We start from the raw sequence: 115,343 nt of genomic DNA, 5'->3' as shown, positions 1-115,343 counted from the left end.
AAACCGGACATTGAACAAGTGTCATGTATTCTTCAGCGCAGCTGATTGATGCAGGTCTTAACCGCACCGGCGAACCGCGCTCCAAAACCATCCCATGTGGTTCAGACCTGTCCTGGAAGCCATAGAACAATCGCAGGGAAGGCAACGAGCATCGCGATGGTCGCAGCATCCGCTAGAAAGAAAGGCGTTACACCCTTAAAGACGTCCTGCACGCTTAGGTCATCCCGCACACCAGCCACCACAAAGCAATTCAGCCCGATAGGTGGGGTGATCAGGCAAAACTCGGCCATTTTGACAACCAGAATTCCAAACCAGATGGCACACATGGGCCCGGACATGCCGAAGGTGCTCTCGGCTGCACTTACGGTCTCACCACCGTTCAGAGCCATGACAGCAGGGTACACGACCGGCAGTGTCAGCAGCAGCATACCTATCGCATCCATGAACATACCCAGCACTGCGTAAGCCAGAAGAATACAGATCAGGATTAGCATCGGCGACATTTCAAGCGAGGTAATCCAGTCTGAGAATACACTTGGCAGTTCGGCGAAACCAAGAAAACGAACGTAGACCAAAACGCCCCAAATAATCGTGAAAATCATAACGCTCAGTTTGGCGGTTTCCAAAAGCGCGTCTTTGAGTTCGGCCCAGCGCATGCCCCGAAACAGCGCCATCAGGAACACCACAAATGCTCCAATTGCGCCGCCTTCGGTTGGCGTACCCCAGGCATCGCCGCCGAACGGGTTGTAGACAAAAAAGATGATGGTGACGACAACAATCACGATGGGCAATGCGGGCGGCAGTGAGAGGAAACGTTCTTTCCATGTAAAGCCTGTGACCGCGGGACCAAATCCTTTGATCACGACGGCCATGCCAATGATCAGCAAGCCATAAATTACCGCCGAGAACATGCCCGGGATGAATCCAGCCAAAAGCAGTTTGCCCACGTCCTGCTCGACGATAATCGCGTAGATGACCAAAATGGCCGAAGGCGGGATGAGCGAGGCGAGTGTACCGCCTGCAGCGACGACACCGGCGGCAAAACGCTTGTCGTAGCCGATCTTCAGCATCTCGGGGATGGCGATTCGGGCGAACACAGCGGAAGTGGCGACCGAGGCCCCGGATACCGCCGCAAACCCAGCGGTTGCGAAAACAGTCGAAACCGCCAGCCCGCCCGGGACCCATGCAAGCCAACGCTTTGCGGCTTCGAACAACGCCTTGGTCAGGCCCGCGTAGTAGGCGAGGTAACCAATCAGGATGAAGGTTGGGATAAGGCTCAACGCTTGGCTTGAAATCTTGGAGTGCGGCACCTGACCCGCTGTTTTGACGGCCACAGTCACAGCCTTACCGAACCGCGCCGGGTCATACCCAAACTTGGCCCAGAAGATCCAGATCAGACCAACCATGCCAGCTGTCGCGGCGGCAAAGGCCACGCGCATCCCCAGCACCACAAGAACAAGCATACCGCCCGAGACGATCAGACCAATATCAATGGGTTCCATCAGATTTAACCTCAGTTGTCGTGGCCCGAGACGTGCTCGGCTTCCATTGCAGCTTGAGTGGCTGCATCGGCTATCAGCGGGACGGCAATTGGTGCCTGATCAGGGTGACGGATCGCGCGACCGTAGGCCCAAAGCTGTAGAGCAAGTCTCAAGCAAAGCACGCTGAAAGCGACAGGGGCCAACAGCTTTGCGGGCCACAACGGGATACCTATGTCGATCGAGCTGTCGCGGCTCCACAGTGGAGCACCAAAGTCAAAGCTGCGTGCGAAATGCGCCCAGCTCCCCCAGATCAGCAAGACGATCAGCGCCAGAATGACAGCGGTCGTGATGAACTCAACGATATAGAGCGTCCGGCCTCTAAGCGCTCCGACAACCATGTCCATTCGGATATGGCCGCCATCACGCTGCGCATAAGAAATGCCCATGAAGGCGATCAACGGCATAGCCTGCTCGATCCAGTCCACGTAGCCGGGAAGTGGCGCATTGGCGAAATTCCGGCCACCAACTGAGACCACGGCCATGACCATCAGCGAGAACACTGCAAGACCGCTGATCAGAGCCAGAAAGCTCTCCAGTTTGTAGAGACGTTGATCGAGAATGCTGAGACGGCTGTCGTCGGACAGCACCTGGGATGACCCGGCCATCGTTTTACTCCGCTGTCAGGGAAAAAGGCACCCGACGCCAGCTTCGCCGACGCCGGGGTAGTGAGTGGATTAGCTGCCGTTTGCGATCTTCCCAGTCACAAGGTCATAAAGCTCTTGTGCTGGCAGGCCACGCTCGGTGTTTTCTGCAATCCAGGCCTCGGCCGCGGGGGCGGCAGCGGCTTCTTTGAACGCTGCGATTTCTTCATCGCTGAAAGTGACCCGTTCGATGCCGCGTTGATCCAACTCAGGACCCCACGCTTCCATCGTTTTGGTCTGGTAGTGGCTCACATAGTGATCCAGTGCCTCTTCTACCGATCCCAACAGAGCTTCGCGGTGTTCGTCAGATAAATCTTCCAGCGCCAGCGTGTTCACCACGACAGGGCAGTTGACGGTGCCGGGGTTGAGGTTCGTCGTCCACCAAGTGCCGTTTTCAATGGTGCCAAATGACATATGCGCATGTGGCGCAAAGCTGACCGCTTTAACGATGCCACTATCCATTGCCTGGCGCACTTCGGATGCAGACATTGATGTCGGAACCGCCCCAACCGTCTCCATCGCTTTGCCGATGCCACCTGTCGCCCTTACGCTCAGACCTTCAAAATCGGTTAGAGATTTCGGCGCCTCACCGACACCAACAAGGTTGTACTGCGGCAGCGGCGACGGCATTAGCAGAGTCGCGTCCCAGCGGGCCAGATCCTCAACAACGGCCGGATGTTGATAAACGGCCATCGACAGATCGACTTCTTGTTCAAGGGATGTCACGCCTAGAAACGGCAGCTCCAGGACGGTGATCGAGGGGTTCTTGTCGCGGTGATAACCAGCACAGAACTGGGCCATTTCAAACGCACCAATCGAAATCCCATCGAGGTTTTCTTTGTTCTTCGACAGGCCGCCATAGCTGATGTTGAGTGTGAACTCTCCGCCCGTCTTTTCGCTCACCAATTCGGCAAGTTTCTCGACGTGTTCGGTAAAGGCACGGCGCTTGCCCCACAGGGAAACGTTCCATTCGACAGCCAGTGCTTCGGATGCAACGGTCAGTGACAGGGCCGCAATAGCCGCCCGGTTAAGATGTTTGCGCATAATGGCTCCTCCCAGATCACGCAATTCGCTTGGGTGGAGTATTCAGAATGCGCAGCAGTCTGCCTATGAAGGAAAACGCGCGAGAAATCACTGTTCCCCTGCGGATATCCGCAGAGTGGTTTCGCTTACAACAGCGCCTCTTTATCGAGACCTAGTTTGACGATCTTTTCATTAAGCGTCCGGCGGCCAATCCCTAGCGCTTCGGCGGCGGCATCCATGCGGCCTTTATGTGCCTTGATGGCTTTGCCAATGAGCTCGCGCTCAAAAGCAGCAACCGCTTCGCGCAGCGTATCCGGTACTTCGTCAAAGTGTTGATCGCTGTGTATAGCCTGCGCCATCGACCCTCCTCCGCGTCGGGCCGCCAAAATACGCCGTTCGCAGACATGGCGCAATTCACGCACATTACCGGGCCAGTCATGCGCAAGCAGAGCGGCCAAATCGTCCTGATCAAGCTCTGGCGCGTCAATCTCATAAACCTGCGCGTATTCGCTCAAGAAATGCGTCGCCAGCAGAACCAGATCATCCCGTCTTTGCCGTAGCGGAGGTAAAGTCAGGACGACAGTGTTTAGTCGAAACAATAGATCCTGACGCAGGCGGCCTTCCTCGGCGGCCAGTACAACGTCTTCGTTGGTTGCTGACACGACCCTGAAACGTACCGGCACCGGCGACACAGCCCCCACCGGCAGGACCTGCTGATCTTCGATGACCCTTAGTAGCTTGGCTTGCGCCGCTGGTGGGCACGAGCAGATTTCGTCCAGAAACAAGGTCCCACCCGATGCCGCCACAAGCCTTCCATCGGATTCACCCGCGACGCCGAACATTTCCGCTTCAAATGTTTCGGAGGACAATGCGGCGCAATTCAGCGCCAGAAACGGTGCCTCCGGCGAGCGGCCCAAATCATGTAAAGCATGGGCAACCAGCTCTTTCCCGGTGCCGGTATCCCCCTGCAACAAAACCGCAACCGAAGTATCGGCAAGATCAAGTACCTCTTGTCGCAAGTCTGCTATGGCGTCTGTTTGACCCAGCAGGACGCGGTCAAGGCCTGACAATTTGAAAAGTCTGTCTTTGAGGCGGGCATTGCTTTTCCGCATGCGGTTTTGTTCAGCCGCGTGCCTCAACACCGTCAACAATCGCCTAGGTTCATATGGCTTTTCGATAAACCCGTACGCGCCTTCCTGTATGGCCTGAACCGCCATTGGGATGTCACCATGTGCCGAAATCAACACCACCGGAGGCGCCACATGCCTGTCCAGACTGGCCAGCAATTCAAGCCCCGTCATGCCGGGCATACGCACGTCGGACAGAATGACATCGGGCGACGCGCTGACCAGATACTCCGTCACCTGGGTCGCGCGCGAAAGGGCGCTAACAGTCCAGCCAGCGGCTTCGAGCAACTCGACAAGAGAATGTCGCATCGATTTGTCATCATCAACGATCAGAACTTTAAAAGGTTGCTGCTGGGTCATTCGTCCGTTTCTTCAGTAGCTGAGGCAATCGGGAAGGTGACGCGGAAAATTGTTCCTCCACCATCGCGGTTACGGGCCGTCATTGTGCCATCGTGATCTTTGACAATGCTGGTGGAAATCGCCAGTCCTAAGCCCATGCCTCGCCCGCTCTCTTTTGTGGTTACAAATGGCTCTTGCAACTCAGCCAGCGTTGCCTCGCCCAATCCGTGACCGTTGTCCTGAATTTCCAACACTGCCTCATCATCAGAAGCCGTGATAGAGATTTGGATTTCAGGCGCATCCGCTTCTTCCGTAGCATCTATGGCATTTCGCAAAAGATTGGTGATGACCTGTTCGACCCGCAGGGCACTGCCCCGGATAAAGACCGGAACAGTCGGCGCATCAACTGAGATTTTCACCCTGCCCTGCTCGATGTTTGGCGCAACCAGAGCCAAAGCGGCATTGACCGAAGTAAATAAGTCTACGTCATCAAACGCCTCATTCTCTGACCGTGCAAAGAACCGCAATTGGCGCGTGATCCCTTCCATCCTGTCGACAAGGCTTCCGATTTTTTGCGGCAACTTGGTCTCACCGGTAGATGAGATCTCTGCTGCCACCAGGTGATTGCGCATCGCAGCTATGGGCTGGCCCAATTCATGTGTGACCGACGCGGAGAGTTGCCCCAGAGCCGCCAGTCGGCTTGCGCGCTCCAACTCGCTCTGGGTGCGTTTGAGGCTACGTTCGGCTGTCTTGCGGTCGTCGATTTCGATGGCAAGCCGTTCATTCGCCTCGCGCAGCTTTGCTTCTTCTTCTTCGGACCGCGCCAAGGCCGCGCTTACGCGTCTCGCGCGTTGTATCTGGAAGAAGATAAATGTGAGCCCCGCCAAAAGGACAAAAATTGCAGTTACAAGCCAACTGCGCGCTACGGCCTGATCGTCACTCGCAAAGTAGTGAAGCGACCAGCCATGAGGTAGATCCTTAGCTGCAAGATGCAGGCGCTTCGTCCCCGCAATTCTGGCCTGGTCTCCCGGCAACTCAACCCAATCCAACGCATCTAAGTCTCGCCCCGGAAACTGCCTGGCATCTCGAATTCGCTCTCGCTGTGGTTCCGACAATGGCGTCAACGCGCGATATTGCCAATCCGCGTTCGAAGACAGCAGAACGACGCCGTCTTCATTGGCCAAAAGGACCTGTTCGCCCGAGTTTTTCCAACTATCCTGAAGATCAGAGAAGTCGATCTTGATTGCTACGACACCTGTTGGAGCTCCTCGGTCGTTCAGCACTGCGTTCGCAATGAAGTAACCCGGCAAACCCGTTGTGGCCCCGATGGCGTAGAAGCGGCCCTGTTCACCAGAAATGGCACTTTGGAAATACGGGCGGAAAGCATAGTTCTGGCCAACAAAGCTCCCTATTTCGCGGTAGTTCGATGCGGAAATCGTGATCCCGTCTTCGTCCATCAAGTAGATCGCATCCAGACCTGCCTGTTCGGCAAAATCCTCAAGGCGTCGGTTCAATGTTCCGGTGCCATCGCCTTCGGCTGTTCCAATTACAAAGGAGTCTTGTGATAGCACATATGTAAGGTGGGAAAATCGTTCGAGTTCGCTGTTCACCGAGCTTTGGTAAAGAGAGAGCCGGCCCTGAGCGTTCGAAAGCTCCTCCGAAACGAAGTATTGGTAGGAAACCAAATAGAGGCCAAAGCTGGCGGCAATGGCTACTACAATACCTAAAATATGAGAAGCTGATCGCATTGACTGCCCATGAACTGCGACAGCATAGGATCACAGTAGGTTTTAGCCGTCCATCCCAAGAGTTATGGGGTCAGGACCCATGATTTCCTTCGGACGGTATGATTCACGTTTTGAAAACTGAGATTTGAACATATCAGATCAATTTTGGCTGACAGAAGCGCAGATGGCTTGTCCTGGGCCTTTCTTCCCGAAGTCCCATGGCAAGCCATGAGTTGAAGACCGGCGCGTATTGAGCGGGTTTCTCGTCATCAAAATCGAAGGCATGCGATAGCGTAATGCCCCGGCGGTATTTGGGCCTCATAAGACGCTGTACATCCGTTGGAAGCTTTGGAGCGATAAGGGCATTTTCGCCCGGATGATGGCTGCTCTGGCCACCGCGCATGGCGAAGAGAAGACCGTGATGATCAACGCGACTTACCTGAACGCGCACCGCACAGCGACCAGATTTAGCGTCAAAAAGAGGCGCGTGAACGCCTAGTGGGTCGGAGCCAGCCGACACTTACACGAAGCTACTTGCCATCTGAGATAGTCTGGATAGACCGATCAACCTCCTTGTCACTACCGGTCTGGTCAGTAACTAAATTGGTGCACCGGAGTTGTTAAGCAGCCTTCCGGACGTCGATTGGCTACTCAGTGACCGGGATTGTGATGCCGGCTGGTTCAGAGAAGCGTTTAAAAACAATTTGATAAGCGCCTGCACCCTAGACCGCAAACAACGCGAGACCCAGGTCAAATACGACAAGCGCAGGTACAAACGCCGCATTCGAATCGAGATCATTTTTGGAAGGCTTAAGGTATGGCGGCGCGTGGCAACCCGATACGCCCGCCGCCCGAAAGTCTTCCTCCCTGCCATCGCCCTCGCGGCAATCGTCGTCCCTTGGCTATGATTCCTGACCCTAAGGTGGCAAAACTCCCTCATCGGAAGCGTCAGAACGGCTGCTGCGTAGTCTAACCAACGCGTGCTGTGGGGCATTTTGAATTTACCGTTCGCACTCGCGGTGTCGCAGTCTTGTGCTGATCTCATGGTACTCAGAAACCTTCCGGCCTCGTGCATTCACCTCTACTTGCTCAAAATTTCTATAGTGTATTCTCGACGGGCCCCGGCAGGCGGAATTGGGAAAGGTGCAGCCGCGCGCACCTGTGACACGGCGATCTGGTCCAAACGCTTTGAACCTGAACTGAGGGCAATGTTGGCCGATACCAAAGCTCCGCTGTCAGCGATGCGAAACGTCACCAGAACGGTGCCGCGGATGTTGACGCTTTTGCGTCTCGCGCGAAGGATCTTGCGTTTGACTTTCCACGCATAGTTACTTGCATCGGCATTGCCCTGGGCCGAGGCTGTGCGGGTTGTCTTTTCGGCGGCGGCTTCTCCCTTGGTGGTTTCGCCCGTTGTACTGCCTTTTTTTTGAGCGCGTTCACCATTGCCTGCCTTCACAGCGAGCTGGGCGACATTCTTTTTCTCAAGTTCTGGGCTTTGCACAGGTGTTGTCGCAGGTCTGCGTTTGGGCTCAATCTCAGGCCGTTTGGCTTGGGTCAATTCGGGCTGGCTTGTTTTAAGAGGATCCGTCGCTTTCAATGCTTCTTTCGCCGAAGGCGCGACCTGTTTTACGATAGGTTTTGCAGTCTTCACTGTCTGCACCTCGGGGTTTGCTTGTTTTATTGGTTGATCAGGCTCTACAGTCGTTTTCCGGGCCGTGGTCGGCGCGGATGCAATGGTTCCAGCAGTGAAATCCTTAAAGGACGTCCCAAGCGCCGCAGTTTCGACCAAGCCACCACCTTCGATTTGCGTCACCGTTTGTGGGCCAAAGTCATGCAAAGCAAGACCGTGGGTCGCAGCAGCCAACACGATCGCAGATGCGGCTATTGCGCGAGAACTGGGGATCATTGCAGCGCTCTTTGTGTGATCACAAAGACCTTTTTTGCGCCTAGGGCACGAAGCGCATCACTAACCGCTTTCAGCCGCACCGCTGGAAGCGCGCGGTCGGGAACCAAGCGTACTACTTCCAGCGGCAGGTCAATTGAAGCGCGTTCAACATAGGCTTCAACATCTGTCAGCTCGGCCCCGCGATACTCGAGCACACCATCGGCACGGATGACGAGCGCATCTGGCGGCTCGCGCCCTTCAAGGTTCTGCGTTTCAACCAGTTGCACCGAGTTGCCAAGCGGTGGGGCAAGCGTACCCGCAATCATGAAGAAAACCAGCATCAGGAAGACGACGTTGATCAGAGCAATTGTGGGTTCTCGGGTTCGCCTCGCCCTTGGCTTCAGTTGCATCATCCGATCACCTGTGTCCGCAACTGCGCCACACCTTTCAAAGCCGTCAGCAGGTCAATCAGTTGTTGCGAGGTTGCGCTCTGGCCGAGACTGATCAGTGCCATTTGTTCAGAAGTCCCGTCGAAAAGCTCTGTAGCGCTATCCAGGGTTGTTACGGTCCCGTCGACCAGAAGACGATCCTGTTCAAGCTTCACAAAGCGGATCGGGATGTCTTGGTTAGCCCCTCCCGCCGAAGCCGTTGAAAACTCAATCTCGCCAAATTTCGAGAAGGTTGAAGTAAGCATGAAAAACAGCAGCAGCAAAAAGATAACGTCGATCAACGAGGTCATCGACAGGCGCTTGCGCCGCTTGGTGCGGGTCTCAAGTGCCATGGGCAAGAGCTGCCTTTGGCATCTCGGTCGCTTTGCATTCTGCGGCGTGACCAGGTGCGAAAGCGGTGCGTAGGGCACGGTTGGTAAAGATGCGCTCACGCGTCATGCGTGACTCGAACCAAGTCAGCACAAGCGAGGTTGGCATGGCGACGGCTAACCCCGCAGCCGTTGTTAGCAGGGCAACCCAAATGCCGCCAGCAAGCAGTGCAGGATCTACCGAATTGCCTGCGCCTTGTAAGGTTTGGAAGGCTTCGATCATGCCAAGAACAGTGCCGAATAGCCCCAGTAGCGGTGCAAGCTGTGACACCACATCAAGCACGTTGAGGCCCCGTTCAAGCCCGGCAAAGCGTGCTTCGGCCTCGGCATCGGCACGCTCGGACAGCGTGCTACTATCACCACTGAATGACATGGCGATCACCGGGGCCAGATAGCTGCGGCTTTTGTCCAGATGCGCCATCGCAACAACCCGGTCCCGGCGGTCCCAGGCTTCAATCGCCAAAGACAGCTCGAAATGGCGACCGACGCCGGCGGCCGCGTATTGCCAAAGCTTGTAAATTACGAGCGACAGGGTTGCGACCGAGGTTGTGATCAGGATCGCAACAACCGGCCCGCCAAGCGCAAGGACGTCTGTCAATTTCTGAATGATCGTATCCATTGGCCTATCCAATTATTTCCGTTTCAAGGCGGCTTTTGAGTGTCAGGTTCGACATGCAGGCATTCTGCATGCCTCCTTGATGCGCACATTCCTGAGCGTCGTTGATCAGGATACGAGTGATTTGGTTGCAGGCCATTCCATCGAACTGAAATTGGCGGACCCTAGGACGCCCTGCGGGCATATCCTCGAAATCCAGAAGCGTGAGCAGAGCAACGCCACCTTCGGCGCCGAATAAGACCATTTCGTAGACGGCGCCTTCGATATCGGTGTCATGTTTATTCTCGACCAAAAAGCTGAGCAGGCAGCTTTGGTCGCGTTCTTCCGCAGAACTCAGCTCTATCGAAACGCCACCGGTTTCTTCGGCAGAGGCAAGGCCTGCCCCCAGAATTGGGAGCAAGGCCAGCAGGACCAACCGAGCATTTCTTTTCGACGCCATTCGCATAACTGGTCCTTTCTTTTCTTGATCAGAAGGTTTTGGCCACGGTCAGCTTGAAGTTCCGACCCGGCGCATTGCGCGTCGACAGGTTCGGCAGGTAGTTTTTGTCGAAGATGTTCTCGATACCTGCCCTAACTTCGAACCCTGCAAGCGCGCCTTCTTGCGGGAAGTAGGACGCGCGCAATGTGTTCACGCCATATCCGGCAACCGGGTCGCCTGAGGAATCAAAGCCAGATCTGGCTCCGAAAAGTTCCCAGCTGACATCAAGCGTTTCGCCAAACCGTTTGCCGAATGTGATCCGCGCCGAATCCGACGGTTCGTTGCGCCAGCGGGACTCCTGCCCATTTTCGTTGGTTTCCGTGCCGCTTACGACATTGGCGTTAAAATCGACATAGAACCCGCCAGCGTTCGCGTATGAGGCTTCGATTTCCACACCACGCGTTTCGACCTTGTCCAAAAGGACTAAGGCTCCGGTAATCGGATTCGACTGATTGTACGATGTGACATCCCGCAAGTTGGTGTCGTAGAAATTCACCTTGGCGCGCACGACGTCGCCCTCGGCAAAGATATCTCCGCGATTGAACGAAAACCCTGCTTCCCAGGTGCGCGATTTCTCGGGTTGGGTCATGAATACCGGGGTGCCAAGGTCGTCGATGATGGGCAGGCTTTCAGTGTATGCACCGCCGCCAAAGATGCCGAAACCATTTGCGAATTCGTACCGCGCCGACAGACCCCCCATCAGAGCATCGTTATCGTAGCTCTCATTGAAAGCTGCTGTATCGCCATCCCCCTCGATGTCCTGCGTTTCGTAGCGCAGCGCTGGTGTGATGGTCAGTTGATCGCCGATCTGAATGTCATCGACAGCGAACAAGGCAATCCGACGATCGGTCCCACCAGGAGCTGACGGGGCATCCAGACGCTCTCGATTGATGAACTCGATCCCGGCTCGAAGATCATGCGAAGCGATTCCAGTTTGGAAATACGAGGTATTCTTGATCGTCAGTTTGGTGGTTTCATAGTTATGTGACGCGTCCGCCAGAGCCCGAATGCTTGGGAAAAACGGAGTTCCCTCTAAGCTAGAGGAGCCAGGAACATAGCTGCTGTCGATGGACTGCTCGGAATAACTGAGGTTCACATCCAAATCGATCAGATCGTTGTCCGCTGGCCGGTATTGATACCGCAGTATGCCAATCCGGGTTTCGATATCACGATCCACATTGCCAAATGCGTCTGCGGATGTACCGAATGAGTCATATGGAACGTCGCGCTCTTCCGAGGTCGACTGGTTCCAGGACGCGGTAATCGAATGCTCCAGGTTGTCGCCGAAGCTGTATTTACCCTTCGCCAACAGGGAAGGCAGGGTAAAGGCGCTGTTGCCGATTGTATCGCCATTCCCGTCTTTCTGATCGTCCTGATCGCGATAGGTGTAGTTGAACAGGAACTCGGTCTGCTCGTTCGGCTGCCACGCCAGAATCGACGACGAGGCAAAGCCGTTGCCGTTTGAATACCCTTCCAACGTCTGTCGGAACCGGAAGCCGGGCTCACCGCCGGTGAAATCCGAGGCGTCTTTGGTTTCCAATTGAACCACACCGCCGACGACGCCCGAGCCGAATTCAAACGACCCGACAGTGCCCCGGATCACCGACACGCTTTTGTAAAGTTGTGGATCGGTGAAGAGTTGGTTGCCGATCCGATACAGCTCTTCCGAACCGGTTGTTGCCCCGTCGATCAGAATGAGAACCTTCTGGTCGGTGCCGAAGGTGCTGTTGGCACCGAAGCCGCGAATGTTGATACCTGACCCCTGCGGTGTCGAGCCATTCACCAGAGTCACACCAGGCACCGTATCGATCAGCTCTGCAACCGTGTTGGCCTGACGGTCGTTGATCTCTTCCTGATCGATATTGGTAATAGGTACTGCGGTGTCGGTCTGGATTTCCCGTTTGCTTTCGCCCAGCTCAAGTGTGCCCAGGAACCCATCATCCTGTTCCTGCGCCCAAGAGGCCGCTGCGATCAAACTGAGGCAAGAAGCGGTGCCAAGTTGGCCCGCCTTTCGAATTGAAGCACGCATTTCTGTCCCTTCGAGTGGTTTGAGGACCGGAGATGCTTGCAGTTCGCTGGCTAAGGTCAGTCTTTTTTGGTGTTTTTTGGAATCGCCTTTCAGCGATGACTTGTGCTCGTTAATAAAGCTTACTAAAACAGTCAACATATTTCCGTGACTGAGTTTGCAGTCACTGCCAGCGGGCCAATGACGCGATCATGGGCCAGGCCAGCGCTTCACAAAACCACTCGAAGATGGGAAATCCACTATGGAACAGGTGCTTACGGCCCCTCAGGATATTCGTGCCGCCTATGCAGAGAAGGCTGGCAAACGTGATCGCGATCTGGCGGAATCACTTGGTTTGTCCGAAGGGCAGCTGGTGGCGGCCTTCACTGGGCATGGCGCAACAAGGCTGAGATCAGACATGGATGCGCTTTTTGGCCAGTTGAACGGGTTGGGCGAAGTCATGGCGCTGACTCGCAACCCGTCCTGCGTGATCGAGAAAGTCGGGCAGTACGACAACTACCATCCAGGCGCTCATGCCGCGATGGTCCTAACCCAAGAGATTGACATGCGCATATTCCCCAGTCATTGGGTTCACGCCTTCGCGGTCGAGCGTGAAACAGAAACCGGAACACGCCGCTCGATTCAGGTCTTTGATGCGGCCGGAGACGCGGTTCACAAGATTTTCCTCCGAGACGGCTCGGATCTGGATCACTGGACACATCTGGTACAGATGCTGGCCGCAGACGATCAATCACAGACGATGACTGTCGAGCAGCGCAAACCAGCCGAGGCACCCAAGGCCAATCCAGACAAAACTGAAGTCCTGCGCAATGAGTGGGCTAAGATGACGGACACGCATCAGTTCATGCGCTTGACGTCGAAGCTCAAGATGAACCGGTTGGGGGCATATCGTATTGCCGGTGCGCCTCTGGTTCGGGCGCTTGACCCAGACACAATTCCGCAAATGTTCGAACAGGTGCGCGACCAAAGGCTTGAAGTCATGGTCTTTGTCGGCAATCGCGGTTGCATTGAAATCCATGGTGGCCCAGTCAAAACCCTGAAACAGATGGGGCCTTGGTTGAACGTGCTGGACCCGGATTTCAACCTGCATCTGCGCACCGATTATATTGCCGAGGTCTGGGCCGTAACCAAACCCACCCAACGAGGACCCGCTGTTTCAATTGAAGCGTTTGACGCTGAAGGCGGATTGATTTTCCAGATATTCGGTCGACGCGCCGGCGATACTGACCACCGCCCCGCCTGGGATGCGCTGGTCGCCGGGTTATCCGAAAAAGCCGAAGAAGAGGTGGTGTAGTGCGACAGCTTCTATCTCTCTGCACGGCTGCTTTTCTCTCTGCCACAACTCTGAAAGCCGACGAACAACGCGTGATCGCGATTGGCAGTTCGATCACCGAGATCGTCTATGCTCTCGGGCAGCAGGACCGGCTTGTGGGCCGTGATCGGACCTCAACTTTCCCCGCCGATGCCTTGGAATTGCCGGATGTGGGCTATCGGCGCTCTCTGTCACCCGAAGGCGTGCTGTCCGTCGCGCCCGACCTGATCCTGGCACTGGAAGGCTCCGGCCCGCCAGATACCATTTCGGTGCTTGAAGAAGCCGGTGTGGAATTCGTCACCATCGATGATGAGTTTTCTCGCGATGGGATAGTGGAAAAAATCCGCGCGGTGGGCGCCGCTTTGGGTGTTGAGACTGAGGCTGAAAAGTTGGCTGCAAGCGCCGCGCAACAACTGGATCAAGCGCAAGAGAGTGCCTCGATCGTCGCGGGTGCGGACCCATTGAGTGTTTTGTTCATCCTTTCGGCGCAGGATGGAGAAATCACCGTCGGCGGGGCCAACACACAGGCCGACAGCATTATCAGAATGGCAGGCGGTGAGAATGCTGCGGCGGGCGTTAGTGGCTTCAAGACCATGACACCGGAAGCGTTGGCTGTCACAGCGCCCGACGTGATCCTGATGATGGAGTCGCGCGGCAATCGCGCAACTTCGGACGAGGACCTTCTTGCAATGCCCGCGATCCAATTGACCCCGGCAGGGCAGAGTAAAGCCCTGATCCGTATGCCAGGTGCGTATCTTCTGGGCTTTGGCCCGCGTACAGCGGACGCGATTTCAGACCTATCGGCGGCGTTGCAAAACGCGAGCGGATCATGACGCTGGCGTTAGACCACGGCGCTCCGATGCGCGCCGACGCGCGAAGGATCAGGGCCAAGCGCGTGACGCTGTCTCTATTTGTCGTCCTGACCGTAACAAGTGTGTTCAGCGTCTCGGTCGGAGCGTCTGACGCCTCGCTAGCGATTGCAGTATTGGATTTACTTCAGGGGCGCGAGTTGTCGGACCTGAACCGGATCATTCTGTGGGACATCCGCCTGCCCCGTCTGGCGATGGGCATACTTGTTGGAGCGGCGCTGGCGGTCTCTGGCGTGGTGATGCAAGGGCTGTTCCGCAATCCACTAGCTGATCCCGGCATTGTCGGTGTAAGCGCGGGCGCTGGGTTGGGCGCAATCACAGCCATCGTCATTGGTGGCCTTCTGCCTGGCGCGGTTCTCGCGTGGGTAGGCGACGGGCTGGTTGCCGTTGCGGCCTTTCTGGGGGGATGGGCCTCGGTTCTGATCCTCTATCGCGTGTCAACGCGCCAAGGACAGACATCCGTCGCCACCATGCTGCTTGCAGGCATTGCGCTGGCGGCTCTGGCCGGAGCTGTATCCGGCGTGATGATCTACATGGCTGACGATCAGCAACTCAGAGACCTCACCTTCTGGGGCATGGGCTCGCTGGCTGGTGCGACGTGGATCAAGGTTGCAACGGCCGCTCCGATTATTCTGGCTGCAATTGTCTGTACACAGTTTCTTGCCCGTGCTTTGAACGGTATGGCGATGGGTGAGGCCATTGCCCATCACATGGGTATTCCAGTCCAGCGAAGCAAAAACATCGCGATCCTGACGGTTGCTGGGGCAACGGGTGCCGCCGTTGCCGTGTCGGGTGGCATAGGCTTTATCGGAATCGTGGTGCCGCATCTGCTGCGCCTCAGTACTGGACCAGACCACCATCGCTTGTTGATGAATTCAGCTCTGCTGGGGGCCACGCTGCTTTTGTGCGCAGACATGATCAGCCGCGTGATCGTTGCTCCGGCTGAGCTACCAATTGGGATCGTGACCGCAATCCTTGGCGCGCCGGTGTTTTTCTGGATCCTGCTTCGACGCCATGGCTCAATGGGAATGTAAGTATGAAAGCTGAAAACATAAGCGTCCGCATCGGAAGCAAAGAGATCCTGAAAGGCGTGGATTTTAAAGCAGAGCCCGGGCAAGTCACGGCCATCATCGGCCCGAATGGATCCGGCAAATCGACTTTGCTGAAAGCACTGTCGGGAGAAATCCAAAGCTCCGGCAGGATCACATTAAACGGCCACGACATCACGGCACTAAAGCCTTGGGAATTGGCTGCCATACGAGGCGTTCTTCCGCAGTCAACAACCGTGGCTTTCCCCTTCACTGTGCATGAAGTCGTCAGGCTTGGGCTGGCAAATGGCTTGGCCGCCAAAGACGACACGTTGCCGTCTCGGGCATTGATGCAAGTTGACCTCGGCGGCTTTGAGACGCGGTCCTACCAGAACCTATCTGGCGGTGAGCAGCAACGCGTTCAGCTAGCGCGTGTCCTGACACAGGTATGGGACACCAAGGATCAGGATCAGCCCCGCTGGTTGTTGCTGGATGAACCCGTTGCAAGCCTGGACATCGCACATCAGTTCATCGTTCTGCGCATCGCGCGGGACTTCGCGGTCAAAGGCGGAGGTGTCGTCGTAGTTATGCACGATCTGAACCTGACAGCTTTGTTCGCCGACAGTGTTTGCATTCTGAGCGAAGGGAAAGTCTGGTCATCAGGTACTGTGTCAGATGTTCTCAACAATGAGACGATGCAGCAAGTTTACGGTATCGACTTGCCGATAAACACGGTACCTGCAGGCGGGATGCCATTTTTTCTGCCGCAGGCGATGCTCTGAATTAGATGCTCCGTCCGTTCTTGCAAAACGTGAAAGATGCTACCATTGGGTTCGGTACACACCCCGTTTTACACAATGTATCAACGGCTCAAAACGGACATCCGCCAATACGCAGGGATGCTGCTATGCGGCCCGTCGAACCAGTCATTCGCGGAAAGCGCAAAATTGCGTCGCCGTCAGGGGTCGGCAACGCGGACTTTGCAGCCGTCCGAATTTTTTGCTCCAAAAGACCCCAGTCAGCCCAAAGCTGCCATTGGTCTGAAATGCAGATACTAAGGCCGTCGTCTCTCCTAATTGGGAATCACAAGTTTTTGCAAACTTGGTTTTCGGGTCACATTTTGTAGAGGAATCCGGTCAGGCAGGAGCCATCTTTACATGCGTGATTTATGGCGCCGGAGGTTTCGCCCAAAACAAAATCTACCCTGCTTGAAAACTGGAGCCCGTGAAAATCAGAGTAGCGATAACAGGTACAACTATTGAAACGCCAGCATGAAAAAGGGGTGTCGGGGCTGAAAAACCGCATGACTTAACTGCAAGGTTACACCATGTACCAAATTCGCAAGGTCTATGCCTTCGAACAATGAAGGTGCCAATGTGGGCCTAATATCTTGAGCTTTTTTGCGGCACATACTTTGATTACTACTATGATGATGCGCGATCAGTATTAGAACAGAGCGGCCGCCAACTTGCGCGTCCTCTTCGTTATTTTCTCGTCAACAATAGATTGTTACGGAATTTACGGTTAACTGGCAGTTGAGGGTCGGGTATTGGGCCACTTAGTCGGCCAATGGCAATGCAGGTATAAGGTTGCGGGTGCAGGCTCAGGTAGTTCTTTCTAAAGGATAGGCCGAGGCCATCTTGGGCAAAGTGTTGTTGATCTAAGTACGAAGGATGATTGGCTATTTGCGGCACAAGGCCGACCTTGTCTAAATACATTAATTTCCGCGATTGCGCCCCTTCCTTAAAGACATTCGCTGCAAGTGCGATGCCGTCTAAGCAGCAGACTGCCAACTTTCAGAAGTATGCAATTAGGCTTCGTCCAATTTGATAAACCAGATCATCCCCACGCGACTAATCCATGGGACAATCCGTATGGGAAATAAGGACACAGCGACAGGAGGTTTGCGCCTGAACGAGTTTGTCACGGTTGGCTCATGTGGAAGCACGGGACGCGACCAACATGAGTATCTCGCCTCGGTTAAAAACGCTGAATACTTGCGACACAATCTTTGATCTGACGGTTTTCGAATTGGTTACTGAATACGATGCGACCTACCTTTTTTGCGGTTGTCACCAAACTGAATCCAAACCGTCACAAAACCGCAATGACCCGCGTTCATCCCCTTCTAATACTAGTGAGAGAGGATACCACCTGATGTCGTTGCGCTTTGTCTGCCTGACATCTGCCCTTGCCCTGACCGCCGGCCAGGCTTCGGCAGAAATGAATTTCAACCGAATTGCTTCTTTCCCCGTCGTTAAGAATATGGCCGAGGGAACTGATATCGAACGTGAGACCTCACCCGAGATCATCGCTGCGACTGCAGACGGGATGACGTTGGTCTATACAGACAGCCCGTTGGGTGTAGTCGGCATGGTCGACATCACCGAACCAGCGAACCCGGCACCTCTGGGCGCGATGGAAGTAGGCGGCGAGCCGACGTCAGTTGGGATCGTTGGTGCAACGGCTTTTGTGGGCGTGAACACTTCGGAAAGCTACACCGCCCCGTCGGGCAAACTGATCTCGGTCGACATCGAAGGCAAGGCGGAAACCGGCGCCTGTGATCTGGGCGGTCAGCCCGACAGCGTCGCGATTGCGCCGGATGGAAGCTTTGTCGCGGTTGCGATCGAAAACGAACGCGACGAAGACCTGAACGATGGCGTTATCCCTCAACTGCCTGCTGGATCGCTGGCGCTGGTACCGTTGAAGGATGGCACGCTGGATTGCTCTGGCATGAAGATGGCCTCGCTGACCGGCCTGGCAGACGTCGCGCCCACCGACCCCGAGCCTGAGTTTGTGGACATCAACGCTCTGGGCGAAACCGTCATCACCCTGCAGGAAAACAACCACATCGCGGTTGTTGACAAGGACGGGAACGTAATCAGCCATTTCTCGGCTGGTGCGGTTGATCTGGAAGGCATTGACGCCACGGATGAGCGCGGCGCGCTGATCTTCACCGAAAGCCAAGAGGGTCGCCTGCGCGAGCCTGATGCGGTGAAGTGGATCGACGACAACCATTTCGCCACCGCCAACGAAGGTGACTACGAAGGCGGCTCGCGCGGCTGGACGATCTTCCACAAGGACGGCACCGTTGTTTACGAGAACGGCACCGATTTCGAGAAAGCCATCATCCAGATCGGGCACTATCCCGACAAACGCTCAGACGCAAAAGGTGTAGAACCAGAAAGCGTAACTGCAGCGACCTTTGGCGGCACGTCGATGATTTTTGTGGGCGCCGAACGCGCCTCGATCGTGGGTGTTTATGACGCCACCGATCCGGCCAACCCGGTTCTTGAACAACTGCTGCCCTCGGGCGTGGGGCCGGAAGGCTACGTTGCTATCCCTGAGCGCAACCTTCTGGTCTCGGCCAATGAAAAAGACCTGATCGAAGATGGCGGCCCGCGTGCTCATGTGTCGATTTTTGAGTATCAGGATGCCCCCGCCGCTTATCCGCATCTGACCTCCGCTGGCGCGGATGAGTTGATCGGATGGGGTGCCCTGTCCGGTCTGGTCGCAGATGAGGATGGCATCATCTACGCGGTTAATGACAGCTTCTACGGCTTCCAGCCTTCGATCTTCAAAATCGACCCCAGCCAGACCCCGGCCCGCATCGTGGACGTCATTCGCATCAGCCGTCAGGACGGCAACCCGGCGCAAAAGCTGGATCTGGAAGGTATCACGCTGGATGGCAAAGGTGGCTTCTACGTCGCCTCTGAAGGCCGAACCGACCGCGTCATCCCCCACGCGATCTACCATGTCTCGGCCGAAGGCAAGATCAAGGACCGCAAGGGTGAGATCGGCCTGCCGCCGGAACTGATGGCCGTCGAAAAACGCTTCGGGTTCGAAGGCATAACCAAGGTTGGAGACACCCTGTGGATGGCAGTTCAGCGCGAATGGAAGGACGACCCCAAAAACCACGTGAAACTTGTCGCCTATAACCTTGAAACCAAGGAATGGGGCGCAGTGCACTATCCCAAAGCTGACCCGGAAACTGGTTGGGTAGGTCTGTCGGAGATCACCGCATTCGGTGACCATGTTTATGTCATCGAACGCGACAACCAGCACGACCACCGCGCGGTTACCAAGAAAGTCTACCGCATTCCGCTGTCTGAAATGAACCCGGCCCCGCTGGGTAGTGAACTGCCCGTGGTCAGTAAGGAAGAGGTCCGCGACTTGCTGCCCGACCTGACCTCGACCGGTGGCTATGTTCTGGACAAGATCGAAGGTCTGGCCATCCTGCCTTCGGGCGAGGCATTCGTTATGACCGACAATGACGGCGTGGATGATGCCTCGGGCGAGACGATGTTCTGGTCGATCGGCTTGGTTTCGGCTGGGAACTAGATCAAACATCAGAAATCAAAAGGCCCCGCGCAGAAATTGCGCGGGGCTTTTGCATTCAAAGCCAGTTTTGATCCCTTTGGCCGTATCGTTTCTCATGAACTTTTACATGCAGCCTGATTGGAAAGTTGTTTTCGTCTGTCGCTTTCTTCGGGGATCTACTTCGAGTTACCACCACGCCTCAACAAAATTGAAGAACTCCCACCTGTCATCATCGCGGCCAACAGGGGTGATCTTGTGGTAGCGCGTCCTGCCATCCCATTCGGTGCAGAACCACTTCGCATTGTGGTGGTTAATCTCACGGGCCATCAATTGTATTTGGCTCTCATACGCTAGAAAAACCGGCGACCTAGCATGTCATCTCAGGTCTGCCGAGTCGTTCACACATGTGTATTTTGGCGAAGTTTGTGGAATTTTTGGTGTATGACGAAGTTAGCAACAGCGCATCTCGGTACCCTAACGCTCAAAGACTAATTTGATGTCGTGAAAATTCGACTCAGAAGGACCGTATCACCATTCTGTGCGCTGAATCTGAACAGACCTTTTGAACCCCAACCAGCCTGTGCCGATTTGAGAAAGGCGGCCTTTCAGATCGCTGGCACGTAGGCAAGAAATACTTCTTGTCCGACTGAGCCGAATGCGAATTCGACCAACTGGCATTGTTTAAACCGCTACTAACAGACGAAACATGTTGGTCCTGATCGACGTGATAGTATTGACCAATCCCAACGCCCATTTAACGTAAATGGCCTTATGGCGTCTCAAACAAACAACATTCTGACCATTCTTGTCCTGGTAACACCAAACTTCAACATGGCGGCGACGGTGGGTTTCATCGATCCGTTTCGCGCCGCAAACTATCTCGAAGGCAAGGCACGGTTCCAATGGCAGATCGCATCCCTGGACGGTGGTCCTTGCACTGCAAGCAACGGGATGACCATCGACACGATTGCACTGGCCGAGGCTCAGGAAGGGCGCAAGGATTTTGTGATCGTCTCTTCCAGTTGGGCGCCGGAAGCCTACAACTCAACCCCGCTTCATACGTCGCTATGGCGTTGGGCCGGTCAAGGGAGCACGCTGGGCGGGCTGGACACCGGGGCGTTCATCCTCGCCGAAGCTGGTTTGCTCAAGGGGCGTCGGGCCACGGTGCACTATGAGCATATCGACGCGATGAAAGAGCTCTATCCCAATGTCGAGGTCAGTGAGGAGTTGTTCGTATTCGACAAGGCCCGCATCACCTGTTGCGGCGGCGCGGCAGCCTTGGATTTTGCCTTGCATATCATCAAGGGCACCAAGGGCGACGCTCTAGCCAATGCGGCAGCACGATACGTTTTTCACCAGACCGTGCGCCCCCAAGGCGCTATGCAAAGTCCGGGACTGGCCGAGCCGATGGGTCAACTGGCCCCCACAGCGGTCAAACGGGCGATAGCGTTGATGGAGCAGAACCTGGAAACACCGCTAAGCATTCCCGAGATATGTGATTCCATAAACCTTTCACAACGCCAGTTGAATCGGCTGTTCGCGCGGCACGTCAAGAAAACTCCAACCATGTATTATCGTGACATCCGGCTGGACCGTGCACGCGGGCTGGTGACACAGACAGATATGTCTTTGCTTGAGGTTTCGGTGGCCTCGGGTTTTGCCAGCCAGGTTCATTTCAGCCGCGCATACCGCGAACGGTTTGGGCTGTCACCGCGCAATGATCGGGTGGAAGGCCGCGTTCCTTTTGAATTTCGAGCTTGGCCCATGCACCGCAAGACCGATAGGCGGGTGGCGAATAAAGTTAAGTAGACGGCGATCTGTGCACATTGGTCATGTGTGAGAGACGCGATCCTATACCTCTGACCGAGTCACTCGGCAGGGTTTTGTTCACAGGAGACGCCCGCAATGACTGAACAGCCAACGTCCCAGCAATTCGCGGATATTTCCAAGGGCTATCACGAAAACCCATCCAGTTCGTTTTCGCTGCGGGCCGAGGCCTATACGGATCCAGCCTGGCATGCTGTGGACTTGCGCGAGATCATCGCCAAGACGTGGCAATGGGTCTGCCATGTCGAAAAGCTGCGCAAACCAGGCAGCTTTGTCACGATCGAGATCGCTGGTCAGCCGGTAGCTGTGGTACGTGATCGGGAAGGCGTTCTGCGTGCGTTCTACAATGTCTGCAAACACCGCGCCCATCAGCTTTTGTCGGGCGAAGGTAATACGACCCGCATCATGTGCCCTTATCACGCCTGGGTTTACAAGTTGGATGGACAGCTGGTGCGTGCCCCGCATACCGAGAATCTGAATGGATTCGAGCCCAAAGAGATTTGTCTGGATGAGGTGCAGGTAGAGGAATTTTGTGGGTTTGTTTTTGTAAACCTTGATCGAGAGGCCTCACCCCTGTCGGAGCTGTCCGGCGATCTGGAAACCGAAATCCGCCACTGGGCGCCGGATATCGAAGAGCTGACATTTGCTCATCGACTGACCTATGACATCAAGTCCAACTGGAAGAACGTGGTCGACAATTTCCTGGAGTGCTACCACTGTCCGACCGCCCACAAGGATTTTTGCGAACTTGTCGATATGGATACCTACAAGGTGACCACGCACGGAATCTATTCCAGTCACATGGCCGACGCGGGCAACACGACCAACAGCGCTTATGACGTGTCGAATGCCACGGTGAAAACCCATGCCGTTTGGTGGCTATGGCCCAACACCTGCATCATGCGGTATCCGGGTCGGTCGTCGATGATCATCCTCAACATCATCCCTGCAGGCCCCGACCGGACGCTGGAAACCTATGACTTCTTCCTTGAGACCAAGGAGCCCAACGAGGCCGAGGTCGAAACGATCCGCTATCTGGACGAAGTGTTACAGGTTGAAGACATCAACATCGTTGAAAGCGTGCAGAAAGGGATGAACACTCCAGCCTTCGACGCGGGCCGCATCGTGAACGACCCTGATGGCTCGGGCATGTCGGAACATGCGGTGCACCATTTCCACGGTCTTGTTTTGGACGCATACAAAAGGGCCGCCAGGTGAGTCAGTTTTCCAAAAGAATGCAGTTCCAACCTCCTCCCCGCCCGTGACTGAACGCGCGCAGTCACCGCATATTGGCAGGCAGGGAGGAACAGCATCATGCCAGGAACACCAAATATCGTCGTCGTGATGGCCGACCAATTGGCACCGCAGTTTTGCGGGGCCTATGGCCACCCGGTCGCCAAGACACCGCATATCGATACGCTGGCCGGGCGCGGGATGCGGTTTGATGCGGCCTATTGCAACTCACCACTTTGCGCACCTTCCCGGTTCGCCTTCATGTCCGGCCAGTTGATCAGCCGTATCGCCGCCTACGACAATGCCTCCGAATTCCGCGCCAGCGTGCCAACATTCGCGCATTACCTGAAAACGTTGGGCTATCATACCTGCCTGTCGGGCAAGATGCACTTTGTCGGCCCCGACCAGAAACACGGGTTTGAGGATCGGGTGACCACCGACATCTACCCGTCCGATTTCGCCTGGACGCCCGATTGGGAGGCCCATGATGAGCGCATCGACAAGTGGTACCACAACATGCAGACGGTCAAGGAAAGCGGCGTGGCCGTCGCCACCTTCCAGACCGACTATGACGACGAGGTCGGCTTTGCCGCGCGCCGTTGGCTGATAGATCGCGGGCGCGATCGGGCGCACGGATCGCAAGCGCCTTTCTGTATGGTCGCCAGTTTCATTCACCCACATGATCCCTACGTCGCGCAGCCTGAGTGGTGGGACCTCTATGACGATGATGATATCGATCTGCCCGAGTTCACATTGTCACCCGAAGACCAAGACCCGTTCTCGCGTCGTGTCATGGATGGGATCGAAGCCAGCTATGTTCCTCTGACAGACGAAGAAGTCCGGCGCGCGCGCCATGCCTATCTGGCCAATGTCAGCTTCTTCGACAGTCAGGTTGGCAAGATCGTCAAGACGCTCGAAGACATTGGCGAGCTGGACAACACCATCGTCATTGTCACTGCAGATCACGGCGACATGCTGGGCCAGCGCGGCCTGTGGTACAAGATGAACTTCTTCGAACACTCGGCTCGCGTGCCCTTGATCATGGCCGGGCCGGGGGTGGCCAAGGGCCGCGCGCCCAACGCCTGCTCGCTACTGGATCTGTTGCCCACCTTTGTTGATATCGGAGGCGGCACCCCGGAGATGTTTGGCGAAACGGTCGACGGCCGATCACTGATGCCGCTGGCGCGCGGTGAGGCCGACCCGTTGGACGAGGCGATCGGTGAATACTGCGCCGAAATGACCCCCTGGCCGGTCTTTATGATCCGGCGCGGGCCGCTGAAATACATCCATTGCGACATCGATCCACCACAGCTTTATGACCTGTCGGTTGACCCGTTCGAGAAGGTGAATGTCGCTGCTGATCCAGCTTATGCCGAAGCCGCCGCAGGCTTTGCCGGCGAAGTCAGGGCCCGCTGGAACAGCGAACAGTTGCGCAAAGATGTGATCGCTACCCAGAAATCCCGCCGCGCGCTTCATGCCGCGATGGAAGCCGATGCCGGGGAGCATTGGGATTACAACCCACCCTCTGATGCCAGCCAGCAATATGTGCGCAATCATATGGATTGGACCGAAGCCGCAGGCCGTTATCGGTTCCCGCCACAAAAGGACGACTGATATGAAACTACAGGGAAAAACAGCCCTCGTGACTGGCGGTCGCGGAGGGATTGGCCGGGCCATCGTAGCGCGCTTTCTGCGCGAAGGGGCGATCGTCTATGCCGCCGATCTGACACCGCAGGGATCATTGGCCGAACATGACGATAATGGTAGCCGTTTTGTTGCGATGAACGTGGCAGACGAGGCTGCGGTAAAAGCTGCGATGGCGCAGATCGAGGCCGACGAAGGCAAGCTCGATATTCTGGTGAACGCAGCCGGGATCGAGATCGAGAAGACCATCGAAGACACCACGCTTGAGGAATGGAACCAAAGCTTCGCTGTAAACTGCACCGGCACCTTCCTGACCTCGAAATACGCCTTGCCCCTGATGCGCGCGGCGGCGAAGACCGGCGCTTCGGCCAGCATCATCAATTTTGGTAGCTATGACGGGTTCATCGCCGATCCCGGCCTTGCGGCTTATTGTGCCACCAAGGGCGCGGTGCATGCGCTGACCCGCGCCATGGCTTGTGACCACGGCCCTGAGGGCATCCGCGTAAACGCGATCTGCCCGGGCTATATCAACACACCAATGCTGCAAAGCTTCTTTACCGGCGACGGGTCCGGCGGCGGTGGCAAGACGATTGATGAGCTGCAACAGGCTGTTCGGGACGTGCACCCGATGCGCACCTATGGCACGCCCGAGGACATCGCGAACCTGGTCAACTGGCTCGCCTCGGACGAGGCCCGCTATGCGAGCGGTCAACTTTGGGTTCTGGACGGCGGACTGTCTGCGCAAGTCCAGCAGATGAGACTGTGATGTCAGAAGCGTTGCGTTCGCAAGAGCCGGAGGTCGACGCTGTGATGCCTCCGTTCGCGTTTGGAGAGCTGGCTTTGCGAAGGCCGACCTGGGGCAGGCCAGAGAAACCATGCCACCTGTTCGTTGTCCCTAAGACCTTCGAGGAGCCAACCACATGACCAAGCCCGTCATCATCACCTGCGCCCCCACAGGCGGCATTCACACCCCCACCATGTCGGAGCACCTGCCAATCACTCCGAGCGAGATCGCAACCGCCAGCATCGAGGCCGCCGAGGCCGGCGCCTCGATCATCCACCTGCATGCGCGCGACCCGGAAACCGGCAAGCCCGACCCGAACCCCGACCTTTTCATGGAATTCCTGCCGCGCATCAAACAGACGACAGATGCGGTCATGAATGTCTCTACGGGCGGTGGGTTGGGCATGTCTCGTGAAGAACGCCTGCGCGCCGCAACGGTCGCCAGCCCGGAAATGGCAAGCATGAATATCGGGTCGATGAACTTCGGCATTTTCCCGATGAAGGACAAGTATTCGAACTGGAAGCATGACTGGGAGCCCGAATTCCTGGACATGACCCGCGATTTCATTTTCCGCAACACCTTCGCGGATATCGAATACTGCCTAAAGGAACTCGGTCAGGGCCACGGTACGCGTTTCGAGTTCGAATGTTATGACCTTGGCCACCTCTATAACCTTGCTTGGATCATTGATCAGGGTTGGATCGAAGGGCCGATTTTCGTGCAGATGGTTTTTGGCATCTTGGGCGGGGTGGGGGCCGATCTGGACAACCTGATGCACATGCACACCATTGCCAACAAACTGTTTGGCGATGACTATGAATGGTCGGTTCTGGCCGCCGGTCGCCACCAGATGCCGTTCACCACGCAAAGCGCATTGCTTGGGGGGAACGTGCGGGTCGGTATGGAAGACAGCCTATATATCGGACCCGGAGAGAAAGCTGTGTCCAGCGCTCAACAGGTTCGCAAAATTCGGGAGATTGTCGAAAATTTGGGGCTTCAGGTTGCTACCCCCGCCGAGGCGCGCGCGCGTTTGGGTCTGAAGGGCGGCGATCAGGTCGCATTCTGAGGAGGGGAGCACATGCAAACAAAGTTGTTGATCAATGGCGAGCTTGTCGAAGGAGACGGGGCGGCGATCCCGGTCCTGAACCCGGCAACCGGAGAAGAGATTTGCGCCGTCAATGCCGCCACCTCGGAACAAGCAGACGCCGCAGCTGCCGCCGCGCATGAGGCGTTTGACACGTTTGGGCAGACCAGCCCGGCGGAGCGGTCGCAACTGTTGACAGATATCGCCGATGTCCTCCAAGCCAACATCGAGGAGTTGGCCGAGTTGGAAAGTCTGGACGCAGGCAAGCCTTGGCCCTCGGCGCTGAACGATGAAACCCCACTGACGCTGGACACCTTCCGCTTTTTCGCCGGTGCCGCGCGCACTATGACCGGGGTGACGGCGGGCGAATACGTAGCCGGTCACACTAGCATGATCCGAAAAGATCCGGTCGGACCGGTAGCGGCGATTGCGCCCTGGAACTACCCTTTGATGATGGCCGCCTGGAAGCTCGCTGCGCCTTTGGCGGCGGGCTGTCCCGTGACGCTGAAACCCTCTCAACTCACGCCACTTTCCACCTTGAAGGCCGCCGAGCTGATTGCAGACATCACCCCCAATGGCGTCGTGAACGTGCTGCACGGTTCGGGCCGTGAGATCGGCAGCCAGATGATCAACAACCCACGCACCGAGGCGATTTCGATCACCGGGTCCAATGCGACCGGGGCCGAGGCGATGAAGGCGGCCTCGCGTCAGATCCGCCACGTGCATCTGGAGTTGGGCGGCAAGGCCCCCGTGATCGTCTTTGACGACGCCGATATCGACGCGGTTGCAGAAACCGTGCGCTATGGCTCCTTCTTCAACGCCGGTCAGGATTGCGCGCAACCCTGCCGCTTGCTGGTGCAGGATGCCGTCTATGACAAGGTGGTCGTCGCTGTGCTCGATCAGGTTGGGCAGATCAAGGTTGGTGCGCAAAAGGCCGAGGGCACGGAAATGGGCCCGATCATCTCAGCCGGACAACGCAACACCGTGGCCGGATTTGTCGACCGGGCGCGCGACACTTGCGAGGTTGTCGCCGGTGGTAGGATGATCGACGGCCCCGGCTTCTTCTATGAACCCACGGTTCTCGCCAATGTACCCCATGATGCGGAAGTCTTCTGCAACGAGATCTTTGGCCCCGTCGTTACGATCTCGCGGTTCAGCGACGAGGACGAAGCGCTGCGGGTTGCCAATGCCGGAACGTTCGGGCTGGCTTCGTCGGTCTGGACCAACAATACCGGGCGGGCGATGCGGATGTCGGCGAAGCTGCGCTACGGATTTACCTGGGTGAATACCCACGGCGTCGCGACCCCGGAGATGCCCTGGGCGGCGATGAAGTCTTCGGGAACCGGCTGTGATATGAGCGTCTTTGCGCTCGATGCCTACACTGCCGTCAGACATGTGATGATCGCCCATGGATAATTGCGCGATTGTTACCGGCGGAAGCCGGGGGATTGGCCGGGCCATTGTGAACCGGCTGTTGGCAGACGGTTTTGATGTGGTCACATGCGGACGTGGCGCCCGGCCTGAGGACATGCCGGACACGGTGGTTTGGGTCACGGCGGATGTGTCGAAATCCGGCGATGCGGCGATGCTGATCAAAGCCGCAAACAACGCATTCGGTCGCGTCACCTTGTTGGTCAACAACGCCGGCGTTCAGGTCGAAAAGACCGTGGCCGACAGCGATGATGACGATTGGGATCTAGTGATGAACGTGAACTGCAAAGGCGTGTTCAACATGTGCCGCGAGGCCTTGTTAGATATGGCCGAACATGGCGGCAACATCATCAATATTGGGTCAATCTCTGGCATGGTCGCGGACCCAAGCATGGCGCTTTACAATGCGTCCAAGGCCTTTGTTCACGGGCTGACTCGATCGATTGCCGTTGATCACGGGCCAAAAGTCCGCTGCAACGCGATCCGCCCGGGCTGGATCATGACGGAGATGGCCGAGGACGGGTTTGCCCTGGCAAAAGACCCTGAGAAAGCCATGGCCGACGCAATGGCCCGCCACCCGGTGGGCCGGTTCGGGGAACCCGCCGACATTGCCAACATGGTAAGTTGGCTGGCATCGGATCAGGCGGCTTACGTGTCTGGCGAATGTTTCACAGTCGATGGCGGCTTGACTGCTGCCTCGCCCCTCAACCCGGGATTGTTCTGATGGAATTTGCACATACGGCCTGCCTTGGTGGTGGAGTCATCGGGGCCAGCTGGGCGGCGCTTTTCTTGGCTTCTGGACGTTCGGTTGCGGTGTTCGATCCGGCGTCGAAGGTGGAAAAGCAGGTGCGCGACTATGTCGAGATGGCCTGGCCAACCCTGACCGAGCTGGGACTGACCGAGAACGGCGCCCCTGACGCAATCAGCTTTCACGACAGTGCCGCCAAGGCAGTCGCCGGAGCCGCGTTCATCCAGGAAAACGTGCCTGAACGCCTGCTTATTAAACACAGCACCTTTGCCGAGATCGAGCCGGTTCTAGACCCGCAGGCCATTGTCGCCAGTTCGGCCTCGGGCCTGATACTGAGCCAGATGCAGGAAGGCTGGAAAGACCCCGCACGCTTCGTGCTGGGGCACCCGTTCAATCCGCCCCACCTGATCCCGTTGGTGGAAATCCTGGGCAATGACCTTACCGACCCGGCGGCGGTGGACGGGGCCGAACGGTTTTACGAAGCAGTGGGAAAGGTTACCATCCGGGTGAACAAGGAAAAGAACGGCCACGTCGCGAACCGCCTGCAAGCTGCGATCTGGCGCGAAGCGATTTCATTGGTAGTCGAAGGCGTGGCGAGCGTCGAGGACGTGGACAAGGCGGTCTGGGCCGGCCCGGGCTTGCGTTGGGCCGCGATGGGGCCAACCATGTTGTTCAATCTAGGAGCAGGCGCAGGCGGGCTTCAGGCGTTTTGCGATCATTTCTCCGACACGTTTAACAGCTGGTGGGATGATCTGGGACAGGTGCATCTGGATGACGTTGTTTCGCGCATCTTGATCGAAGGCGTGCGCGACGAGGCACGCGGGCAAAGCCCAGCCGAGCTGTCGGCAAAACGCGACGCGTTGATCCTGGCGATGCAGAAAGCCACTGCAGGTTTGCGTTAGTTGAAGAACCACGTTGTGGCTATTGACACCAAGCAGGCCGGGTTTTCGGACTGCGCTGACCTGCGTGATCGCGGGCATGAGGGGCCGATCACACTGGTCGGAGAGGAGCACGCGCTGCCCTATCGACGCCCTCCGCTGTCAAGGTGCTTCTTCTGGGCGGGTTGGCGCACGCGCGTTTGCTTCTGCGGTCTGAAGCGTATTGCGGTGAGAATGACATCACCCTGCGTACCGGCTGCCGTGTCGTGGAAATAGACCGGGTCAACAATCAGGTGCGCACCGAAACAGACGGCTCCGTCTTCGATGATCATCTGGTGCTGCCAACTGGTTCACGCCCACCGCGCTTGCCAGATGCCTCAAGGGGAGCCTGAAAAGCGAGTTGACCAAGCGCGATCTGGCAGATGCCGGGGCGTTCGCGTTCCAGGCGTAGTTGGGGAGCAATGCGCTGGTGGTCGGTCGGGGCTAATTGGGGCTTCAAGCCGCAGGGGTGCAGGTCAAGCTGGGCCTGCCCATGACCTTGTTGGAAGCGGCGGTTCGCATCTTGTCGCAGGCGACCTCGGTCCATTTCCGCGAGTTGCATCTGGCAAATCAACACTATTTGGCCGATGCAACGATTCTCGCGCGCTGCGCATCCCATGGCGCCAAGCCATGGTTCTGGTCGAGTCAGAATGCCACCAAGCTCCAAATCGTGGGCTTGTCGGCGGGCCACCACGAGGTCGTGCACCGAGCTGTTGACAACGGAGCGTTGTCGCTTTGATACTATCTTGGCGACACGTTTTTGGCGGTCGACGCGATCAACGACCCGCGCGGGTAAACGTCCGCGAAACGCTTGATCGATGCGGGCAAAACTCCACCGAAATCACGTGTCGCAGCCCTTGGCGTCACGGCCAGAGACCTGATGTAAGCCAGACCTGATTTGCTTCCCGATTCTTGCGTCGTCAGGAAATCCTGGCGAGGTTTCCCATTTTGACGGGGAGAACAAGAAACCTGCAGAAAATAACTGATCAGGTTCAGATCGCAGCAAGGAGCGTATCTTGAGATTGAAAATACGCGCAATTCTGAATGCCACCGGATCAAACCAGAGCGCGGAAAATCGCGTCGCACCCCTACCGATAGGAGCGACTGGGAGACCAAATGACCTTCAAGAAAAAATGCTTGCCGCAGCCACCCTTTTTACTGCTCTGGGGACCACGTCAGCCCTTGCCGACTGTGGCCAGGTGTCGATCACCGAAATGGAATGGGCATTGTCGGCGGTGGTGACGTCGGTTGACAAGTTCCTGCTCGAAACTAGCCACCGCTGCACGTTGAACACGGTGCCATCTTCGACCAACCCGGCGATGGCCTCGATTGCGAAACCGGCGACCCGGACAACCTGACGAAACTCTGGAAAAACTCCTCGCCGGTCTATGAAGAGTTGCGCAGCGAAGGAAAGCCAATCGAGCTTGGCAATGCTGTGACTGATGACGGCGTCGACGCCTCGTTGATCCCCTCCTATCTGGCCGAAACTCATCTTGAGTTGAAGACGCTGGACGGTATCTTGACCAAACCGCAACTGGTCGGAGGGCAGTTCCATGATTGCCCCGCCGGTTGGGCGTGTGATTTGGTGAACCAGAGTAACGCCAAAGCAGTGGACATGGCTGGCCACGGGATTGACCAGTTCCAGCACAGATTGGGCGAAACTTTGGCCACCACCATCGCTGCGGCATATGCCGCCAAGGAACCCTGGTTCGGATACTACCGGGCACCGACTTCAGTGCTGGGCAAATACCCGATGGTGCATGTGGAAACTGCGCCCTTTGTTCAGAGCGCGCATACCTGCAACGGGGACCCCGAATGCGCCGCGTCAATATTGTCCGCCTATCCCACCGCCAAGATCCCCAGCCTTCTGGAGCGCGAACCCAAGTTGGTCGAGTTCCTCAAGCTGATGTCATTTACCAACGACCACATGGGAGCAGTGCTGGCCTGGCAGGATGAAAACAGCGCGTCCTATGAAGGGGCCGCGGCCATTTCTTGATCAACTATCACGATACATGGTCGCATTCGCTCAGGGACGAAGCACGTGGCAAGCTGTCCGCGCTGTTGAAGTAACCCCCTGCAGACACTCACTACCACGCCGTGTAGAAGGCGAGGCCTTTCCCAAGACAGGAGGGGCGCATGGCCTTCTATGACGAGCTTTTCGACGCACTTGGTCTGCGCGACTGGTGCTACGCCAATACAGAAGGCGAGCCGATTTCGATGGCGCAGATGTTGGCCCAAATAGGACGGCGATCAAGTGGACGCAAATGGCGAAATGCTCCCCTTCCCGTCGCTCGACAACCTGCATTACAGCTATGCAGCGATTGCCCAAACTCGGGATATGACCATGGAGATCGCAGACTTTATTCTTTCGATGCGAGACGGGTTGAAATTGGTGTTGGATCCGCGGACCCAACCGCTCAGCTGGGCACTTGATGGAACGCACTACCTTTTTTTCGCTCTGCCTTGGTCGGTCTTGGTACCGCTCCGGGTCGCGCCGGTTTGGACAAGGCCGACCTTCTGACCGACCGCAAGCACGTGCTCGGACTACAGGATATCCATGTTGATATGCAGGCTGGCGAAACGACCGTGCTCATGGCCTGTCCGGGCCGGACAAATCGACACTGATCCGCCACCTGAATCGCCTGATCGAACCCACAACGGGCGAGATCCTGTTGGATGGCGAAGACGTAACATAGCTATTCGCCGCGGACCTGCGCCGTTTGCAACGAAAGAAGATGTCGATGGTGTTCCAGAAATTCGCCCTGCTGCCCCATGGCACGGTCCTGCAAAACGCCGCGATGGCATAGCAAATTCAGGATGTCGACTAACAAACCTGCGAGGATCGGGCGCGCAAATGGTTGGCGCGCGTGGGGCTTATGGGGTATGAGGCGCGCTATCCCGCACAATTGTCTAGCGGGACGCAACAACGCGTGGGCATTGCACGTGCATTGACTTCAAACTCGGACATTATGCTAATGGAAGAGGCATTCTCGGCGCTGGATCCGTTGATCCGCACGGATATGCTGCTTGAGTTGCAAGACGAGTTGCACAAAACCATAGTCTTCTTCACCTACGATTGGGATGAAGCGCATAAATTGGAAGATCACTTTGTGGTTTTGAAAGACGGCGCTATGGTGAAACAGGGCGAGCCGCCGGAAAGCGCGAAAATTTGGGAGATCAACGTTTTTCGCAGATTCAATGAGGGCTCCGTTTTTCCCTAAATCTGACAACGACAGCTTTTTTGTACTGAATGTGGCACCGCGTAAGGTAGCGTGAACTTCCACTTTCCGTCCTTAGCGACGGAAACAACAGTTTGCTTCAAAGTCTGCTTTAAGGGCCTCTGGGCTTCACCACAGACCTCTATAACAGCAGGTTAGAGACAATGCCCTGCGGTTCGTGGGGATCGCCCCAACGGCCGTTTTTGAACACTTCGATTAGTGTAGGCAATGCTCAGCAAAGCCCGAAAATTTGTTGCTTGCCTTTTGCAGGGCAATTTTCGCAAAACGTAGGTTGAAATAGTCACAGATTTGCCCGGCGATCCTGAAGCGGATCGGTTACGAAATTCTTGCGCAGACTACGTGCCAGGGTGATCGCATTGGCAAAACCGCAACGCAAAGCGATTTGATCGACTGAGAGGCTGCTGTGTCGAAGCAACTCCCGGGCGCGGGCCAGGCGAAGAAGCAAGTAGTATCGCCCAGGCGTCGTCTGCAATTCTGCCCAGAACAGACGGCGCAAGGACCGTTCAGATATGTGTGCCTGTTCCGCTAGGGCGGGGATAGACAGCGCCGTTTCGAGCGTTTCGGACATGAGCACACCGACACGTTTGAGCTTCGGGGACACCGCTTGCGACAATACCTGATCGGGATATGAGGCGCCGTGCCGTCGGGCGTTATCGTGTAGGAACATTGCACCGGCATCAAATGCGACCGAGGCGCCAAACCGCTCTCGAATGAATTTCAACATCAGATCAATCGCCGCCGCCGCGCTGCCGCATGTCCAGAAACGGTCGTCTTGCACATGGCGATCGGGAAGGACGTTGACCTCGGGAAACTCCTCGGCGAGTTCCTCAAGAAGCTGCCAGTGCAACGTGGCATTCCGAGCGTTCAGAAACCCGCCCCGCGCCAACACCCAAGCACCGGTATCGGCTGCAATCACCGTTGCGCTCTGCATAAATTGTCCAAGACTGCGGGCGGCGGTCACGCCTTTGGTGTCGCGAAAGGCGTCGCCACCTATGATAATGACCAGATCAGGTTTGGGCGCGTCTACAATCGACATGTCCGGCGAAACGCTCAGACCGCTGGAACTGCTTACGGTACGGTCGCCATCCGTCAGGATATTCCAGCGGATATCTGCACCGGTTTGATCGCGCACCACCCGCAACGGTTCAAGCAGGCATGCATGCACCATATTGGAAAAGGCATTGCACAGGAAAACAGAGACGTGGAAGGGATGCATTGGCAGATTAGATGTCATTTTTGGCAGGATGAATATGAAACACGCCCAGACAATTTCATAGATTTGTGGGGGTAAACCGTCGGAACAGGATCCAGTAACCATGCAGAACCGCCCGCTTTCCCACATTCGTGTCCTTGATTTTGGGCATTTTCTGGCCGGACCGTTGGTCGGGATGATGCTGGCCGATCTCGGGGCCGAGGTGATCCGCATTGATCCGCCAGGTGGACCCAGGTGGCAGGACCCCGCTTTCGACATGTTATCGCGTGGCAAGCGTGCGCTGACGCTTGATCTCAAGACAGCCGACGGACGCGATACTGCTCTAAATCTGGTTCGTCGCGCTGACGTGGTGATCGAGAACTTCCGTCCCGGTGTGATGGAGCGGCTGGGGCTTGGGCCGGAGGCGCTCAGGCAGGTGAACGCCGACATCGTCTCGCTTTCGCTTCCCGGCTTTGCGTCAACCGATTCCGAGCTCGCCGGGATGGCAGCCTGGGAAGCGGTGATCGCGGCGCGCACTGGGCAATTTACCGACATGGGGTTGAACCGTCGGCTGATGGGGATCAACCCTTCCTTTACCCCGCTGGGACTGGCCTCGGCCTATGGTGCCGCATTCGGCGCGATGTCGGTCCTATTTGCGTTGGCCGCGCGGCCCCGGATGGGAGGCGACCACATCGAAGTACCGCTTGCGTCTGCCCTGCTGGAGGGGCTGGTTTACAATTGCGAACAGATCGAGGGCTACCCCGAGCGCTACAAATCTCCGCGTGAGTTGGAGTTGGAGCGGCGCGCGCGCGAAGGCCTGCCCAACAACCTGAGCTTTGCCGAGCTCTCCGAATTTCTTGATCCGTTCTACCGCACCTATACCTGTGCCGATGGACGAGGGTTTTACATCGTATCCTGCTCGATCGTGAACCACCCCCAAAGGGTGCTGGAGGTTCTCGGGCTTGGCGACCTGTTGAAGGAATTGCCGGATTTTGATGTCTATGTCGATCAGGCGGATTGGCCCGCGGAATGGGCTTTGCGCAACTATCCGGTGGGGGTAGGCGATCGCAGGCGATTGGCTGATGCGATGAAAGCAGCCTTCCTGACCCGTCCCGCGCATGAATGGGAAGCGCTGTTCGGAGCGGCCAAAGCTCCGGCTACAGCGCAACGCAGCACGGCCGAATGGCTGGCTGACCCACATGCGTTGACCTCGGGGCTGGTGGTGGCGCTTGACGATCCCCGCCACGGGCGGATGCGGCAGATGGGCAACGTCGCTTGGCTGGCCGATGATCCAGACGCGATGTACAAGACCGCTGGGCCACAGCGGAACGACTTTCGCGATGCGCTGAGCGGTGTTCTTGCAGAGACGCCGCGAATGCCCGTGGGCGGCGACGGCAAAGGCCTCTGGCTTGACGGGCTGAAGGTGCTGGATCTGACCAACGTTATTGCCGGGCCGACCATCGGGTCTACACTGGTGCGGTTCGGGGCGCAGGTCACACTGGTACAGCCTGTACGGCCTTCGGTGGATCCATGGAATGCGGTGGTGTTCGGGCTGCATGCGCAGCGAGGCAAGAAAAGCGTGTTGCTCGATCTGCGCTCGGAACAGGGGCAAGAGGCGCTTTGGCGAATGGTGGCGCGGGCCGATGTGATAACCATGAACGGCACCGATCAGCAACGTGATGCACTGGGCCTGAGCGAAGCGCGACTGAAGGAACTCAATCCGCGGCTCATTATGGTGCAGCTTGATGCGTGGGGCGGGCCGCGTCGGGGGCCAAAATCGGATCATCTTGGCTATGACGATCTCGCGCAAGCCGCGACAGGTGTGATGACCCGCTTTGGTGGCGGGCCTGAGACACCCGAGGAACATGCTCATTTCGGTACGATCGACGCGCTGACCGGGCATTGTGCCTGCGTGGCCCTCGGAGCGGCGCTGGAACGGTTAAGGGTGACCGGCAAAGGTGGTGTTGCCCGCGCCTCACTGGCCGCTGCAGGTGAAATGATCCAGGCGCAATTCATGTATGATTTCGAAGGGCGTCCAGCGTTCGACGAGCCTTCAGGACGCGAGGTGCGAGGTTGGGGGCCGTTCTGTCGCTGTTATGCCGCCGCCGATGGCTGGATGTTCTTTGCTGCCCCGACAGAGCGGGAAGCGGCCCTGAGCCAGGTGCCGGATGTGGCCGACCTCGTCGACAAGGATGACACCGAATTGGAAGCCGCCCTTGCCGAGCGGTTTGCGCAAAAACCGGTGGCTGACTGGATGCGTGCCTTTGCAGGGGGCTCGGTAGGTATCACGCCTCTTGGTTCCCTTCATGACACGCGCGACGCAGGCCTGCAGTTCGAAAGCGACGGCAGGATCGACATATCCAGGGCGACTTTCCGCGCGGTGCGCCATAATCAGCATCCGATGGGGAGGTGGGTCGACCTTGTCGCGCCCAATGCGGTGCGGCCCGAGAAAGCCTCGATCACGATCCCCGGACCTGCTTCGAAATACGGGCAGGACACGCGCGAAATCCTCGCACGGCTAGGCTATACGAACGAGGAAATCGGGCACATGATCGAAAATGGCGCAGCTGCCGAAAGCTGGTCGGACAAGTATTTGCCGGAGTAGACATATGACACAGGACCACCCCGGACCGGCGACCACGCCGCGCACCCGTGCAAAGGCGCGCCATATCCTTGATAACTACTATATCGGCCCGGCGCGTGACGAGGCGGTTCTGGAAATATGGGGCTACACCCCAGAAATGAGCTATACACTCGGGGACCGCGTTGCGCTGCACGTGTCCACCACGGCAACGGAATGGGAGCTTGAGATCGGCCGCGACGGGCAACTCTATGAGCCACTACTGACCAAGAGCGGCCTGTCGGGGGCGCATCATCCAACGCCCCGGGATTGCTCGGTCAAGGGCTGCGACTGGCCCGAGACCTATGCCTTCACCATCCCCGATGATTGGGTACCCGGCGGTTATCTGGTCACTTTCCGCGCTCGGAAGGGCCATGATGTGGTTGAAGAACACCATGTCATTCTAATCAGAACCGCGCCCGATGCCGCGCCACCGCCCTTTGTTCTGGTTTGTGCAACAGGCACCTGGCTAGCCTATAATTGCTGGGGCGGGTCCAATCACTATGAGGGTATCACAGGGCCGAATGGCGATGCATTTTCACCCTTCGTCTCCACACAGAGGCCATGGACACGCGGGTTCTGCAAACTGCCCGAGGGCGCACCGCGTGCGCTGCGCGAACAGCCGACCAAGCCCGGCGAGATGGTGCGCTATCCTTACATGGAGTGGGCCTATGCCTATGGCTATTCCAAGAAATATGCCTCAGCGGGCTGGGCAAGCTATGAACGCCATTTCGCCCGTTGGGCCGAGGCTGAGGGATATGAGCTCGACGTGATCACACAGCACGATCTGCACCGCGACCCAGATCTTCTGAACCGGTATGCCTGTGCGATATTCGTTGGCCACGATGAATACTGGAGCGCGGATATGCGAGACGCTGTCGATGCCTATGTCGACTCCGGAGGCCATGTCGCGCGGTTTGCCGGGAATTTCCTGTGGCAGACCCGGATAGAGGACGAAGGCCGCACTCAGGTTTGCTACAAATACATCGCAGATCAGGACCCTTTGATGGGGACAGAACAAGAGCACCTTGTCTCGGGGGCCTTCGAGGTGAACCCAGTCAACCGTCCCGGCGCGTTGACCTTCGGTGTCAACGCCCTGCGCGGCGTCTATGCCGGTCTTGGCAACTGTGTTGGCGGCGGTGCGGGCGGCTTCACGATTTACCGCGACGAACACTGGGCCTTTCACGGAGCCGGGCTCGGCTATGGTGACTTGCTGGGCGCGCGATCGCGGATTTTCGGCTATGAGGTCGACGGGCTGGACTATCGCTTCGAGGATGGGTTGCCCTTTCCGAACTGCACGGACGGTGCCGTGCCGGAGATCGACATCCTCGCAATGGGGCTCGCCACCAATATCGAGGCAGATCACGGTATTTGGGGTGAAACGCTCTACGTCGGGTCAGCGGATGCGGCGTTCAAAGCGCAGGTGCTCTTCGGAGAGGTCACGCCCGAAACCTTGGACGCCTGCAAACGCGGCAACGGAATGATCATCTCGTGGCGGCGTGGCAAGGGCGAGATATTCACCGCCGCGACCTGCGAATGGATCGCGGGCCTGATCCGGCAGGACGACCAAGTCGAACAGATCACACGCAACGTCCTGAACAGGTTTGGCAAATCGAGGGAACGCTGGCGGTAGCTTCTGCGTCTGTCCGAGCAGCCAGTCCTTGAAGGAGGCAACGTCCTTGTCACTTTCCTGTTCACTGAACCAGAACGGATGTGTCGCAATCTTTCGAGTCTTGTCGACGAGCCTGCGTTATCTTAGGTTTGTACTGATCGAAAAATTTTCGAACAGGTTTTGGCATGAACTCGTCGAAAGGCTGTCATTACCCAAGGTTGCAGTTTTGCACGCCATAGTTCTATCTGCGGTACACGGTATCCAATCGCGACTTCGAAGATATCATGGCTGAACGCGGCGGCCGGTGGACCGCGCCACTCTTAATAGGTAGGTTCTCAAGACACGCCGATGATCGCTATTCACGCGCATTAGAAAAGCGAACAAAATCCTTAGTCGGCTTCGTTGCTCAGTCAAAATCCAAACAGTCAGGTCAAATTTCTTGAAAACTTGATCGAGCAGGATCATCGCTTCATCAAGTGCAACAGACTGCACATATGCGCGTTCAAGTCGTTCAGATCCGCCTCAGCTGCAATGGACAGTATTGAGATCGCCAACACTACTGGAAGCGGCATTTCTCTAGCTCCACGCCGGCTGGTTTTCGTCTATTTGCTGAGATCTCAGGACAGGTGTGTCCAGTGAGTCGCTGGCTCTGGCCATTCCAGAAGCTTGCGACACATCCCCAAACATCTCAAAAGTGTCACACCCGTTCATCTGGGCTAATCGTCTGCCCTGCCGCGTCGAAAAATTGCAGTTTCTCGGGTGCAAAATACAAGCCGATTTGCGCTCCGGCTTTGATCTGCGTGTCCCCGCCAAGGCGAGCCGTCACCTTCTCATCAAACCCGCAATCGACGATGATGAACATATCTGCGCCAAGATACTCGACCACCTCAACTTTGCCGTCGCTGTGACCCGAGCCAGGTTCGACCACACTGATATGTTCCGGACGGATGCCCAGCATCGTGGCTGTACCCGTCCGATCAAACGGGCCGCCTCCACCGTTTTCCAGCTGAAACTGATCGCCAGACACGGTGCAGGGAATGACGTTCATTTTCGGACTGCCGATGAACTGCGCCACGAACAGGTTGGCGGGGCGTTCGTATAAATCGCGTGGAGTACCGACCTGCGCGATCTTACCGAATTCCAGCACCACGATACGATCGGCCAGTGTCATCGCCTCGACCTGATCATGAGTCACATAGATCATCGTGCGGTTGAGGCTCTGGTGAAGCTTGGCAATCTCATACCGCATTTCGACCCTGAGAGCGGCGTCTAGGTTGGATAGCGGCTCATCGAACAGGAATGCGGTGGGATCACGCACAATTGACCGACCGATTGCAACGCGCTGACGCTGGCCGCCGGACAGGTCTTTAGGTTTGCGCTCCAAATAGGGTTCCAGCTTGAGTACCTCGGCGGCTTTGCCCACGCGTTCAGCAATCTCCCCCTTGGATACGCCCGCCACTTTCAGCGAGAACCCCATGTTTTCGGCCACCGTCAGGTGAGGATAAAGAGCGTAGGACTGGAACACCATGGTCAGCCCGCGCTTTGAAGGTGGATTGTCGGTGACGTCATCCCCATTGATCAAAAGAGACCCGCGAGAAATGTCCTCGAGCCCACCGATCATCCGCAACAGGGTCGATTTACCACAGCCCGACGGGCCGACGAAGACGACGAACTCACCCTCTTCGATCTTTAGATCGATGCCTTTGATCACCTGCACTTCGCCGAACCATTTTTCGACGGAATTGAGCTCTATGCTGCCCATCAGTTCCTCCCCGCCCAATGCAGCCAGACGGCAGCGGTCCATGTGAAAGAGTTGCCCCCAGCGGGACTGCCGGTAATCGGGTCGTAATATTCGGCAAAGCCGTGGCCCGCGATCAGACGACCGGTTTTCAGGCGAAGTGCTTCGGCCTCAACCCCGTGGCCCATATCCTTTAAACCGAACCCAGTAAGCATGTTCATGAACGCCCATGTTGGCCCACGCCAATACCGGCGTTCGTCAAATTTGGGAGATTTATGATCATAGCTAGGGATCGGGTGCGGGACCGTGATCAAAACAGTTTTCAATCGGTCCAACATTTGTTGGGATTCAATGCCTGCATACCAGCACAGATAGCTTGCATTTGAGACGCTTTCAGCCCATTTTCCCGTATGCGCATTTCGGGAATCAAAGGTGCCCAAAGCCTCGTTCCACAGTGACTCTGCGCCTGCCTCTAGCCGGTCCACGTCTTCACCGAGGCCTTCGGCCCTGATCCCCAATTCCTCGCTGATCGCCAGCAGATCACGGGCGGCGCGTAGAGTTGTGAAACTCATCGTCGGATCGGCGACGCGGAACGGGTTCTTCTCAAGCAATTGCTGCTGATCCCAGCCCGCTTCACGCCCAATCTGGACAAGTTTGATGTAGCGGTCATAGTCGTATTTGGTGGGCCGGTCGGCGCTGTTCACGTGGCTCGTGTCGCGACGCTGGTATTCGCCCACGTCTGAGGCATCAATGCTCGCCATTGCGTCGTCCCAGTCCGGTGCATTGTCACGCCCTGCCTCCCATGGGTGGGTGGTGCAAACCGCGCCGTGGTCATCGAGACGCCATGTCATGAACCACCGATGCCAGGCCAGCATAGCCGGGAACAGGGCGCGGAGCCGGGCTTCACCAGCCGCACGGTCTTTCTCCCATACCCGCCGGGCCATGGTGGCCGCCAGCGGTGGCTGGGTTACGCCAGAGGAGGCAACCGGGCCGATGCCACCCCAGACATCCGGGCCAGGGAAATAGCCCGGATCTGTTTTGTGGAACAGGATGTGGGGGACCATGCCGTCCTCCCACTGGCCCGAGAACAGCGTCTCAAGCTCAGTCCAGGCGCGGTCGATATCGAACTCGGCAAAGCCCAGCGCGGCGATCGCGCTGTCCCAGTTCCATTGGTAGGGATAGAGCCCGCTGGTCGGGATCGTATAGCCACCCCGATCATTGGCGATCAGGATATTGCGTGCTGACTCTGTCGGCGAAGTAAAGTGGTTCATTTCTGTCATCCTTTGACCGAGCCTGCTGTCAGGCCTTTGGTCATGAAACGTTCAAGCCCCAGGAACAGGGCCATGATTGGAACAGTGGCAATCACCGCGCCAGCCATGAGGTGTTGGCGAGGGATTTCCGAGGAGTTCAGCATTGTTACTCCTCGGGTTAGAGTGAATTTCGAGGGATCATCCAGCAGCATGAAAGCCAGAAGGAATTCGTTCCAGGCGATCATGAAGACATAGAGCGACACCGAAGCCAGAGCCGGCAGGCTGAGCGGCAGGGTGATCTTCCAGATCACCGCCAAGCGCGAGAGACCATCCATCAAGCCGGCTTCTTCCACCTCGGTTGGGAGACCACGGAAATACCCCTGCAGCATGTACAGCGCGACCGGGATCGTGGTGACCGGGTAGATCATGACGATGCCCAGGATCGAGTTGCGCAGGCCGGTCAGCGAAAAGGCGATATAGATCGGCAGCGCCAGAACGATCATCGGCACCATGTAGATCAGCAGGATCGAGCGCGAGAACGCCTTTTGCCCTTTGAACCGGAACCGCGCGACCGCATAGGCCCCCGGAATGCTGAAGGCCAGTGTGATGAAGACCGTCAGCACTGAGACGTAGAAGGACGTCCACAGGTACGAGCCGAAATTGAAGTCGCGGAACAGTTCCGTATAGCTGCGGAATAGCGCCCAGCCCTGATCCAGATCCAGCGAGAAATCCAGCGGGTTCTGCAACAGCGCCTGCTGCGATTTCAAGCTGGTCATCACCATCACGTAGAAGGGGATGACCACGATGGCCGTGAAGAAGATATAGCCAAAACCAGTGCAAAACCTGATCACGGCGTCTTCGAACTCGTGGCGGGTCAGTTCGCCAAAGGGCAGCTCTTTCAGGATTTCAGCCATCGACAGATGCATGACGACGGCGATCGAAACCACGGTGATCGAAAGCGCCAGCAGCGTTGTGTCCGAGCCGATCAGAACCGGGCCAAAACCGGTCAGGCAGGTCAGACCCAACACGGCCGACACGCCCAGACGCGCCGAGGCATGACGAGCGGGAAAGCGGACATATGCCAGACCAGCCAACGCGCCCCAGATCAGGCTCAGCAGAACTTGGGGACGGAAGGCAGCACCCGTGGCGAAGGACATTGTGACCGCAATGGTGGTGGCGATCACCACCAGCCACAGCGCGCCCAGGATCGGGCCAGTGATATACCCTTGGCGCATCACAGACCCTCCTCACGGCTGATGAATTTGAAGAAGACAAAGCTGAAGGCGATCAGGCACATCAGGATGACCACGGCCACGGCCGCGCCTGCCCCAATGTTCGATACCGCAAAGGCCTGTTCATAAACGTTCACAGTCAGGGTGCGGGTGCCCGCGTTGCCTCCGGTCAACAGGAAGATGTCGTCGAACTTGTTGAACGTCCAAATGAAGCGCAGCAGGAACAGGACCGACAAGATGCCCAGTAGTTGCGGGATGCTCAGCAGCCAGAACTTCTGGAACGGTGATGCGCCGTCCATATCCGCCGCTTCGTACATGCTGGAATCGATGGACTGCATCCGCGCCAGAATGAACAGGAAGGACAGCGGGAAGTAGCGCCAGATTTCAAAAACGGTGACCATGATCAGCGCTAGCGGGCGTTCCCCGAAGAAGTTGATCGGCTCGCTGCTCAGCCCCATCTGCACCAGCAATGCATTGGCCGAGCCCGAGAACGGGTCGAACAGCGTCACCCAAGTGAAGGCCACGGCAATGACGGGCGCCACGTAGGGGAACAGGTAAAGACCCCGGATAAAGCCCTGCCCTTGGAAGCTTTTGTTCAGCAGCAAGGCGGCGAACAGGCCCATGACCAACGCGCCGATGGTGCCGAAGACGGTGTAGAAAAGGGTGACCCAAAGCACGCCCCAGAACTCGTCGCCGTCAAACACACGGGCGAAGTTCTCCAGGCTGAACTCAAAGTTTGTCAGGACACTAGGGCCGCTGCCGGTGACTGTTGGTTCAGACCCTTCAACGAGATCTTCAAAGGCGTCCGGGTCGCCATCGACCGCAACGAGAACGCGAATACGCTCACGTTGGCCACCTTCCAACGTACCAAAGTCGCAGAACAGCTCTTGCCCGGTCAATGCGCAGGGGGCCACAACGTCGCCGAGTGGCGTGACGCCATCGGGTAGGACATCCCGGACGGTCACGCCATCGATCGCAATATCCTGACTGGAGTTGCGCAGGCGGTATTCGATCCGCAGATCATCACCCGATCCGCGCAGGCTTTCACGCACGACCGGTGCAGGCGGGCGCAGGTCAGACAGGGTGAACGGCTTGAAGCTGATCCAGAAGATCGCCAGCAAAGGCAGGATCACAACCAGCGACACACTGATGATGGTCGGAGCCAGCAGCGTCCAGGCCAGACGCGCCTCGCGTTTGGCTAGCGCCCCGGTTCCTGTCGGTGGGGAGGCCGAAGTCATAGGTTACCTCGAAGGGTGTTTAGGGGCAGCGGCGCGCACGCCGCTGCAGGTGCCGGGTGGTTACTGAACCTTGGCCAACTCTTCGTTCATCGCCGCAATGGCTGCGGCCGCGTCGATCTCGTCGTCAATATACTGGCGAACGACGCGGTTTATGGCCTGGCTGTTGATCATCTTCGATGCCAGCGCCAGTTGGCCTTCGGCCACGCCCCAGCGCTGCGCCACATCCAGACCGCCAACGATCTCGTCGATCATGGATTGTTCGTACAGATCACCCAGGGGCGCTTTGCGGTCGACACCAACAGGCAGCTCTGCCCAGGCTTCCGAGAACGCGGTCGGGTTGTCGGCATTGCCACGACGGACCGGGAACTTGCCTTCTGGCGCGATTGCCAGCGTCTGGGTGTAGCCGTCGTCCATGGCGAATTTCACAAACTCCATCGCTGCATCGGTATCGGCGTCGTTGGTGATGCCGAAGTACCGCACGTCACCCCAGGCCGCGCCATCGGGGTTCGACGGGCCGGACAGTTTGGTCACGATGCCAGTCTTGCTGGCCAGATCGCGCGAGGTCGGATCGTCATTGATGGTCGGCGGAGCGCTGTCACGCAGACCTGCCAGCTCGTCCAGGATGAAAGGCGACCAGATGATCATTGCAGCCTTGCCATCAAAATACAGCTCGCGGGATTGCTTCCAGAAAAGCTCACCCGGAGGTGACGCCTTGGAGATTGCTTTGTAGAAATCCAGAACCTCGGTGGTCTTGGCTTCGTCCAGCGGCTGGAACCCATCGGGACCCACAGGCGACACTCCATTGGCTAGGAACACATGCTCCAGCACCTGGCTCATGAAGTTCTCGTCGACCTTGGTTGCCGAGACAAAACCGTACATTTCCGGCGGGTTATGCAGAGTCTCAAGCGCTGCCTGAATATCGGCAAAGCTGTCGGGGGCTTCCAGACCGGCCTCTTCGAACAGGTCCTTTCGGTAGACCACCATCTGGGTCCAGCCATCGACTGGCACCGAGGCGGTTTCGTCGTTGAACGCAGCCATCGCCAAGGCACCGGGGGCAAAAGTGTCAGCACCCAGTTCTTCTATCACTTCGGTCGCAGCTTCGGTGTCCAGAATACCAGCCTCGGCCCAAGGCAGAGCGTACTGCAGCGTGTGATAGACAACATCCGGCAGGTCGCCCGCAGCAAATGCGGCCGTCGCGCGCGTGCCCAAATCGCTCTCGGTGACCGGGATCACCTCAACCGTAGTACCGGTTTCGGCCTTAAACTGGTCCGCCATCTCTTGCTGTTTGGCCAGACGTTCAGGTTGCTCCTCTGTGGTCCAAAAACGGATCGTGTCGGCCTGCACGGATAGCGCTGTCAGCGCCAGCGCTAGCGACGAGCCAAGCATCAGCTTCGCAGCTTTTGGTGTTAGTTTCATCGGTGTCCTCCCCGGTTATGTTCACGTCAGATGGTTTAGTTTCTGCGCCAATTCGTGTGACGTCAGATGTGGTGGCCCGTCCGAGTCACCTTCGATCAGGGCGGCCTCGGCCAGTTCTCGCAAGTCTGCAGCCGCTTCGCCACGGATTTGCCTTATCAGTAGGGTCGCCAGCCGTTCGCCGGCCGCACGAGAATCGACGGAAAATGTCGTCAGTGCAGGGCGCGCGTAGCGGCATTCAGGAACTCCATCATAGCCGATCACCGAGATGTCGCGCCCGATCTCGAAACCCTGATCCTGCGCATCCGCGCAGAATCCCAGCGCGGCCAGGTCGGTCGCGAAGACAATCGCCGTTGGAGGTTGATCCAAAGCCATCAGCGCCCGTCCCTGCGCTGCGCCATCTTCACGCGTGCGCGCGCCCTCCAGGATCAATTCCGGATCCAAGGGTAGACCAGCAGCATGCAAACCTTCGGCATATCCGTCACGGCGTAGATGCGCGTAGTTGAACTTGGGATCGCTCCCGACAAAGCCTATGCGTGTATGTCCCAAATTGCTCAGTCGCAAAACGGCGTTACGCATTGCGCTTTCCCCAGCAATGTCGAACCAAGAAGTCTCGTCCCAGTTATTTGGTTGTCCATAGCCGGTGCGCCCATACAGAATATGAGGCACCCCGAGACTGCGCAGAAGGCCAATACGCGCATCCTTCACCGCAGTCCGCGGGAGAATGAATCCATCGGCCTTCCGTTCTTCGTAAAGGCGGCTCAGCACCTTCAATGTGTCTTTTTCGGAGGTCGCCGTGGAAATGGTCATGGTCCAGTCGAGGCTACTTGCCGCTGCGCAGGCTCCGGCCAGAAAATCCTGCAAGAAGGGATTATGCTGATCTGGCTCCTCGCTGTTGATAACCATAGCTATCGCACGAACTTGTCCGGTACGGATCGCCTGCGCATGGCTGAGCGGCCGATATCCCAACACCCGAGCTGCTTTTTCCACCCGTGCGCGCGTCGCCGAAGAAATATCCGGATACCCGTTAAGCGCGCGTGAAACCGTGCTTTTGGACAAACCCAGATGCGCTGCCAATTCGTCCAGTTTCACCCGGCCCGTGACGGTTGCGTTACCTGACTGGTCACGCGGTGGATATAAAAGATTCGCGGTCATTGAAGCCATTTGTTCGCTCCGAAACCGGTTTCGGCAACAAAAAAGTTAAAAAAAGTGCAACCTGGCTATTTTTTGGACGTTATTTGAATTGCATCAGAACACTTGAACAACACGCGGAAGGGCTTTGTTGTAGCGTTTGGACAAGTCGCGTTGGTGCTGCTAGGAGGTGCCTGTTCGAGGGTGGCTACATCCCAGAAAGCCCAGCATTGGTGTTCAATAGAAACTGGCGGAAAATTGGGCTGCTTGCCGCTCCAATACCGCGGGCGTTTTCTCCAACAGCTGCTGCTTCAACAACCGGAGGAATCAAACCGCGTTTGTCTTGGTTGGCCAGGTAACGACGAACCCGTGAGACCAGCTCTTCCCGTATTTCAGGTGGAAATGCGCCGTCGATGAAAATCGCTTCAAAGTCGATGACCGCGCAAATAGACAGCGCAGCCTTGGCCAGTTCTTGTGCCGTAGTACCGATCCAGGGTTCGACATAGCGAGAAATGCTGCTCCAATCCTGCGGCTTTTTCCACAAAATTACCGGATCAATACCCGCTTCTATCAGCCTGTCCTCGAGCAGAAACAGAGATGCAGTGTCAATCAGTTGCTGGCTTTCACCCAAGGGACCCGTTGTCCGCATGGCGCCCAAGGCACCGGCATTGCCTTGGTTGCCCTCGAATACGGTGCCATTCAAGGCAACGCCTCCGCCAATCATTGAGCCGATGAAAAAGTAAAAATAGTCTCGATACTCGGCCCCGCGGCCATAGAGATGTTCGGCGTGACACGCGGCCGTCGCGTCATTGACCACAAAAACCGGTAGGTCGCTGAACTTGGCCACTTCGGAAAAAAAGTTCACGTTTCTCCAGGATTTGAATTTCTGAGCCGCAAGCCCAGACAGGTCGTGCCATTTCCACAGCTCGAACGGTGTACCGATCCCGATCCCGCATACACGGTCGCGAAGCTTCTGGGGTTCATTGGCCAGAAGCTCTTGCAATCCTTCCTCCAAGAACCCGAACACAGCTTCGGGCAGCGGGTAGTCATAAGTCGACGAGAGCTGTTGGCGCGGCTTACCGGTGAAGTCGATCAAAAGAAGATCGGCGCTGCGGCGACCAATCTTCATTCCCACCGACAGGATGCCTTCGGGATTGAGTTCCATAGGGATCGAAGGTTTTCCCACCTTGCCTTTTAGCGGCGTCCCACGTTTGAGAATCTCGTCCTTTGCGAGCTTACGCAGGATGATCGACACGGTCTGCGGGGACAGGCCCGTCAGCCGCGCGACATCGGCCCCGGCAGCAGGTCCATGCCGTTGTAAAACCGTCAGAATCAGGCGTTCGTTGTGATCACGAACACCGCTTTGGCTTACCCCGCCAGTTAGTATTTTCAGCGCCTCTCTTTCCATTACCCTAAACATAAACACCTTGTTTTCTTATGAAAAGATGCGCAGTCAAATTAATAAATAAACTTTATTTATTTATTGACACAGAGACTAGAATCACGGTTTCTTGAGCAGGACCTTCATTGGAGGATGGAGGCGCGCCTTGTCGCTAATTCGCGCGGGGCCACAACAATTTTCTGGGAGGAGACTAAATGAGAAATCTATTTAAGATTGCCGCATCCGCCACAGCGCTGACTTTGGCTGCAGCATCTGCGCAGGCTGCTGGGGAAACCGTTTGCCTGATCACCAAGACCGACACCAACCCCTTCTTCGTCAAGATGAAGGAAGGTGCGACCGCCAAGGCAGAAGAGCTGGGCATGACGCTCAAGGCGTTTGCTGGCAAGGTTGATGGCGACCATGAAACTCAGGTCCAGGCTATTGAGACCTGCATTCTCGATGGCGCAAAAGGCATTCTGCTAACGGCATCGGACACAAGCTCGATTGTTCCCGCGGTCAAGCAGGCCCGGGATGCAGGCGTTCTGGTCATTGCGCTGGATACGCCGCTTAGCCCGATTGACTCGGCGGACGCGACATTCGCGACGGACAACTACAAGGCCGGTCTGCTGATCGGTCAATGGGCCAAGGCCAAAATGGGTGACGCCGCAGCCGATGCCAAGATCGCGACGCTGGATCTGAACGTCAGTCAGCCGACAGTGGACGTTCTGCGCAATCAGGGTTTCCTCGACGGGTTCGGCGTGGACCTGGCGGACCCGAACGTCATCGGTGACGAAACCGATGCGCGTCTGGTCGGCAGTGACGTGACCGACGGCAACGAAGAAGGCGGTCGCCGCGCGATGGAAAACCTTCTGGCCAAGGATCCATCCATCAACGTTGTTCACACGATCAACGAACCGGCCGCTGCGGGCGCCTATGAAGCTCTGAAATCCATCGGGCGTGAAAACGACGTACTGATCGTTTCAGTCGACGGCGGATGCCCCGGTGTCCAAAACGTCGAAGCCGGTGTGATCGGTGCGACAAGCCAGCAGTACCCGCTGTTGATGGCCTCGCTTGGTGTTGAGGCCGTAAAGAAGTGGGCTGAAGAGGGCGTGAAGCCCGAAAACACACCCGGCAAAGACTTCTATGACACAGGCGTAGCGCTCATCACCGACCAGCCGGTTGATGGGGTGGAGTCGCTGTCGGTTGCAGAAGGCCTGGATCTCTGCTGGGGCTAAAGACAGCTCATTTAGGTGAGGCGCGCAGCAGCGCCTCATCAATCCTTTCACCAGCAAACCGAAACTTCCTGTACACTGATTTCGTGGACGCGATGCCAGCCACGAAAAGGGGGAGATATGTCTGAAGCAAACCAAAACGCCCAGGAATTCGAAACCGCCGCCAACGCGTCAGAAACCGTTGCGGAGTTTGAAGATCACCGGCGTGGTGTTCTGGGGAAGTTGCAGCATCTTCTCCACGTCAATCCATCCTTTGTGCCCTTGATCGTTCTGGTTGGCGCGATCGTAATTTTCGGCCTTCTGCTGGGCTCAAAGTTCTTCTCACCCTTTGCGATGACGCTGATCCTGCAGCAGGTGCAGATCGTCGGCATCGTGGCCGCGGCACAAAGCCTTGTCATTCTGACCGCCGGTATCGACCTAAGCGTCGGTGCAATCATGGTGTTTTCATCCGTCATTATGGGTCAGTTCACCTTCCGCTACGGCATCCCCGTGCCAATTGCGGTGATGTGCGGGCTGGCCATGGGGACCCTGATCGGGGCTCTCAATGGATGGCTGGTCAGTCGCGTAAAGCTGCCGCCCTTTATTGTCACGCTCGGCATGTGGCAGATCGTTCTGGCGACAAACTTCCTTTACTCCGCAAACGAAACAATTCGCAGTCAGGATATCGAGGCCAACGCACCGTTCCTGCAATTCTTTGGAACAAAATTCAGCGTCGGTGGCGCAACCTTCACGGTTGGCGTGATCTTTATGCTCGTTCTGATTTTCGTGCTGGCTTACGCGCTCAAGCACACGGCCTGGGGCCGGCATGTCTATGCGGTGGGGGACGACCCTGAGGCCGCTGAGCTATCTGGTGTGAACGTGCACAAAACGCTGATGTCCGTTTATATGTTGTCCGGTCTAATCTGTGCCTTTGCGGGCTGGGCGTTGATCGGGCGCATCGGGTCGGTTTCACCAACATCCGGTCAATTGGCCAACATCGAAAGCATCACTGCGGTTGTGATTGGTGGTATCTCATTGTTCGGCGGACGAGGCTCCATTCTGGGGTCCCTGTTCGGGGCTCTCATCGTCGGCGTCTTTACTCTGGGGCTCAGGCTTCTGGGCGCGGACGCGCAGTGGACCTTCCTGCTTATCGGACTTCTCATCATCGCAGCGGTCGCAGTCGACCAGTGGATCAGAAAGGTATCGGGCTAATGTCAGACACAACTCCAGTCGTCCAAGGCCGCGGGATCGTGAAGCGCTATGGCCACGTTACCGCCATCGACCATTCCGATTTTGAACTGCGGCAAGGAGAAATCCTTGCGGTCATCGGGGATAACGGCGCGGGCAAGTCGTCCATCGTCAAGGCCATCTGCGGAGCCACGATCCCGGACGAAGGCGAGATCCAAATAGAAGGCAAAAAGGTCAACTTCACCTCGCCGATCGACGCCCGGAACATGGGGATCGAGATCGTCTATCAGCAGCTTGCCATGTCCCCTGCCCTGTCGATTGCGGACAACATGTTCATGGGGCGCGAGATTCGCAAACAGGGATTCATGGGCAAATACATGCGTCAGCTGGATCGGCCTGCCATGGAAAAGTTCGCCCGCGAAAAACTGACTGAGCTTGGCCTCATGACCGTGCAGTCAATCAATCAGGCGGTAGAGACACTATCCGGCGGCCAGCGCCAAGGCGTTGCCGTTGCGCGCGCAGCTGCCTTTGCGACCAAGTTCATCATCATGGACGAACCGACGGCGGCTTTGGGCGTCAAGGAAAGCCGCAAGGTGCTTGAGCTGATCCAGGACGTAAGGGCGCGTGGCATTCCGATCATCCTGATTAGCCACAACATGCCGCATGTCTTCGAAGTCGCCGATCGCATCCATGTGCACCGGTTGGGTAAACGCCTTTGCACGATCGACCCCAAGGACTACACGATGTCCGATGCGGTGGCCTTCATGACCGGCGCCAAGGAACCTCCAAAAGAGGACGCAGCGTGATCGAGCAGGATGCAAAGCAAGTTTGCGACCTGATCTCCTCCCGGAGGCAGGTTGGGGTTCGGACGACTGTTGCAATCGCCGGCCCCCCTGCATCCGGAAAGTCGACCTTGGCGGACGCCGTTGTGCAATCGCTGAACGCGCAAAAGAGCTCGGCGGTTCCTTCAGCCACTCTTGTGCCAATGGATGGTTACCATTTGGACAATCGCGTATTGGAGACGCGCGGTTTGCGGGCAAAAAAAGGCGCACCAGAAACCTTCGATGCTTTTGGGTTTTGCAAGGCAATTAAGGCGCTGCAATCCGCGCGACATGAATCCTTTCATCCCATGTTCGACCGCCAAATGGACCTGGCCATCGCCAATGCGATTGCGGTTCATCCTGAAACTCCGATCGTGGTTGTGGAAGGAAACTACCTTTTGATGAAAAGCGACCCGTGGAGGATGTTGGAGGATGTTTTCGCCCTAACGGTTTTTGTCAGCCCCTCTTTGGAAGAACTTGAAAGCAGATTGCAGCAGCGCTGGATTAAGCACGGATTTGACCCGGAAACCGCGCTGAAACGCGCGAAAACCAACGATCTGCCCAACGCAGAACGTGTCATCCGCGATAGCCGAAAGGCAGATCTTACACTGAGTCAAAACTACACCGAATTCGGGATGCGCTACGCGTTCTGAACCTGTGTTCTGGTTTCAGCCAGCCCTTGAGGCAGGACCTCTGGACAGCTTCAGGTACAACCGAATCACTCAATCAGACGTCCAGAAAATGATCATGCGCGTTCGAGCGCAGTGAGAAGCAGCGCATGTAAACTCGATCGGTGCTGGAATTCCTTAAACACGTCAAAACTCTGGATTTCATGCTCTCCAAACGGCGAACTAGCCAGCCGCCACAAAACTGATTGCATGGATGCTTTAAGTGACCGGCCCACTGCGAAAGAGTATTTTCGATACAAGCAGAACTAAGTCAGCTGGAATCGAGGCGATGAACAAAATACTCAGAGGCTTTGACTGCACCATTCCGATAGAGATGTTCAGGCGGAAAGCTCTAAACAACATCATAGAATAGGACCATCGTTCCAACTATAAACGAACTCGCACGTAGCTCGGCTTCAAGCCTTTTGCATCTGCACTCTCAACTCTTGCAGGGATAGAAGTTTAGTAGATGATCCACAAAAGTCTGTTCACGCCGAGAATTTGTCCGTTTCTACAACTCGCAGAATTCGCTGCTTAACCCGCGGGGAAATCGCGATACCTGCACTCAGCAAGGAACTTCGCAACAGAACTTACGAATGTAAGAAATTACTTTGATCAACAAAATAATGATACTTTTTTATCATTTTTGCTTATTGCAACAGAGTTCCCAATTTCGACCATTTCTGAGGCTTTGTTGCAAAGTTCTGGATTTTGACGTGCTTTGGTTTGGCACGTGGTGGTCCTCGGTCCCACTTCGTTGAAAGCCACCTCATAACTTCCTTCGAAGTTGCGACGTATCCACGAGGATTGATCCTATTTTCTGTCTCTTTCTGTATCCGATACGGCGTGCCGTACCATTATCTCAAACAGATTATGTCTTAGCCTAGCGTTGTAGTGAAACACACTACGCTTAACCGGCGGGTGATAAAACATGCTAGTGAAATCGCCGACGTTGCGCGCAAACGTTCGGGACCGAGTGACCGCTCCTCGCGGGTGGATGAAGCTTAAAAGCGTGAATGGTGCGAGGATCACTCTCTACAGAGCTATGGATAAACACGGCAATACGCTGGGTTTCATGCATTCAGAGCGTCGGAACAAACCTGCCGCTCAAGAACTCGTCGCTCAATTGATTGAATGCAATGATCTTGCGCGACAGTTTGTGTCGATGTTAGCGGAGCGAACACAACAGGTATCAAAGCCAAAGAAAATATGCTTATTGGCTTAGGCGGCCCAACCCCAATCAAGAGGGTCATGGGAAACATATGAGTGAGGTCGTGGGACAGGACCACCGGATCATCAAAAGACACACTCGACAGAATTAGGGTTCGAGATAATCACTTCAGTGACAACAACACCAGAAGGAAGCGAGGTGGTACTCATGATCTGCAAAGTTAAATTCACGTCCAGATACTTTCAATTCCGCTTGCGTGCAGTACTAAAGGCATTGGCCGCGAGTTCGGTGTCAGCTTTTCTTTCAGAAAAAACATCACAACAGAGCGTCAAACCGCGAACGCTTCTGGCTCCAGGTCCTCCCAAAATTCAAATATAGCTGTGGCGTTCAAGCCCGAACGCCAGCCATGAGATCGAAAATGCTCTCGATCTAGATCATTGTCCAAACCCGCTAAGAACAACCGCTTGTCTGCATCTCGCTGTGTAGGGTTTCGCCGCGAAACCAGGTCTTCTACGATGGCAAGCTTGCGTGCCCTTGCCTGCCTTTCGGCTGTTCGGGCAGCATATGCCTTTTCTTCTGAGGCTTTTTCCGCAACCCGTTTACGCGCTGCCTCGATAGCTTCGGGAGTAGGCTCGGGTGTTGGAATGTCCTTCGGATCTTCGTAGTCATCTCGCAGAGCAGCCGACAAGTATCCGACAGTCGATTTTACACCGCCCTGCCCTTTTACGTAATCGAGCTTCTTCTGGACATAGTCTTCGCCGTGCTCCGCGATCCATTGCCGCGCTAAGCGATCTGACACACCCTGCTTCCTCAGAGTTTTATACACGGCGAGATTGCGCACCCCATCACTATCGTCGATCTCGAACATCGCTTTTTGCGGATTACCTTTGATCAGAAAACGAATGTCAGTGACGGTTCGGCCCTTCTTTTGAAACTCGGGCTCGATCAAAATATCCGAGCTTTTGTTTACCTCCGTGACTGCTGGTTTGATGATCTTTGCGTTGAGGTGTTTGAAACTGGCGTAATAATCACTGCCATCAACACCCATGAGCTTTCGGAACACGTCCAGGGGCCACCAACCAGTCGACCCTGTCCGCACAAATCGGTAGCAGTTTTCATACAAAGCAAGCCCATGCCCGGAACTGAAATTTCGCTGTATCTGTACATTGATCAGCGCATAGATCTTCGGATCATACAGTTTTTGCGCCAGCGCGGGTGAGTATGAATACTCGCAAACACCCCCCTTCAGTTTGGCAAAACTCAGCAGGGATGAGACGCCCCATTCCTGGCGCCCCTGCTCATCCAGCATGTCCCATTCCGCGACTGTTTCCGCCAATGCCCGCAGGCTGGCACGCAGAGTGTCAAAGTCGTTTGAATTGTACCCGACCATCATAGCAAGCGTCCGCGCATCAATCGTATGGGTCTGCGCGGTCGTCAGTGCATCATAGGCGTTCATCAACAAAACATTCGAAAGCTTTCTCTGCAGCAGAGAAAGTTTGCCGCTGATATGTATCGCTGCGACATTCTTCTTAACAGTCTCTCGACGCAAAGCGCCTGAAAGCTGATCCATGTTCAATTGTGTATCCGGCATGATTCTGCCCGGCTGCTCATTTTGCGAAAACCCTGACACAAAAGGTACCTTTGCTTCAATAGTTTTTGGGTACCCAAACACGGGATGAAGGCAATCCCGTATTCAGGTACCTTAAGAATCACGCACGCAAGTTATCCACAGAAATTGAATCAATCCGAGTCCGATCCCGACTTCGCCCCCGGTCCTCAGCGAGAAATCACTTCGAAATAGTGTCTGTTTTTCGTGGATTTTCAGTATCCCGAGAATCAGTCCCCTACTTCCTGATCTTGGGCGCCTGGTGTCCTGTAAACGGATACCCATGATCCCGTAAAATGGTTCTTTTGGAACCGTATTTGGATACTCAAGTATATCTATTACATTGTTTTTATTAAGTTCTTCCACAGTAAAGATTCTAAAACATCTAAAAAAATAAAACGTTTTTTGTGCTGATTTCCTTTCATTATGTTTAGTTTCGCCACGAAACCGCCTCTTGCTGTAATCGACTGTGGAAAAAAACACCGGGAGAGGATAGTCATCTCCAACAATGTTCGCTACATTTCCCGATATACGTCGCAAAGACGAACATTTTCTGAGGCATCTACAGTGAGTAAAACAAACCAACCTCCCCTGCCCCCATATCTGAACCTCGATCCGGAAATCGCAGCGACGAAGTTGCCCAATCCTATCGGTACATCTCGATTCGCAAAAGCAGCGGCTTTCTGTGCAAAAGGACGCGAGGACCTTGCCCGTAGAGGATATGCGCCGGATGGCGAAAAGCGACTGCGCCGATTTTCAATCTGGGAAATAACAAAATATCTGATTCCGGTTGCTCCGGCTCATCTGCGACGTGTTTTAAAAGCGAACCCAGATTTGCCACAAGGCGAAGGTGAGGCGGGCTCTAAGTGGTTCACCCTTGAAGATGTACTAACGCTGCGTAAGCACTTTGCGGCGGAAGGTGTAAGCACCAAAGAATACCTGCCCTACCGACCCGAAGGCCTGCCAGCCAAGGTCGTGGCCGTAGCCAATTTCAAGGGAGGTGTTGGCAAAACGTCCACTGCCGCGCATCTGGCGATGTCCGCAGCCTTGGATGGGTATAAGGTGTTGGTTATCGACCTGGATAGCCAAGGTTCGATGACGTCCATACTCGGAGGCCAGGTTGCTGATGAGTGGCAAACTGTCTTTCCTCTGGTCGCTAAAGACTATGCGCGCGCGGTGCAGGAGGAAAATCGCGTCCGATCGGCTGCAGCACAGCCCGAAATCCCTCTTGATGAAACCCTGCAGGAAGCCTTGAAAACCACGCCTCAGGACGTGATTCAAAAAACGCATTGGCCCAATATCGACCTGATCGGGGCGCAGCTGAACTTGTATTGGGCGGAGTTCCAGATCCCCGTCTGGCGTATGGGCCTGAGAAGCTGGCCATTGTGGGACGGTCTGACGAACTTCCTTCAGGATGAAGGCGTTCTGAATGACTATGACGTTGTATTCCTCGATACGCCTCCTGCTCTTGGGTACCTAACGATCAATGCGCTGGCTGCGGCGGACATTTTGTTGGTGCCGCTGGGGGCTTCGTTCCTGGAATTCGATTCCACCGGTCGTTTCTTCGATATGCTCTATACGACATTCGCCAGCATCGAAGATGGTGAGAACGCAGCGCAACGTGCGGCGGGTTTACCGGAACTGAAGTTCGAATGGGATGTAGTGCGCGCGATCATCACGCGGTTTGACGCGAGCCAACAGACCGATATGGCCAATGTCATTCAGGCGTATTTCGGGGATTTCATGAATGCCTACAGGCAAGACTATACAGCGCTGGTCGGGCAGGCGGGTGAGCAAGTGAACGGCATTTACGAAGCGGATTATCGGGATTTCAACCGCGAGACGTATGTGCGCGGACGTGAGACTTTTGACAGAACCTATGCCGAATTCAAAGAAGTTCTGATCGGTTGCTGGTGGCGCGATGCGCAGATGGGAGGACAGGCAGATGGCTAAACGCAGAAGACTGATTGCACCAGATACAGAGGAGCTTGAACAGTTGGAGGCCGGTTTCGCCGCGAAACCCTCGCTCAGCCCGTTTGAGACCAACTCCGCCCCGCCACCCATCGCCCAAGTAGCGGCCGAAGCAGCATCGCTTGGGGGAATGGCAGCTGTTACAGACCGTGTTGCGCTGGCTCAGGATCAGGGCGACGCCGCGCGTTGGCGCGATGCGCAAGAGGCGGGGTTGGTGGCCCAGATGCTGCCACTTGACCAGATCGACGCCGATTTCATTCGGCGAGACCGAATGGTCGAAGACGAAGAAGCCATGGCTGAGCTTCTGGAATCTCTTCGCCTCAATTGGCTGAGAACACCGATCGAGGTTACTCCCGAAGGGGATGGCTTCGGTCTGATTTCCGGATTTCGACGGCTCGAAGCGTTCCGACGGCTGGCGGGAACGGATCCTCGGTTTGCCGAAATCCCAGCTTTTGTTCGCAACGCGGGGACGGGGCAGGGGGCCTATGTCTCCATGGTCGAAGAAAACGAGATGCGGGCCAATCTCACGCCGTATGAGAGAGGACGCATAGCCGTACTGGCGGCAGGGCAGGGGGTTTTCCCGTCGACCGAAGCGGCTGTTGATGTGCTGTTCGCTGCTGCGTCAAAAGCAAAGCGATCAAAGGTCCGCAGCTTTGCAATGGTTCATGAAAGCCTAGGCGATCTTCTCCAGCACCCGGTTGCCTTGTCAGAGAAGGCGGGTTTAAAGCTGGCATCGGCCATTCGAAGTGGTGCGCAAGCGGTGCTTCGCGACGCTTTGGCAGGAGTCGGTCCGCTGGATGCAAAGGCCGAATGGGGTATCCTTGAGAAAGCAATGAGTGACTCGTCGGATGCGTCTCAGAGCAAAAGCCGAGGCGGTCGACCCACAGAAGTTCTACGCCTCCCAAAGAGACCATTGAAGGGTGGGGGAGAGGTTTGGGCAGAAGTCGCATCCGGTGAATTGCGGCTAAAAATCAAGGGGCGTGAACTGGCGCTGGCGGATGCGGAAGCCTTGGTGAACCAACTTTGTGAGCAATTTGAATAGGCAATAGTTGAGGTGCAGGAGGCTGGTAGAGAGGAGGGTAGAATTGCAAATTCACGGGAGTGCGCAAAATATAGAATTATTGAACATTATATTCGGCGAGGCTATTCTGCCATAGCCAGCCATGATGTAATTGATGTACGACTTCCCAAGTTCAAAAGTAGGAACATGGAAGCTTCTGAAAATCACACACTCTGGATCAGGACTAACAGTCAGTAGATGACAAGCGCTGTAAATGCGATGGAAGAGAGGAAGGCTTCCAGGCATTCGCAGTAAACGCAATATTAGGAAGTTGGTTGAACCGCGTATTGCTTAAGTCATCGACAGATCAAAGCTACTCTTTCGCCAGCGCGAAGTGTTGTGGCAATCGGTTTGTCTGGAATTCTCTCTAAAGAATAAGCGTAACTTACTTTTCAGAGGGTCTTTCAATTGTCGGCGGCAATCAAACTCTTGCCTTTTCGAACTCGGCCCATGCGCTTTCAAAGGTTTCAAAATCAAACCCAGATTGGCGTGCAGCATCCAAGACGATACGCTCTGTCACCAGCAGTTTCCGGATCGCCGCTTCCAGATGCAAAATGATATCCATTGGTATCACCACTGCTCCATGACGGTCAGCGTGTATAAGGTCACCTGGGCTTACCGTCAGGCCAAACACGGAAACTGGTGTATCAATCTCGCCTATGTGGACGAACCCATGGCTCGGGCCGATTGAACCAGCGACCACCGGAAACCCATCGGGTAAGTCCCCAAGATCACGCATCACGCCATTGGTTACGACCCCCGATATTCCAAACCCTTTGTGGACCGACGTGTTGATCTCACCCCAATAGGCACCGATACAGTCCGGGTAGTCTACATCCTCAATCACCGCGACAGATGGCTCCGGGGCCTCAGCCATATACTTGTAATAGGCCATGCGTCGCGCCCGGATCACATCTGCTGGCTCGGTTGGCGGGTGAATGGCGGCGATTTTGGCGGTGCGTGCATAGCCGACAATTGCTGGCTCATCGGGGGCAGAGCACAGCATGGTACCCCGGGTGAACTTATCAAAGCCTCGTTTGCCCTGCGCCACTTCAATGGCGTTGCATACGGTGGGCGTGTCGACCTTGCGAAGCAGAGACAGAAGCGATGGGGTCATGAGTCCTCCAGCCAGCGGATCAGGGCCGCTGTGGTTTCTTGTGGTTGTTCCAGTGTGGGCAGGTGCCCTGCGTCTTCAATGATTGTTAGCGCGCTGTTAGGCAGAAGATCGTGCATGAGTTGGTGGCGTTCGACAGGGCAAAGGCCGTCGGCACGCCCGCACAGAACCAGCGTTTTGCCGGTATAGGCCGACAGGGTCGCGCGTTGGTCGATGCGATCCATCAGCGCTTGCGACTGACGTAGAAAAACGTCCGGCCCCAGATCCGTGGCCATAGCCATGCAAAGATCTAGAATAGCGCCCTGTCGCGGACCATCCGCCAGATAGTTGGGCTTCATCTCATCGCGCATCACCTGCCGCAAGCGCCCCTCGCGCACGGCGGCCATCTGTGGCGCACGGCGTGCTTTGACCTCGGACGCTTCTGCCAGCGGGTTGGTATCCAGCAAAGCCAGCCGTTCCACCCGATCCGGGGCCTGACGCAGCACTTCCATCGCAACGATCCCACCCATCGACAGCCCCGCCAAAGCGAAGCGAGGAGGGGCGTTGTTCAGAATCTCGGCGGCCATGACCCCGACACTGTCCTGCTGGCTTAACGGAAAGCTCATCAACGGCACCCTGTTTGACAATGCGTCGATCTGCGGACCAAAGAGGCGCGCATCGCACATCATGCCAGGCAACAAGATCAAAGGCGTCATGACGCAGCCAGCTTTGCCCCTGCCGACAGCGCCGCCAATTTGGCATAGGCGATCTGCGGATCAACCGCGCCGAAGCCTGCGAAGGTGCCAAAACCGCAATCGCTGCCTGCAATCACCCGATCCGCCCCAACGATGCCCGAGAACCGGTCGATGCGCTGCGCCACAAGCTCGGGGTGTTCGATGAAGTTCGTGGTGGTGTCGACAACGCCGGGCACCAGGACCTTGTCATCGGGAATCTCATTTTTACGGTCGCGGAACACAGTCCATTCATGGGCGTGTCGCGGGTTCGAAGTTTCAAACAGCACATAGCGCGATTTGGTCGCCATCAGCGTGGAGAACACCTTGTCCATTGCGATGTCACAACAATGCGGGCCCTCGTAATTGCCCCAACAGATATGTACGCGCACACGGTCCTGCGGGACGTTCTGCAGCGCATGATTCAGAGCCTCGACATGCATATTGGCGATCTTCACGAACGCGTCGTCCGACAGATCGGTGAACAACATATGCCGAGACAGGGCCAAATCGGGACAATCCAGTTGCAGGTCCAGACCGGCGGCCACAATGGTTTCGTATTCTTCTTTCATCGCATCGGCCAGCGCGGCCAGATACGCCTCGCGCGTTGGGTAGTGGTCATTCTGCAAAAACAGCGAAATCACCCCCGGAGAAGCGGCATTCATGAAACCTCGGTCTATCCCATGTTGGGACATTGCTGACTTGAGGTTGGCAATGTCCTTTTGCAACTCGCCTTGCCCTTTTGAACGCACCTCGCCCGTACACATGGGTCGCGCATAATTCGGGGTGCCGCCATCATCAGCCAGGCGCTGCAAAAAGCTGGGAAACAACTTCAGATCTGCAGGTGCATTGCGCGGGCTGTCACCGGAAAACCCGGTATAGCGGTCTTTGACGTAGGTGGCGTAGGAAATCTTTGAGGTCTCGCCATCGCTGACGATATCCACCCCGGCTTCGACCTGTTTGCGCACCGTCTCGGAGACCGCTTCGGTCATGCAAGCATCAAAACCTGCGGCATCATAGGGCTTACCGTTCTCACGTGCGAAGATGTAATCCACCACGTCCTGCGAGCGGGGCAGGGATCCAACATGCGTGGTCTTTACGGTCATCGGGGCCTCCTCAGATTTTGCGAGCCATCAGGATTGTGTGGCTTTGGGTTTCAGGGTCTTCGGCCAGAAACCCGGTCAATTGCAGCCCGTTCTCTTCAAGGCAAACAGCATAGCCTGCCGGAGACAGCGAGGCGTGATAGACGCGTTCCGATCCAACGGTTCCGCTTTCCTCTCCTGCGCGGGGACCGACGGTCAGCATCAGCATTCCACCGGGCCGCAAGTGACGGGACATACGGGCGATGCAATCCCTTTGCTCGTCCGCTGTCAGATGGAAAAAGCTGTTCCAGGCAATGATACCGTCGAATGTCTGATCCAGTTCGAAATCGCGCATATCGCCATGACGCCAATCGCCATCGGGCCATCGGGTTCGGGCAATAGTCAGCATCGCTTCGGAAAAATCGACACCCGTGACGTCAAACCCTTCGGCTTTGAACCACCGCGCGATGGGATCGCCTGTCCCGCACCCTAAATCCAGAACGCGATCGCCGGGCTTCAGGCTGGCAGTGAAGCGCGCCAGCCAGCGCGCTTCGAACAAGGCCTTTGAGCGGCGCTTGTCATAGTCGGTCGCCTGCCGTTCATAAATGGCATGCGTGTCGTTTGGATCTGCGATCATCCTGTCCAGGTGGCTCCTGCCGGGTCATCGGTCGCTGTAATCCGGTACAGACCCGCCTGTCCGGTCATCGACGGTTCAACGCTATAGCGTTCTCCCGCCAGAACCAAGGCAGTGTCTCCATTTGACAGAGTGGTTTCATACCCATCAATCGAGATGCGCCAGTGACCGCTGGCGGGCATAAGAACAACCGGCTTTTCAGCGACAACCGGATCATTCACGCTTGAGCCGCGCCCGAGAAAGTCGACCTCGAACCCCGGTTTATCTTTGATCAGAGCGTTTTCGCCGATCACCGGTGCCGGTTTATTGGCCGACAGCGCCATCAGATCCCAGTAGCGGGCGACATATTTGCCCACCACATCCTCGACCGGTACTTCGGGGTAGTCTTTCAACTGTTCCTCGGTCAGCAGCGGCATCGGGCGCACGTTGTGGGGCAGCTCTTGGCCTTTCTTGCTGTCATACAGCACACCATTGTCGCCCAGCATCAGCCCGTGAGCCTGCGCGTCCTGAATGACTTGCGGTGCCCATGTCACACCACCCCCGGCATCGTCGCCGCCGAGGATCGACATGATCATCCCATAATCGTGCCCCACATTTTCGAACCCGCGAAAAATGCCGGTAGGAATGTTGAAGATGTCGCCTTCTTCGGCAATGAACTCACCCGCAGTGCCATAGCGACCCCAGAAGAACCGCCAGCGGCCCTTGGCGACAAAGAACACCTCGGCCGTGGTGTGGCTGTGCAGAGAGTTCCGGCATTTCGGAGGCTGGCCCGCAGCGCCGATGTTAAAGCCGATCTTGTCGGTGATGTGGACGTGCTGATCTGGCGATTCCGAGACGCCGCCGCCGATGATGGTGAAGTTTTCCTTCTGATCGCTGCCCGGCGTATGGGCGTCGATGAAGGCGGTTTTGCAGGGTTGCAGCTCGCCGTAGCGGACGATGCGTTGTTGGATGGTGCTCATGATGGTCTCCTTGAAAATGGGGGTGATGGGATCAATCCCGCCCCCCGGGAGGTCGATTGTTCAAACGCCGCGCGCGCAGCGAGGCGCGATGCGAGTGAAAGCGCCGCGCCGCCTGACTGGCGTTCAGGGAGAGGCCCATCGCAGCCACTCAGCCCTCCTGTCCCTGTAGCAGGATCTGTTTCCAGACCGAGGTCTCGTCGAACAGGGTATATTCCCGGCGCAGCTGCGGCTGGCCGCTGATCAACTCGCCGAATTCGCCGTGGCTGATGCCCAGAACATAGACCTGCGCACCTGTTGGCGCGCCAAAGACGCCCCAACCGTCATGCTTGCCCCATAGGCTCCAGCGGATCGCGGCACGGGGCGGCATATTGGGGTCATCGCGGCCAATTTGGTGTTCGATCTTGAATTCGGCGTTCGGAAAGCTGGCACGCAGTCCCATCCAGAACCGATCTACCGCGTCCCAGCCATGGCCGGTGACGCCGCCGACATATTCGGACTGAACGGCGCGGTCATATTCGGTTTCGATTGCGCCCATATCGGCATTCATGATCCGGGTCAGGATATCGGCGTAACGCTGCCCCCATTCATTGTCGTTGCCGGTGCCCTTGTAGGGGCCGGGCTGGTCGATCTCGGGTGTCAGTGGTTTGACGCAGTTCTCAGATCCACCTTCGCGCGCGATCAGATCGGCGGCGTATTCCTTGGGGTCCCAACCCATCTGACGCACGATCGCCCCCTGATCGCGGATCAGCCATTCGTCATTGATCTGATTGTCGATGGCGTGGCAGTCGGCGAGAATCCGATAGCGCAATATGGTTCCGGTCGCTTTACCGTAAACACCCTCGGCCAAATGTGTCGCGGTCGAGATGATCCGGTGAGAGCTCAGCATCCCATCTTCCGGCGTACCGGACCAGATCACATCCTCGCCAAGCAATTGACGGTCGGGAAATTCGGCCAGCGTCGCCATGGTTGCTCCGATGACGTTCTGGTTGCCCAGCACCACCGACCCGGGCGAGCGCACGACGATATCCTTGCTGTAATAGTCATGCAGCGTGGCGATGCCACGATCTTCCCAGATCTCTTTGGTGATCCCGATGATGTAATCCGGGAAGTCCCGGAATTTCGGATCAAAGCCCTTCATGTCTCAGTCCTTTGTGGTTTCCACCCCTTCGGCAAACGCGCCGAGGTCCGCACTATCAGCGGCCCGTCAATGGCCACTTTGCGCGGTTCGGCCGTGGCCGGGGTGTCGATATGGTCAAGCAATGCGGTGACGGTTTCAGCCACCATCAGATTTGCGCGCTGGCGGATTGTCGTCAGGTTATAGGCAGGCCACCCGGCGGGCGGCACGTCGTCATAGCCGATGACCGAGACATCCTCGGGCACACGCAGGCCTAGTTCGAAGCGGATCACGTCCATCACGGCCAAAGCCATGTGATCATTGGCCACAAATACCGCGTCGGGCCGTTTGCCGGGCGCCACATCAAACATCCGGCGGGCGGCGGCCCGGGCGTTTTCGGTGTGGAAATCTCCGACATCATGGGCGAAAACATTCTGCCCGCCTTCTGCCAATGCCGCACGGAACCCGGCCTCGCGGTCGCGCTGGGTCGAGGCGCCCTGCCAACCCGCGATATAGGCGATACGCTTGTGCCCTCCGGCCAGCAGAAACTCGGCCACTTTGCGCCCGCCCGCATAGTTGTCCGAGGCCACCGTAGTGATCCCGTCAAGATCCTGCGTACGGTTGAACAGCACTACCGGAACGCCGGCCTGCTGGCAGCGCGTGGCGATATCCGACGACATGGGAACCGAGGCCAGAATGACCCCGTCCACTTGATAGTCCAGAATTTCATCCATCACGTCGTCAATATTTCCGGCCGAGCGTGAGGCCATGAAAATCAGCACGTGATAGCCCTGTTCTTGCAGTGCGTTGGAGAGTTTTTCCAACGCCTCGGGGTAGAAGTAATTCTCGAGATACCCCACCACCAGACCAATGATCCGGCTTTTGCCCGACACCATCGCGCGGGCCAGAACATTAGGTCTGTACCCGAGTTCAGTGGCCGCCTTGCGCACTTTGTCTTCGGTCTTCTTGCTGACCGAGGCACCGGGCGTGAAGACCCGGCTAACTGCCGACTGGCTAACACCAGCCAGTTGCGCAACCTGAAGGGATGTGACCTTTTCAGCCATCAGTCCGCCGTCCAACCGCCGTCAATCAGCATTGAGGTGCCCGTCACCAAAGCCGAGGCGTCCGAGGCCAGATAGGTGACGGCGCCCATGATGTCTTCGACTTCGCCCACGCGGTCCAGTTTGATCTTGTCCATGATCCAAGCCGCACGTTCGGGGTTGTCGAAGGTGGATTGCGTCAGCGGCGTGCGGATGAAGGTCGGGCAGACCGTGTTGATGCGGATGCGCTGTTTGCCCCATTCGATCGCCATCGCTTTGACCATCCCCTCAAGCCCGTGTTTCGTGGCGCAATACAGCGCCCGGTCCACGCCGCCCACATGGCCCATCTGGCTTGAGATATGGATGATCGATCCTGGCCGCCCCGCTGCCAGCAGCGCCTTGGCCGCGTAGGACGACAGGAAATAGGCCGAGCGCAGGTTGATATCGGTCACTGCGTCGAAATCCTCGGGCGTGGTGTCGATTGCCGGGCTATGGCGGGCGGTTCCGGCGGAATTGACCACCACGTCAAAAGCACGGCCGTCGAACAGCTGTTTCAGCGCCTGTAGGTCACCCTGATCCACCACCGCGGCCTCGGCTGACCAGCCCTGCGCCTGCAGCGCGGCGACGGTCTCGGCCAGTCGATCTGCCCCGCGCGCCGCACAAACCAAATGCGCCCCGGCTTCGGCCAGCGCCACGGCGCAGCCCTGACCGATACCCGAAGAGGCACCGGTAACCAGCGCGGTTTTACCGCTCAGCGAAAAAGAGGGGGTGCGGGGCAGGTCAGTCATCAGCTCATTCCATCCGGTATTTCAATTCGGCCCATATTCCGGGCCTTGTTGAATTCCCGCAGACGGGCGAACACGTCAACGCCAAGTTGGCGATAAGCGTCCAGAAGATCGACCAGAACCCAGTTTTCGCGGATCAGGCCATTCTCGAGCCGCCAGAAATCAAGGCTGCGCATTGTGATCCGCTGGCTCGAGGGCGCAATCCCCATCCAGCCGTCATGGGTTACCGTTTGGATCATGTTCGGCCAGCCGGTGACGGCGGCATAGTCGCCATCGCCGAAGAAGTGATAGGTGATGTCATCCACATACTTCCCGCGATCCGGCATCCCGTTCAGGAACGGAATCTGGTGCCAGTTACGAAATCCAGCATAGCCGCGCCCGGTGCCGATCCCGGCGGGGCCGTACCAGTTCATGCGGGGATGCCAGAACTTCTCCATCTCCATCACCTCTGGCCCGCCTTCTGAGGGGTGTTTCTTGAGGTGATCCAGCATGTCGATGATGTGCTGGCATGTCTGTTGGCCTTTGGCGGCATCATATGGCCCCGGAACCAGACCATCCTGCGTCGCGGGACCCGGCACATGCCATTCGTGCCCAAGGCTAGGGGCCATGGGCCAGGCGTTGGCCTGCATCATGACTTCGGGGATGTCCCAAAGCGCCTGCTTCTCAACGATCTTGCCATCGCTGAAGCGATAGAATTCGTGAAACCGCATCGTCACCTGATGGCCGGTCGGCGGGATATCCAGCCACGGCCCGGTGAAGGTACCGGTATAGTAGCCGCCACAACCGACCCAATCCGCGCCGTGTTCATCCGGCCCGGCTGTGACGATGTAGTCGCGCCGCTCCAAGTCGGGCCATGCGTCCAGCAAACCTTTGTAAGCGGTATCATAAAAGGCATCGCTGCCTGTGCTGTCGCCGAACGGGTGGCACAACCGAAACAGGGATTCCGGAGCGCTGACATTTGCCAGCGCCTGCCGCACACCCGTTTCTGTAAAGTCATACATAGCTGCCCTGATTTGCGCGATCAGCGCTTTGTGCTGCGTATGGATGTCACTCATTCCGCGGCGTCCCGATAGGGGGCGGCCTCGCCATAGGGGACGTTGATCCCGCCATAGCGGCGGACGCGGACATTGCATTGCTCGGCATGGCCAACAAAGCCTTCCAGCATGCACAGGCGAGAGCCGTATTCGCCGATCAGCGTCGCAGCCTCATCGGTCAGAACCTTTTGGTAACTGTGTGTTTTCAGGTATTTACCCACCCAGAGTCCGCCGGTATAGCGCCCGGCCTTTTTAGTGGGCAGCGTATGGTTGGTGCCAATCACCTTGTCCCCGTTCGACACATTGGTGCGCGGGCCAAGGAATAGCGCGCCGTAGCACGTCATGTTCTCAAGGAACCAGTCATCGCGGTCGGTCATTACCTGCACATGCTCGGATGCGATGTCGTCGGCAACTTTCAGCATCTCGTCGTAGGTGTCGCAGACAATCACCTCGCCATATTCGGCCCAGGACACTTTCGCGGTGTCGGCGGTGGGCAGGATGCCCAGCAGGCGGTCGACCTCGGCCAGAGTGTCCTCGGCCAGTTTACGCGAATTGGTCAGCAACACGCAGGGGCTGTTGTAGCCATGCTCGGCCTGACCCAACAGGTCGGTTGCGCAGAGTTCCGCGTCTGCTGCGGTCTCGTCGGCGATTACCATGGTTTCGGTCGGGCCGGCGAACAAATCGATGCCCACACGGCCAAACAGTTGGCGCTTGGCTTCGGCCACAAAGGCGTTTCCGGGGCCGACCAGCATGTGAACCGGGTCGATGGTTTCGGTTCCCAGCGCCATCGCGCCGATGGCCTGAATGCCGCCCATCACATAGATCTCATGCGCGCCGCCCAGGTGCATGGCCGCAATCACCGCCGGGTTCGGTTTGCCCTGAAACGGAGGTGTGCAGGCGATGATACGCGGCACCCCAGCCACACTGGCCGTCGCAACCGACATATGCGCCGAAGCCACCATCGGAAACTTGCCGCCGGGCACGTAGCAGCCAACCGATTGCACGGGGATGTTCTTGTGGCCCAGAATGACGCCGGGCAGAGTTTCAACCTCGATATCCAGCATCGAGTCCCGCTGCGCCTGCGCAAAGTTGCGCACCTGCTCCTGGGCGAACTTGATATCGTCCAGCTCGCGGTCGGTCAGCTGGCCGATCAGATCGTCGATCTGCTCCTGCGACAAGCGGAACGAGTCGGGGGAATAGTTGTCGAACTTCTCGCTCAGCTCGCGCACGGCGGCGTCACCACGGGTTTCGATGTCTTTCAGAGTGGCCTCGACCACGGCGCGGGTCTTGGCGTCATCCTCGGCCCGGTCAGCGTCGGATTTGCCGCGTTTGAGATACTCGATTGCCATAATCCTGATCCTTACTTATCGGGGCGGGGCGCGGTTTTCTCACCCCGGTCATAGGCTTCCCAGCCCTCGCCGTTGAACAAATCGACCCCCAGCTGCGCGGCCACATGTGCGAAATCCACATTCACCCAGTTGTCGACGATCTTGCCATCGACCACTTTCCAGAAATCCATGTAACGGATTTCAACCCGCTTTCCGGTGGGGGCGATGCCCAGAAACTCGCCGGAATGGGTGGCCTCTTGTCGGCCAAAGGCCGCGGCCCATTCGCCCATATAAAGGCGTGCCTCGTCGATACAGGTTTTGTCCGAAAACGCGGCCTGAAAGGGGCGCTGCCAATTGTCCTGAAACTCCTTCAGGCCGGTCTTGGTGCCACAGCCCTGATTGCCCAGCCAGCGGAACCCTTGCGAGAAGAACTCGCCGATATCGTCGATACGGTGGTCGTTCAGACCGTCCACCATGGTTTCGATAACGCGGCGCGTGTCTTCGGTTTTGCTCAGATCCGTATCACGGGTCAGAACGGCTTGTTCCGGGCGGGAACCCTTCATTTCTTTATCCTTTTACTGCGCCAGCGGTCAGTCCGCTTACGATTTGGCGTTGGAAGATCATCACAAGGAAGAACAGCGGGGCGATGATCGATACCGCAGCGGCAACGGCGACCACCTGATCGGTTGTCGTCGTCTCGCGGTTGAACATGCCCGCAATGGCGGGGACCATCGTCTGGTTCTGCGCATCGAGCAGCAGCGAGGTCACCAGAAAGTCGTTATAGGCCAGCAAGAAGCTGAACAGCCCGGTCGTGATCACCCCCGGCCACATCACAGGCATGATCACGCGGCGGAAGGCCTGAAAGTGGTTGCAGCCATCGACCCGCGCGGCCTCGTCCAGTTCGGCCGGGATGTTCTGGAAGAAAGAGCGCAGCATCCAGATCGTGAACGGCTGATTGATCGCAACCAGTACCGCGATCACGGCGAAAGGCTTGCCATAGAGCGTCGGTGCATTTTCACCCAGAATAGGCGCCAGCCATTCGGCCGAGTTGATGAAGACCGGCAAATAGCCCGCAACCAGAACCGAATGCGGCAACGCGCGAAAGATCAGCGCAATCAGCAAGATCCAGAAGGCCAGTGTTGAGCCCGACCGCGCCAGGCCATAGCCGGCCAGCGTACCCACTGTCAGCGATACCGTCACAACTCCGGCGGTCACGATCAGCGAGTTTTTGAAGTTGTTGGAAAAGCCCCGGTCAACCCAGACGGTTTTGTAATGCTCGGTCGTCACGCCCAGCACGTCGCGACCCAGAGGGCCGAATAGCGGGTTCAGCACGTTCAGAACCGCAGGCAAAACCACAAAGAACACCAGTAGGAAGGCGATCAGGGCGACAAGCACTCCGACCACCCAACCGAACCACGCCTGACCCGGCGCGGTGTATTCCCTGATCTTCGCGGGCAGCACCTTGGTTACGACCATGGCCGCACCCCAGATCACCGCGATCCCGAGAATGATATCTAGAACTGAAAGCCCGTTCCCTGTGGCCAGCGTCGCCGGGCCAAAGATCACGTTCAGCGCATTGCTGTCATAGGCGTCCACTGGGGATTTGACGCTCATGATCGCGATCCAGACGATCGGGAAGGCGGCGACAAGGCACCAGAACGCCAGGAAGATGTTCGAGGTCAGCCGCAGGCTGAGAGGTTGGCGAAGCGCGCGCGAGGACATATCAGTGGCCTCCTTTATGGTCGCGCCAGGTGCGGCGCAGCGGCAGGATCAGTAGAATGACGATCCCGATCATGGTCAGCATCGCGCTGGCCGAGGCCCGGCTGATCGACCGGTTGCCCGCCTGATCCGGCACGAGGAAGTCGAAGGTCAGCCATTGCAGCGAGATGACATAAGCCTGGCTGGAGAAACCGACGATCTCTTCGAACACCCGGTAGGCGTCCATCAGGTGGATCATCGACACGAAGATGATCAGCGGCATCAGATGCGGAATGACGATGTACTTCATGCGCTGCCAGCGGGTCGCACCGTCGATCACGGCGCTTTCCAAACTGTCCTGATTGACGGTCTGTAGCCCGGCATAGAACACCACGGCCGCAAAGGGGGCCACGTGCCAGACGCGGTAGAACATCATCAGGATTTCAATCGTCCAGGCCTGCGCGAACAGTGCTATGTCTCGGTTCAACCACCATTCCAGTAACGCGGTCAGGATGCCGTCCCCACGGAACAGCCAGTTGATCGACAGCGCGCCGATCACCGGCGTGATGATGAAAGGCAGCAGCGAGATAAAGATGACCGGCCCGCGGATCGACCCCGCGGCGTTATTGATGAGAACCGCGATGCCCAACCCGAACCCAATGACCAGAGGCAGTGTGATCAGCGTGAAAGTCAGCGTGAATCGCAGCGCCTTCCAAAAGTTGATGGTTGACAGCACGGACCAATTGCCCTCGGTGATCGCGCGCCAGGCCCGCTCGGGTTCCAGCACATTGCGATAGCTTTGCAGGCCGACATATTCGGTCTGGGTGATCACCTCGCCATGCTCATCCAGCTTTGGCTGCGATTTCTGCTCGGTCACACAGGTCTGGGTCAGGAAGCCAGGGGTACAGGTTTCGACCTCGACCATCTCATAGACGGGTTGGGTGATGTAAAAGCTCTGCTTGAACACGCTGACCAACGGGAAAGCGATAAAGAGAAGCATCATAAAGACAGAGGGGCCAACAAAGGCGGCAAATGTCCTGAAATTCATGGCTCTGCCTTTCTCATGGTTCTCGGGTTGGGAAATAGGGAGGGCACGGGGCCCTCCCCGGGGAGGATCAGTTGCTGATCAAACCAGCTTCTTTCGCGGCGGTGATGTAGTCCGCCTCGATATCGGCCAGCGCAGTCTGTGCGTCCTTGGCGCCGGTCAGGTAGTCGGCCAGACCGTTACCCAGGGCGCTGTGCAGAACACCCATGGCGGCGCTGGCCGGGTAGGCCCCCGCACCGTTTTCCGCCGAGGCGGCAGCGCCTGCAGCCAGTTCGCCGGGCTGGTAGGCCGCGTTCAGCCAGACGGCGGTGTCATTGTTGGCACTGACCATGTCACCGTCGATTCCTTCCATGACCAGACGGAAGGCGGCATCGGCCTCTTCATCGCTCATGTTCGAGGCCAGAACGATGCCGTCCCACCAGATTGTGGTCGAGGGGCGCTCGGATCCCATCGGAGCCGAGGCCATGGTGACCTTGCCGACCACTTGGCTTTCGGCCTCGTCATTCATGGCAGCGGCGCGGCTGGCCCACAGGTTCGCCATGGCGATCTTGCCCTGTTGGAACTGCTGCTGGACATAGGTGGAATCGGACACGAGGTATTCGGGATCCATGAACTCGGTCATGGCCTTCATCGTTTCAAGCGCTTTGACGCCCTTTTCGTTGTTGATCGCGGGCATATTGCCCTCGCCGATGAACGTGCCGCCTTCGCCCATATACATGTTGACGAATTCCTGAGCCAGGTTCCAACCGGTTTTGAAGGTGCCGCCGATGGGGTATTCCATCACGCCGGCCTCTTTGATCTTGGCGGCGGCAGCCAGAACGTCGTCATAGGTCTTGGGTTCTTCGATGCCCAGCTCGGCCAGAACATCATCGCGATACATCAGGTGCTGCGCGTTCACCATCATGGCGATCGCCATCACCTTGCCATCCACCTTGATCAACTGGTTGGGCAGCAGGTCTTGCCCGTATTTTGCAACCAGATCATCCAGCGGACGGATCGTGCCCGCGTTCAGAAGTGGGATCATGGTTTCATTCGCCACGCCGCCGATCTGATAGAGCGAGGGGTCGGCCGCAAAGGCTTCGGGCTGTTTCTCGCGGAATTCCTGGTCCAGCGAGGCGCTGAAATTACCGCATTCGGCCATCGCATCCGTCACAGCTTTCCAGGCTTCGAACCCCGCTGACAGCGATTTCAGCGGCACTTCGTTTTCATAGGAACAGGCTGCCGATGCACCGCTTGCCGCGATGGCCATGGCGCCTGCCATTAGGATCGTCTTGAGTTTCATGCGTTTCTCCCTGTCAGGATGGGTCCGTCGTCGACGCCCGGACCGCTGTTATGCCCCGAAGGGCTGTTGGCGGGGTTACTCCCCGATCCGCGCACCGCTTCCAGCTTCGAAGAGGTGACAGATTTCTGTTGGCACCGAGAATGAGACATCTTCCCCGATCTCGGCGCGGAAAGATTTATCGGCCTTGACCGACACCAAAGCCCCACCGACCCGGACCGAGATCATGGTCGCGTCGCCCAAGAGCTCCAGTGTGTAGATCGGTGCGGTGATCTGGCCTGCGCCTTCGGCAAGACTGGCATCCTCGGCCCGGAAACCCAGTGTCATGGGGCCATCGGGCGCGTTGACTGGGATCTCAACATGTTCCGCACGGAACACGCCGCCCGCGACCTCACCCTCCATCAGGTTCATGGCGGGCGAGCCGATAAAGCTGGCGACAAATGTATTCGCGGGTCGGTCATAGATTTCGGTCGGGCTGCCGACCTGCTGCACCACGCCCTGTTTCATCACCACAACGCGGTCAGCCAGTGTCATCGCCTCGATCTGGTCGTGGGTGACATAGATCGTCGTCACCGCCAACTCATGGCTGAGGTTCTTGATTTGCGCCCGGGTTGAAACCCGCAGTTTGGCATCCAGGTTCGACAGAGGTTCGTCCATCAGGAACACGTTCGGTTCCCGCACGATGGCACGGGCCAAAGCCACGCGCTGCCGCTGACCGCCCGACAGTTCGGCGGGTTTGCGATGCAGGAAATCGTCCAGCTCGACCATCGCACTGGCGCGACGAACCTTGTCGTCATGGGTCGCCGGGTCGATGCCGCGCACTTTCAGCGGAAAGCGGATGTTCTCATAGACGTTCATGTTGGGGTAGAGCGCATAGCTTTGGAACACCATCGCCACATCGCGGTCTTTGGGTTCCAGATCGTTGACGACCTTGCCGTCGATCAGAATATCGCCCTCGGTCACGTCCTCAAGCCCGGCGATCATCCGCATCGTGGTGGTCTTGCCGCAACCCGATGGACCCAGAAGCACCAGAAACTCGCGATCTGCGATGGTTAGGTCAAAATTGTGGACCCCAACAAACGAACCCCATCGCTTGCCGACGTTACGCAGTTGAATTTCCGCCATGGTGCCCCCAACTAGGATTCGTTTTGCATACGTTTGCAAAACTGTAGTTCGCATATATCAAATCAGGCAAGACTTTTTTGCATACGTATGCAAGAATGTGGAAAATACCCGATTCATTCTAGCGACACAAAACGCGCAACACCCTGACACAAATGGAAAATACCGTGACCTTCCAGAAAGAGAAAAAAGTTATCTCTGACTTTCATTCCGCATTGGATTCAGCGACGCCCCAAGACGTTCCCAGCGTCATGAGCCGTTTCTGTACGCCTGATTCAGTTTGGCGCGGCTTTCACCCATTCAACTTGATCAATGATGCTGAGCACGTGGCCCAGCAATTCTGGATGCCCCTGAAATCCAGTCTGACACGATTGCAAAATCGGGTGGATATCATGTTCGCCGGGCAGAATTCGCTGCGTGATGAATCAGATGTTTGGGTCGTCACCATGGGGCATTTGATGGGCCTGTTCGACCATCCTTGGTTGGGCATTCGCCCGACCGGAAAGCTGGCGTTTCTGCGATATTGCGCTTTCTACAAGGTCGCCGATGGCCAGATCACGGAAACGGCGATGTATTTCGACATACCACACCTGATGGTGCAGGCCGGGCAGAACCCGTTTCCTCCGCAAACAGCGGCGCATCTGGTGCAACCCGGCCCAATGCCACATGACGGCCTGCTGCTCACGGAACAACCCATTACAGAAGGTGAAAAAACACTGGCATTGATCAATGCGATGATCTCGGATCTTGGCCAGTGGCAAGGCGGCCTACCGCTTGAGGAGGAGTTGGCCCGAACCTGGCATCAAGAAATGATCTGGTGGGGGCCCGAGGGGATAGGCGCGACCTACACGATCGAACGCTACGCCAAGCAACACTCGGGACCGTTCCGCGCGGCTTTTAAAGACCGGTCAAAGACCAAGCATATCTGCCGTCTGGCCGAAGGGCATTATGGCGGCTTCTTTGGCTGGCCCAACTTCACCGCAACACCCTCAGGAGGGTTCATGGGTATGCCGGCCACTGGCAAACCGGGCGAGTTCAGGGTGATCGACATATATCGCCGTGCAGAGGACAAACTGGCCGAAAACTGGATTTTCATAGACCTGCTGCATTTCTGGAAACAACAGGGCGTCGACGTATTGGGTCGCACGGCTGGGATCGAAACACCATGAGAATAGACGCACATCACCATCTGTGGGATCTGAACGCCGTGGAATATCCTTGGTTGATGGAAAAGGGCGCCGTTCGGTTTTTTGGCGACCCCACGCCGATCCAGCGTGACTATTTATTACCAGAATTTCGTGCAGATGCGTCGGCACAGGGCTTCTCGGCTTCGGTTCATATCCAGGTCGGCGCCGCCGATCCCTGGGCCGAGGCGCAGTGGGTTCAAGCCGTAGCCGATCAATATCCGGACTGGCCGCTGGTTCAGGTCGTGTTTTGCGATCTGACGGCCGATGATCTGGAATACCAGTTGGATCGCTTTCAATCGCTACCCTCGGTCCGGGGTGTTCGCCAGATCGTCGGGCGCGCGCCCGGCGAAGATGCCAAGACGGGTACAAACAGATTACTTGAAAACCGGGATTTCCTGACCGGCCTGAAAGCCGTGGGCGAGCGAGGCCTTTCCTTTGACCTGCAATTGCTTCCCGAACTGATGGAGCAAACTTCCGAAGTGCTTTCTCGGGCACCAGGTACACCTGTTGCTCTTTGCCACGCAGGCTCACCACATGACCGCAGTGCTGATGGGTTAAGTAGCTGGCAAGATGCGCTTAGTTCCCTGTCCAAACTGCCGCAGGTCTATTGTAAACTCTCTGGGCTTGGCATGTTTGATCACAATTGGAGCGCCCAAAGCGTCGCGCCAATCGTTTCAACCTGCTTGTCGCAATTCGGCGCAGATCGTTGCATGTTCGGATCGAACTTTCCGGTCGACAGTCTTTCTTCGACTTACCTTGAGCTGGTTTCGCGCCTTCAAGAACTGATCTCTGACCAGCATCAGAACAGCGTGTTCCACGACACTGCAAAGAGGTTCTACCGTTTTGAATGAGGTTGGAAACTGTACTCGAAGTTGATCGGCCCGTTGCAATTGAGGGTGCCGCGTGGGGCGATACGCTTAGATAAGTGCACGCCCGGATTCATTCGGTTTCAACATGTCAGGCAATCACAGCCCGACTTTCGGCTTCAAATTAAAACCGAGCCAGACAGATCAGTCCGCTCATGCGAACGGCCTGAATCTCTTTTTCAAGTCGACACTTCTCAAGGAGAATTTGGTGCATAGGCCAGATAGTTTTCCTGAATAGAGATCTGGTCCGCGATGAACTTTGCATCGTGCCAAACGCCCCAGATAAACGAGGACCCACGGCGCGATTGCCACGGCAGCCCGACGAAGTAAAGTCCGGGCACCGGAGAGACTCCACGCTGATGGATCGGTCTGCCCCGGTCGTCCAGCGTGTCTGCCTCCAGCCAGTCATAGTCAAACTGGAACCCTGTTGCCCAAATCACGGTGCGGATATTGTTGCGCTCAAGGTCCAGCTCGCGAATTGGGTCTGACACACAGGCGGGATCGTCCCCTACGACCCAGGCCTCGGGCTCTTCTGGTAGGTCCATGCCGGTGCGCGCAACATAGGCATCGGCGGCTTCGAGCAGGGACAACATGTTTGCGTCGCCCGCATCGAGATTGGCTTTGAGATCATCGGCGATATGGAGAACGCCGTTTTCATATCCCGACGACATCCCCAGCAAAGTGATACCGCGCTCGGCAAGCTTCCTGAAATCTACGGTTTTGCCGCCATGCGCGCCACTGACAGCGATCGTGACATGCTCGGTGCCGGGCGCCGGTGTATCCAAATTCCAAATGCCGAGAACGCCCAGCCACCAGACATTGTCTCTCCCACGATAGCGACGCGGAGGTCGGTCATGGGGGCCAATGGAGAAGAAGACTTCGCGCCCAGCATCGTGCAACTCGGCCGCGATCTGCGATCCGGAGGAACCTCCGCCGATGACCAGAACGGCGCCCTCAGGCAAAGCCTCGGGATTGCGATAGGCGGTGGAGTGCATCTGCAGAACGTCAGAGGTTTCGGGGATGATTGGCGGAATCGCCGGTTTCTGAAACGGCCCCGTGGCACAGACGAGGTGGCGCGCTTCTATGGGACCTTGCGAGGTTTCGACTAAAAAGCCGGCGCGGTTTTCATGCGGGCGCGCACGCGTCACCGTAACGCCTGTGCGCACGGGCGCGTCGATCATTTTGGCATAGTCTTCAAAATACTGGGCCACGCATTCCTTGCGCGGAAACGCGTCGCGGTCGCCGGAAAACTCGAGGCCAGGGAAGCGATCATGCCATGCCGGACCATTTGCAACGAGTGAATCCCACCGTTCGGATCGCCAACGTTCGGCAATGCGGCCCCGCTCTAAAAGGACGTGTTCAATGCCTTGGGTACGGAGATGCTCGCTTGTGGCAATGCCCGCCTGACCTGCGCCAATCACCACCGTGTCGAAGTTTTCCATCGCGTCACCTTTTTTGCCGAGCTGGGTATCTGTTGGCCCGGCTGCTTCTTTTGCTTGTGCAACCCTAATTTTGTATCATCTTATGTCGATTAGATTTTACCTAATCACCGGTAAGATAGACTTTTGGTTTGTTTCCGGCAAAAGCCGTCTCAGTATGTGAATGCGGTGGCCGCCCGCGACTCAGGCAAAGAGGTTCGTTCATGCCCAAAGACCACGTTGATCCTATCGCAGCACTGCGCGCGAATACCTCGGTCCCATTTGAACGTGCGCGGGCCATGCCGACCGAGGTCTATACCGAGCAGAGCTTTGTCGATGCAGAGCTTGAGCACATCTTCCGCAAAGACTGGTACTGTGTGGGCCGGGCCGACGCCTTGTCGTCTGTCGGGGACTATGTCGCTTGCGAACTGGCCGGGCAGCCAATCGTTGTGTTGCGTGACAGAGACGGCGACCTGCGCGCGATGAGCAATGTGTGCCTGCACCGCATGTCGACACTTTTGCATGGGCGCGGGAATGCCAAGACAATCGTCTGCCCCTATCACGCCTGGACCTACAACCTCGACGGCAAGCTACGCGGTGCGCCCGCGATGAAGCAGAACGAGGGGTTTTGCAAAGAAATCTACGCGTTGCCTCAGGTCCGCTGCGAAGAATGGCTAGGCTGGGTCTTTGTCTGCCTTGATCCAAATGCGGCCCCCGTCGCCGAGCAACTGTCCGAAGTGGCGACAATGATCGAAGGCTATGACATGGCCAACTATTCCGAGGCGTTCTACGAAGAACACGTCTGGGACACCAACTGGAAGGTGTTGGCCGAGAATTTTATGGAAAGCTACCATTTGCCAGTGTGTCACGCGGGCACGATTGGTGGATTGTCGCGGCTGGAGGACATGATTTGCCCACCCGGCAGCCCGGCCTTCAACTACCACACAATTCTGAAGGATGAATCCTTGCGCATCGCCATGGCGCATCCCAGCAATGACCGGCTGAAAGGCGATGAACGCCGCACGACCTTTCTTCTGGCGCTTTATCCAAGCCTGATGATCACGCTGACGCCAGGGTATTTCTGGTATTTGTCCTTGCATCCCAAAGGGCCGGGTCAGGTGCATATCCGCTTTGGCGGTGGCATGTCGAATGACTTTGCGGATGACCCGGATGCACAAGACAATTTCACCGCGCTCAAGGCGCTACTGGATGACGTGAATGTTGAAGATCGTGGCTGTACCGAAAAAGTGTTTCGGGGCCTGTGCTCAGACGCAGCAACGCCCGGACATCTCAGCCATCTGGAACGCCCGAACTATGATTTTGCGCAATATCTGATGTCAAAGATCGACGCAGGAGGCGCGTCCTAAATATGGCCCACACCCGCATCCGCCCTTTCAATACCGGCGATACCTACCCTGAACAGTCGCTCGACAATGACCTGTGCCAAGCCGTTGTCACACGCGGCGGGAGTACTGTCTGGATGCGCGGGCAGTGCCCGCAGAACCTGGACGATGCCAAGAACATCGACAGCCACGACCCGGCAGAGCAGACCCACAAGGTGATGCAGAACATCAAGCAACTGATCGAAGAAGCAGGCGGCGAAATGGAGCATCTCGTCAAAGTGGTCGTCTATATCACCGATGTTCGCCACCGTGAGGCTGTGTATCGGACCATGGGCGAATACATTAAAGGCGTGCATCCTGTCTCGACCGGTCTGGTGGTGCAAGCTCTGGCACGGCCCGAATGGCTGGTGGAGATTGACGCCACCGCCGTGATCCCGGACTAGCCCCGTGACTTTCTCTCTTGTGGCCCGCTGCGCGCAGACCGGCATGTTTGGCATGGCGATCTCGTCTTCTTCTCCGGCAGTTGCAGCCCGTTGCGCCTATGCGCGTGCAGGCGTTGGTGCGGTGGCAAGCCAGAATGTCACCGATCCGAGCCTTGGCCCAAAGACGCTCGATCTGATGGAACAGGGCGCCTCGGCTGAGGTGGCGGTGCGCCAAATCACTGGTGAGGCCACGCACATCGCGTACAGGCAGCTTCTGGCAATTGACCGGAACGGAACCACAGCCATCCACTCCGGCCAAAACGTGCTGGGCAACTGGAACGAGGCGCAGGGCAGGGATGTTGCATCGGGGGGCAATCTTTTGGCGCATGATTGTGTGCCCGCCGCCATTGTGTCTGCATTCGAAGATGCGACGGGTCACTTGGGTGGCCGGCTGATTGCGGCACTCCGCGCTGGGCTTGCTGCCGGTGGCGAGGCCGGGCCCGTGCATTCCGCGGGTCTGATGCTGGTCGACGAAGTCAGCTGGCCCGTGGCCGACCTGCGCTGCGATTGGACCGAGGATTGCCCCATTGAAGCGGTTGCAACCGCCTGGGACGTCTACAAACCACAACTGGACGATTACGTGCGCCGCGCACTCGATCCCTCCGCCGCGCCCTCCTATGGCGTGCCAGGGGACGCGTAAGACATAACAACAAGGGAGGCCGGGATGACCCATTTGCGAACGAAACTTCAAGACTTGGCCGCCTTGCCCGCGGATCGCCCGATGGGTATGCCCGGCGCATTCTACACCTCGCAGGAGCAATTCGACCACGAGGCGCAGACTGTGCTGCGCAGCGGTTGGCACTGCTTGGGTCGGGTTGATGAAATCCCTGAACCAGGTGATTTCTTCACTGTCCAGCTTCTGAATGAACCCTTGCTGGTCGTGCGTGGCGATGAGGGTGAAATCCGCGCCCTTGCAAATGTGTGTCGGCATCGCGGAATGCCACTGGCAGAAGGAAGCGGCAATACAAAGCGGTTTGTATGCTCATATCACGCATGGGCCTACGGGCGCGACGGTGCCTTGCTGCGTGCCCCACGGATGGAGAATGCGGGCTTTGATCCCAAATCCTGCAGGCTGCCGGAACACCAGGTGCAGCTTTGGAACGGGTTCATTTACGTGAACCTTACGCCAGACGCCCCGCCGTTTGAGCACCCCGAGCTTGATGCCATGCTGGCACCTTATGAGACAGAGGATTTCCGCCTTGTGCATGTGGCTGAAGAGAACTGGCAGACCAACTGGAAATGCCTGGTTGAGAACTTCATGGAAGGCTACCACCTGAGCGTAGTCCATCCTCAAACCCTGCACGGCTACACCCCATCAGGGCTGTCGCGCAAGCTGGTCAGTGGGGACGGCTACACCTCCTATGCTGCTAATTATCCGGACAATATAACGCCTCGCGGAGACGGCGCGGCGGGCCTGAGCGAGGCAGAACGAAAACGGTCGTCCCTCTTTGCCAAGTTTCCCACGCAAGTGGCCAGCCAAGCCGCCAGCCTGCTCGTATCGTTGTCCATTTTCCCGATCGACGCGAACCTGATCCGCGTCAAATGGACGATGTCCGTCTATCGCGATAACCTCGATCACGACACGACCCAGGGGCGAATCGCGCTCTGGGAAGAGGTCAACCGCGAGGATCGCGAAAAGCTTGAGCGCATGCAGGTCGCGCTGCATTCAGCCCACGCGATCGAGGGGCCGCTGGCAGGGGATGACTATGAAGGCACGATCCGCGATTTCCAGACCTGGCTGGCCCAACAGGATAGTGCCCCTGATCTGGCCTGAGAGTTTGCGAGCCCTGAAGACCTCTGCCAACGTCTCTAAAATAGGAGCGTCTGCGTGCCGCGTCTGACCCTCCGGCAGTTGGAGTACCTCGTTGCGGTTGGCGAAACAGGCAGTATAGCGCGGGCCGCAGACCGGTTGAACGTCTCGTCGCCGTCGATCTCATCGGCCATCACCCAGCTAGAAGAAGAGTTGGCGATTTCGCTGTTCGTGCGGCAACACGCGCAGGGTCTGTCACTGACACAAGGTGGGCAGAGGGTGCTTGAAAAAGCCCGCCAGGTCCTGAACGACGCAAGAGAGATCGCAAACATTGCCGCCGATATTTCAGGTACGGCGCGCGGCCCTCTTGCGGTGGGCTGCCTGCTGACCTTTGCGCAACTTGTCTTACCGCGGTTGCGGCGCGGGTTTGAAACCGGATTTCCCGATGTCAGGATCGCCCAGAAAGAACTGAACCAGGCAGAGATATTCAACGCGTTGCAACGGTCCGAGATCGACATTGCGCTGACCTATGACATGGATATTCCAACCGACTTGAATTTCATCGGGCTGGTGCGCCTGAACCCATTTGCATTGCTACATGCCGGGCACGAATTGGCGACACGGACATCCGTATCGATTGATGATCTGGCGGATCTGCCAATGATCCTTCTCGATTTGCCGATCAGTACCGACTACTTCCTGTCGCTGTTTACCGCATCCTCGCGCCAGCCTCGCATTGTAGAGCTGACGCGAGACATGGCTGTGATGCGTTCGATGGTTGGGAACGCCTTTGGCTATTCCATCGCCAATGTGCGCCCGCAAAGCAATACATCACCGGACGGCAACCCGCTTGTTTGTGTGCCGATCACCGGGCCGGTTCGGTCCTTGAGAATGGGCCTTTTGACCACCCACGGTGCGGAAAAGTCGCGTACGGTGTCTGCGTTCATAGACTATGCGCAGGCTCAGGCCCGTGCGGGCGCCTTTCGCGCCATCGGAGGAGAAGCGCTTTCATGAGTGTCTCGCTAGAGGTTCTGGAGCGTCTGGTCGCCTTTGAAACCGTCAGCGCCCGGTCCAATCTCACCATGATCGCCTATATCGAAGACTTTCTGCGAAATCGCGGCTTTCGGGTGCAGCGCATCGCGGATCCTGACGAACCCAAGGCAGGGCTTTTTGCAGAAATCGGGCCATCTGTTGAAGGTGGGCTGTTGCTCTCTGCGCATTCTGACGTGGTGCCGGTTGAGGGGCAGGATTGGAGCGTAAGCCCCTTCAAACTCACCCGACAGGGCGACCGGTTGTTCGGGCGTGGAACGACCGATATGAAAGGCTTTCTGGCTGAGATGTTGGCCCTCGCCGATGTCGTGCAGGGTCGGGAACTGAAAACGCCCTTAAAGCTCTTGGTGTCATACGACGAAGAGATCGGCTGCGTCGGGATTTCACGCATGAAAAAGCGACTACCGTCGCTGTTGGGGCGTCCCAAACTGGCCATTGTGGGCGAGCCGACCGAGATGCAGGTCGCCATTGGTCACAAAGGCAAGCGTGCCTACCGCGCCGACATTAGAGGAGAGGCCGGACATTCCGCACTGGCCCCGCAATTTGTAAACGCACTCCACGCTGCTGTCGATTTCGTCGGAGAATTGCGCCAGATGCAACAGAAGGTCCAACAAACCGGGATCCGCAACGACGCCTACGATGTTCCCTATACGACCTTCCATGTTGGCCAGCTGTCCGGCGGCACAGCGCTTAACCTTGTGCCCGACAAAGCCACGCTTGTGTTTGAGTTCCGGCATCTGGCGGAAGATGACCCCGAAAAGATCGAAGCCCAGCTTCAGCAGGCAGCAGACGCGGTTTTGGCCAAGTTTCCACCGGCTGCCCAAATCTCGCTCCGGTTGTTGGCGGGATACCCCGGGCTGTCAGTCGCCAGCTCTGAACCGGCGGTCTCACTTGTCAAGTCCTCTGGTGGCGGCGGCACAACCCACGTTGCATTCGGAACTGAGGCTGGTGTTCTGTCAGACCTCGGCATCGCGACAGTGGTGTGCGGCCCGGGGTCTATGGCGGAACAAGGCCACAAGCCTGATGAGTTTGTTTCCCAGGAACAGTTGGTTGCTTGTTCCCTCATGCTCGGAAAAGTCGCGAATGAGGTGTTGTTTGGCCTCTAGGGCAGATGTGTTTTTTGTGAGGTCAGTTGCGAAGCTTCCGACAATTGACGCCCACGCTTGATGCGTATGAATGCCGTCTGCTCCAGAAATGGGCGATCCCGGATTGACGTACTGTAATCGTCTTAAAGCCTGGTCCATTCTTATGGATCGGACGCATGTCCCTTATTGACGCCGGGCCGCGTCGGAGAGTGTCACGGAGTAAGATGCGCCATGAGCTCGTTTCCGAACGACTTTGACGCAGCGTTGGCGAGATAGTTTGACCATTCAATTGTTTCGAATCGATTGAGAAGTGGTATGCTGCATTGCAGAAATCGAGGCGCCACGATGTTCCACCTGAATAGGTCAAAAGCTGTCGTCATCGGAGTAGCGAGCGATCGGTCGATCGCGTGGGGTTATGCACGCGCGGTGCAATTTCAAAGCGAAGATATCGACCGGCCCTCTGAAAACCCGCGTAGTCACCGGGGTAGCCAATTTTTGTGCACTGCAGCAAAGCGTGCACCCAGGCATTGCTTCGCGACCATTGAAGATGTCGACCCGTGCAGCGTTTCTTGCAAGCCGCGAGGCGTTCAATTTGACCGGGGGCACACTCCCCATTGGCGGTGAAAACAACATCGTCTGAGGAAGGATAGATCAATGGCTCGGAATTCAAGCGCGAATGAAAAAGCATCGAACCTTGCAACGGATGAAAACGTAACGGCCGTGAACAGCAAATTGTTTGACGCGATTTCCAACGTGCTCGATCAATCTGGTGTTCAGTATGAAATTCTGTCTCGTGCCGCCACCATTCAGGCACAAAAAATAACTGAACACCATTCGGATCGGGTTCTGAACCTGACAAGCGATCTGCGAGATCTTGCGGTGCAATTCACGCAGACGAAATCTGTTGGCTCGGCTTGGGCGGACTACGTCAAGGATGCTGGTCAGCGCGTCGCCTTGACGATGGACGCCTTGCGTGAGCGTGGTGATGTTTTCATCGAACATGAAGCGGCCGGTTGCCCGCCAGTGCTTGCCTATGACTACGAAGTGATCGTTGATGGGGCGGAGCTCGACCGGCCTTGCAACTATCAGCTATTGCGCATTGTCCCCCCGCAAGGGATCGACGTAGACGATCACAAACGCCCCTACATCATCATTGACCCGCGTGCCGGTCATGGGGGTGGTATTGGTGGTTTCAAGTCCGACAGCCAGGTCGGCGTGGCGCTGGCCAAGGGCCATCCGGTCTATTTTGTGAGCTTCGGCCGTGATCCGGTTAAAGGTCAGACATTAGCCGACGTCATGCATGCCGAGGCTGGATTTGTTCGAACAGTCAGCGCGCGTCACCCCAAAAGCCCGCAACCAGTTGTGACAGGAAACTGCCAGGGCGGTTGGGCGACATTGCTGATGGCGGCCTGCAACCCCGATCTGACCGGGCCTTTGGTGCTTAATGGAGCGCCGGTTGCACCTTGGTCGGGTGAGGTTGGTGAAAACCCCATGCGCTACAATGGTGGTATGCTTGGCGGCACCTGGCAGCCGATGTACTGGTCAGATTTGGGGGATGGTAAGTTCGACGGCGCCAATCTGGTGATGAATTTCGAGCAGCTAAACCCCAGCCGAAACTACTTTGGAAAATACTTCGATCTGTATCGCGATCCCGAAGGTGGTCGGCAACGTTTCATCGATTTTGAGCGCTGGTGGGGTGGGTTCTTCATTCTGAACGAGGCCGAAATTCGATGGATTGTAGAACAGCTGTTCGTTGGAAACCGGCTGGTCAAGAATACCGCGCAACTGGAACCCGGAGTTCCCGTTGATCTCAAGGCGATCAAAGCGCCGATTTTTGTCTTTGCAAGCCATGGCGACAATATTACACCGCCTCAACAGGCGTTGAACTGGATTGCCGAAACGTATGCTGACGAAGAAGAGATACGGGTACGCGGCCAGCGCATCATCTACATGCTTCATGAAGAAGTGGGGCATCTGGGCATCTTTGTTTCCTCCAAAGTCGCGCGCAAAGAGCACGCAGGCTTGGCCTCTACACTTGAGACGGTCGAGGCAATGGCGCCCGGTCTCTATGAAATGGTCATTGATAGCATCGAAGGGGACGGGGTCGATAAATCCTTCGAAGTTCGTTTCGTTGAGCGTACGCTTTCCGATGTCGCGGCATTGGATGACGGCCGGCAGGATGAGACCAGCTTTGCCGCTGTGGCGCAAATGTCTGAAGTGCAAGCAGGGGCTTATGAAACCTTCGGGCGCCCAGCGGTGCAAGCCCTGTCTTCACCGGTGATGGCCCGGGCTTTGCGCGATGTACATCCATTGCGTGCACAGCGCGCTGCGATGTCTTCGAGCACAGTTTTGGGGAAAGGAATCGAAACTCTGGCGCAGAATGCCAGAGCGCAGCGCGCTCCCGCCGATGCTGAAAATCCATTTCTGAAATGGGAAAAACTCACCGGTGAATGGATTGAGCAGTCGATGGATTTTGGCCGTGATCTGCGCGACGCCTGGTATGAGGCGTCGTTCTACGCAATTTGGGGCGGGCCGTTTGCGTCTTGGTTCGGGCAAAGGAATGCAGAGCGCCGGACCCTGCCGGACCCGGCGACTTTGCGCGATCTGCCCGAGGTTAGTGCTGTGCTTGCTCATATGCGGCAAGGGGGACTGCCCGAGGCGGTCATTCGTATGCTGGTTCTATTGGCTGACAGTCACAAAGGCTTTCGTGCCAAGATTTTGCACCGTTGGGCGCACATCTTTCACCACGAAGCGCCGTTCAAGTCCCTTTCGGTCACCGACCGTCAACGTATTCTGCATGAGCAATCTCTGATCGCCACTTTCGATCCGAAGGGCGCGGTCGACACGTTGCCTTATCTATTGCCGGACAAAGCGCGGCGCACTGAAGCCGTCGATCTCGTCAAACATATCATAGGTGAAGTCCGAACACCCTCTAAAGAACTGGAAGAGATGGCCAATCTGCTTGTGCGGGTTTTGGAATACAGTGGGGATGCTGGAACTGAGGCAAAGCCAGCGTCAGAGTTGTCGCCAGCTCGACCCAGAAAGCGAAGAGTAAAGACAAAATCCAGTCTGAATTAAAACGATTTCATTGCTTTAGGCTGGAAACGTCTATTAACTTGGCGGCAACCAGATTTGCCAGATCAATATAAATCCCTCCGGCGCTGATGCTTTGGTGGGCAGCACGAAGGTGGAAAGAATTTAAACTCTTAAACATGCGACTTAGGGTAGGCGATGTCTCAGAGTCTTTTGAAGTATACACGTGTATTGGAAATTGTCGGAGACACGATCAAGGTTCGTGTGCCGGTTGACGATGGTGGCGCGCCGTCTGTTCGGTTCAATGATCTTGCGGTGATCGAAACGGTCGATGGGCATAAAACGCTGGCCCAGGCGATCTTTATCGACCGGGATGTGGTGACGCTGCAAGTGTTCTCGGGCACCAAGGGCATCTCGACCGAGGCGACGGCGACCTTCCTGGGTCATCCGATGCAGACGCCGTATTCCGCCAATATTCTGGGCCGCGTTTTTGACGGAGCGGGAGAGCCGATTGACGGCGGCCCTGACCTGTCTGCCGAGCCTCGGATCGACATTGGCGGGCCAACCGTGAACCCGGCCGAGCGGGCCGTGCCCAACAAGATGATCCGCACTGACGTGCCAATGATCGACGTGTTCAATACGCTGGTCGAAAGCCAGAAGATCCCGATCTTTTCGGTCTCGGGCGAGCCGTTCAATGCCTTCCTCAGCCGCATCGGCATTCAAGCAGACGCGGATATCGTGGTCTTCGGTGGCTTGGGGCTGATCTTCGATGACTATCACACGTTCCGCACCTCGTTCGAGGATGCAGGGGTGTTCTCGCGCACCGTGATGTTCGTCAATCAGGCCATGGACCCTCTGGTGGAACGCCTTCTGGTGCCAGACATGGTGCTAGCCGTGGCCGAGAAATTCGCGGTGGAAGAGGGTAAGCGCGTTCTCGTTTTGCTTACCGACATGACTGCCTATGCCGACGCGATGAAAGAGGTGGGCATCAGTCAGGAGCGCGTCCCTTCACAGCGTGGCTATATGGGCGATCTCTATTCGCAACTGGCGCGACGGTATGAGAAAGCCTGTGATTATGCCAAAGGGGGCTCGGTAACCGTCCTGACCGTAACCACGATGCCCGGCAACGATGTGACCCACCCTGTGCCGGATAACACGGGCTACATCACGGAGGGGCAGTTCTACCTGCATTCGGGTGTGATTGACCCATTCGGCAGCCTCTCGCGCCTGAAGCAGAACGTCATAGGCAAAACCACACGAGAGGATCACGGGCAGATCATGAACACGATGATCCGCTTCTATTCGGAAAGCCGGGACGCCGCGCAGAAACAGGCGATGGCCTTTGATCTGTCGGACTACGATCATCAACTGCTGAAATTCGGCGCGCTGTTCCGAAAACGGTTCATGGATATCAATGTCTCAATCCCGTTGGAGGACGCGTTGGATCTGGGCTGGAAAACGCTGGCCGAATGTTTTGAACCCGAACAATTGCTGATGAAGCAAGCTCTGATCGACAAGTATTTCCCAAAGGATGGTGATGGCGCGGTTGCAGCTGAATAAGTCGTCGCTCGCCCGCGAGCAGACACAGCTGAAAAGCTATGAGCGGTTCCTGCCGTCGCTGGACCTGAAGCGCCAGCAGTTGATGGCCGAACGCGCCAAAGCACGCGAGGACGTAAAGCGTCTGGAAGACGAAGTGAGCGATCTGGCGCAACAGGTCGGCGCAAAGCTCCCCATGCTGGCGCAGAAAGGCATTGATCTTGATGGTTTGGTCCAACTGACAGACTACAAGGTCAAAGAGGTGAATGTCGTGGGCGTCAAGATGCCCGCCCTTGACCGGATTGAGGTTTCGGTGCGGCCGTACTCACGGCTGGCCAAGCCCCATTGGGTCGACTCCGCCGCGCAATTGCTACACGACATGATCGAGGCGCGCCTGCGGGTCAAAGTGGCAGAAGAGCGGGTTAAAATATTCGACAAGGCCGTCGCCACGATCACGCAGCGGGTCAATCTGTTCGAAAAGGTTCTGATCCCGCGCGCCAGGGCCAATATCAAGAAGATCCGCATCTATCTGAGTGATGAGCAGATGCAGGCCGTCGTGCGCTCGAAGATCTCCAAGCGCAAACATGCGCAGGAGGCCGTGTCATGAGTGTTGCACGGCTCAAAAAGCTGTCTTTGGTTGGACGGGCGGCGCAGAAGATCGAAACGCTTGAGGCGCTGCAGGCGCTTGGTTGTATGCATGTGCTGCCCTTGGCCCCTCCGCCAGCTGAGCCGGAAAAGGTCAACGAACGGGGCGCGCATGAAGCATACAAGGCACTGCGTTTTCTAACTGATGTCCCCGAGCCTCGCAGGCAAATACAACGCGATCCTGAGTTCCAGATGGATCAGTTCGTCAAAGACGTGCTGGACCTGATGCAGCGTACGCGAGACATGTCAGACCGAAGGGATTTTCTGGCCCATCGGATTGCTCAGGTACAGCCTTGGGGGGATTTGGATTTCCCGCCCGACGATGTGCTAGCGGGCAACCGGTTGTGGTTCTACCAACTGCCCCTAAAGCACCGGGATACGTTGGAGAATCTGGCGCTTCCTTGGGCCATACTCGAACAGGATCACCGCTACATCTATGCCGTCCTGATTGCGCCGGACGAACCGGCAGACGATATCCTGCCGGTCCCGCGCACGCATACCGGCTCTTTGCCGATTCACGAGTTGGAGGCACAGCTGGAAGAGGCAGAGATCGCGATCGAAGCGCTTGAGGCGGAACGGGTTGCGCAGACCCGCTACCTGACGCTGATGCGGCGCAACCTGTCCGTAGCGGAAAGTGCGGCAGAGCTAGCCCACGCCACCCAGAAGGTCCGCGACGAAGAGGCGATGTTTGCCCTGCAGGGCTGGGTGCCAGAAGATCGGATTGATGCGGTTCTGGAGATGGCGGGGGCGAAAGATGCCGCCGTTTTGATCGAAGACCCGGGCGCCGATGACACCCCGCCCACATTGCTGGAGCAGCCGGAACAGCGCAGCGCTGCTGTGGACTTGGCGCTGTTTTACCAAGTGCCGGGCTACAAGGACTGGGACCCGAGCGTGATCGTCGCTGCCTCTTTCGCGTTCTTCTTTGCGATGATCGTGGCAGATGCAGGATATGGGGCCGTCATTCTGCTGGGCCTGTTGTTGTTCTGGAAGCGTTTGGGCGGGACAGTCAGCCAACAATCCTGGAGGCGCTACGGTGTGATCGTCTCGGTGGCGACCATCCTCTATGGCGTTTTGGTCGGGAGCTATTTTGGGGTCGCGCCGCCTGATGGGTCCTTTCTGGCAAAGGCCAAATTGCTGGACCTGAATAACTTCGGCGCGATGATGATGATCTCGATTGTTGTCGGTGTCTTGCATCTTGTGCTGGCCAACGCTCTGGCCGCGCGTGCGGCATGGGGGCAGCGCAAGGCGGTTGCCAATCTGGGTTGGATCGCGGCGCTGATCGGCGGGTTCGTCCTGTGGCTCAGCTACATGAAAGGCCAATCAGCAATGCCGGGCGCGGTGATATTGGGCGCGGGTCTTCTCGCGATCCTGTTGTTTACCAGCGAGAGGCAGATCAAAAAACCAATCGACTGGCTCTGGCGACTTATTGACGGTGTGCAGGGTCTTGCCGGGGCCATGGGCGCATTCGGAGATGTCCTCAGTTATATGCGCCTATTTGCGCTTGGGTTGGCCTCGGCCTCGCTTGCGATCACTTTCAACGATCTGGCCGTCTCGGTGATCCACGCGCTGAAAGGGCCGGGCATTTTGTTCGGCCTGCTAATCCTGATCATTGGCCACATACTGAACTTCGCCCTCGCCATGATGAGCGGCGTCGTCCACGGGTTACGTCTCAATTACATCGAATTCTTTAAATGGGGTCTGCCGGACGAAGGCATCGTCTTTCGTCCGTTCGCCTGCAAGGAGGTTCAGGAATGAATGAGCTTGTTCTGACATTGGGTTGGCTGGGCATCTACGCCCCCATGGCGCTGGGCGCGGCGGCCAGTGCGATTGGCTGTTCGATTGCGGGCATGGCCAGTATTGGTGCGATGACCGAGACCGAGGGCGGCTATGGCCGCTTCGTCGGCGTCTCGGCCTTTCCGTCAACGATGGTGATCTACGGGATCGTCATCATGTTCACGCTCAACCGCGATGTAACGCCGGAAAACGCAGGTGGGTTGTTCGGGATCGGCATCCTGTCGGGCATCGCATTGATGTATTGCGGTATCTGGCAGGGTCGCGCCTGTGCCGCCGCGATCAATGCGACGAAAGAGAAGCCCGAAATATTCGGCCTCTCCTTGGCTCCGGCCGCTATTATCGAAGGCTTTGGCGTTTTCGCATTCGTCTTCGCTCTTGTGATCAGCGCGGGGATCAGTTGATGGCACAGGATGGCATGATCTCGCACGGCGTTGACGCGCTGATCGACAAACTGCGCAATGATGGGGTGGCCGCCGGGCAGGCGGATGCCGAGAAACTGAGGGCGGATGCCAAGGCCGACGCGGCAAAGATTTTGGCGGACGCCAAGCGTGAAGCGGATGCGTACCAGAAAAAGGCCCGCAGCGACTCCGACAGCTATCGCGCGGCAGGCGAAGAGGCGCTGAACACCGCCATGCGGGACGCGGTTCTGACCATGAAGGCGGGCCTGACGGATCGGTTTCGAGAGGACGTGGCGCGCCTCGTCACCAAGGAAATGGCAGACCCGGACCTGCTGAAACAGATGATCCTGGAGGTTGTTGGGCGCGCGGGTGAGGGCGCCAATCTCGAGGGCAAGGTTCAGGTCATTCTGCCCGCAAAGGTCGCCACGCAGGAGGATATCAAGCAAAACGCCGATGACATCCAGTCCGGTAAGTTGACGAAATACGTACTTGGCCTGACTGCTGAGATGCTGCGCGAACAGGTGGAATTGCATGCTGCGGACGATGCGCAGGACGGTATCCGAGTGCGGGCGGAAGATCAGGGCGTGGTTCTGGATTTGACCGACAAGGCCGTGGCCTCGCTGCTGATGCAGCATCTACAGCCCCGTTTCCGCGCCGTGCTGGAAGGGGTGATCCGGTAACATGTCGGACCCCGACGCCTATATCGCTTTGATCAGCAGCCTGCCGGGCTCGGAACGGCTGTTCGTCGCCAAGCAGCCGCCCTTGTCGCGTCTGCGCCTTGAGCGGCGTTTGACGGCGCTGACATCCCAAGACGCGCGCGTTTTGAAGGCGTTGGAGCATGCTCTGAACTGGAGCGGCTATGACATGGACGTGACGGATGCTCAGGCCATTAAGCGATGCAAAGAAGCACTGGAGGATACGCCGCAACCTACTCTGCGGAAGATCCTTGTGGAACGCATGGATCTGCGCGCCGTCGTTGCCGCGCTTCGGCTGCGTAAGCAAGGCGGTGGCGCCCCATCAGGGGTATTCGGAATGGGCCGTTGGAGCCGGCACATCCCCGAAAATTGGGGCGATCCGCATTTCCGTCTTGAAGGGGCGATGCCGTGGATCAAGGACGCGAAACAGCTGTTGGATGCCGAAGACCCTTTGGGACTGGAGCGCTTGCTCTTGTCCGTCAGTCACAAGCAACTGAAACGACACGCATCTCGTCATTATTTCGATTTCGAAGCGGTGGCGATTTATGTGCTGAAATGGAACATTTTCGACCGCTGGGCGCAAAGCAACGCGCAGGACGCGGCCAAGAGGTTTGAGCATCTGGCGCAACAGGCCATGGCCGATGTCGCCGATATCGATTTTGAGGGAGCATACGCATGACCGCCCCAACCCCCGCCACGCAGACCGCCACCGCCCGCGTCGTTTCGGTGCAGGAGGGGCTGGTGCAGATCCAAGCCAACGCCGACGCCTCGGGCCAACCCGGACAGCTGGTCAAGAACGAGGTGGTTTTCATCCTGCCCACGCGCCCCGGCCCAGGCGGCAGGCAAGAGCGGTTGAAGGCCGAAGTGTTGCGCGTACGCGGTGATACAGCGGATGTTCAAGTCTATGAGAGCACCGACGGTGTCGCGGTCGGCGATCCGGTAGAACAATCGGGCCAGTTGCTGTCGGTCGAACTTGGGCCGGGCTTGCTGGGGCAGGTGTTTGATGGCCTGCAATCGCCGCTGCCCAAGGTGGCCAGCGAGTTTGGAACATTCCTGCCGCGCGGGGCTGACGTTGCCCCGCTCGACGATCAGGCAAAATGGTCATTCACGCCGTCGGTCAAGGTCGGGGATACGGTCACAACGGGCGACAGCATCGGAACGGTGCCCGAAGGCCACTTCAGCCACAAGATCATGCTGCCCTTCAATTGGACAGGCGACTACAAGGTCGTTTGGGTCCAGAAGGGTGCAGCCACGATCCACGACATTGTTGTCCGGCTGGAGGATGAGCAGGGCGGTGAACACACACTCACCCTGTCGCAGAAATGGCCAGTACGGCGTCCCTTGCCGGAGAGCATCCTCAAACGCGCCCTGTCCGAACGCCTCTATCCGACCGAGCCAGTTCTGACCTCGCAGCGCCTGATTGATACGTTCTTCCCAATCGCCCGCGGCGGAACGGCCTGCATTCCCGGCCCGTTTGGAGCGGGCAAGACGGTGTTGCAAAACCTAATCGCGCGGAACGCCAAGGTAGATATCGTCATCGTCGTGGCCTGTGGCGAACGCGCCGGTGAGGTGGTCGAGACGATCCACGAATTCCCCAAGATGACCGACCCGACAACTGGCGGCAGCCTGATGGATCGTACGATCATCATCTGTAACACCTCCTCAATGCCAGTTGCCGCGCGCGAGGCCTCGATATTCACCGGCATCACGCTGGGTGAGTACTACCGACAAATGGGCTACGACGTTCTGCTGATCGCCGACAGTACCAGCCGCTGGGCCCAAGCTATGCGTGAAACGTCTGGAAAGCTTGAAGAAATTCCGGGCGAGGAGGGGTTTCCGGCCTATTTGGAAAGCTCGATCAAGGGTTTGTACGAACGCGCGGGCGCGTTGAAAACCAATGATGAGGATCTGGGCAGCTTGACCCTGATCGGGACTGTGTCACCTGCTGGAGGCAACTTTGATGAACCGGTCACGCAGTCCACTCTGTCTACTGTGAAATGCTTCCTCGGGCTGTCCTCAGAACGGGCCTATAAGCGGTTCTATCCGGCTGTTGATCCGATGCTCAGCTGGTCGCGCTACACGGATCAGCTTTCCGACTGGTACGACAAGAACGCGGAGCCCGGTTGGACAGGTAAGGTCCGAGATCTGCTGGCCCTGATCGAAAAAGGTGAGCAAGTCGATCAAATGATGCAGGTCACCGGCGAAGAGGGAGTCACCATCGAGGATTTTGTAACCCAACAAAAAGCGCTGTTTGTGGACATGGTGTACCTTCAGCAGGATGCCTTTGATCAGGTGGACGCAACTGTTCCCTTGGAGCGGCAAAAGATGACCTTCAAACTGGTCTACGACGTGACCCAGTCGAGGGCCGATTTCGCGGACAAAGCCGAAGCGCGGCAGGTGTTCACGCAACTTACTGGATTGATGAAAAACTTCCACTACGCAGCCGAGAACACGCCGGAATTCAAATCAATCTGGCAACAGATCACCGATCTCTGTCATGAAAAATTCGGCATCTGACAAGTGGCTGGCTATTGAGGACAGAACGCAGACTTGTGAGGATAATGCATGTGAGGTTTCTGGTCGCGCGAGTCAGCGTTCCCAGAGCTGTTGCAAACTTTTGACAGCCCAAAGTGTCTTGGTTAACCGGAGCATGACTTTTGATGTCATCGCGTTGAAAACCCATCCATGATTCCGTCAAAAGCACTCAATATTCGAAGGATGCTATGCGCGAGGACCGCATCGTATGTGCGTTTTGTTTTCATTGACATCGACCAATTTACAGGCAGATGGATCGATAAACCTCGGCAAGGTGCGCAATTGGATTTTGACTTGTTTGACAGATCTACTGCTCTGGCGAACAATTAGCATTTGACGAAGCCGAGCCAAGCACAACGACCATGAGCCAGAATTTCTCCCGGCGACTAACGGATCTTCTGATCCGGATCTACCCGGACCATGACCACGCAGAATTATCCGAGCAGATTGTTCAAGCGTTCTGGCCGTCCGGCCACCACCAAAGAAAGCAGGGGCGAAAGCCCGGCAATGGTCTGTGGTCGGAGCGGGACAGTGTTCTGATCACTTACGGCAATTCAATCGAAGATCAGGTTCATAAACCGCTGGATCTGTTGCACGATTTTCTTGTGCGTCATCTGCAAGGCGTCGTGAACGGCGTGCATATCCTGCCTTTCTTTCCTTTCACATCCGACGATGGATTTGCGGTTTCGGATTACTACAGCGTCAGCGCGCAATTGGGGGATTGGCCGGACATCACACGCATCGCGGATGATTTCCACCTGATGTCGGATCTTGTGCTCAACCACGTGTCCAGTCAGGGGCTATGGTTCAACAACTACCTGCAGGGAAAGCCGCCGCATGACAGGTTCTTCTTCGAGGCCACGCCCGAAGATGATCTACAGCCGGTGGTACGGCCCAGAACCACCCCGCTTTTGCGTCAGGTTGAAACGAGCCGTGGCGACCGTCACGTCTGGTGTACTTTTAGCCATGATCAGATTGATCTGGATTTCCGAAATCCAGAGGTGCTGATCGAAATGCTTCGGATCATTCGACTGCATATCGACAAGGGCGTGCGCATCCTGCGGCTGGACGCCGTGGCCTTTATCTGGAAAGAGGTGGGCACGACCTCGATCCACCTTCCACAGACGCATGCCATCGTGCAACTGCTTCGGCTTCTTTGCGACTTCACGACAGAGACGGTCGTCCTGCTGACCGAAACCAATGTTCCGCGCACCGAAAATTTAAGCTATTTTGGCAATCGTAACGAGGCCCATGCGGTTTATAATTTTCCTCTCCCTCCGTTGATCCTGCACGCCATGCAGTCTGGCACGGCCCGGTACTTGCGCGATTGGCAGGCGGCCATGCCACCGGCGCAATTGGGGTGTGCCTATCTGAATTTCACCGCAAGCCATGATGGTATCGGGATGCGGCCCGCAGAAGGGCTGCTGCCACCCGAAGAAAAAACGCGGATGATCGACACCGTGCGAAGGCTGGGCGGACTGGTGTCCATGCGCGCCTTACCGGATGGTCGCGAAGAACCTTATGAATTGAACTGCGCTTTCTTCGAGGCCATGCGCGCGACCTTTGAGGGCGAAGACCATTTTCACCTGGCCCGCTTCATCTGTTCGCAGACCATCGTGATGTCCCTTGAGGGCATTCCCGCGTTCTACATCCATTCCCTCCTGGCTACCCCCAATGACCATGAGGCGGTTGAACGTCGCGGGATGAACAGGGCGATCAACAGGCATCGCTGGCACTATCCGGATTTGTTGTCAAAACTAGCCGACCCTGGATCGGATCAATCCCGAGTGTTGTCGGAAATGTCTCGCCGGTTGCGCATTCGCGCGCAGCAGTCGGCGTTCCACCCGAATGCGACGCAGTTCACCCTGCGGCTCGACGAAAGGGTTTTCGGCATCTGGCGGCAGAGCCTGGATCGAAGCCAATCCATTTTCGCCCTTCACAACGTGTCTTCGGATCACGTTCAGATCAACCCGACAGAGGTGAACCTGATTGCCGAAGAAACGTGGATGGACGCCCTGACCGGCGAGGTCTTTGGTGCCAATATGTCCGAATTCTCACTGGCGCCTTACCAGTGTCGCTGGATCACGAACGCCCCTGCGGTGTGAACTCATCCAGATCCAGCGCGACCGCTTCGCTCAGGTGGTGCAGGAACTCGGCATCTGCGGCATGGACCCGGTTCCATGTCGGGATGAACGGCGTTTCATGGGGGTTCTCCAAAAAGACCCGCCCGGCGCGGATGATGTTTTCGGCAAAGAGCTCGATCGACTTTTCCTCGGTGTGGCGGTCAAGTGCCAAGCTGTTCATCTTTGCGTCGGTATAGTAACCCTCGAGCAAATCCAGAGCCGAGCGATAATAGGTCGCCTTGAGGGTCCGGAATGTGTTTGTGGTGAATACGGTACCATCTGCGGCCAGTTTACGGAAAATGGCCTTACAGATGTCGGTCGACATTCGGCTTAGCCCGGTGTTGGCATCCTCGGGCGACAGCTTCTGATGCTTGTGATCGTAATTGTCGGCAATCTCGACCTGGCAGACGGATTTGGGCGCGAGGTTCCTCCAGGCTTCGGAAAGAACGCCGATTTCCAGCCCCCAGTCTGACGGGATACGTAGATCGGGCAGGGTCGGGGTTCGAATGGCAAACTCGCCTGACAGCGGATACCGGAAACTGCGCAGGTAATCGATGTAGTCTCGATCTCCGATCACCTTCTTCAGCGCGATCAGCAAAGGGCTGACCAGCAGCCGCGTGACACGGCCGTTCAGGTTGCCATCGCCGATGCGCGGATAAAAGCCTTTGGCCATTTGGAACGGGAAGGTTGGGTTGACCACGGGGTAGACCAGCCGATCCAGCATATCCCGTTTGTAGGTCACGATATCGCAGTCGTGGATCGCCATGACCGAGCTGTCGGCGCAGGCCAGCAGATAGCCGATACAGGACCAGACGTTTTTGCCCTTGCCGGGTTCCTGTGGTGCAAGGCCAAGGTCGCGCAGCCGTTCTTCCAGCTGCAACATCCGGGGGCTGCTGTTCCAGATCACAACATGCTTTTGGGGCAAACGGTCGAAAAACGCTCTGGCGCGTTGGTATTGTTCTGCGTCGGCCTGATCTAGCCCGATGATAATGCGATGCAGGTAGCTGACCTTGGACAATTCGTCGATAATCCCCGTAAGGGCCGGACCTTCCAGTTCTGAGTAGAGACAGGGCAGGATCAGCGTCACCTTGCGCGTTTCGGCAAAGACCGAGATTTCGTGCACCAGATGCTCGGCCGGACGGCTTCGCAGGTTGTGAAGCGTGGTGATGTTTCCGTTCTGATGGAAGTCTGCCATTTGGGCTGCCTGTCTTGGTTAACTGTCTTTTTGATTGGGTGTGGTGAGGGTCAGAATGGCCTCGGCCCAGCCTTCGGGGCCTTCGCATGTGGTTCTGAATATCCGCCGCTCGGCTTCGGGTGCCTGGACCGGAATGGATGCACCATGCCGGTTTGCGACAACGACACCGGTGTCGGCGGCAAGGATCATTTCCAGATCGTTCGGTGCATCGCCAAGCGCGATGGTTCTTTCCGGTTTCAGCTGGCGGATTACGTCGGACATGGCATCCGCTTTGGTCTTTCCGAACGACAAAGTGAGAAATCGACCGCCTTGGCGGGCATGCAGGCCGTACCGCGCGGCTTCGGAAAGAAACCTGTCAAGATCTTCTGTCGCGCCCTCCCACACTCCCGGTTCGCTGAAATGCCGATCCTGGGCTCTCTCTGCCTCGACGAGGTCAAGGCCGGTCCTGTCGCTCACCTCCTGCACGCTCATATCTGCGAAGCCGCGAAAGCCGGGTGGGAGGTGTTGCAGGATATTCAGAATGTTCAGATATTCAGATGGCCCGCCGGTTTCTGGGTGGCCCGGTGCCAGAATGCCAGCACCATTTTCAACTATCGACGGCATGTTCGAAAAGCCTATGGCTTGGCGCAAGCCAATAATCTCGGCAGCGGTTTTACTGCTGGCTAGCACGAGCCCCGCGCCAATGTCCCGAAGCCGCTTTAGCGCGGGTTGTGCGGCGTCCCAGCTATAGTCTTGATGGTTCAGCAGAGTACCGTCGAGATCGGAGAAAACCAGAAGTGGCAGGCGTTGGAGCATGGCTTCTGACTAACATCCGAGATTGCGCGGCTACATCTCAAATCAGAAGAAGATGCGGATTTAGTGTTTAAAAAATCAGCAGACAAGCATGATAGCTGAAAAAATAGGCAAACTAGGCCGGCACTACCTAACTTAGCCCGCTCCCATGTGCACTGGACGCGCGGGAAAGGAAAACGGATAAAGCTAGGAAAGTGTATCCGGGCATCGAACTTTGTGCCCGTTCCGGATCACCTGCACGACAGCGCGAGCGAAGGAAGCCAACCATGCCCAGCAATGTAGAACCGAGCATCCGCCAGCTGAAAGCGCTTGAGGCGGTTGCCCGCACCGGCAGTTTCACGGCTGCGGCAGAAGAGTTGGGCGTCTCTCAACCAACGGTTTCCAACCTGATCGTCGCCTTGGAGCGGCAAACCGAGTGTCGCTTTTTGCGGCGGGGCAACAAAGGTATTGAAACCACCGAAATGTTCGAAACACTGCGTCCACAGATCAAGGCTCTGCTGGCGTTGAAGTCCGAGGTCGATCTGGCGATTGGCGCTCGGAAAGACCTGAAGTCGGGCAGTTTTTGGGTGGGCTATTCGACCTATCAGATCGCCATGCCACCTATTGCCCGATTTATCCAGACCCATCCGGGTGTCACCCTGAATGCGCGTGCTATGGCCAGTCTCGACCTTCTGCCCTTGCTGCGTACCGGTGATCTGGATGTCGCCTTTGTCACCGCGCGCGAACCGCTGGAGATGATGCATTGCCAAAAGGTCGCCTCGTTCCGGATCGGCATTGTCGCCCAAAGCGAGGGCGCGTTGCGGGGCGTTGAGACCCTCATCTGGTCCGAAGTCGCGAAACTGAGACTGATACAGCGTGAGCCGAATGCCGGTACGCGTCAGATCTTCGAACGCGCAGCCTCAGAAGCTGGTATCGTGCCGGATACCATTCTGGGCCTCGGCTCCTGGGGGTCGATTACCTCTCTGGTCAGGGCTGGCGTGGGCGAGGGGGTAGGCTTCGAATCGGAATTGGTGGCTTCCGACAAGGATCTGAAATTCATCCCGATTAACGATCAAAAACTAAGCGCTCATCAGTTTTTGGTTTCGATGCCTGCGATGGCTGCGTCGGCCACCGTCCGGCAATTCTATGAAATTACTCAAGAAACTTTGGCGAGTGTTGACGAATAGGAGTGACATAGTTTAAAGCTATAAATACTCACTCATTATTAAACTGTTACAATAGCCCCTTAACCGGGTCGTCGAACAAACCTGGAGGTTGTCATGACGATCCGTCATATCCTGATGTCCACTGCCGCGACGATGATTGCGGTTCCCGCGCTGGCAAATTGCCCGGTCGCCACCGTCGCTGATCCAATGGGGCTGGAGCCGGCGTTCCCGCAGCAGCTGGAACTGGCCGAGCTGCAATCGACCGCATCCTGCACCCTGGAATTCTCGGAAAACCCCGCGATTGCCGAACTGAACGGTAAAATCCTTGGCAACGCCGACCTGGCCGCTGTCGCAGACCGCCTGCCAGCCGAGCCTCTGGTGGTGATGCCCTATGAGAGCATTGGCCAATATGGCGGTGCGATCACCGGCATCTCGAAGGCGACCGAGTCGGGCACGTCGGACCTTCTATCCGTGCGCCACGTGAACTTTGTGCGCTATGCGGATGACTTGCAGACGGTTGTGCCCAACGTTGCCAAGGCGTGGGACTGGAACGAAGACAAAACCGTTCTGACGATCACGCTGCGTGAAGGCCACAAATGGTCTGACGGCGAACCTTTCACCGCCGAAGACGTTGCCTTCTGGTACAATGATCTACTGCTGAACACCGACATTCTGGAAAAAACCCCGGATCGCTGGCTGTTTGCAGGCGAGCCGATCAATGTTGAGGCGGTCGACGACGTGACCGTCCGCATGACCTTCCCGGTGCCGACTCCGGGCATTCTGAACCGCTTTGCCGTCGACTATGGCCAGCCGTTCCAGCCCAAGCATTTCCTGGGCCAGTTCATGCCCAAATACAACGAAAACGCCGATGCGCTGGCGCAGGAATACGGTTTCGCCAACGGCGCCGAAGCGGTTGATTTCTACTACGGCGGCTCGGATTGGAAAGACGTTCCCTCACCGCTGCTGAAAGACGCCGACAAAGCCGCTGCGATTGGCCGTGCGGTTGTGCCGACGCTGGAAAGCCACATCGTTGTCGAAGAGACCTCAGAAGGCCGCAAACTGGTGGCGAACCCCTATTTCCACCAGGTCGACACTGCGGGCAACCAGCTGCCCTATATCAACGAAATCGTTGAGAGCTATGTCAGCGACAAGGAAGTTCAGAACCTTAAGGTCATGAACGGAGAGGTTGTCTGGAAACAGCAGGCGATCTTCCTGGAAGACTTCCCGCTACTGAAAGAGAACGAAGGCAAAGGCGGCTACACGATCCAGTTCGCACCGACCCTGGGTGAAAACGTGTTCTTCTCGTTCAACCGCACCCATAACGACGAGGTGCTGCGCGAAATCTTCAACGATGTACGCTTCAACCGTGCCATGTCGTTGGCGATGAACCGTGATGAAATCAACGAGATCGTCTACCTGGGTCAGGGTACTCCGATGCAAGGTGTTCCGGCCGAGCCCAAGACCGTGTCGTTCATCTCGGATGACGTGCTGAACAAGGACATCGCCTATGACGTCGAAGGCGCCAAGGCCCTTCTGGCTGAAATGGGCCTGGGCGACAGTGACGGTGACGGCACGTTGGAGCGTCCGGACGGCAAGCCTTTGGTCATTCGCCTGGTCTATTCCTCGCAGGGTGTGCCGGTGAAAATGATGGAGCTGGTGCGGGATTACTGGACCGCCGTGGGCGTGCGCGTTGACCTGAAAGAGGTTACCTCGGACGAATACCGCGCATCGGGCAACAACAACGATCTGGACCTGACGACCTGGAAGTATGACGGCAACGCCGGCCCGACCATCTCGCAGGATACCACCGTTTTCGTGCCGCCCTTTGGTGACTTCTTCAACCCGGGCACCGGTGCCAAATGGGCCACATGGAAACAGACCGATGGTGCTGAAGGTGTTGAACCCCCAGCCGATATCCAGAAGCTGTGGGAGCTGAGCGAGCGGTTCATTCAGGCTGAGTTCGGCTCGGACACCAGCAACGAAATCGGTGCGGAAATCGTCAAGATCCACACTGACAACATGCTGAAGATCGGCACCGTCGGTGACATCGTTGCCCCCTTCCTGTGGCGCAACGACCTGCAGAACGTCAAACCCATCAAGTCGAAAACCTACGACTTCTACTGGACCTACCCCTACCGCCCCTCGCAGTGGTGGCTGGAACAGTAACCCCCATACGGGTTTGACATTTTCCTCCGGGGCGTTTGCAGCAGACGCCCCGGAGTTTGCAGTCCAAGCTGCAATCTCGGGACAGACGCATGCTCAGATTCACCGCCGAACGATTAGTAGGAATGGCCATCACGATGCTTCTGGTGTCGATGATGGTGTTCCTGATCATGGAAATCCCGCCCGGAGACTACGCCGACCGCTACGCGTTCCGAAAATACTCGGGCACTGGTGTCAACGTAACCGAGGCCGATGTGCAAGCCATCCGTCAGGAGCTGGGTTTGGACAAGCCGATTTTGCTTCGGTATTTCGACTGGATTGGTGGCATCGTCCTGCACTGGGATTTCGGGCAGGCATTTGCCTTTGAAACCTCGGTCACCAAGGTGATCGGTGACAAAGTCTGGCTGACCGCGGGCATCCTGTTCGCGACCCTGATCCTGACCTATCTGATCTCAATCCCCGTTGGAATTTATGCGGCCGTCCGGCGCGGTTCGGCCATTGACTATGGTCTGACGATTTTCTCGTATCTGGGCCTCGCGCTGCCGAACTTCCTGCTGGCGCTGGTCATGCTGTATTTCGCCAACCGCTGGTTCGGGGCGGATATCGGCGGCTTGTTCTCGGCCCAGTATCAGGATGCCCCGTGGAGCATGGCCAAGGTTTGGGACATGCTAAAACACCTGTGGTTGCCCGCGGTGGTTCTGGCCTGGTCGGCGGTGGCCTATCAAATCCAGACCGTGCGCGCGACCATGTCGGATGAGTTGAACAAGCTATCCGTCACCGCAGCCCGCGCGCGCGGTGTGCCCGAGCGGAGGCTGCTGATCAAATACCCGGCCCGGCTGGCGATCAACCCGGTCGTCTCGACCATCGGGTTTGACGTAAACCGGATCTTTTCCGAGCTGCCAATCGTGGCCGTGGTTCTGGGCCTGACCGAGCTGGGCGAGCTGCTGCTGAAAGCGTATCTCGACCTCGACATGAACGTGGCGGGTGCGATCCTGCTGATGCTGACCTTTGCCATCGTGTTCATGAATTTCCTTTCTGATCTGCTGTTGGCGTGGCTCGACCCGCGCATCAAGCTGGGGGCGTGACATGACCGATATGACAGATCCCGAAATGACCCCGGCTCAGCGTCGGGCTGCGGAAAAAGAACGTCAGCAGCTGCTGAAATACTATTCGGCCTCGCAATGGACCCTGATCTGGTGGCGCTTCAAAAAGCACCGCGCCGCGATGTATGCCTCGATCGTGCTGGGGCTGATGGCGTTGGCCGGTTTGTTTGCTGAGATCGTCGCCCCCTATGGCCCGGTCACGCGCGATACCTCCTACATCGAAGGACCGCCGCAGATCCCGCGCTTTTGCGATGACAACGGATGCTCTGTCGTGCCCTTTATCAACGGCACCAAGACCGAGCGTGATCCGGTGACCCTGCGCGCCGTCTCGGTGCCCGACCCCGACGTGCGCAACTATCTGGGGCTATTCGTCAAAGGAGAACCGGTCAAGGTTCTGGGCTTTATCCCAACCGACCGCCACCTGATCGGCTTGCAGAACCCGGAGGCCAAGATCCATTTCTGGGGTACGGATGATCTGGGGCGGGATGTGTTCTCGCGCACCATCTATGCCACGCGGACGTCTCTTTCGATTGGTGTGATCGGGGTGCTGATCTCATTTGTACTGGCGCTGATCATCGGCGGGATTGCCGGGTATTTCAGCGGCCTCATCGACAACGTTATCCAACGTGTGACCGAGGTGATCCGGGTGGTGCCCATCATCCCTCTGTACATGGGTCTGGCCGCGGCCATGCCTAAGGAGTGGTCGACCACACAGGTCTATTTTGCGATGACACTGATCCTTGGCCTCTTTGGCTGGCCGACACTGGCACGGCGCATCCGGTCTCAGCTTCTGTCGATCCGGAACGAAGACTATGTGGTTGCGGCCCGACTGGCCGGTGCGCGCCCCAAGCGCATCATCGGTCAGCACATGCTGCCAAGCTTCACCAGCTTCATCATCGTCGATCTGGTGATCTCGTTCCCCTACATGATCCTTTCGGAAACCGCGCTGTCCTTTGTTGGCCTCGGCCTGCGCCCGCCGTCGGTCTCGTGGGGCGTTCTGCTGCAACAGGCGCAATCGGTGCGCGCGATCGAGCAAACACCTTGGCTTTTCATTCCCGCCGTATTCGTGGTGGTGGCCGTTCTGGCCTTCACAGTGATCGGCGACGGGCTGCGCGATGCGGCTGACCCCTACGCGAAGGCAAAGTGATGGCAAACATCCTCGACGTCAAAAGCCTGACCCTGTCTTTCCGCACAGATGAGGGGCTGATCCAGCCGGTTCGCGATGTCTCGTTCTCGCTTGAGAAGGGCAAGACGCTGGGCATCGTAGGCGAAAGTGGCTCGGGCAAATCCGTGTCGACCAAGGCGGTGATGCAGCTGCTGCCCGGTATTGCCAGCATCGATCAGGGGTCCGAGATCAACTACGCCATGAAGGACGGCAAATCCGTCGATCTGGCCAAGGTGCGCCCCCATGACCCGCGGATGGGCGTGATCCGCGGAGGTGAGATCGGGATGATCTTTCAGGAACCGATGGCCAGCTTTTCGCCGATCTACACCATCGGCAACCAGATCATGGAGGCGATCCAGCTGCATCGCGGGCTGAACAAACGGCAGGCGCGCGAGCTGGCGATTGAGATGCTGGAAAAGGTCGGCATCACCAACCCCTCCGCCCGCGTGGATCAATTCCCGCATGAGATGTCGGGTGGCATGCGCCAGCGGGCCATGATCGCTCTGGCCCTCTCAGCCGGTCCGCAGCTGCTGATCGCGGACGAGCCGACAACCGCTCTGGACGTGACCATTCAGGCGCAGGTTCTGCAATTGATGCGTGATCTGCAGGCTGAGCTGGGCATGAGCATGATTTTCATCACCCACGATCTGGGTGTGGTGGCCCAAGTCGCGGACGATATCGCAGTGATGTATAAGGGCGAGATTGTCGAGCGCGGCACCGTGCGTGAGGTCATCAACAACCCGCAACAGGCCTATACTCAGCGCTTGCTGGACGCGGTTCCGCGGTTGGACAAGGTTGTCCCGCCCGCGCCACTGAAGAAGGCCCGCAAGCTGATTGACGTCCACAATCTGGGCGTCGCGTTCGAGGTGCGAAAGAAGAAGCTGTTCCGAACCGAGGTTGAAACGGTCCGCGCGGTTAGCGACATCACTTTCGACATCCTCAAGGGCGAAACCGTGGGCCTCGTCGGTGAAAGCGGATCGGGTAAAACCACCGTTGGTCGCGCGATGCTACGCGCCATTGATCCAAGCGAAGGCGAGGTGATCTTTCACCGCAAGAAAAAGGGCGATATCGATCTTGCCAACGCCTCCGAGGTCGAGCTGCGCGCTGTTCGCAGCAAGATCAACATGGCGTTCCATGAAGGCCCGGTTCAGTTGCACAATCTTGGTGGCAACTTGCTACGCAGCTTCCGCCCGGAAATGAGCCTCGTCTTTCAGGACCCGTATTCCTCGCTGAACCCGCGCATGACGGTGCGAGATATCATCGCCGAACCGCTGGTGGCCTCGGGTCTGATGACAGACCGGGACCATATCGACGAACGGGTGCGCGAGATCGCGGCGCGTTGCAAGATCGACCTGGAGCATCTGCGTCGTTTCCCGCATGCGTTCTCCGGCGGCCAGCGGCAGCGGATCTGTATCGCGCGCGCTTTGGTGTCCAAGCCCAAATTTGTTGTCTGCGACGAGTGCGTTTCGGCGCTGGATGTGTCGATACAGGCTGAGATCGTTACGCTTTTGAAGGACGTGCAGGCCGAACTTGGTGTCAGCTTTCTGTTCATCGCGCATGACCTGGCGGTGGTTGCGCAGATCTCGCATCGGGTAGCTGTAATGTATCGGGGGCGGTTCATGGAATATGGCCCGACCGACAAGATCTTTTTCAACCCGCAGCACACTTACACCAAGGCGTTGCTGTCCGCCGTACCGCATCCCGACCCTGACGCCGAATTCAAGCCGATCCGCTTTGAGGGCGACATGATCCATCCCGTTGCCTCGAATGGTCCGAACGGGGTGTCGCTGCGCATCCCGGATCAGCCTTCGGACGAGCCGACCCAGCTGGTGGAAGTGGATGAGGGGCATTTCGTGGCCTGTCATCTGGATCAGCACGTGACCGCTGAAAGGACCAAGACGCTGGAACCCGCTTAACCGGTCGAAATGCCCTTGCGGGGGTAACTGGAAAACTGTAGCCACGCCATAGCTCGAAACTATGTTATAGCACTCTTCATATAGAAGCTGAATGACATGATTGATCAGAACCAAAAACTGCCCTCGCCGCATTTCGGCGAACCGTATCTGTTGACTCCGGGTCCATTGACCACGTCTCTGCCGGTGAAAGAAGCGATGCTGCGCGACTGGGGCAGCTGGGACGCCGATTTCCGCGCCATGACGGCTGAGTTGCGTAGCCGCCTGTTGGATATTTTGGGGCAGGACAAAGCCCGCTATGACTGTGTGCCTCTGCAGGGCAGCGGCTCTTACGTGGTCGAAGCGATGCTGGGCAGCTTTGTGCCCAAGGACGGCAAGGTGCTGGTGTTGTGCAACGGCGCCTATGGCAAACGAGCGGTACAGACTCTGGGCTATCTTGGCCGCGACTGTGCAGTGATCGATATGGGGGACTATCTGCCCGCGCGCGGGGATCAGGTGGCAGAGGCGCTGCAGGCCGACCCTACGATCACGCATGTGCTGTCCATCCATTGCGAGACCAGCTCGGGCATCCTCAACCCGCTGCAAGAGATCTCGGACGCGACGCAAGCGGCGGGACGCAAGCTTCTCGTCGATTCCATGTCGGCCTTCGGCGCTGTCCCGCTCGAGCCGCATGTGATCCCGTTCCAGGCCATGGTCAGCTCGGCCAACAAATGCATCGAGGGCGTGCCGGGCTTTGGGTTCGTGATCGCCGAAACAGACGCGATCAAGGCGGCGGTAGGCAACAGCCATTCGCTCAGCCTGGATGTTCACGCCCAATGGGCAGCGATGGAGAAAACAGGCCAGTGGCGTTTTACCCCGCCGACACATGTGGTCGCGTCCTTCATCGAAGCGCTGCGCGCGCATGAAGCCGAGGGCGGCGTCTCCGCGCGGGGCGCGCGGTATCTTGAGAACCGCAAGACGCTGGTCAAAGGGATGCGTGAACTGGGCTTTGTCACGTTGCTGGACGATGAGTGGCTGTCGCCGATCATCACCACCTTCTTCTGCCCCGATCATCCGAGTTTTGCATTTCCGGATTTCTATAACCGCATGAAAGCGCGCGGATTTATCCTGTATCCCGGCAAACTGACGGCGGCGGAAAGCTTCCGGATTGGCCATATCGGACAGGTCGATGCGCATGTGATGCAAGCGGTCGTTGACACCGCAGCCGAAGTGCTGCGTGACATGGGGGTCGACAGTGCCAGCCCCTCGGACGAAACACTCAAACAGAAACAGGTTGAACCTGCCTGACGAAAGGAAAGACAATGAGCAAATTCAAAGCCGCCGTGTTTGATTGGGCGGGGACAATGGTCGATTTCGGATCATTCGCGCCGATGGGTGTGTTTGTGAAGGCCTTCGCCAAGTTCGATATTGAAGCCACGATCGAACAGGCCCGCGCACCGATGGGCGCGCCTAAATGGGATCATATCCGTTCCATGATGGACATGCCCGAAATCGCCGCGCAGTGGGAGGCAAAATACGGCAACGCGCCCACCGATCAGGATGTCGACAAAGTCTATGAGATATTTGTGCCGATGAACGAAAAAGTCGCTGCCGACTACGCGGATCTGGTTCCGGGTGGCAAAGCTGCGATTGATGATCTGCGGTCCATGGGCCTCAAGATCGGATCGACCACGGGCTACACCCGCTCGATCATGGAGAACGTCCTGCCGGTTGCCGCCGCTCAGGGCTATGAGCCGGACAACTTGGTCTGTTCTGACGACCTGCCCGAAGGCCGCCCCGGCCCGCTGGGCATGTATAAATGCATGGTCGATCTGGTGGCCTACCCGCCTGCGGCGATCATCAAGGTTGATGACACCGAGCCGGGCATCAAAGAGGGCGTCGCCGCGGGCTGTCTGACAGTTGGCGTGTCTTTGTCCGGCAATGCGGTGGGTAAAACACCGGAGGAACTGGCTGCTCTGTCCGCAGAAAAGGTTGACGCGCTGCGCCAGCACGCGACCAAAATCCTGAAGGACGCCGGTGCGGACTATGTGATCGACACGGTTGCCGATCTGCCGGCGCTGATCCGTGAATTGGACAGAGCAGAGGCCTGACGCCATGCTGAAGAAGGCTCCGCGCAATTTTCTGTTCATCGTCATCGATCAGTTCCGCGCGGACCTTCTGGCGGGCGCTTTGGGCCAGCATGTGCCGCTGCCCAACATTCGCGCTCTGGCCGCGCGGTCGGTGCATTTCCGCAACCATCATACGGTTGTGGTGCCCTGCGGTCCGGCCCGTGCAAGCTTGCTAACGGGCCAATACGCCATGAACCACGGATCGGTTCAGAACGGCGTTCCGCTGCGGCGCGATATTCCCAACCTTGCAACAGCGCTGCGCACCATTGGGCGAGAGCTGCTGTTGTTCGGCTATACGGACACGCAGCCTGATCCCAGAGGCTTGCACCCGAATGACCCGGCGCATCTCTCCTACACAGGGCCGATCCCGGGGATCACCGAGGTCACCGAGATGCGCGAGGAAGCGTGGGAGTGGCTCGCCCATCTCAGATCCCGTGGCTACGACGTGCCGGATGGAGGCGACCTGACTGCGCTCTACAAACCTCGGAACGACACTCTCGGAGGGCCGGCGCTCTATGACGCGCAGGACAGTGATACCGCGTACCTGACCGACCGGGTTTTGGCGCATCTTGACGTTCGCAAATCACAGCCATGGTCTGCCATGGTCACCTATATCCGGCCGCATCCTCCGTTTGTTGCCCCCGCGCCGTATAACGATTTGATCAACCCGCAGGACATCCCGCCTCCGGTTGAGGCCACTTTTGAGCATCCGTTCTTTGAAGCCTATCATTCCCGCCCAAGCGGCACGGATATGTTTTGGGGTTTTGACGGACAGCAAGACGCAATGACGCCTGAGCAGATCGCGCTGTGCCGGGCCACCTATCTGGGACTGGCCGCCGAGGTTGATCACCATATCGGTCGACTTTTTGAGTGGTTGCGAAATGTGGGTCAGTTGGACGACACGCTGATCGTGTTGACCGCCGATCACGGAGAGATGTTGGGCGATCTTGGTCTTTGGGGAAAACAGACCCCGTTTCGCGCAGCGTCCCACGTGCCCCTGATGATCGGGCATCCGGATCTTGAGCCTGAAGATATCGACGCATTGACCCAGTCGATTGACATGGCCCCAACGGTTCTGTCGGCGCTTGGGGCAGCTTCGCCCTCAGAGATGCAGGGCAGCAACCTCTTGGCGCCTGACCGACCCTACGGGCAGGAAGCCATGGTCGAGCTTGAGCTTGGATCGGAGAACGGCCACGGGCGCTTTGAAACCGCATGGCAATGCTCGCCCGATCATTGCCGCGCCCTTGCGTTTGAGAAAGACGGGTACCGGCTTGCGCATTTCGCGACGGATATCGAGCCGATGCTGTTTGATGTCGAAAACGATCCCGATTGCACCCGGAATCTCGCGCGGGAAGATCTGCCCCGACTGCATCACCTGCGGGCTGAGGTGCTGTCACACAGAATGAGAAAAGGCTCGGTCTGAGGTGACCTCAGGACCTGACCCCTGAAGCTCAATACGGTTGAAAAAGCAAAGAAATTAACTCTGAGGTGGGGAACTCCGGAGTTTTTCAGAGATGCTTGCCGCAGTCTCAACAACTGACGCAGCCAAGGTTTCAAGCTTGTTGTCGGGGAATCTGGTGATGGGCCCGGATACTGAAACGCCAGCGACGACATTCTCCAACGAATCGAAGACAGGCGCCGCGATACAGCGTAGGCCCGGAAAACGCTCTTCATCGTCGATTGCCCATCCTCTTTGCCGGGATGTCTGCAGCTCGTTTTTGAGCTGTTGTTTGTCCGTAATCGAATTGGGCGTCTGCTGAACCAGTGTCAGTGGGTCCAGTAGCTTTTCAAGTGCAGCCTCATCCATATACGCCATGATGGCTTTGCCGACACCGGATGTGTGAAAATAGGCTGCGGTTCCATTCTTGATCGAGGCGCGGATCGGGTTTTCGGATTCCACCTGAATCAGATACAGCAGCTGCCCGCCTTCCTCAATTGCAAGGTTTACGGTCTCTCCGGTTTCCTTGGACAGCTTGCGCATCGCGGCTGGTGCGACCTCCAGCAAATTCGAGGCTTCCTCAAACGTGTTGCCGATCCGATAGGCCTGCGGTCCGACGCGCCACTTACCATGTTCGGCATCGTTAACCACCATTCCTCGCTGTTGAAGCGTGGTCAGAAGCCGGTGCGCCGTCGCCGTTGGAATGCCTGTCGTTCTTGCGATGTCGACAAGCGTCGCGCCCCGGGCATCTGCAATGGCAATCAGGACACGAATCCCACGATCCAGCGCCCCGACCAGAGAACCTGCGGGCTTTTCTTCATTCGCTTTCAGGCGTGGGCGCCCGCGTCTTGCAACTGTTTTTGGTTCGTTCATTTTTGGCGCGTTTGTCATCTGGCTTGTTGTGAAAAGAGTCTAGCTTGTTCGCAAGTGCAAAAAAATGAAAATAATAAATGGATTAAAAACAATAAATTGCGCCTATTTTGACGCTCAAAATGAAAGAGTTTCCAAAATATTTTGAAAAATCGCGAATCTGGCTTATCGTAGATTCTATCCGCTGGAGGGCGGGTTTGGTGCCAATGCCGAAGGGATATCGGCGACGGCCCAGTCTAGGGAGGAAACATGACAAAATCTTTGAACCGCAGAAACTTTCTGCGCGGCTCCGCTGTTGTAGGTGCTGGTGCGCTTGCTGCTCCGGCTGTCCATGCGCAGGAAGGAACGACAATGAAGATGCAGGCAGCCTGGGGCGGCGGCATCTTTCTTGAGAACGCGCAATCCTACGTCAACCGCGTCAATGAAATGTCCGGTGGCAAACTGACGATCGAACTTCTGCCTGTGAATTCGGTCGTAAAAACCAGCCAGATGCAGGACGCGGTCCACCGCGGCGTTCTGGACGCGGCGCATTACGTTCCGGCCTACTGGTACTCGAAATCCAAGACGGCATCGCTGTTCGGAACGGGTCCGTGCTTTGGCTGGTCCAGCCAAGAGGTTCTGGGCTGGGTGAACTATGGCGGCGGTCAGGAACTGTTTGACGAGCTGATGGGCATCCTTGGCCTGAACGTTGTGTCCTTCTTCAACTCGCCCATGCCCGCACAGCCACTGGGTTGGTTCAAAGAGGAAATCACAAGCTCGGATCAGATGAACGGTCTGAAATACCGTACAGTTGGTCTTGCGGCAGATGTTCTGCTTGAGATGGGCATGTCCGTTGTGCAGCTGCCCGGGGGCGAGATCCAGCCCGCGATGAAGTCCGGCCTGATTGATGCGGCCGAGTTCAACAACCCCACATCCGACCGCGATTTTGGTATGCAGGACGTGTCCAAACACTATCATCTGGCCTCGTTCCACCAGAGCCAGGAGTTCTTCGAGGTCACGTTCAACAAGGACAAGTTCAACGCGCTTGCGCCCGAGCTTCAGGCGATCCTAAAATACGCGTCCGAGGCCGAGAACTCGAATTTCTACTGGAACAACACCAAGCGCTATGCCGACGATCTGGTGACGCTGGCCGAAGAGCAGGGCGTCAACGTGTATCGGACGCCTGACAGCGTCATGCAGGCCCAGCTTGAGGCTTGGGATGTCGTAGTCGAAAGGATTTCGAACGAAGATCCGTTCTTTGCCAAGGTCGTCGACAGCCAGAAGGCCTATGCGAAGACTGTCATGAACTACCTCAACCTCAACCAGCCGGACTACAAGCTGGCGTACAAGCACTATTTCGGCTGAGGCCTGACAACTCTTTGAAAACGGAAGGTCGCGCTGGTGCGCGGCTTTCTGAACTGCGGGCGGAACAGGCGAGGAACTGACCTTGATCAAGACAATCCACGCCATCGAAGGGCTAAGCCAATGGGTCGGCAAAGCCTTCGGTTGGTGCATCCTAATTCTGACACTTTCGGTGTCCTACGAAGTGTTCGTCCGGTACGTGCTGAACAAGCCGACCGTCTGGGCGTTCGATATGATGGTACAGATGTATGGCGCCCTGTTCCTGATGGCCGGGGCCTATGCGCTGGCGCAAGACGCGCATGTGCGCGGTGACGTGCTGTACCGCCTTTTCTCGGTCCGCTGGCAGGCGCGGGTCGATTTCGTTCTGTATATTATCTTTTTCTTCCCCGGCATGTTTGCCCTGTTCTGGTACGGCTGGGAAATCGCCAAGGACAGCTGGCGCTATGAAGAAGTTAGCTGGAACAGCCCCGCCAGAATTCAGATTTATTTCTTCAAAACTCTGATCCCCGTCGCCGGTGTTTTGCTGATGCTGCAAGGGCTTGCCGAGATGGCAAGATGCTGGCTGGCGATGCGAAATGGCGTCTGGCTCGACCGTCTGGATGACGTACGTGAGACCGAAGACATGCTGATGGAATCAACCGTCGACCGAATTCATACAACAGGCACCAAGCAAGGAGGTCGCAGCGATGACTGACCCACAAGTCGCCATCCTGATGCTCAGCCTCTTTATTGTGCTGGTGCTGTTGGGCTTTCCGATTGCGTTCACACTGCTCGCCATGGGCGTCGCGTTCGGGTACTACGCCTACTACCAGTCCGCGCCCGAGAGCATTGCGGACATCTTCAACAACAACATCTTCTACCTGCTGAACCAGAACACCTATTCGGTGATGGAGAATGACACGCTTGTTGCCATCCCCTTGTTCCTGTTCATGGGCTACGTGGTCGAAAGGGCGAATATCGTCGACCGTCTGTTCTTTTCGCTCTACATGGCAGCCCGCAACCTGCCTGGGTCTCTGGCGATCGCGGCGTTGCTGACCTGTGCGGTGTTCTCGACTGCGTCGGGGATTGTGGGCGCGGTTGTCACCCTGATGGGTTTGCTGGCCTATCCGGCAATGGCCAACGCGGGATATCAGCGTAGCTTTGCCTCGGGCGTGATCTGTGCCGGTGGCACCTTGGGCATCCTGATCCCGCCGTCGATCATGTTGATCGTCTACGCTGCCATTGCCGAGCTTTCTCCGCTGCGCCTCTATGCAGCGGCGGTCTTTCCGGGCCTCATGCTGGCGGGTCTCTACATCGTCTACGTGATGGTGCGCGTCTGGCTGAACCCGTCGCTGGCCCCCAAGCCGCAGGAGGATGATGTTCCGCCAAAACGGCAGATCTACATGGACCTGCTGATCTCGTTCGTGCCGTTGACTGTACTGATCCTGCTGGTGCTTGGCTCAATCCTCGGAGGCCTCGCAACACCGGCCGAAGCGGCGGCGATGGGTGCCTTGGGCGGGCTTGTGCTGGCAGTGCTCTACCGATCGCTCACCTGGGACAAGGTCAAGCAAAGCGTCTTCCTCACGGCCAAGGCCACCGCCATGGTGTGCTGGTTGTTCGTGGGCTCGTGGACCTTTGCGTCGATCTTTTCGTATCTCGGCGGGCATGACGTGATCGAGCATTGGGTTGTTGGTATGAACCTTCAGCCCTGGCAGTTCCTGGTGCTTGCGCAGTTGATCATCTTCCTGCTGGGCTGGCCGCTAGAATGGTCCGAGATTCTGATTATCTTTGTGCCGATCTTCCTGCCCATGCTCGAGACGTTTGGCGTCAACCCGTATTTCTTCGCGATGCTGGTGGCTCTGAACTTGCAGACCTCATTCCTGACACCGCCGATGGCCATGTCGGCCTACTATTTGAAGGGGGTCCTCAAAAACCAGATTCAGCTGATGGAGATCTTCCGCGGTCTGATGCCCTATCTGGCCATCGTGATCCTCTGCATGGTGCTGATGTATCAGTTCCCGGGCATCGCGCTGTGGCTGCCTGACTACCTGTTCGGGGTCTGGGTGCCATGACCAAACACGATCTGTCATTGTTCTCGGCGGTCCAATCCGCCGAGGGCATTCGGTACGGGCGTATCTCTTCCGAAGCGCTGGTTGAAGACTGTCTCAAACGCATCGAAGAGACCGACAGCACCATCCGCGCTTGGGCTTATCTGGATGCGGGCGTGGCGCTAGATCAGGCGCGTGAGCTGGATCGCATTCGCAAGGCTGGACGGGCGACAGGCCCCTTGCACGGCGTGCCCATCGGGCTAAAGGACATTGTCGATACAAAAGACATGCCCACGCAGCGGGGCACACCGATCTTTTCGGGCCGACAGCCGGAGGCAGATGCAAGGCTGGTCGAATGCCTGCGCGAGGCCGGTGCCGTCATCATGGGCAAGACCAAGACGACCGAGCTTGCCTTCATGCATCCGACCGACACCACCAACCCTTTTGATGCGACCAGAACTCCAGGGGGGTCGTCCAGCGGATCGGCAGCGGCCGTTGCGGCAAGACATGTGCCTCTGGCCATCGGCACCCAGACAGGGGGCTCGGTTATCCGCCCGGCCTCTTACTGCGGCGTCTATGGTTTCAAACCCACGCGTGGAATGATCTCGCGACATGGGGTTTTCAGGACGTCGGTCTCTTTGGACCACGTTGGGGGGTTCGCCAACGCGCTGGAAGATATCGCTTTGCTGACAGACGTGGTCGCCGGATATGACCAGCGCGATCCCGCCAGCTTTGCCCGGCCGCGAGCGGATATGCTGTCCGGCGCGCAGGCTGATGTTCCGGTCGAGCCTAACATTGCCTGGCTGGAATTTCCATTCAACGACCGCCTTGATGAAGATGCGCTTGAGGGGCTGAACGCCGTTATCGAGGGGCTTGTTGGAAGGGTCGAACGTTTTTCGGTATCGCCGCAACTGGCCGATTTGATCACCGTTCACAAAACGATCTATGACTTTGAAATTCGCCAGAACATGGCCGAAATCTCGAATGCGCATTGGCCGGAACTCAGCCCCGAGATGCAATCCGCAATCGCCCGCGGCGGAGATATTAGCGAGGCCCAATATGAAGACGCCTTGGCAGTCATGGCGTCCGCGCAAGGCTTTTTTGCCGAGTATTTCAATGAATTCGACGCGATCTTGGCCCCGGCAGCTACCGGTGAAGCCGTTCCGCTGAGCGCGGGGCATACCGGAGATTCCGTTTTCTGCCTCACCTGGACGCTGGCAGGTTTGCCCTGCCTCACGCTGCCTTTGTTGGTGGGGCAGAATGACCTGCCCATTGGTGTCCAGCTGATCGGCGCGGTCGAAGAGGACGACCGGCTTCTTCGGACAGCTTCATGGGTTCAAAGAACCCTCAGAACGCAAGAATTAAAGGGAGAGTAATCCTATGTCACGACTGACAAATATTCTCATGGGCCTCATCGGCACCGGCTTGATGATGGTGTTCGTTCTCGGGCTTGCCCACAGTATCTCGACCGGTTTCGCCGGGTTCTGGGGCGGGTTTCCATTCTTGTGTATTGCGGTCTTCGTAATAGCCCTGGCGCTGTACAATTTCTGGGAAGACGCGATCAAAAAGGACTGACCCCATGAGCGATAGACCCGTTCTCTGGCTACCGCGTCGGGTGTCCGATGCCACGATTGCGCGCGCGCGACAAGGCTATGACGTGATCCTGAACGAGGCCGACACGCCGGGCACGGCGGACGAGATCATCGCCATGAGCGCAAGGGTCGACGCGATGATGCCCTGTCACTCGGAACATTTCTCGGCCGAGGTCGTCTCAAAGCTCGATCCACGGCTGAAGATTGTAGCGAACCATTCAGTGGGCGTAGATCATTGTGACCTTCCGGCGTTGGCGGCGAAGGGGATTGTCGTGACAAACACGCCCGACGTGCTGTCGGACGCCACGGCCGAGCTTGCGATGTTGCTGATGCTGGGTGCCGCGCGGCATGCGGTCCGAGGGGACCGCCTGATGCGCACCGGTGCCTGGGACAGCTGGAGCCCGTCTTTCATGGTAGGCAAACAGCTCACCGGCGCTCGGCTTGGGATTGTCGGTATGGGTCGTGTGGGCCGCGCGTTCGCAGAAAAGGCGCGCGGTTTTGAAATGGAGGTTCACTACTTCAACCGCACCCGCCTGTCGCCTGAACAAGAGCAAGGCGCGACATATCACGGCAGCATCGACACGTTGTTGACGGTCGCGGATTTCCTGTCGCTGCATTGTCCCGCAACACCGGAAACCGTGAACCTGTTGGATGCTGAAAACCTGGCAAAGCTGCCTGACGGCGCGGTTCTGGTGAACTCGGCAAGGGGTGCGCTTGTTGACGAAGACGCTTTGCTGAGCGCAATCGAAAGCGGAAAGCTGGCGGCTGCCGGGCTTGATTGTTTCAAGACCGAGCCGGGTGGAAACCCAAAATTCGCCGCGCATGAAAACATCTTCATGCTGCCGCATATCGGCAGCGCCACAACCAAAACCCGAGACGCTATGGGCTTTCGAGCGTTGGACAATCTGGATGCTTTTTTTGCGGGTCAAACACCGCGAGACCTTTTGTAGTAGAGGACATAAGTAATGGCTAAACTTGCTTTTCTCGGCCTGGGCGTGATGGGCTATCCGATGGCAGGCCACTTACAGGCTGCAGGCCACGACGTGACTGTTTTCAACCGGACGGCAGCCAAAGCCGAAGCCTGGGTTGCCGAACATGGTGGCTCGATGGCCGCAACCCCGCGCGAGGCGGCCGAGGGGGCAGAATTTGTCATGACCTGTGTGGGGAATGACGATGACCTACGCAGCGTGTGCACCGGGGCAGACGGAGCTTTCTCCGGGATGTCGCAAAGCACAACGCTCGTGGATCACACGACCGTTTCAGCTAAAGTCACACGCGAGTTGTATGCGGCAGCGAAGGATCAGGGTTTGGGCTTTGTAGACGCGCCGATTTCGGGCGGTCAGGCGGGGGCCGAAAACGGTGTCCTTTCGATCATGTGCGGCGGGGATCAGTCTGTTTACGATGCAGCCGAGCCGATCATGCAGGTCTATTCGAAGATCTGTCGTCGGATTGGCGAAAGCGGTGCGGGTCAGATGACGAAGATGAGCAACCAGATTGCGATCGCCGGTCTGGTTCAGGGTTTGAGTGAAGCCCTGCACTTTGCCGAGAAAGCCGGTCTGGACGGGCGCGCGGTCGTCGAGGTTATCAGCCAAGGCGCAGCTGGAAGCTGGCAGATGGCGAACAGGTACGAGACGATGCTGGACGACCACTTTGACCACGGGTTTGCCGTAGATTGGATGCGCAAAGATCTGGGGATTTGTCTTGATACTGCAAATGAAACCGGGGCGAGCCTTCCGGTGACGGCGTTGGTCGATCAGTTTTACAAGGATGTTCAGAAACTCGGCGGCGGCCGCTGGGATACTTCGTCTTTGCTAAAGAGACTTCGGGCTCTGGATTGAACAACACGTCTGCGATTTCGATGCCTCCCAGCTGAGCGCTTTCAAAGCAAACCGAGGTAGGGCGGCGATTTGCCTGACACGCAGTTCAAGCGCCAGATGGTTCGCTAACCCAGACGCTTCTTGAACCTCAGCGTTGCTGCCAGCAATCCGAAAATGGCAAAGCCGATCATCCACAGGATCTCCGAGCGCAGATCATAGAGAGACGCATCGCGCAGAACCACGCCTCGGATCATCTCCATGAAATGCGTCGCCGGCAGCACCTGTGCTATGATCTGAACCGGTTGCGGCATGCCGTCGAACGGAAACATGAACCCCGACATCAGGATAGACGGCAGCAGGATAAATAGGGTCATCTGCATCGATTGAAGCTGGTTCTGAGCCAGAGTGGAAATCACCAGACCCAGCGAGAGGCTGGCGATGATGAAAAGCAGCGTCACCACCAGCAATGTGCCCAGACCTCCGTTTATGGGGACGTCAAACAGCAGATGCCCAAGCCCCAAAATGATCGCGACCTGGATCAGACCCAGAAAGATGTAGGGGATGATCTTGCCCAGCATCAACTCGATCGACTTGATCGGTGTGTTGATCAGCATCTCCATATTGCCGCGTT

100 protein-coding genes and 2 pseudogenes (1 of these 102 cut by a window edge) are annotated in these 115,343 nt (G+C 57.2%); 60 read left to right on the top strand and 42 right to left on the bottom strand.

All coding sequences use genetic code 11. The annotated features are described in order from the left end of the window. Positions 1-101: 101 nt before the first annotated feature. From ACR0J4_RS18210 to ACR0J4_RS18190, 5 genes are all read right to left on the bottom strand, one after another. Positions 102-1,502 carry a TRAP transporter large permease gene (locus ACR0J4_RS18210; protein WP_170640034.1) on the bottom strand — a complete coding sequence of 467 codons (1,401 nt, stop codon included), beginning with the start codon at positions 1,500-1,502 and terminating at the stop codon, positions 102-104. An 11-nt stretch (positions 1,503-1,513) separates the two neighbouring features. Next, positions 1,514-2,146: a TRAP transporter small permease gene (locus ACR0J4_RS18205; RefSeq protein ID WP_170640035.1), complete on the bottom strand. Its 633-nt coding sequence runs from the start codon at positions 2,144-2,146 to the stop codon at positions 1,514-1,516. A 69-nt stretch (positions 2,147-2,215) separates the two neighbouring features. Then, on the bottom strand, positions 2,216-3,226 hold the full coding sequence (gene dctP / locus ACR0J4_RS18200) for a TRAP transporter substrate-binding protein DctP (protein WP_170640036.1): 1,011 nt from the start codon (positions 3,224-3,226) through the stop codon (positions 2,216-2,218). 125 nt (positions 3,227-3,351) lie between these two features. Then, positions 3,352-4,692 carry a sigma-54-dependent transcriptional regulator gene (locus ACR0J4_RS18195; RefSeq protein ID WP_170640037.1) on the bottom strand — a complete coding sequence of 447 codons (1,341 nt, stop codon included), beginning with the start codon at positions 4,690-4,692 and terminating at the stop codon, positions 3,352-3,354. Next, entirely contained in the window at positions 4,689-6,419 is a 1,731-nt protein-coding gene (locus tag ACR0J4_RS18190) for an ATP-binding protein (RefSeq protein ID WP_170640038.1), read from the bottom strand. The genes ACR0J4_RS18195 and ACR0J4_RS18190 overlap by 4 nt, the downstream gene beginning before the upstream one ends. A gap of 130 nt (positions 6,420-6,549) precedes the next feature. On the opposite strand from ACR0J4_RS18190, the pseudogene ACR0J4_RS18185 reads away from it, so the two are divergent. Further along, positions 6,550-7,306: pseudogene (locus ACR0J4_RS18185) on the top strand (IS5 family transposase). A gap of 173 nt (positions 7,307-7,479) precedes the next feature. On the opposite strand, the gene ACR0J4_RS18180 reads toward ACR0J4_RS18185, so the two are convergent. The 6 genes from ACR0J4_RS18180 to ACR0J4_RS18155 are packed head-to-tail and all read right to left on the bottom strand — an operon-like array spanning position 7,480 to position 12,223. Next, positions 7,480-8,304 (bottom strand): energy transducer TonB, encoded by an 825-nt coding sequence (locus tag ACR0J4_RS18180; protein WP_480668768.1) that lies wholly within the window; start codon positions 8,302-8,304, stop codon positions 7,480-7,482. After that, positions 8,301-8,696 (bottom strand): ExbD/TolR family protein, encoded by a 396-nt coding sequence (locus ACR0J4_RS18175; RefSeq protein WP_170555949.1) that lies wholly within the window; start codon positions 8,694-8,696, stop codon positions 8,301-8,303. The genes ACR0J4_RS18180 and ACR0J4_RS18175 overlap by 4 nt, the downstream gene beginning before the upstream one ends. Then, entirely contained in the window at positions 8,693-9,064 is a 372-nt protein-coding gene (locus ACR0J4_RS18170) for a biopolymer transporter ExbD (protein WP_170555950.1), read from the bottom strand. Before ACR0J4_RS18170 ends, ACR0J4_RS18175 begins: the two co-directional genes overlap by 4 nt. After that, the gene (locus ACR0J4_RS18165; protein WP_170555951.1) at positions 9,054-9,719 is read right to left on the bottom strand and encodes a MotA/TolQ/ExbB proton channel family protein; all 666 of its coding nucleotides are present in this window, start codon (positions 9,717-9,719) and stop codon (positions 9,054-9,056) included. Before ACR0J4_RS18165 ends, ACR0J4_RS18170 begins: the two co-directional genes overlap by 11 nt. A gap of 4 nt (positions 9,720-9,723) precedes the next feature. Next, positions 9,724-10,155, bottom strand: coding sequence for a hypothetical protein (locus ACR0J4_RS18160; RefSeq protein WP_480668767.1), 432 nt, complete (start codon positions 10,153-10,155; stop codon positions 9,724-9,726). A 28-nt stretch (positions 10,156-10,183) separates the two neighbouring features. After that, positions 10,184-12,223 carry a TonB-dependent receptor domain-containing protein gene (locus ACR0J4_RS18155; protein WP_170640040.1) on the bottom strand — a complete coding sequence of 680 codons (2,040 nt, stop codon included), beginning with the start codon at positions 12,221-12,223 and terminating at the stop codon, positions 10,184-10,186. Positions 12,224-12,461: 238 nt separating this feature from the next. On the opposite strand from ACR0J4_RS18155, the gene ACR0J4_RS18150 reads away from it, so the two are divergent. From ACR0J4_RS18150 to ACR0J4_RS18130, 5 genes are all read left to right on the top strand, one after another. Then, entirely contained in the window at positions 12,462-13,514 is a 1,053-nt protein-coding gene (locus ACR0J4_RS18150; RefSeq protein ID WP_170640041.1) for a ChuX/HutX family heme-like substrate-binding protein, read from the top strand. Beyond that, the gene (locus ACR0J4_RS18145; RefSeq protein ID WP_480668766.1) at positions 13,514-14,365 is read left to right on the top strand and encodes a heme/hemin ABC transporter substrate-binding protein; all 852 of its coding nucleotides are present in this window, start codon (positions 13,514-13,516) and stop codon (positions 14,363-14,365) included. Before ACR0J4_RS18150 ends, ACR0J4_RS18145 begins: the two co-directional genes overlap by 1 nt. Next, entirely contained in the window at positions 14,362-15,435 is a 1,074-nt protein-coding gene (locus ACR0J4_RS18140) for an iron ABC transporter permease (RefSeq protein WP_170640042.1), read from the top strand. The genes ACR0J4_RS18145 and ACR0J4_RS18140 overlap by 4 nt, the downstream gene beginning before the upstream one ends. Before the next feature lie 2 nt (positions 15,436-15,437). Continuing rightward, complete coding sequence (locus ACR0J4_RS18135) at positions 15,438-16,211, top strand: heme ABC transporter ATP-binding protein (protein WP_170640043.1); 774 nt, start codon at positions 15,438-15,440, stop codon at positions 16,209-16,211. A 1,375-nt stretch (positions 16,212-17,586) separates the two neighbouring features. Beyond that, a complete protein-coding gene (locus ACR0J4_RS18130) occupies positions 17,587-19,770 on the top strand; it encodes an esterase-like activity of phytase family protein (protein WP_170640044.1) in 2,184 nt (727 codons plus the stop codon). Positions 19,771-19,935: 165 nt separating this feature from the next. Here ACR0J4_RS18130 and ACR0J4_RS18125 read toward each other — a convergent pair whose 3' ends face one another. Next, the gene (locus tag ACR0J4_RS18125; protein WP_170640045.1) at positions 19,936-20,076 is read right to left on the bottom strand and encodes a hypothetical protein; all 141 of its coding nucleotides are present in this window, start codon (positions 20,074-20,076) and stop codon (positions 19,936-19,938) included. A gap of 444 nt (positions 20,077-20,520) precedes the next feature. Between ACR0J4_RS18125 and ACR0J4_RS18120 the strand changes: the two genes are divergently transcribed. The 8 genes from ACR0J4_RS18120 (at position 20,521) to ACR0J4_RS18085 (ending at position 29,402) form a co-directional block, all read left to right on the top strand. Further along, positions 20,521-21,558, top strand: coding sequence for a GlxA family transcriptional regulator (locus tag ACR0J4_RS18120; RefSeq protein WP_170640047.1), 1,038 nt, complete (start codon positions 20,521-20,523; stop codon positions 21,556-21,558). 96 nt (positions 21,559-21,654) lie between these two features. Continuing rightward, positions 21,655-22,794, top strand: coding sequence for an aromatic ring-hydroxylating oxygenase subunit alpha (locus ACR0J4_RS18115; RefSeq protein ID WP_170555959.1), 1,140 nt, complete (start codon positions 21,655-21,657; stop codon positions 22,792-22,794). Positions 22,795-22,890: 96 nt separating this feature from the next. Beyond that, the gene (gene betC / locus ACR0J4_RS18110) at positions 22,891-24,423 is read left to right on the top strand and encodes a choline-sulfatase (protein ID WP_480668765.1); all 1,533 of its coding nucleotides are present in this window, start codon (positions 22,891-22,893) and stop codon (positions 24,421-24,423) included. Position 24,424: 1 nt separating this feature from the next. After that, entirely contained in the window at positions 24,425-25,219 is a 795-nt protein-coding gene (locus ACR0J4_RS18105) for an SDR family oxidoreductase (RefSeq protein ID WP_170640049.1), read from the top strand. 154 nt (positions 25,220-25,373) lie between these two features. After that, a complete protein-coding gene (kce, locus tag ACR0J4_RS18100) occupies positions 25,374-26,303 on the top strand; it encodes a 3,5-dioxohexanoate:acetyl-CoA acetone transferase (protein ID WP_170640051.1) in 930 nt (309 codons plus the stop codon). Positions 26,304-26,315: 12 nt separating this feature from the next. Next, positions 26,316-27,737, top strand: coding sequence for an aminobutyraldehyde dehydrogenase (locus tag ACR0J4_RS18095; RefSeq protein WP_170640053.1), 1,422 nt, complete (start codon positions 26,316-26,318; stop codon positions 27,735-27,737). Continuing rightward, complete coding sequence (locus ACR0J4_RS18090) at positions 27,730-28,476, top strand: SDR family oxidoreductase (protein WP_170640055.1); 747 nt, start codon at positions 27,730-27,732, stop codon at positions 28,474-28,476. The genes ACR0J4_RS18095 and ACR0J4_RS18090 overlap by 8 nt, the downstream gene beginning before the upstream one ends. Further along, the gene (locus ACR0J4_RS18085; RefSeq protein WP_170640057.1) at positions 28,476-29,402 is read left to right on the top strand and encodes a 3-hydroxyacyl-CoA dehydrogenase NAD-binding domain-containing protein; all 927 of its coding nucleotides are present in this window, start codon (positions 28,476-28,478) and stop codon (positions 29,400-29,402) included. Before ACR0J4_RS18090 ends, ACR0J4_RS18085 begins: the two co-directional genes overlap by 1 nt. 119 nt (positions 29,403-29,521) lie before the next feature. On the opposite strand, the gene ACR0J4_RS18080 is transcribed toward ACR0J4_RS18085, so the two are convergent. After that, positions 29,522-29,710 (bottom strand): hypothetical protein, encoded by a 189-nt coding sequence (locus tag ACR0J4_RS18080; protein ID WP_480668764.1) that lies wholly within the window; start codon positions 29,708-29,710, stop codon positions 29,522-29,524. A gap of 155 nt (positions 29,711-29,865) precedes the next feature. On the opposite strand from ACR0J4_RS18080, the gene ACR0J4_RS18075 reads away from it, so the two are divergent. From ACR0J4_RS18075 to ACR0J4_RS18055, 5 genes and pseudogenes are all read left to right on the top strand, one after another. Beyond that, on the top strand, positions 29,866-30,156 hold the full coding sequence (locus tag ACR0J4_RS18075) for an oxidoreductase C-terminal domain-containing protein (RefSeq protein ID WP_170555967.1): 291 nt from the start codon (positions 29,866-29,868) through the stop codon (positions 30,154-30,156). A 460-nt stretch (positions 30,157-30,616) separates the two neighbouring features. Beyond that, complete coding sequence (locus ACR0J4_RS18070; RefSeq protein WP_480668763.1) at positions 30,617-30,775, top strand: hypothetical protein; 159 nt, start codon at positions 30,617-30,619, stop codon at positions 30,773-30,775. Next, on the top strand, positions 30,718-31,413 hold the full coding sequence (locus tag ACR0J4_RS18065) for a glycine betaine ABC transporter substrate-binding protein (RefSeq protein WP_480668770.1): 696 nt from the start codon (positions 30,718-30,720) through the stop codon (positions 31,411-31,413). Before ACR0J4_RS18070 ends, ACR0J4_RS18065 begins: the two co-directional genes overlap by 58 nt. A 258-nt stretch (positions 31,414-31,671) precedes the next feature. Next, positions 31,672-31,938: a hypothetical protein gene (locus tag ACR0J4_RS18060; protein WP_170747409.1), complete on the top strand. Its 267-nt coding sequence runs from the start codon at positions 31,672-31,674 to the stop codon at positions 31,936-31,938. Next, a pseudogene (locus ACR0J4_RS18055) lies at positions 31,908-32,569 on the top strand (ATP-binding cassette domain-containing protein); the annotation flags it as partial. The gene ACR0J4_RS18060 and the pseudogene ACR0J4_RS18055, both read left to right, overlap by 31 nt. 367 nt (positions 32,570-32,936) lie before the next feature. On the opposite strand, the gene ACR0J4_RS18050 reads toward ACR0J4_RS18055, so the two are convergent. Next, entirely contained in the window at positions 32,937-33,890 is a 954-nt protein-coding gene (locus ACR0J4_RS18050) for a helix-turn-helix domain-containing protein (RefSeq protein WP_170640059.1), read from the bottom strand. 82 nt (positions 33,891-33,972) lie between these two features. Between ACR0J4_RS18050 and ACR0J4_RS18045 the strand changes: the two genes are divergently transcribed. Continuing rightward, positions 33,973-36,453, top strand: a complete 2,481-nt coding sequence (locus ACR0J4_RS18045) for a CoA transferase (RefSeq protein WP_170640061.1) — start codon at positions 33,973-33,975, stop codon at positions 36,451-36,453. Between the two features lie 4 nt (positions 36,454-36,457). Continuing rightward, positions 36,458-38,101: a N,N-dimethylformamidase beta subunit family domain-containing protein gene (locus ACR0J4_RS18040; protein ID WP_170640063.1), complete on the top strand. Its 1,644-nt coding sequence runs from the start codon at positions 36,458-36,460 to the stop codon at positions 38,099-38,101. Positions 38,102-38,777: 676 nt separating this feature from the next. Here ACR0J4_RS18040 and ACR0J4_RS18035 read toward each other — a convergent pair. The 7 genes from ACR0J4_RS18035 to ACR0J4_RS18005 form a co-directional block, all read right to left on the bottom strand. Further along, positions 38,778-39,842, bottom strand: a complete 1,065-nt coding sequence (locus tag ACR0J4_RS18035; protein WP_170640065.1) for an ABC transporter ATP-binding protein — start codon at positions 39,840-39,842, stop codon at positions 38,778-38,780. Beyond that, positions 39,842-41,089 carry an MGH1-like glycoside hydrolase domain-containing protein gene (locus tag ACR0J4_RS18030; protein ID WP_480668762.1) on the bottom strand — a complete coding sequence of 416 codons (1,248 nt, stop codon included), beginning with the start codon at positions 41,087-41,089 and terminating at the stop codon, positions 39,842-39,844. The genes ACR0J4_RS18035 and ACR0J4_RS18030 overlap by 1 nt, the downstream gene beginning before the upstream one ends. A gap of 5 nt (positions 41,090-41,094) precedes the next feature. Beyond that, on the bottom strand, positions 41,095-42,303 hold the full coding sequence (locus tag ACR0J4_RS18025; RefSeq protein WP_170640069.1) for a carbohydrate ABC transporter permease: 1,209 nt from the start codon (positions 42,301-42,303) through the stop codon (positions 41,095-41,097). After that, the gene (locus tag ACR0J4_RS18020) at positions 42,303-43,538 is read right to left on the bottom strand and encodes a carbohydrate ABC transporter permease (protein WP_170555974.1); all 1,236 of its coding nucleotides are present in this window, start codon (positions 43,536-43,538) and stop codon (positions 42,303-42,305) included. The genes ACR0J4_RS18025 and ACR0J4_RS18020 overlap by 1 nt, the downstream gene beginning before the upstream one ends. Before the next feature lie 60 nt (positions 43,539-43,598). Next, on the bottom strand, positions 43,599-44,954 hold the full coding sequence (locus ACR0J4_RS18015; RefSeq protein ID WP_170555975.1) for an extracellular solute-binding protein: 1,356 nt from the start codon (positions 44,952-44,954) through the stop codon (positions 43,599-43,601). 21 nt (positions 44,955-44,975) lie between these two features. After that, positions 44,976-46,106: a substrate-binding domain-containing protein gene (locus tag ACR0J4_RS18010; RefSeq protein WP_170640071.1), complete on the bottom strand. Its 1,131-nt coding sequence runs from the start codon at positions 46,104-46,106 to the stop codon at positions 44,976-44,978. Positions 46,107-46,290: 184 nt separating this feature from the next. Continuing rightward, positions 46,291-47,490 (bottom strand): ROK family transcriptional regulator, encoded by a 1,200-nt coding sequence (locus ACR0J4_RS18005; RefSeq protein ID WP_170474864.1) that lies wholly within the window; start codon positions 47,488-47,490, stop codon positions 46,291-46,293. Between the two features lie 188 nt (positions 47,491-47,678). Between ACR0J4_RS18005 and ACR0J4_RS18000 the strand changes: the two genes are divergently transcribed. The 5 genes from ACR0J4_RS18000 to ACR0J4_RS17980 all read left to right on the top strand — a co-directional run bounded on the left by ACR0J4_RS18000 (position 47,679) and on the right by ACR0J4_RS17980 (position 52,576). Beyond that, complete coding sequence (locus ACR0J4_RS18000) at positions 47,679-48,698, top strand: sugar ABC transporter substrate-binding protein (RefSeq protein WP_170380654.1); 1,020 nt, start codon at positions 47,679-47,681, stop codon at positions 48,696-48,698. A 117-nt stretch (positions 48,699-48,815) separates the two neighbouring features. After that, positions 48,816-49,886 (top strand): ABC transporter permease, encoded by a 1,071-nt coding sequence (locus ACR0J4_RS17995; RefSeq protein ID WP_170474861.1) that lies wholly within the window; start codon positions 48,816-48,818, stop codon positions 49,884-49,886. Next, positions 49,886-50,668 carry an ATP-binding cassette domain-containing protein gene (locus ACR0J4_RS17990; protein ID WP_170555977.1) on the top strand — a complete coding sequence of 261 codons (783 nt, stop codon included), beginning with the start codon at positions 49,886-49,888 and terminating at the stop codon, positions 50,666-50,668. Before ACR0J4_RS17995 ends, ACR0J4_RS17990 begins: the two co-directional genes overlap by 1 nt. Beyond that, complete coding sequence (locus ACR0J4_RS17985) at positions 50,668-51,336, top strand: GTPase (protein WP_480668769.1); 669 nt, start codon at positions 50,668-50,670, stop codon at positions 51,334-51,336. Before ACR0J4_RS17990 ends, ACR0J4_RS17985 begins: the two co-directional genes overlap by 1 nt. A 946-nt stretch (positions 51,337-52,282) precedes the next feature. Then, positions 52,283-52,576 carry a DDE-type integrase/transposase/recombinase gene (locus ACR0J4_RS17980; protein ID WP_170747408.1) on the top strand — a complete coding sequence of 98 codons (294 nt, stop codon included), beginning with the start codon at positions 52,283-52,285 and terminating at the stop codon, positions 52,574-52,576. A gap of 274 nt (positions 52,577-52,850) precedes the next feature. On the opposite strand, the gene ACR0J4_RS17975 is transcribed toward ACR0J4_RS17980, so the two are convergent. Continuing rightward, positions 52,851-54,113, bottom strand: coding sequence for a replication initiation protein (locus ACR0J4_RS17975; RefSeq protein ID WP_170555980.1), 1,263 nt, complete (start codon positions 54,111-54,113; stop codon positions 52,851-52,853). Between the two features lie 582 nt (positions 54,114-54,695). On the opposite strand from ACR0J4_RS17975, the gene ACR0J4_RS17970 reads away from it, so the two are divergent. Further along, positions 54,696-56,081 (top strand): AAA family ATPase, encoded by a 1,386-nt coding sequence (locus ACR0J4_RS17970; protein WP_170380699.1) that lies wholly within the window; start codon positions 54,696-54,698, stop codon positions 56,079-56,081. Beyond that, positions 56,074-57,141: a ParB/RepB/Spo0J family partition protein gene (locus ACR0J4_RS17965; RefSeq protein WP_170640075.1), complete on the top strand. Its 1,068-nt coding sequence runs from the start codon at positions 56,074-56,076 to the stop codon at positions 57,139-57,141. Before ACR0J4_RS17970 ends, ACR0J4_RS17965 begins: the two co-directional genes overlap by 8 nt. Positions 57,142-57,580: 439 nt before the next feature. Here ACR0J4_RS17965 and ACR0J4_RS17960 read toward each other — a convergent pair whose 3' ends face one another. The 15 genes from ACR0J4_RS17960 to ACR0J4_RS17890 form a co-directional block, all read right to left on the bottom strand. Further along, a complete protein-coding gene (locus ACR0J4_RS17960) occupies positions 57,581-58,276 on the bottom strand; it encodes an RraA family protein (RefSeq protein ID WP_170640076.1) in 696 nt (231 codons plus the stop codon). Beyond that, positions 58,273-58,968, bottom strand: a complete 696-nt coding sequence (locus ACR0J4_RS17955) for an alpha/beta fold hydrolase (protein WP_170640078.1) — start codon at positions 58,966-58,968, stop codon at positions 58,273-58,275. Before ACR0J4_RS17955 ends, ACR0J4_RS17960 begins: the two co-directional genes overlap by 4 nt. Continuing rightward, positions 58,965-60,089 (bottom strand): cobalamin-independent methionine synthase II family protein, encoded by a 1,125-nt coding sequence (locus tag ACR0J4_RS17950; protein WP_170640080.1) that lies wholly within the window; start codon positions 60,087-60,089, stop codon positions 58,965-58,967. The genes ACR0J4_RS17955 and ACR0J4_RS17950 overlap by 4 nt, the downstream gene beginning before the upstream one ends. Positions 60,090-60,099: 10 nt before the next feature. Continuing rightward, positions 60,100-60,702 (bottom strand): class I SAM-dependent methyltransferase, encoded by a 603-nt coding sequence (locus ACR0J4_RS17945; RefSeq protein ID WP_170640082.1) that lies wholly within the window; start codon positions 60,700-60,702, stop codon positions 60,100-60,102. Beyond that, positions 60,699-61,658, bottom strand: a complete 960-nt coding sequence (locus ACR0J4_RS17940) for a cupin domain-containing protein (protein ID WP_170640084.1) — start codon at positions 61,656-61,658, stop codon at positions 60,699-60,701. The genes ACR0J4_RS17945 and ACR0J4_RS17940 overlap by 4 nt, the downstream gene beginning before the upstream one ends. Before the next feature lie 148 nt (positions 61,659-61,806). Next, positions 61,807-62,796: a nuclear transport factor 2 family protein gene (locus ACR0J4_RS17935; RefSeq protein WP_170640086.1), complete on the bottom strand. Its 990-nt coding sequence runs from the start codon at positions 62,794-62,796 to the stop codon at positions 61,807-61,809. Then, on the bottom strand, positions 62,793-63,836 hold the full coding sequence (locus ACR0J4_RS17930) for a LacI family DNA-binding transcriptional regulator (RefSeq protein WP_480668761.1): 1,044 nt from the start codon (positions 63,834-63,836) through the stop codon (positions 62,793-62,795). Before ACR0J4_RS17930 ends, ACR0J4_RS17935 begins: the two co-directional genes overlap by 4 nt. Beyond that, complete coding sequence (locus tag ACR0J4_RS17925; RefSeq protein WP_170640088.1) at positions 63,836-64,600, bottom strand: SDR family oxidoreductase; 765 nt, start codon at positions 64,598-64,600, stop codon at positions 63,836-63,838. The genes ACR0J4_RS17930 and ACR0J4_RS17925 overlap by 1 nt, the downstream gene beginning before the upstream one ends. Then, positions 64,600-65,652, bottom strand: a complete 1,053-nt coding sequence (locus tag ACR0J4_RS17920; RefSeq protein ID WP_170640090.1) for an ester cyclase — start codon at positions 65,650-65,652, stop codon at positions 64,600-64,602. The genes ACR0J4_RS17925 and ACR0J4_RS17920 overlap by 1 nt, the downstream gene beginning before the upstream one ends. Further along, positions 65,649-66,980, bottom strand: coding sequence for a histidinol dehydrogenase (gene hisD, locus ACR0J4_RS17915; RefSeq protein ID WP_170640092.1), 1,332 nt, complete (start codon positions 66,978-66,980; stop codon positions 65,649-65,651). The genes ACR0J4_RS17920 and hisD overlap by 4 nt, the downstream gene beginning before the upstream one ends. Before the next feature lie 11 nt (positions 66,981-66,991). Next, positions 66,992-67,522 (bottom strand): ester cyclase, encoded by a 531-nt coding sequence (locus ACR0J4_RS17910; protein ID WP_170640094.1) that lies wholly within the window; start codon positions 67,520-67,522, stop codon positions 66,992-66,994. A 4-nt stretch (positions 67,523-67,526) separates the two neighbouring features. After that, entirely contained in the window at positions 67,527-68,681 is a 1,155-nt protein-coding gene (locus ACR0J4_RS17905) for a carbohydrate ABC transporter permease (RefSeq protein ID WP_170555992.1), read from the bottom strand. A gap of 1 nt (position 68,682) precedes the next feature. Further along, a complete protein-coding gene (locus ACR0J4_RS17900; RefSeq protein ID WP_170380322.1) occupies positions 68,683-69,705 on the bottom strand; it encodes a carbohydrate ABC transporter permease in 1,023 nt (340 codons plus the stop codon). Between the two features lie 67 nt (positions 69,706-69,772). After that, on the bottom strand, positions 69,773-70,984 hold the full coding sequence (locus ACR0J4_RS17895; protein WP_170640096.1) for an ABC transporter substrate-binding protein: 1,212 nt from the start codon (positions 70,982-70,984) through the stop codon (positions 69,773-69,775). A gap of 75 nt (positions 70,985-71,059) precedes the next feature. Continuing rightward, positions 71,060-72,106: an ABC transporter ATP-binding protein gene (locus ACR0J4_RS17890; protein WP_170640098.1), complete on the bottom strand. Its 1,047-nt coding sequence runs from the start codon at positions 72,104-72,106 to the stop codon at positions 71,060-71,062. A gap of 152 nt (positions 72,107-72,258) precedes the next feature. Here ACR0J4_RS17890 and ACR0J4_RS17885 point away from each other — a divergent pair, with 152 nt between their 5' ends. Together ACR0J4_RS17885 and ACR0J4_RS17880 are read left to right on the top strand one after the other, a co-directional pair. Next, the gene (locus tag ACR0J4_RS17885; RefSeq protein ID WP_170640100.1) at positions 72,259-73,272 is read left to right on the top strand and encodes an ester cyclase; all 1,014 of its coding nucleotides are present in this window, start codon (positions 72,259-72,261) and stop codon (positions 73,270-73,272) included. Next, positions 73,269-74,141, top strand: coding sequence for an amidohydrolase family protein (locus ACR0J4_RS17880; protein ID WP_170640102.1), 873 nt, complete (start codon positions 73,269-73,271; stop codon positions 74,139-74,141). The genes ACR0J4_RS17885 and ACR0J4_RS17880 overlap by 4 nt, the downstream gene beginning before the upstream one ends. Before the next feature lie 209 nt (positions 74,142-74,350). On the opposite strand, the gene ACR0J4_RS17875 is transcribed toward ACR0J4_RS17880, so the two are convergent. After that, positions 74,351-75,598 (bottom strand): flavin-containing monooxygenase, encoded by a 1,248-nt coding sequence (locus ACR0J4_RS17875; RefSeq protein WP_170640104.1) that lies wholly within the window; start codon positions 75,596-75,598, stop codon positions 74,351-74,353. 200 nt (positions 75,599-75,798) lie between these two features. On the opposite strand from ACR0J4_RS17875, the gene ACR0J4_RS17870 reads away from it, so the two are divergent. From ACR0J4_RS17870 to ACR0J4_RS17800, 15 genes are all read left to right on the top strand, one after another. Beyond that, a complete protein-coding gene (locus ACR0J4_RS17870; RefSeq protein WP_170640106.1) occupies positions 75,799-76,941 on the top strand; it encodes a Rieske 2Fe-2S domain-containing protein in 1,143 nt (380 codons plus the stop codon). A gap of 2 nt (positions 76,942-76,943) precedes the next feature. Further along, on the top strand, positions 76,944-77,360 hold the full coding sequence (locus tag ACR0J4_RS17865) for a RidA family protein (RefSeq protein WP_170473868.1): 417 nt from the start codon (positions 76,944-76,946) through the stop codon (positions 77,358-77,360). A gap of 4 nt (positions 77,361-77,364) precedes the next feature. Next, positions 77,365-78,039: a DUF1028 domain-containing protein gene (locus tag ACR0J4_RS17860; RefSeq protein ID WP_170640108.1), complete on the top strand. Its 675-nt coding sequence runs from the start codon at positions 77,365-77,367 to the stop codon at positions 78,037-78,039. 24 nt (positions 78,040-78,063) lie between these two features. Further along, complete coding sequence (locus ACR0J4_RS17855; RefSeq protein WP_170640110.1) at positions 78,064-79,173, top strand: SRPBCC family protein; 1,110 nt, start codon at positions 78,064-78,066, stop codon at positions 79,171-79,173. A 54-nt stretch (positions 79,174-79,227) separates the two neighbouring features. Next, positions 79,228-80,163, top strand: a complete 936-nt coding sequence (locus ACR0J4_RS17850; RefSeq protein ID WP_170556001.1) for a LysR family transcriptional regulator — start codon at positions 79,228-79,230, stop codon at positions 80,161-80,163. Continuing rightward, positions 80,160-81,305: an acetylornithine deacetylase gene (gene argE / locus ACR0J4_RS17845; protein ID WP_170556002.1), complete on the top strand. Its 1,146-nt coding sequence runs from the start codon at positions 80,160-80,162 to the stop codon at positions 81,303-81,305. The genes ACR0J4_RS17850 and argE overlap by 4 nt, the downstream gene beginning before the upstream one ends. 633 nt (positions 81,306-81,938) lie before the next feature. Next, on the top strand, positions 81,939-84,362 hold the full coding sequence (locus tag ACR0J4_RS17840) for a DUF3141 domain-containing protein (RefSeq protein WP_170640112.1): 2,424 nt from the start codon (positions 81,939-81,941) through the stop codon (positions 84,360-84,362). Between the two features lie 153 nt (positions 84,363-84,515). Then, positions 84,516-85,877: a V-type ATP synthase subunit B gene (locus tag ACR0J4_RS17835; RefSeq protein ID WP_170640114.1), complete on the top strand. Its 1,362-nt coding sequence runs from the start codon at positions 84,516-84,518 to the stop codon at positions 85,875-85,877. After that, a complete protein-coding gene (locus ACR0J4_RS17830) occupies positions 85,855-86,460 on the top strand; it encodes a V-type ATP synthase subunit D (protein WP_170640116.1) in 606 nt (201 codons plus the stop codon). Before ACR0J4_RS17835 ends, ACR0J4_RS17830 begins: the two co-directional genes overlap by 23 nt. Beyond that, a complete protein-coding gene (locus ACR0J4_RS17825; protein ID WP_170640118.1) occupies positions 86,457-88,253 on the top strand; it encodes a V-type ATP synthase subunit I domain-containing protein in 1,797 nt (598 codons plus the stop codon). Before ACR0J4_RS17830 ends, ACR0J4_RS17825 begins: the two co-directional genes overlap by 4 nt. Further along, positions 88,250-88,693 carry an ATP synthase subunit C gene (locus tag ACR0J4_RS17820; protein ID WP_170324458.1) on the top strand — a complete coding sequence of 148 codons (444 nt, stop codon included), beginning with the start codon at positions 88,250-88,252 and terminating at the stop codon, positions 88,691-88,693. Before ACR0J4_RS17825 ends, ACR0J4_RS17820 begins: the two co-directional genes overlap by 4 nt. Beyond that, entirely contained in the window at positions 88,693-89,370 is a 678-nt protein-coding gene (locus tag ACR0J4_RS17815) for a hypothetical protein (RefSeq protein ID WP_170640120.1), read from the top strand. Before ACR0J4_RS17820 ends, ACR0J4_RS17815 begins: the two co-directional genes overlap by 1 nt. Before the next feature lies 1 nt (position 89,371). Continuing rightward, on the top strand, positions 89,372-90,064 hold the full coding sequence (locus ACR0J4_RS17810) for a hypothetical protein (protein WP_170556008.1): 693 nt from the start codon (positions 89,372-89,374) through the stop codon (positions 90,062-90,064). Next, positions 90,061-91,902: a V-type ATP synthase subunit A gene (locus ACR0J4_RS17805; RefSeq protein ID WP_170640122.1), complete on the top strand. Its 1,842-nt coding sequence runs from the start codon at positions 90,061-90,063 to the stop codon at positions 91,900-91,902. The genes ACR0J4_RS17810 and ACR0J4_RS17805 overlap by 4 nt, the downstream gene beginning before the upstream one ends. Before the next feature lie 380 nt (positions 91,903-92,282). Next, complete coding sequence (locus tag ACR0J4_RS17800; RefSeq protein WP_170640125.1) at positions 92,283-94,025, top strand: sugar phosphorylase; 1,743 nt, start codon at positions 92,283-92,285, stop codon at positions 94,023-94,025. Here ACR0J4_RS17800 and ACR0J4_RS17795 read toward each other — a convergent pair. Continuing rightward, complete coding sequence (locus ACR0J4_RS17795; protein ID WP_170556011.1) at positions 94,003-95,238, bottom strand: glycosyltransferase family protein; 1,236 nt, start codon at positions 95,236-95,238, stop codon at positions 94,003-94,005. The two genes, ACR0J4_RS17800 and ACR0J4_RS17795, sit on opposite strands and share 23 nt — an antisense overlap. An 18-nt stretch (positions 95,239-95,256) precedes the next feature. Continuing rightward, a complete protein-coding gene (locus ACR0J4_RS17790; protein WP_170747407.1) occupies positions 95,257-96,033 on the bottom strand; it encodes an HAD-IIB family hydrolase in 777 nt (258 codons plus the stop codon). 263 nt (positions 96,034-96,296) lie between these two features. On the opposite strand from ACR0J4_RS17790, the gene ACR0J4_RS17785 reads away from it, so the two are divergent. The 8 genes from ACR0J4_RS17785 to ACR0J4_RS17750 all read left to right on the top strand — a co-directional run bounded on the left by ACR0J4_RS17785 (position 96,297) and on the right by ACR0J4_RS17750 (position 107,050). Then, positions 96,297-97,196: a LysR substrate-binding domain-containing protein gene (locus tag ACR0J4_RS17785; protein ID WP_170747406.1), complete on the top strand. Its 900-nt coding sequence runs from the start codon at positions 96,297-96,299 to the stop codon at positions 97,194-97,196. 93 nt (positions 97,197-97,289) lie between these two features. Continuing rightward, positions 97,290-99,341, top strand: coding sequence for an ABC transporter substrate-binding protein (locus ACR0J4_RS17780; protein ID WP_170640129.1), 2,052 nt, complete (start codon positions 97,290-97,292; stop codon positions 99,339-99,341). An 89-nt stretch (positions 99,342-99,430) separates the two neighbouring features. Further along, the gene (locus tag ACR0J4_RS17775; protein ID WP_480668760.1) at positions 99,431-100,423 is read left to right on the top strand and encodes an ABC transporter permease; all 993 of its coding nucleotides are present in this window, start codon (positions 99,431-99,433) and stop codon (positions 100,421-100,423) included. Position 100,424: 1 nt separating this feature from the next. Next, on the top strand, positions 100,425-101,588 hold the full coding sequence (locus ACR0J4_RS17770) for an ABC transporter permease (RefSeq protein WP_170640131.1): 1,164 nt from the start codon (positions 100,425-100,427) through the stop codon (positions 101,586-101,588). Further along, a complete protein-coding gene (locus ACR0J4_RS17765) occupies positions 101,588-103,522 on the top strand; it encodes an ABC transporter ATP-binding protein (protein ID WP_170640133.1) in 1,935 nt (644 codons plus the stop codon). The genes ACR0J4_RS17770 and ACR0J4_RS17765 overlap by 1 nt, the downstream gene beginning before the upstream one ends. Positions 103,523-103,618: 96 nt before the next feature. After that, the gene (locus ACR0J4_RS17760; protein ID WP_170380348.1) at positions 103,619-104,806 is read left to right on the top strand and encodes a 2-aminoethylphosphonate--pyruvate transaminase; all 1,188 of its coding nucleotides are present in this window, start codon (positions 103,619-103,621) and stop codon (positions 104,804-104,806) included. Between the two features lie 14 nt (positions 104,807-104,820). Further along, positions 104,821-105,609, top strand: a complete 789-nt coding sequence (gene phnX, locus ACR0J4_RS17755; protein WP_170640135.1) for a phosphonoacetaldehyde hydrolase — start codon at positions 104,821-104,823, stop codon at positions 105,607-105,609. Positions 105,610-105,613: 4 nt separating this feature from the next. Next, positions 105,614-107,050: a sulfatase-like hydrolase/transferase gene (locus ACR0J4_RS17750; RefSeq protein ID WP_170640138.1), complete on the top strand. Its 1,437-nt coding sequence runs from the start codon at positions 105,614-105,616 to the stop codon at positions 107,048-107,050. A gap of 54 nt (positions 107,051-107,104) precedes the next feature. On the opposite strand, the gene ACR0J4_RS17745 is transcribed toward ACR0J4_RS17750, so the two are convergent. After that, the gene (locus ACR0J4_RS17745) at positions 107,105-107,938 is read right to left on the bottom strand and encodes an IclR family transcriptional regulator (RefSeq protein WP_170747405.1); all 834 of its coding nucleotides are present in this window, start codon (positions 107,936-107,938) and stop codon (positions 107,105-107,107) included. Between the two features lie 246 nt (positions 107,939-108,184). Between ACR0J4_RS17745 and ACR0J4_RS17740 the strand changes: the two genes are divergently transcribed. The 7 genes from ACR0J4_RS17740 (at position 108,185) to ACR0J4_RS17710 (ending at position 114,733) form a co-directional block, all read left to right on the top strand. Continuing rightward, positions 108,185-109,279, top strand: coding sequence for a TRAP transporter substrate-binding protein (locus tag ACR0J4_RS17740; RefSeq protein WP_170380352.1), 1,095 nt, complete (start codon positions 108,185-108,187; stop codon positions 109,277-109,279). Positions 109,280-109,361: 82 nt separating this feature from the next. Beyond that, complete coding sequence (locus ACR0J4_RS17735; RefSeq protein ID WP_170380353.1) at positions 109,362-109,970, top strand: TRAP transporter small permease subunit; 609 nt, start codon at positions 109,362-109,364, stop codon at positions 109,968-109,970. Then, on the top strand, positions 109,963-111,327 hold the full coding sequence (locus tag ACR0J4_RS17730; protein ID WP_170380354.1) for a TRAP transporter large permease: 1,365 nt from the start codon (positions 109,963-109,965) through the stop codon (positions 111,325-111,327). Before ACR0J4_RS17735 ends, ACR0J4_RS17730 begins: the two co-directional genes overlap by 8 nt. Next, positions 111,324-112,679 (top strand): amidase, encoded by a 1,356-nt coding sequence (locus ACR0J4_RS17725; RefSeq protein WP_170640142.1) that lies wholly within the window; start codon positions 111,324-111,326, stop codon positions 112,677-112,679. Before ACR0J4_RS17730 ends, ACR0J4_RS17725 begins: the two co-directional genes overlap by 4 nt. A gap of 4 nt (positions 112,680-112,683) precedes the next feature. After that, a complete protein-coding gene (locus ACR0J4_RS17720; protein WP_170380356.1) occupies positions 112,684-112,878 on the top strand; it encodes a hypothetical protein in 195 nt (64 codons plus the stop codon). Between the two features lie 4 nt (positions 112,879-112,882). Next, positions 112,883-113,845 (top strand): 2-hydroxyacid dehydrogenase, encoded by a 963-nt coding sequence (locus ACR0J4_RS17715; RefSeq protein WP_170640145.1) that lies wholly within the window; start codon positions 112,883-112,885, stop codon positions 113,843-113,845. 15 nt (positions 113,846-113,860) lie between these two features. Then, the gene (locus tag ACR0J4_RS17710) at positions 113,861-114,733 is read left to right on the top strand and encodes an NAD(P)-dependent oxidoreductase (RefSeq protein WP_170380358.1); all 873 of its coding nucleotides are present in this window, start codon (positions 113,861-113,863) and stop codon (positions 114,731-114,733) included. Positions 114,734-114,837: 104 nt separating this feature from the next. Here the strand turns inward: ACR0J4_RS17710 and ACR0J4_RS17705 are convergent, their stop codons facing one another. Continuing rightward, a protein-coding gene (locus ACR0J4_RS17705; RefSeq protein ID WP_170473775.1) for an ABC transporter permease crosses the window boundary here: on the bottom strand, positions 114,838-115,343 show its end. The gene runs 640 nt beyond the window's last position; the window shows 506 of its 1,146 coding nt (coding positions 641-1,146); its start codon lies off the right edge, out of view; the stop codon is at positions 114,838-114,840.

Source organism: Ruegeria sp. B10, from assembly GCF_056539825.1.
The sequence above is the reverse complement of the archived record's forward strand: the minus strand, read 5'-3'. Positions and strand labels throughout refer to the sequence as shown.

Excerpts from the sequence above, each read along its gene's own strand:
- ACR0J4_RS17810 (WP_170556008.1), top strand. The coding sequence starts at position 89,372 with ATGTCGGACCCCGACGCCTATATCGCTTTGATCAGCAGCCTGCCGGGC.
- ACR0J4_RS18210 (WP_170640034.1), bottom strand. The coding sequence starts at position 1,502 with ATGGAACCCATTGATATTGGTCTGATCGTCTCGGGCGGTATGCTTGTT.
- ACR0J4_RS18000 (WP_170380654.1), top strand. The coding sequence starts at position 47,679 with ATGAGAAATCTATTTAAGATTGCCGCATCCGCCACAGCGCTGACTTTG.
- ACR0J4_RS18030 (WP_480668762.1), bottom strand. The coding sequence starts at position 41,089 with ATGAACCACTTTACTTCGCCGACAGAGTCAGCACGCAATATCCTGATC.
- ACR0J4_RS17785 (WP_170747406.1), top strand. The coding sequence starts at position 96,297 with ATGCCCAGCAATGTAGAACCGAGCATCCGCCAGCTGAAAGCGCTTGAG.
- ACR0J4_RS17725 (WP_170640142.1), top strand. The coding sequence starts at position 111,324 with ATGACCAAACACGATCTGTCATTGTTCTCGGCGGTCCAATCCGCCGAG.
- ACR0J4_RS18205 (WP_170640035.1), bottom strand. The coding sequence starts at position 2,146 with ATGGCCGGGTCATCCCAGGTGCTGTCCGACGACAGCCGTCTCAGCATT.
- ACR0J4_RS17910 (WP_170640094.1), bottom strand. The coding sequence starts at position 67,522 with ATGAAGGGTTCCCGCCCGGAACAAGCCGTTCTGACCCGTGATACGGAT.
- ACR0J4_RS18005 (WP_170474864.1), bottom strand. The coding sequence starts at position 47,490 with ATGGAAAGAGAGGCGCTGAAAATACTAACTGGCGGGGTAAGCCAAAGC.
- ACR0J4_RS18125 (WP_170640045.1), bottom strand. The coding sequence starts at position 20,076 with ATGGCCCGTGAGATTAACCACCACAATGCGAAGTGGTTCTGCACCGAA.
- ACR0J4_RS17780 (WP_170640129.1), top strand. The coding sequence starts at position 97,290 with ATGACGATCCGTCATATCCTGATGTCCACTGCCGCGACGATGATTGCG.
- ACR0J4_RS17760 (WP_170380348.1), top strand. The coding sequence starts at position 103,619 with ATGATTGATCAGAACCAAAAACTGCCCTCGCCGCATTTCGGCGAACCG.
- dctP (WP_170640036.1), bottom strand. The coding sequence starts at position 3,226 with ATGCGCAAACATCTTAACCGGGCGGCTATTGCGGCCCTGTCACTGACC.
- ACR0J4_RS18130 (WP_170640044.1), top strand. The coding sequence starts at position 17,587 with ATGTCGTTGCGCTTTGTCTGCCTGACATCTGCCCTTGCCCTGACCGCC.
- ACR0J4_RS17835 (WP_170640114.1), top strand. The coding sequence starts at position 84,516 with ATGTCTCAGAGTCTTTTGAAGTATACACGTGTATTGGAAATTGTCGGA.
- ACR0J4_RS18190 (WP_170640038.1), bottom strand. The coding sequence starts at position 6,419 with ATGCGATCAGCTTCTCATATTTTAGGTATTGTAGTAGCCATTGCCGCC.
- ACR0J4_RS17750 (WP_170640138.1), top strand. The coding sequence starts at position 105,614 with ATGCTGAAGAAGGCTCCGCGCAATTTTCTGTTCATCGTCATCGATCAG.
- ACR0J4_RS17880 (WP_170640102.1), top strand. The coding sequence starts at position 73,269 with ATGAGAATAGACGCACATCACCATCTGTGGGATCTGAACGCCGTGGAA.
- ACR0J4_RS18025 (WP_170640069.1), bottom strand. The coding sequence starts at position 42,303 with ATGCGCCAAGGGTATATCACTGGCCCGATCCTGGGCGCGCTGTGGCTG.
- ACR0J4_RS18160 (WP_480668767.1), bottom strand. The coding sequence starts at position 10,155 with ATGGCGTCGAAAAGAAATGCTCGGTTGGTCCTGCTGGCCTTGCTCCCA.
- ACR0J4_RS17875 (WP_170640104.1), bottom strand. The coding sequence starts at position 75,598 with ATGGAAAACTTCGACACGGTGGTGATTGGCGCAGGTCAGGCGGGCATT.
- ACR0J4_RS18095 (WP_170640053.1), top strand. The coding sequence starts at position 26,316 with ATGCAAACAAAGTTGTTGATCAATGGCGAGCTTGTCGAAGGAGACGGG.
- ACR0J4_RS17885 (WP_170640100.1), top strand. The coding sequence starts at position 72,259 with ATGGAAAATACCGTGACCTTCCAGAAAGAGAAAAAAGTTATCTCTGAC.
- ACR0J4_RS18195 (WP_170640037.1), bottom strand. The coding sequence starts at position 4,692 with ATGACCCAGCAGCAACCTTTTAAAGTTCTGATCGTTGATGATGACAAA.
- ACR0J4_RS17820 (WP_170324458.1), top strand. The coding sequence starts at position 88,250 with ATGAATGAGCTTGTTCTGACATTGGGTTGGCTGGGCATCTACGCCCCC.
- ACR0J4_RS18155 (WP_170640040.1), bottom strand. The coding sequence starts at position 12,223 with ATGCGTGCTTCAATTCGAAAGGCGGGCCAACTTGGCACCGCTTCTTGC.
- ACR0J4_RS17805 (WP_170640122.1), top strand. The coding sequence starts at position 90,061 with ATGACCGCCCCAACCCCCGCCACGCAGACCGCCACCGCCCGCGTCGTT.
- ACR0J4_RS17745 (WP_170747405.1), bottom strand. The coding sequence starts at position 107,938 with ATGAACGAACCAAAAACAGTTGCAAGACGCGGGCGCCCACGCCTGAAA.
- ACR0J4_RS17840 (WP_170640112.1), top strand. The coding sequence starts at position 81,939 with ATGGCTCGGAATTCAAGCGCGAATGAAAAAGCATCGAACCTTGCAACG.
- betC (WP_480668765.1), top strand. The coding sequence starts at position 22,891 with ATGCCAGGAACACCAAATATCGTCGTCGTGATGGCCGACCAATTGGCA.
- ACR0J4_RS18085 (WP_170640057.1), top strand. The coding sequence starts at position 28,476 with ATGGAATTTGCACATACGGCCTGCCTTGGTGGTGGAGTCATCGGGGCC.
- ACR0J4_RS17730 (WP_170380354.1), top strand. The coding sequence starts at position 109,963 with ATGACTGACCCACAAGTCGCCATCCTGATGCTCAGCCTCTTTATTGTG.
- ACR0J4_RS17965 (WP_170640075.1), top strand. The coding sequence starts at position 56,074 with ATGGCTAAACGCAGAAGACTGATTGCACCAGATACAGAGGAGCTTGAA.
- ACR0J4_RS18035 (WP_170640065.1), bottom strand. The coding sequence starts at position 39,842 with ATGGGCAGCATAGAGCTCAATTCCGTCGAAAAATGGTTCGGCGAAGTG.
- ACR0J4_RS18090 (WP_170640055.1), top strand. The coding sequence starts at position 27,730 with ATGGATAATTGCGCGATTGTTACCGGCGGAAGCCGGGGGATTGGCCGG.
- ACR0J4_RS18040 (WP_170640063.1), top strand. The coding sequence starts at position 36,458 with ATGACACAGGACCACCCCGGACCGGCGACCACGCCGCGCACCCGTGCA.
- ACR0J4_RS17920 (WP_170640090.1), bottom strand. The coding sequence starts at position 65,652 with ATGAGTGACATCCATACGCAGCACAAAGCGCTGATCGCGCAAATCAGG.
- ACR0J4_RS17925 (WP_170640088.1), bottom strand. The coding sequence starts at position 64,600 with ATGACTGACCTGCCCCGCACCCCCTCTTTTTCGCTGAGCGGTAAAACC.
- ACR0J4_RS18045 (WP_170640061.1), top strand. The coding sequence starts at position 33,973 with ATGCAGAACCGCCCGCTTTCCCACATTCGTGTCCTTGATTTTGGGCAT.
- ACR0J4_RS17795 (WP_170556011.1), bottom strand. The coding sequence starts at position 95,238 with ATGGCAGACTTCCATCAGAACGGAAACATCACCACGCTTCACAACCTG.
- ACR0J4_RS17945 (WP_170640082.1), bottom strand. The coding sequence starts at position 60,702 with ATGATCGCAGATCCAAACGACACGCATGCCATTTATGAACGGCAGGCG.
- ACR0J4_RS17930 (WP_480668761.1), bottom strand. The coding sequence starts at position 63,836 with ATGGCTGAAAAGGTCACATCCCTTCAGGTTGCGCAACTGGCTGGTGTT.
- ACR0J4_RS18175 (WP_170555949.1), bottom strand. The coding sequence starts at position 8,696 with ATGATGCAACTGAAGCCAAGGGCGAGGCGAACCCGAGAACCCACAATT.
- ACR0J4_RS18080 (WP_480668764.1), bottom strand. The coding sequence starts at position 29,710 with ATGATCATCGAAGACGGAGCCGTCTGTTTCGGTGCGCACCTGATTGTT.
- ACR0J4_RS17800 (WP_170640125.1), top strand. The coding sequence starts at position 92,283 with ATGAGCCAGAATTTCTCCCGGCGACTAACGGATCTTCTGATCCGGATC.
- ACR0J4_RS18105 (WP_170640049.1), top strand. The coding sequence starts at position 24,425 with ATGAAACTACAGGGAAAAACAGCCCTCGTGACTGGCGGTCGCGGAGGG.
- ACR0J4_RS17990 (WP_170555977.1), top strand. The coding sequence starts at position 49,886 with ATGTCAGACACAACTCCAGTCGTCCAAGGCCGCGGGATCGTGAAGCGC.
- ACR0J4_RS18165 (WP_170555951.1), bottom strand. The coding sequence starts at position 9,719 with ATGGATACGATCATTCAGAAATTGACAGACGTCCTTGCGCTTGGCGGG.
- ACR0J4_RS18140 (WP_170640042.1), top strand. The coding sequence starts at position 14,362 with ATGACGCTGGCGTTAGACCACGGCGCTCCGATGCGCGCCGACGCGCGA.
- ACR0J4_RS17865 (WP_170473868.1), top strand. The coding sequence starts at position 76,944 with ATGGCCCACACCCGCATCCGCCCTTTCAATACCGGCGATACCTACCCT.
- ACR0J4_RS18115 (WP_170555959.1), top strand. The coding sequence starts at position 21,655 with ATGACTGAACAGCCAACGTCCCAGCAATTCGCGGATATTTCCAAGGGC.
- phnX (WP_170640135.1), top strand. The coding sequence starts at position 104,821 with ATGAGCAAATTCAAAGCCGCCGTGTTTGATTGGGCGGGGACAATGGTC.
- ACR0J4_RS18150 (WP_170640041.1), top strand. The coding sequence starts at position 12,462 with ATGGAACAGGTGCTTACGGCCCCTCAGGATATTCGTGCCGCCTATGCA.
- ACR0J4_RS17710 (WP_170380358.1), top strand. The coding sequence starts at position 113,861 with ATGGCTAAACTTGCTTTTCTCGGCCTGGGCGTGATGGGCTATCCGATG.
- ACR0J4_RS18135 (WP_170640043.1), top strand. The coding sequence starts at position 15,438 with ATGAAAGCTGAAAACATAAGCGTCCGCATCGGAAGCAAAGAGATCCTG.
- ACR0J4_RS17980 (WP_170747408.1), top strand. The coding sequence starts at position 52,283 with ATGCTAGTGAAATCGCCGACGTTGCGCGCAAACGTTCGGGACCGAGTG.
- ACR0J4_RS18010 (WP_170640071.1), bottom strand. The coding sequence starts at position 46,106 with ATGACCGCGAATCTTTTATATCCACCGCGTGACCAGTCAGGTAACGCA.
- ACR0J4_RS17855 (WP_170640110.1), top strand. The coding sequence starts at position 78,064 with ATGACCCATTTGCGAACGAAACTTCAAGACTTGGCCGCCTTGCCCGCG.
- ACR0J4_RS17870 (WP_170640106.1), top strand. The coding sequence starts at position 75,799 with ATGCCCAAAGACCACGTTGATCCTATCGCAGCACTGCGCGCGAATACC.
- kce (WP_170640051.1), top strand. The coding sequence starts at position 25,374 with ATGACCAAGCCCGTCATCATCACCTGCGCCCCCACAGGCGGCATTCAC.
- ACR0J4_RS17740 (WP_170380352.1), top strand. The coding sequence starts at position 108,185 with ATGACAAAATCTTTGAACCGCAGAAACTTTCTGCGCGGCTCCGCTGTT.
- ACR0J4_RS18050 (WP_170640059.1), bottom strand. The coding sequence starts at position 33,890 with ATGACATCTAATCTGCCAATGCATCCCTTCCACGTCTCTGTTTTCCTG.
- ACR0J4_RS18020 (WP_170555974.1), bottom strand. The coding sequence starts at position 43,538 with ATGACTTCGGCCTCCCCACCGACAGGAACCGGGGCGCTAGCCAAACGC.
- ACR0J4_RS17770 (WP_170640131.1), top strand. The coding sequence starts at position 100,425 with ATGACCGATATGACAGATCCCGAAATGACCCCGGCTCAGCGTCGGGCT.
- ACR0J4_RS18170 (WP_170555950.1), bottom strand. The coding sequence starts at position 9,064 with ATGGCACTTGAGACCCGCACCAAGCGGCGCAAGCGCCTGTCGATGACC.
- ACR0J4_RS17790 (WP_170747407.1), bottom strand. The coding sequence starts at position 96,033 with ATGCTCCAACGCCTGCCACTTCTGGTTTTCTCCGATCTCGACGGTACT.
- ACR0J4_RS17940 (WP_170640084.1), bottom strand. The coding sequence starts at position 61,658 with ATGAGCACCATCCAACAACGCATCGTCCGCTACGGCGAGCTGCAACCC.
- ACR0J4_RS17975 (WP_170555980.1), bottom strand. The coding sequence starts at position 54,113 with ATGCCGGATACACAATTGAACATGGATCAGCTTTCAGGCGCTTTGCGT.
- ACR0J4_RS17950 (WP_170640080.1), bottom strand. The coding sequence starts at position 60,089 with ATGACCGTAAAGACCACGCATGTTGGATCCCTGCCCCGCTCGCAGGAC.
- ACR0J4_RS17765 (WP_170640133.1), top strand. The coding sequence starts at position 101,588 with ATGGCAAACATCCTCGACGTCAAAAGCCTGACCCTGTCTTTCCGCACA.
- ACR0J4_RS17935 (WP_170640086.1), bottom strand. The coding sequence starts at position 62,796 with ATGAAGGGCTTTGATCCGAAATTCCGGGACTTCCCGGATTACATCATC.
- ACR0J4_RS17905 (WP_170555992.1), bottom strand. The coding sequence starts at position 68,681 with ATGTCCTCGCGCGCGCTTCGCCAACCTCTCAGCCTGCGGCTGACCTCG.
- ACR0J4_RS17960 (WP_170640076.1), bottom strand. The coding sequence starts at position 58,276 with ATGACCCCATCGCTTCTGTCTCTGCTTCGCAAGGTCGACACGCCCACC.
- ACR0J4_RS17715 (WP_170640145.1), top strand. The coding sequence starts at position 112,883 with ATGAGCGATAGACCCGTTCTCTGGCTACCGCGTCGGGTGTCCGATGCC.
- ACR0J4_RS18120 (WP_170640047.1), top strand. The coding sequence starts at position 20,521 with ATGGCGTCTCAAACAAACAACATTCTGACCATTCTTGTCCTGGTAACA.
- ACR0J4_RS17955 (WP_170640078.1), bottom strand. The coding sequence starts at position 58,968 with ATGACGCCTTTGATCTTGTTGCCTGGCATGATGTGCGATGCGCGCCTC.
- ACR0J4_RS17890 (WP_170640098.1), bottom strand. The coding sequence starts at position 72,106 with ATGGCGGAAATTCAACTGCGTAACGTCGGCAAGCGATGGGGTTCGTTT.
- hisD (WP_170640092.1), bottom strand. The coding sequence starts at position 66,980 with ATGGCAATCGAGTATCTCAAACGCGGCAAATCCGACGCTGACCGGGCC.
- ACR0J4_RS17775 (WP_480668760.1), top strand. The coding sequence starts at position 99,431 with ATGCTCAGATTCACCGCCGAACGATTAGTAGGAATGGCCATCACGATG.
- ACR0J4_RS17995 (WP_170474861.1), top strand. The coding sequence starts at position 48,816 with ATGTCTGAAGCAAACCAAAACGCCCAGGAATTCGAAACCGCCGCCAAC.
- ACR0J4_RS17720 (WP_170380356.1), top strand. The coding sequence starts at position 112,684 with ATGTCACGACTGACAAATATTCTCATGGGCCTCATCGGCACCGGCTTG.
- argE (WP_170556002.1), top strand. The coding sequence starts at position 80,160 with ATGAGTGTCTCGCTAGAGGTTCTGGAGCGTCTGGTCGCCTTTGAAACC.
- ACR0J4_RS18180 (WP_480668768.1), bottom strand. The coding sequence starts at position 8,304 with ATGATCCCCAGTTCTCGCGCAATAGCCGCATCTGCGATCGTGTTGGCT.
- ACR0J4_RS18015 (WP_170555975.1), bottom strand. The coding sequence starts at position 44,954 with ATGAAACTAACACCAAAAGCTGCGAAGCTGATGCTTGGCTCGTCGCTA.
- ACR0J4_RS17830 (WP_170640116.1), top strand. The coding sequence starts at position 85,855 with ATGGCGCGGTTGCAGCTGAATAAGTCGTCGCTCGCCCGCGAGCAGACA.
- ACR0J4_RS17825 (WP_170640118.1), top strand. The coding sequence starts at position 86,457 with ATGAGTGTTGCACGGCTCAAAAAGCTGTCTTTGGTTGGACGGGCGGCG.
- ACR0J4_RS17895 (WP_170640096.1), bottom strand. The coding sequence starts at position 70,984 with ATGAAACTCAAGACGATCCTAATGGCAGGCGCCATGGCCATCGCGGCA.
- ACR0J4_RS17900 (WP_170380322.1), bottom strand. The coding sequence starts at position 69,705 with ATGAATTTCAGGACATTTGCCGCCTTTGTTGGCCCCTCTGTCTTTATG.
- ACR0J4_RS17815 (WP_170640120.1), top strand. The coding sequence starts at position 88,693 with ATGGCACAGGATGGCATGATCTCGCACGGCGTTGACGCGCTGATCGAC.